The sequence below is a fragment of the Sphingomonas sp. Leaf242 genome (assembly GCF_001422045.1).
Classification (GTDB): Bacteria; Pseudomonadota; Alphaproteobacteria; order Sphingomonadales; family Sphingomonadaceae; genus Sphingomonas.
In genome coordinates this window covers 1-115,343 of sequence record NZ_LMLW01000008.1, presented here as the reverse complement: position 1 = coordinate 115,343, position 115,343 = coordinate 1, and the positions used below count along the sequence as shown (strand labels likewise).

The following is a 115,343-nucleotide window of genomic DNA, read 5'->3' as shown; positions in this document are numbered from 1 at the left end:
TATCGAGACGCCGCACCGGTTCGCCGGCACCGCCGTCAATGCCGTTCGACAGCCCCTCCATCATGAACCCGCCAAAGCCTGCGAACACGCGCGAGGGCGAATGAATGCCGAGCTTCTCTTTGAACCAGGTCGCGGCCGACGATGCAGCGCCGGTGATCGACGCCTTCAGCTGCCCCAGCATGCCGGTGATACCGCCGATCATACCGGCGATGATATTGCGCCCGAACTCGCCGAAGCGCGCCGGAAGTGCCGAAAACCACCCGAGCGCGCTGCCGACGATCGCCTTCAGCCCCGCCCAGATTCCGGCAAACCAGCCGGTGATCGCGCCCCAGTTCGAGTAGATCGCGTAGACGCCGATCGCGAGCGCAGCGATGCCAAGAACGATCGCCGCGGCAATGCCAATGATCGGCAGCAACGCCATCTCGGTATAGGTTGCAGCCGCGGCGAACAGGTACATCGGCCCGACGATACCGGCGAGCGCGATGGCGCCGATCCCCAACACGATGAACAGCGCCGACAGGCCGCCTGCGAACAGCACGATCCCGCGGGTCAGCGCCGGGTGCTGCTGCGACCAGGTGGCAAGCCGGTCGGCGAACGCACCGGCGCGCTCGAGGACGACATTGACGGTCGGCAGCAGCGTGTTGCCGAGCGAGATCGCCAGCGCCGCGGCGTTCACCTTCAGCGCCTTGGTCTGCTCGGCCGAGTCCTTCATGCGCTCGGCGAAGTCGGTGTCGGTAGTACCGTTCGCCGCCTGCGCCTTCGCACGGATATCGCGGTATTCTTTCAGGTTCTGAATAATCGGGCGCTGGCCCTGCTGCACCTGGCTGTCCTCGAACAGGAAGCCGAGCTTGCCGAGATCTCCCTTGGTCGCCTTCTTCGTCAGCTCGGCAATCGCCTCGAGCGGGGTCTTGCCCTCGGCATATGCCTTTTTCAGCGCCTTCGGCAAATCGATGCCGAATTTCGAGAACGCCTTGATCGTCGCGGGGGACGATATTTTCTGAATGATGTTCGACACGTTCGTCGCGGCCGACGCCGAATCGCCGGCACCCTTGCGCGCGATCTGCAACGCAGCCGCCAGATCCGCGACAGCGCGCGTGCCGGTCTGCCCGAGCGCCTGATAGCCGGCGGTAAGCGACGGGAACGCGCCCGCCATATCCTTGATCTCGAACGCGCCTGCCTTGCCCGCCTCGGCCATGATATCGATGACCTTGCCGGTCTGCGAGATCGGCACCTTCAGATTGTCGTTCGCCGCAAACGCTGCGGCCGACAGATCGTCGATCTCCGCCTTGTACGCGGTCGCCGCGCGCCCGATCGGCTTCATCATCTGCGTGGCCTTGGTCGGATCCAGACCGAAGCCCGACAGCGTGTCGACGCCCTTCTGCAGATCCTCCGGCATCTGGTTCGCCGCGCGCGCCGCGATCAACAGGCTCGCGCCCATCTTGTCCGCCTGGACGCGCGTCAGGTCCGCCTTCTGCGCGATGTCGGTCATCCCCGACTGGAACGCCTGCGCCTGCTCGATTCCGCCGAGGATCGGCCGCGCCATGACCATGCCGGTGGCGAGCGACGCCGCACCGCCTGCCGCCATGCCGGTGGCGAGCCCCTGGCCGCGGGTGAAGCGGTCGCGGGCGGCGCCGAACCGGCGCTGGCGATTGCTGGTCTCTTCGAGCTGGCGCGACTGCTCCTGCAGCTCGCGGTTCGTCTGCATCGCGTCGGTGCGCAGGCGGCGTTCATGGCCCGCCAGATCGTTGACGTCGACGCCGGCCGTATGCAGGCGCAGGGACAGCTCCTGCAGGGCGCGACCGTCCAGATCGTGCTGGCGGGTGAGCTGCTGCTCCTCGCGTTTCGCCCGTTCGAATTCGCGCGTCATCGCGCGGGTAGGCGTAGCGGTCTGCTCGATCTCCTGAGCGAGGCGGCCGACCTTCGTCTGCGCCGACTGCATCGCCTGCTCGGTCGTGCGCAGCCCCGCCTTCAATTCGCGGAAGCCTCCGACGTCGGCCTGCGCGCGCTCGATCTCTTTCAGCTTGTCGCGGGTGAGCTTCAGCGCCTGCGCGGTGCGCGAGGATCCGTTGGCGATATCGCGAAGGGGGCGGGTAACCTTGTCACCCGCCTCCAGCAGCATACGGATACGAAGATTGCGATCGGCCATGCGTCAGCTTTCGGGATTGTGGCGCTTGGCCGCTTTGGTCCTCCAGCCCATGAGTTCGCCGAGCGGCATCGCGCTCATGACCTCGGGGGACCAGTGAAAGACGAGGGCGATATCCGCCATCGCCTCGCCTACGTCGTTGGGGAGGCCGCATCCTTCGCGGACTTCGGCAGCAAAAAATCCATGACCTCGCCACCGAGCTGCATGAAGTCGGCCGGGTCGAGCTGGCCGATGTCGTGCTTGGTGAGCTGCGGCGTGGTGATGCGCGGCAGCAGTGTTTCGAGCGCGGTGTAGTCGAGCTGCGACAGCGCCATCATGGTGGTGCCGCGAAGCTCGCCCGAGGCAGGCTTGCGGACCTGGACGGATTCGATAGTCGCGTTGCCGACCTTCAGAGGAAAATCGAACGTGACGATACGCAGGCTGGTCGAGCTGCTGAGGATGGCGGTCTCGGTCATGGCATGGGTCTTTCGTGGATCAGGGCCGCGGTTCGGCCGGGGAGGTTTTGGCGTATGGGGCGTCGGCGGGACGCCCCAGCGCGTTAGGAGTTGAGGGCGTTGCGGATCGCGGCTCGGCGATCGACACCGCCGACGATCAGCACGCCGTTCAACGGATCGGCTTCGATCAGCGTCTCGCCGTTCCAGGTGAGCTTGTAGTAGGAGAGCGCGGTCTTCACCTTGAACTCGCCACCCTCGCCGGGCTTGATCTCGCCCATGTCGATCTCTTCGTGACGGCCCCGAATCACGACCTCAATCCGATCGACATCCCCGGTATCGTCCTGCTGCCAGGCGCCGGCGAAGCGGAGCTGCACGCCCGCAATGTCAGTTTCACCGTACTGGCTGAGAACGTCCTTCATTGGTCCGCCAAGCGACCATTCCATCTCCATGGCGTCGCCGCCCATGTCGATCTTTACGGCCGAGTCCATGCCGCCTCCGCGCCAGTCCTCGAGCTTACGGGTCAGCTTGGGCAGAGTGACGCTTGCCCACTCGCCAAGGTATCGGTTGCCGTTGTTGAACAACTGGCCGTCTTTGAATTTGCGGGGCAGGCCCATCGCGTTTCTCCGTTACGAAAAGAGGGTGAGGTCAGGCGGTCGCCGCGAGCTGCGCGAAGTCGGCCAGATATTCGTCGGTGATCTGCTGCTCGAGCCCGAGGCATTCGAGCGGATAGACCGGCGTGTAGCGGTAGCTGATCGCGAGCTTGCCCATCTTGAGCTGCGCGGTCGGGTTCTTCGCCGCGTCGAACCACGCCTCCGCGCCGAGGATGTACCCGCCCGCCTTCAGCTTGCGGAATGCGGCGTTGATCTGCTCGACGATGTCGCGCGCTAGGCTCGGCAACAGCGGCTTGTCGATCGCCCACAGCACGCCCGCCACGATCGAATCGGCGAGGACCTGCGCGGTGCGCGTCGCGCTTTCGAACGTGAAGGCATCGTCGGCAGGTGCGCAGGTATGGTTGCCCCAGAAGCGCAGCTCGCCGTTGATGCGGACGATCGTGGTAATCTGCGCGGCGTTGATGATGTTCGCGTCGGCGTCGGCGTCCTGCAGATCGAACTGGACGTCCTTCGTCAGGCCGTCGACGCCGACAACGGGCACGTTCGACAGCGTCTTGTGGAAGCCCTGGTCCTGATCGATCGCGGCGCGCAGGCCGAGCGCGCGTGCGACGGCGAAGCTCGGCACGTCGGCACCGTTCGCGCCGAGCGGCGCGGTGAAGTCCGGCCAGATCAGCATCAGCTCGCGCTGGGTGAAGTTCCCGCGGTACGCGACGATGGCCGTGCGATCGGCACCGACCGCGCCGGCATAGGCCATGCCGCGCAGCCGCTTGGCGACGGTCGCCAGCCCGATCGCGACCGCCTTCGTGTCGAGACCGGGTGCGCCGATGATGCGCGGGCGATATCGAACCTGCGCTTCGGCCGCGAGCAGCGCCTGCATGCCGGTCTTGATGCCGGCGACGTCGGCGCCGATGACTGCTGCGTCCGTGGCCGCGGCGTCGGCGCCGGGTGCGACGCGGACGATCACGACCGGGCAGCGCACCTGATCGGCGATGGCGAGCAGCGCGCCCTTCATCGTGCCGGTTGCTCCAGCCGCGGCGATGGCGTCGGCGATCGTCATGGCCGAGGTCGGTGCGCCGACGAGAACGGGCGTGTTGAGCGGGAAGACATCGGCCGAGGCGGCGGGTGCGGTCACGACCAGGCCGATGACGGCGGTACCGATCGTCGTGATCGTGCGCGAGACACTGGCGGTCTCCTTTACGCTGATCCCATGGATAAACGTCATGCGTAGTCCTTTCAGGCGGTGAGCGCGGAGGCCGCGCGGACGGGAATGGTGAGGTCGAGCGTTGCGATCGGGGCGGCGACGTCGACGCGCCTGCTGACGATCCGGAGGGCAAAAGAGCCGGGTTCGGCACCGCTACCGAGGCCGATGCGCGAGACGCGCACGCGCCGCTCCTGCCGCATGATGGCGAGGGCGGTTGCCGCGAAGATGCGGATCCGGCCCAGCTCGTTCATCGGCTGATCGAACAGCTCGGGCAGTTCGCTGCCGTATTCGCGTCGACCGATGCGCGTGCCGAGCGGCGTGCCAAGGATATCGGCGATCGACTGGCGGATGTGATCGGCACCGGCGAGCATTGCGCCGGTGTTGCCGTCCATGCCGTTCATCGCGGCGGCCCCGAGAATGCCGCGCCCGCCTGGACGCCGGTATGCGTATGGTCCTTGAGGCTCTTGCCCGCGCCGATCACGTCGCCGTCGGCTTTGACGTAGCCGGTGACGTGCAGGTTGCCGCGTAGATAGATGTCGTCGGCGCGGACCTCGACGTAGGATCCTGCCGGCAGGTCGGCGATCAGATAGTGACCGTCCGGATCGTACAGGATCCGCGCGCCGTCTTCGAACTCGATCAAGGTGGATCCGTCGTTTGCCGGGTGCGGGTTGGCGTCGGAGCTGAGACTGCCGATAACGAACCCGCGCGCCGTGTCGGCTTCGGGGCAAAGCACGGCGACCTGTTCGCCGACCGAAGGCGGCGACCATATCTTCGTCTTGCCGACGCGGGCGGCAAGCCAAGGGATATCGCCTGTGGTCAGATCGTTGGCGAACTCGACGCGGCACGTTGCGGACGCGAGATCGACGGACACGACGGTGCCTTCGCGCGCAAGGTCGCCAATGAGGCGTTGAACGTCGGCAGGGTCGGACATGCGCGCACCATGGCAATGCGGATTCGCAAACGTCGCGTGCCGGGTCTTGTAGAGAGGCTCTCTACAAGACCCGGCTGTTCGTCAGCCCAGCAGCGCGCCGAGCAGGAACAGCGTCATCTGTCCCTCGCGCAGGCCGAAGCGGTTGCCGGCCGGTAGCGCCACGCGCTCGCCGGTCTTGACGTAGTCCATGCCCTTACCGCGCTCTGGCGGGCCGCAGCGCTCGGTCATCACGTCCTCCATCACGTCGTCCCACTGGTCGTAGCAAAGGAACGCGTAGGGGGCGCTGCCCGGCCGACCGTCCGCATCGAGCGGATCCACGAGGCCATGTTCGGCCATGATCGCCCAGACCCGCTGCGCGCGCGCGCCATAATGGTAGCGGGCGTCCGCGCCGCCCTTGCCGGCGATGGCGTCGTTCCACTGGTAGAAGCCCAGCTCGGCGACGATCGCCCTGGCGGCGAGGCGTTCGGCGCGAGTCATAGCACCGCGCCACGTCTTCTCGCGTTCGTCCGACGTGTTGATTATGCCGGTGCCGGCATACAGGACCGAGGCGCGCAACGCGGGAGTTCCGAGGCTGTAGACGTTATCGACCGCGGCTGCGAAATGCCCCGCCGCCTGGACGGTCCAGCGGTTGGTCGCCCCGGTGCAAAGATGGAAATCTCCGGCGAACACGTTGCCGACCTGAAAGATCGACTCATGCCCGCGGATGAACTGCATGCCGGATCCGATGCCGCCCTGCTCGATATAGTTGTCGCCGTTGCTGGACGTCAGCAGCAGTGCCCGTCCCGACGCGACGATATTCACCTGGCCGGGCATCGCAAGCGTCACTCCCGTGGCAAGCGCATCACCCACATAGACCATCCCGGTGGCGTCGCGCGTCAGCAGGTCGGGAACCGGGATATAGCGTTCGGTGGCGGGCTCTTCGTTGCGCCGGGCCACGACATATGAAGCCGGATAGTCGGCCTTATCGAGCGGGAGTGCCCCCGCGCCCCCGGCCAGCGCTGGCGACAGCGCAGGCAGGTCGTGGAAGCGGACCCCGAAGTCGCTCGCGACCTTCGCATATTCGGGAGTTTCGATGTTGAGAGCAGTCACCGATCCGGCCTTGCCGTACCAGTCGATCGTGCCCGTGCCGTCCGCGTACAGCGCGAAGACGTACGGCCCGCTGGCGCGCGTGGCGATCACAACCGCTCCGCCCTGGATGGTGATCTTCGCCTCAATCCCTGCGAAGATACCGACGCCACCGAACTCCCCGCCGTCGATCGTGACGTTGGCATAGGTGGCGAGGACCGCCTGCGGCGACGCACCGTTGTCGAAGAAATGGTCCGGCATCGCTTTCGTGCGGATGATGCGGTAATCGAGGATCTTCCTGCCGACGTTTTTCGGATTGCCTACGCCCTGCGGATCGGGGTTGATGGCGGTGATCGCGAACTGCCCGCCGCTGGTCTGGAAATCGCAGTCGATATTGATGATCGTGCCGCTGTCGACGCCGTCCGCGATAGCGTCGAGTACCGCAGGCGCGGATCCACGAAACCCGCACCGGATGCGACGGATCTGCTTTACACCGGAATAGGTGTGGAAGCCGCACTCCATGTAGACCGATGGCCCGCCGTCGATCGGATCCTTGTAGCCCCAACAGTCGATATTGTCCTGCGTCAGGCCGAGCCCGGTTTCCTCGAAACAGGTGTCGCCGTTATAGGCACGGCAGTCTTCGCGGATGATCGCTTGCGGCGTTGGTCCCGCGTTCCCCTCGGAGCCCGCGCAGGTATAATGCGAGTATCCCCAGCTGTTGTAGACGTCGACGCGCAAGACGCGGACGTAGCGGCTGTTGCGGCGGACGATCAGGCCCGAGCAGCGGTTTAGGAGCTGCTGTCTATTGTCGGCCGGCAGGCCCGCATAGCCCGAGCGCTGGCAGTTGACGAAGAAGTCGGAGAACGACCCGCTATCGTCGTCCTCGCTGTAGATGCCGAACGTCGGTCGGACCTGGTTGCCGACCAGGGGGATGCGGTGGAAACCGCACGTCGCCCGGTTGAGGCCCCACAGATGCTTCCCGCTCGGCTTGCGGATATCCTTGCCGAACCAGTGCTGCCGCGTGACGAACAGCGTGGTGATCATCGGCGCATTCAGCGCCGCCTGAATCGCCGGCTGGTCGTCCGTGCCGATCGCGACGTTCTGCGCGATGGTCGTGACGGTGAGCGCGGCACTACCGAGTGCGCCGATCATCGGCGTGGTGACGTTCTGCTCTTGGGAGAGCTGCCATCTGGATGCGTCGGCCGCCTGAAACCACCAGACGTTCTGCCCTGCCGCCGGGAGCGCACCCATAGTGGCGGTCCAGCGGTCGTACAGCGCGCCGCCCCCGTCGCCGTCGGTGTTCCAGCCGGTGGTGCGGATGCGGACGATGCCCGCTGAGAAGGACATGCCCCGCGCGGCAACGTTGGTGCCGACCTGGCTGGCATCGCCACCGGGATCGCCTCGGTCGCCCTTGTACCAGTCGACGAGGAACGGGACCATCAGCCGCGCCAGCGCCGCGAAACCGATCTTCGCAGCGCGACCGCCTTTAACGACCGGAACCGTCTCGGTGCCATCGGCTACCGTCATCACAGGAAGGGCGGAAATCTTCGCCATCGTTCAAACCTCGATTGGGAAATTGGGAAACACGGGGCGGATCAGTGACCGCGCGCGAACCAGCGAAAGCCGCCGGCCGCGTCGGCGGTCGGGCTCTTGTGATTCTGTGCGTAGAGCTGCGCACTGGCGGCACCGAGCGACACTTCCTGCACGGTCGATTGACCGTCGTTCGACTGGCCGCTGTTGATGATCGTCGCGAAGATCCCGTCGCAGACGGTTGGGAACGGCCAGGGGAAATTCAGCGTGAACGCGGCCTCGCTGACCGGTAGCGCGGACACGCCCGTCATCTCGACGCTGCCATCGGCAAACCGCCGGTAGCGGCTCGCGCCTTCCGACTTGACCTCGACCAGATAGACGACGCCGGCAGCGGCGAGCGCGGCCGGCGTCGCAGCGACGTTGCCTGCGCTGCCGGCGAGCAGCTGCCCGGCGGTCGCGGCCGGGACCGAGATCGTGATGTCGGTCGTGAGCGCGTTTCCGCCGATCGCGAGACCGGCCGTATCGACGCGGCGCGCCAGCGGCACGCGCGCAAGAATCGAGGCGATGATGTTGACCAGGCTGGATGGCGTGAGCGCCTTGGTGGTCAGCTCGCCGGCATCGGCCTCCTCCGCAGTCGCGCGCGGGACGTCGATGGTGATATCGGCGTCCATCGTTCGACCGCCGGTTGCCAGGCCGAGCGTGTTGATGCGCCGACCAAACGGAACGACGTTGGCGAGCGTGACGAGGATGTTCGCCAGGCTGGATGGCGTGAGCGCCTTGGTGGTCAGCTCGCCGGCATCGGCCTCCTCCGCAGTCGCGCGCGGGACGTCGATGGTGATATCATCGTCGAGCGTTCGACCGCCGGTCGCCAGGCCGGTCGTGTCGATGCGCCGACCAAATGGAACGACGTTGGCTAGCGTGACGAGGATATCGGCGAGCCGAGCCTTGAGGCCCATCGGCGTCACCGCGCGGGACGTGTCGACACCGTCGATCGTCTCGGCGTCGGTCGCCAGCTCGACCACGCCTTTCGTCGTCGACGTCGCGGGCGGATTGAGGAAATTGGTATCGCCGAAGGTGACCGCCGCGACATTGGCGGCGGGAAACGCGATATCGACCGCCAGCATGTTCGACGCGCCGACCGCCTTCTGCATGATGCGATCGGCCTGGCCGTAGACCGCGAACAGCGTGCCGTCCGACAGGTAGAGCCCGAAGCCGCGAAAGCCGTAGGTCACCGCTTCGTCATCGCGCACGATCAGATGCACGACGTTGTCGCCGACCTGCGCGCCCGAGACCGTCGCGATGCGGCGAAACTCGCCGGGGAGCGCGGTCAGGGTCGGCGCGACGACGATCGCGTTATCGGTCAGGCCGATCGCGGAGACGCGGAGATCCGCGCCGTTGCCGAGCTGCGCCGCGGTGAAGCGCGCGAGGCCGGCATTGGTGAAGGTGAGCGTCAGGGGCATCAGGGGGCGTCCTCGAAGAAAATGCCGAAATCATCCTCCAGCGGTTCGCCGTCCTCGGTCTGGAGGTAGGCATCCCATGGCGCGGCCGGGGCGGCGGCGAGCGTGACGTCCTGACGGAGCGACTGCGTGGCGCGCACCGCGCCCATGACGCCGACCGCGCCGGCAACGGCGAGCAGCTGCACGAACTGGAAATGCTCGCGCAGCGGCTTGGTGCGCGACACTTCCCGGATGACGGCCTCGGCGAAGGCGGCGGTCGCGCGCGTACCGCCGGGCGCGGCGCCGTCGACGGTCAGCGGCAGGATGACTTCGAAGGTGTGCGGCGTGGCACGCGGTGTCGCTTCGAACCATTCGACGACGTGCGCGAGCTGGTCGAAGCGCCGCAGTGCGATCTCGACCGAGACGCGCGTGCCCTTGATCCGGTGCAGCGCGATCGATTCGGCGACCGCCTGGCGCTTGACCGCCTCGGACCAGTCGGCGTCCCAGCTATCGAGCGACAGGCCCCAGCCAAGCCACGGCAACCAATCGGCATCAATTGCGGCGGGATCGAGCAGCGTGTCGATCGGCGCGGTGACGTCGCTGATCCGCGCCGTCGCCGCCTCGATCGCGCGTTCCAGCGGCGTTGCGTTCGGCGGTAGTAGCGTCACGACGCGAACCCGCCGTGCGAGACCGCTATGGCGATGCAGTTGGCGGCTTGCGTCGCATCGCACACGACGTCGGCGTCGAGATCGAGGTCGACACGGTGCACGCCCGCCGGGCTGAGAGCCGCGGTGAGACCCGACCGCGTGATGGTTCGGCCGAGCTTGCGATTGACAGCAAGGAACGCCGTGAGTGCGATCCGCGCGGTCGCGACGATAAGGTCCGGATCCGGGCCGGCGAAGGTGACGAGACGCGCGGTGACCACGAACGGTACGATGCGGGCCGACGCGACGGTAACGAGATCGCCTAGCGGGCGAATGGCGGGATCGTTGACGATGGCAGCGACCTTCGCGATCAACGCGGCGGGCGCAGTGCCGTCACCATCGCGGTAAAGCACGGACACGAGGACCTCACCGGGTGCCGGGCTGATCGCGCTGGCATCGAGGACGTCGGCCGACGCGTCCTTCGCGTGCTTGACGTAGGCCAGCTCGGGGCCGGCGACAGAGAAACCCTCGGGCGCGAGAACGATGCGCTGGCGCAAACGATCGTCGTCTTCGTAGATCGCGGCTGCGCCCGTCGTCGGGTTGGCTGGCGTGACGATCTGGCGGGTGACGCCGACCAGGGCGGCGAGATGATCGAGGCGTGCGCCGGTCGCGTAGGCGACGAAGAGCTGCAAAGCGCCGTCCTGAAACGCCTGCCGCACGATCAACTCGCGATAGGCGGCGACGTGCAGCACCTTCACCGCGGGATCGCTGTCGACCGTCGCGTCGAAAGCCGGCAAATCTACGCGCAACTTGGCGATCATCTGGTCGACGATCTGGTCGAAAGACAGTTGCTCGACGACGATCGGCGCAGGAAGGCTCGACAGATCGACGGTGGTGGAGATGGCGGCCATGATCCGGCCATGTCGTCGCGGTTGCGACGGCATGGCTATGCCGCGCTCTTGTAGAAACGCTTTCTACAAGATCAGCGCGCGGTGACCTGAGCGAGAATGAGGTCGAGGATCCGCTGCTGTTCTGCTTCCGTCAGTCCGAGCAGGACGCGGCGCGCATAACGGACTTTCGCCTGCCCCGGTGCGGGCGCATCCGACAAACCGTCCTGATGGATGCTCGCGATCCGCGACGCCCGGCCGGCGAAGCCGACCCATGCTTCATCCGCGTTGCCGCCAGCCTTCAGGCTTTTCGCCATCCGGAGTTTGCGGAACATCTTCTGCTGCCGCAGCCGGCCCTTTTTGCCGCGATCGGGCTTGGGGCGGCGCGAGACGAACGCCGCGCCGTCAGGGTCGCGCTGGGCCGCGATGCGGTCGGACTGGCTCTTGCGGATCTCGCGGCCGATCGAGCGCATGAGACGCGCTCGCTCGGGCGCTGCCGTGCGCAGCAGCAAATCCCGGCATAGCTGCTCGATCGGCGCGAAGTCGTTCATCGCGTGACCGTCTCGATCGTGCCGGCGACGTCTTCGATCAGACCGGCCCATAGCTTGGTGCCGGTCGGGACACCGTCAAACTGATCGAGCATGACGGGTTCGGGTAGGTGCGTGACCTTCAGTCCTTTCGCCTGCTGCTCGACACGGACCAGTTCCGTCAGGTTGATCGAGATCGTGATGTCGCACGTCTCGGCATCGAGCAGATCGGACTGGAACGTAAATGGCTTGCGGTCGCCCTTCTCGAACAGATCGGGCTGATTTGCCGCGATCCACGCCAGGACCGGCACCAACAGTTTGTCGACGCTGGCGGAAAAGTCTTGCACCCACAGCGATGCGGTGTAGCTATATTCGAACGACAGCGACCCCGCGCGCACGGCGACATCGCCCTTATCGACAAATATCTCCATCTTCTCCGGACTGTTCCTGATTTCGGGAACAGATACGAGAAGGTGCGTTCGCAGGCTATCGAGCTTCTTCATGACGATATCCAAATTGGCTGTTGGCATGGTACGGGGACAGCGTCGCGGCGTCGGTCTGCCTTGGTGAGCGGCGCTGCGACACCCGACCCTATTGCGCGGTATACCGCTGAAGCGTCTGCGCCTCGATGTCGTAGCCTGGTCCGGTTTCGTGGACGCCGTCAGCCGTCAGGCCGTTGCTGACCGCGCCAACGCGACCGCCGAGCAAAGCTTCATCGTCCTGGAACGCGCAGCCGTTCGATGCCGCGAGCGTCACCAGCGCCGACTTCCACTGCGTGCGCGTCGCGTCGGCCCCATAGGACGGTGACGTTCCCCCGATCGACGGCCATTCGAGGATGCAGTCGCCGGTCAGCTTCGCCCTGGTGATGATCGCCTGAAGGTCTGCAACCGCCCCAGTCTTCGTCGGGGTTCGTGGTTCCGTCACCCAAGCGCTCCTGCATCACCGCGACCGCTAGGTCCCGGCGCTTAGGAAGCCTGTCCTTCTCGGCAGCGTCGAGAGCCGCAGGAATCCCGCTGAGGGTCAGGTCAGTGCAATAGACCGGCGCGCCGGCCTGCTGACGCCACGAGGCCGCCAGCGAGCCGGCATCGAAGGCATCTAGGCCGGTATCACTGACCAGTTTCATCGTGATCTGCCGATCGCGCTCACGATCCGCTGCAACGGGAATGGCGATCCGGTCTGGTGTACCTGCCGGCTTGCCCTTCTTCGCAAGCGACGCGGAGCCGATCGCGTTCCATGCCTTTGCGATCGGACGGTCCAGTTGCTCAGCCACCCACAGGCTTTCGACCTTTCCGTCTTCGATCACCTGGATCTTGGAGTCCCGGAACGGGTAATAGTTGGAGGTGTCGATCACGACCGTCTCGTCAGGCAGGCGTGCCACCAACGGTGCAATATCGGCGATACGGTTTAGAGGTATCGAGAGGATGACGACCTCAACGTCGGTCAGCGCGTCCTCCGTCGTTACGGCGCGGGCACCGGCTGACAGGAGTTCGGGATCAATCGTCTCGGGCCCGCGCGAGTTGGCCACCTTCACTTCATGGCCCGCCTCGCTCAACCTGATGACGAGTGTCTTGCCGATGTGCCCTGTCCCAAGAATGCCGATCTTCATGCGTCGTTCCTCTGCGATCATTGCTTCGCACCGGGAATTATGGTCAGGTACCAGAAGTGGCAAGAACCTACCGTAAGGTGGGTAACCCACCAAAAGGTAAGTTAGCCATGCAGCGTGACTGGCAGTGCGAGGATCCACAGCAGCAGTTGGTCTGGGCTGCCGCGACAAGCGAGGCCCTCCGCGTCCTGGAGGGCAAGTGGAAGATGGTGATCATCTTCCAACTGTTTGCCGCACGGGCGCCTTTGCGCTTCTCCGAGCTGGAACGACGTGTCGAAGGCGTGAATCAGAAAATGCTGATCCAACAGCTAAAAGAACTGGAGAAGGACGGGATCATCACCCGGACGATCTATCCTCAAGTTCCGCCCAGGGTCGAATACGCCTTGAGCGAGATAGGCTTGGCGCTCGGGCCGTCTATTGAAGCCCTTATCGATTGGACACTCATGCGGCGCGAGACTGAGACGTCGGCTAGATCGGAAGAGTAAGGGTAGCTGTCACTTTAGACGTCAGCTTGTTCGATCGAAGCACCAAAAGCGGATGGCCGCTTTCCTCTCCCATCACGGAGTTCGCAAGCGGATAGCGGTGCGGTCTGCTTGAGGCGCGTCCGGGGCAAGCCCCCCGTTCGATTATCTCATTTCTAAGCTGATAGGATGAACGATGAACAAGTTGATACAGGCGCGAAACACCGCGCTTGACCTAATGACCCGTGCCCTCGAACTGCTCGACGGGATTGGTGAGGACGAGGCGGCGACAGACCTGCAGCAAGCGATCGATACGCTTAATGGTGCGCATGAGCCCAAAACTTGCGAAGAGAGCGAGGCCGCGCTCGAAACACCTGAGGTCCGGATTATTCTCGAGCGTATGGATAGGCGAGCCAACATGAGGTGTCAGGTTTGTGCCACTATCCCTGCTGCTAATTCTTTGGGCGTGTAACGATCACAAGAGACCCAATAGCTTCGACGGCAAACCGAGCGAGAAGAAAGCAGCGCCCTACAACGGCCTGCCGGAGGACGAGCAGGGGAGATAGCAGGCCAGAGGACTGGCCTTCATCGCTGAAGGCCAGTTCGAGGCTACTCTCCCGCGTCGTCAGCGTTGCGCTTGCGCGGTGCGGGCTGGGCTGCCCCTGCCTTGGCTGTGCTCGCCTGACCAGGTTTGCGGTCCAGGTCGATCCTTTTCGCCATAGCGCGGCGGCTTTCTGAGTATCCCGAAGCGACCATTGGGTAATCGGCTTTTAGATTGTAGCGCTCGCGATATTCGGCGGGCGTCATGCCGTGCAAACCGATTTTTTTTGTCAGGACGGCCAGCCTGTTCGCCAAATATGTTAGTGTGCGTCGAGTGGCGTTGGTGTCGCGCAGGGGGTGGCCTTCGGCGGACTCCATGCTTAGCGAAACGGTAAGATTACTCGGGCATCAAGATCGCTGTCGCAATAGCCGGAGGGCGCGGAATGTTGAGAGCAGCCCTGCGCGCCGTCATCGTTGGCGTTTCGGTCGGAACGATGCTGTTCGGCCTGTTCTATGCAATCAATGCCATGAGCCTGCGACAGCCTACCGCGGCGATGGTCAACCATGTGCGCCTTGCCTTTCGTCACGGTGACCTCGACGAGGACGATTATAAACGCGGCGATACCCGTCTCGGCGAACACCAGTTCAACGATTGCCTCATCTTGGCGATGGCGATCGACCATCGCGCCGAGGACCGCGATCTGCGCATCAGTACTTCGCACGCATTCCCACGAATGAACGACGGGATGTGTCGGAATCTGGGAATTGTCGCGAAAGACGGGTTCGGCGCGAGGCCCATCGTCTTCTACCACAATTACATCCATGGCCATGTGACGCTGACCCGGTTTCTGCTGCCTAGGCTCCGTCTCGATCAGATCAGGGCGTTATACAAGGCGATCGGGATCGCACTCGTCGGGCTGGGCCTGATCCTCGGGCTCTGGCAACTGGCGAAAGGTCGCGTGCAAGGTGCGTTCTGGGCGCTGATGTTCTTCGTGTTAGGCCGCTGGTTCGGACTGGAAGCCTTTGGCCAGTCGCTAGGACACGGGCCAAGCGACATCGTGTTCCTTGGCTATGCATTGGGACTGGCATTCGCATCGGCGCGCGGCGGCGTGGGCACGCGAACGCTCGTCGCGTCGGCGGCGGTTTACGGCGGGGCGACGATCATCTTCGAGCTTCTGACTGGCGGCATCCCACTTGGATTGGCCCTCCTCATCGGAGGATTGCCGTTCGCCTGTGCCGATGGCGTACGCATCGGCCGCACCGTGCTCCTGAGCGTGTTCGCCTATTGCAACGCAATCATCACGTGTTGCACCATAAAGCTGCTCCTCGTCGCGCACGTCTTCGGTTGGGGAACGGTGATGCGGATCGGCGATCAGGGTGCGCAGCGGATCGCCGGCGTTCCTGCAACCGAGACTGCAATCCCGCTCGGCATTACGGCGTGGGTGTCGCGGATCTGGGGACAAATGACGGGACTGGCATCGGGCATGGCGCCGCTGACGATGCTAGTCCTGGAGACCTCCGTCATCGCGGGCATCTGGGGCATCGTCACGATCCGCAGGCGCAGTGGCGGGACGATCGGCGTTCCCCTCGCCTGCTTGGCTCTTTCCAATGCTCCCATCGTGCTTTGGATGGCGGTGTTCGCACAGCACACGATCGTGCACGCATGGTTCATGGACAGGATGTTCGCTTGGACGATCGCTACGGGTGCTGCGATTTTCATGATCGCGGTAGGCAGCCTCCATGGCACGCGCTGGTTGGAAACTCATGCGTTCCGGAAACCCGCATTTCGGCTAGATGATGTCGCCACGTCTAATAGCAGCTAGGTGTTTAGTCCCGGCATCTGGTGGATCGGATCGACGATGAAACTGTCCGGCTCTGACGTCCAGATTTTAGCGATGTATTCGTAAGGCGTGAGGCCACTGAGCGTTTTGAGCCGACAGGCGAAATTGTAAGCCGCCATGAAGTCGGCGAGGTGCACCCTTAACTGCTCGTGGCTTTCATAGTGGAAGCGTTTGACGGTCGCCTCCTCGATGGTTCTGTTCATCCGCTCGACCTGACCGTTGGTCCACGGGTGGTTCGGCTTGGTCAGCCGATGCTCGATGTCGTTTGCTCCGCAGATCATGTCGAAGCGCATCTGCCGTGACCAGGCGCTGTTACGTTTGCGCGGCTGGTTGGCGATACGTTTGCGCGGCTGGTCGGCGAACTGGATGCCATTGTCGGTCAGGATCGTGTGGATCCGATACGGCACCGCTTTCAGCAAGTGTTCAAGAAACTCCCACGCCGTTCGCCTGTCAGCCTTGTCGACGAGCTGGGTGACCGCGAATTTACTCATGCGGTCGATGCCGACGAACAGGTAGAGCTTGCCTTCGGCAGTCTGAACCTCGGCGATATCCATGCGGAAGAAGCCGATCGGGTAGCGCCTGAAGCGCTGTCGCTTCGGCTTGTCCCCCTCGATGTTCGGTAGACGGGATATGCCATGACGCTGCAGGCAGCGATGCAGCGCTGACCGTGTCAGATGCGGGATCGATGGCTGTAACGCATAGAGGCAATCGTCGAGCGGCAGTAATGTGTGACGCCGGAATGCGACGCCGCGCCTCCTCGGCTTAGGCCAAGGTCGTTAAGTGAGGGGCCTTCGGCCCGGTCTTCAAATCCTCGACCGTCGCCCGCTTCCGCCATTTCGCCACCGTCTTTGGGTTGATCCCCAGCTCTCGGCTCAGCGTCGAGAGCGAAGCTTGCGATCGCTGTATTGCTGCTCTGACGGCGTGCGTGGTCGTGGCGCTCCCGTGACGAATCTGTCCCATGTGGCTTCCTTCCATTCCAACGAAAGGATCGCACCATCAAACCGTGGGATCAAAGCCGCGTCGGTTCGCGTGAGTAGCGCTCTCTCGCCCCTTTGCCCCGCACCCGGGTAAGGCTCGCGGCATGACCCGTGCTCCCCTCACGCCCACAACTTCGCCGCTCCTACACATAAGCCTGCATCCTGATTGCAGACATTCATTCAGCGGTGCGCATCGTCGGAATGAGCATCAACCCGCGACCNACGCCCACAACTTCGCCGCTCCTACACATAAGCCTGCATCCTGATTGCAGACATTCATTCAGCGGTGCGCATCGTCGGAATGAGCATCAACCCGCGACCCTTTGCCCACTGCCGCATCGGCTTGGCTGGCATTGCAGCAGCGATGGTCGGGGCGTGCGGCTCGACTGAACTGCGCCTGCCGTCGTGTTGGCAGGCGAGAGAATTAAAGCAGGGCTCGACCTTCCGTGGAACGGTCCTGATTCTCGGTGGCGATGACACCCGACCCAGCATGTTTCCCCTGTCGTGCGATGGTGGCGTCGTCACCGATCTACCTGAGGGGTTTACCTTGCCCACGCCCAGAGGAGCGCCTTTCAGCGAGCCGTCAGAACGACGTTTTTTAAGGCGGATGTCGTTGGCAAGGTGGCGGGCATCGCATTCGATAGGCCGAGCGTCCAACTCGAACAAATCGTTCATGTCCAAGTTGGCTTCGTGCGAATGGCAGCTAATCACATCCGAGAAGCCCAAACCTGCCGTTCCGACTTCCTTTCAATCAGCGACCGACTAGTCTTTTTCCTGAAAAGCAGCCGGTCCGCTTTCCTTCCAAACCGGCCGTTCCGCGGCGGAGATACTCTCCGCCGCGGCCTTCCAAAAGCCGCGCATCTGCTTCGATCTCGACATGCTACGGGGGCGATGTACCCCGGCGATACCCCTGTAGGGCGGCGCGGATGCAATACATTTATGATGGATGCAAAAAAACCATCTCGCACCCTCGTCTTTTTAGCAATTTGATCGTGGCTAAGGCACTGCAATCCGGCGCGAACGATGGAACCTGCCGTGCCCCACAATATCAATTACGAGTTGCTGACAGAGATTGAGCTAGCGGTGGCATCGCGCGCAAAAACCGCTGTCGAGCGGCGAAGCCATTTAGATCAAGCGGCAGTCTATGCGACGCTCGGCGAGAAGTACCGCGACGAACGTGCGCTCTTGGTTCTTGCCGCATAGGTGTTCCTGCGGCGGAGGTGCCCTCCGCCGCAGGCTTCCCCAAGCCGCGGAAAATCCGTCGTTCTGGACGTGCTACAGGGCCGATGTACCCCGATCATACCCCATTGCCATGCTCAACTCGACGCAAATCGGAAGCGAATTGAACTGTCGATTTCGTTCGATACCAGCGACCTGTTAGCCATGCCTGTGCCGAATGAGATAGGCTAGCCCAGTTGTTGAAGCGCCACCTGTCGTTCGCTTCGGTAACGCTTCTTCAGCCGGCCGAGACCGTTCTTGTCCACATAGGCTTCGCGAATGTCGTACAGTGTGTTGATCAGGGTGCGCTCATAGTCGCGCCGGTCCCCCTCCGGCGGGGGGCCGACCTGCTGTACCGCTTGCGCTACAAGCTTGGGCGCGCGCCCGTGTTGGACGCCCATTGACCACACGACGTTCTGCACCGTGCGCGAGAACGACGTCAGGTCTACCTTCGTGACGTTGCGCACATAGCTTACGACCGGGTTGAAATGCGTACGTGCGATATAATCGTGCTGAGCTTCGAAAAAGACTATTGGCGACTCTGCGGCAATCGTCTTCCACATTTGTTCGAACGCTCCGTGCGGCAGCGCCGGATTCTCGTGGCCAAACCGTGCCCCCCAGCGCGTGCCGTCGGCGCGTAGAAAAGCCTGTACCTGCCGCCCGCCTTTGGCCGAGCTGGCAAGTTGATAGGCACCATAGGACACGCCGCCCGGGTCGCCGCGCCCGCTAGACACCACGGCCGCCGCCTGCGCTTCTTGCCCGGGGCGATAGCCGGTTTCGTACACCATCGACAGGTTGCCTAAACGGCTTGCCCCCGGCTGATGGATCGGCGCGGGTGAAGGCGGCGCAGGCAGGCGCGGCGCAGGCGGCATTGGAGCGTGCGGCGCTGCCGGCGCGCCAGTGGCTGGACGGCGGCGGCCGTGGGGTGGGAGTCGCAGCATCGCACCCACCGGTACGCGACGCGGATCAGTAATATGGTTAAGGTGGGCAATTGCCTGCCAGTCAAGTCCGTGGCTGTGCGCAATGCCGGCCAAGGTCTCCCCTGCGCGAACTCGATGCTGAAGGTGGCCATCGGGAGCACTTGCCATTCATTTTATCTTCATTCTCGGCGTAAGCTTATGAAATTATCGCAATGATGTTGGCAGGCAAACCCAATTTTTGCCGGTTGAAGCAGGCTAGGTGCACTCCTATAACGAGTCAATTGGCGAAAGCCCGCGGTCTCAAAGGAAGCGTGAATGCGCGTAAAGAATACCGGAATTCTGTCTACTATGCTGATCGCCGGCGGACTCGGGAGCGCACCTGTTGCAGCTGGGGCCCAGCAGGATGTCACCACGGGCTTCTCGCGCGCTTATCAAGCCTGCATCATCTACGGCGAAACGCACAACACCATCGCCATTCCCCAGAGCGAATGCGACGCTCGCGAACTGCGCGCGCAGGACGCTCGCCTCAACACTGCCTACAAAGCGGTGGTCGCTCGGCTTTCACCCGCCCGCAAGGCAGATCTGCGCACTGACGAACGAAACTGGATCTTAGCGCGCGACCATAAATGCGCCAAGCTGCCCGATCCGGACCTTACGACGGAATGCAAGATCAACGAGACGATCAAGCGAACTGCCTACTTACGGCGCTACAAATAGTCGAGCGGCGCATGACGGATGTAGGGAGGACCGATTCGTCGTGGCTTAAGCGACGGTTTTATCGTGCATAGGCTCAGGGACGCGGCGGATAATCTCTCCGCCGCACGAACACCTCTGTCCCGCGGAAACTCGCGGTTTCTGGACGTCATATGTCGCGATGTACTCCCTTGATACCCCAGATAGGCTGAGAGATCGGGCCAACTAAATCGGAATTGAACCATATCGCAGTCCGCTATCGCCCAATTGTCGCCGTCAAACCCGATCTAAAGCCTCCCCGATTGCGGACGTTGGCTAGTGGTGGCAACGTCTGTGACGAATTACAACGAGCAAGCCGCGCACGATGAGTGGCAGACGGCGCTATATGGGGCGTATCGAAGCTATTCGATCACCCTACAAGAACTCTCGACAACAAATTCGTGGCTTGATGTTCCTGTGTTGACGCAAGCGCTGAACACGTTGGCGACAGAAGTGTGGGGCCGGTGTTTCAGTATAAGCAACATCACAACGGCATTTAGCGATTCTGCACTGGAGTTGCGTCGCTACGCCGCTGGGGACGAGGTACGGCCATAAGTCCGTTATCGGTTGTATGTGCCGAGAAGCAGCGGGTCCGCTTTCATATCCATCCCGGCCATTCCGCTTACGCCCACACCCGGACGATGAGTTCGCTCGTCGCCGAAGGCAGGAAAGATTGGGTTCACGCGAAGGCGCAAAGGCGCGAAGGGCGTGCGGACGCCAGGCGTCCGTTGGCGCGATCGAGACGGCAAGGTTCTCGCTAGATGTTCGTTATTGGGACGGTGCTTTCGTCTCAGTAGCGTTTAGATTTCGACGTGCTAATCACAGTTCGGGCAAAAAAACGAAGGTCTGAACGTGGGTGTGCGAGATCGAATGATTTGCTGGGCGATCGGCCTGGGTAGTCCAGTTGGGCTGTACCTGTTGATCCGGCTGCTACCCAACGGGTTGACCGCAAGCGATGTCCAAATTCTGGTTCGTCAGGTAGCCTTGATCGCTATTCCAATTGCTTGGCTCGCATGGTTGGCGACCTGTAGCCCGCTATCCCCCACCGCGATTGGATTGGCTCCGCCACGATGGGGCGATCTAGGCTGGGGCGCAGGCGCTGCGTTGACCGGCATCGCATTCGCGGTGGCAACGTCGATGGTTCTTGCTGCCTGGGGCTTCGCCGTTGTTGCAAACGAACAGGTGTACGGATCGCTCGCTACCCGCCCGACATGGCTGATTTTGATGATCGTCGTCGGCGCGGTGATTTCGGAAGAGGTGGTATTCCGCGCCACCGTGATCCCGGCGATCGAGGCAGCAAGTAGTAGCACTGCATTAGCGATAGCGGTTTCGACCGCGGCCTTTGCATTGCCTCACATTGGCTATGGCATCGCAAAGTTGCCCATAACGTTTGCCGGGGGACTAGTGTTAGGTGGCATATTCGTATGGCGGCGTAGTCTTTTTACTACCGTGATCGCCCACACGTTGAACAACTTGGTGCCTCTCTCTCCAGTGCTAATACGCAGCTTGAGTTGATAACCAACCGCATGCCGCCGCTATGCCATCGACCTCAGCCTTTCCCGAAACTGGATCCTTTTCGGTAAAGGCAGGCGCGTTAGGCGAAGTCCGATAACGCCAACTGCCTTCCCAATAGCAGCCGTTCCGCTTTCCTTTCCCATTCCGGACATTGGCGAGCGGATAGGCGGGCTTGAAAATCGGTTATTCACAAAGATGAACCAGCGTCCGAAATTGGGAGGCGAGGGAAGAGGTGTGAGCGTCTGCTTGTGGGTCGTCGCGGTAGTGGCGGCTCCCGACGGGGTTAAGTCACTCCGCGGTCGACGTTTGAACATCTGCTCACGCCGGAACCGCCCCCTCCGATGAGAGACCAGACGAGCGCTGGTGAATGGGTAAATAGCATGAACGTGAACCAACTTACCCGGGTGTCTTGGAATTGTTACGCAGGCTGTGTAAATCGTGGTGATCTCCAATTCAGGAATTGTGATGCCTGAAAGTCGTACCGCCGAGTTCTCGTTTACGGTTCCAGACGACTGGAAGGACCGCCGGGTTATCGCCTGGTCTGCGCAGCCGCGGCCAGGTCAGGCCGTTGTGCCTAACGTACTAGCGACCTACGACCGCCTCCCGGAAGGGCGAACGTTGGAAGCCTTTGTCAATGGACAAGCCGATGATCTTGCCAAGCAGGCACGACGTTTTGCCTTGGTCGGTCGCCGCGAAGTTTTGCTGGACGGTCGCCGAGGGATCGAGATCGTGTTCCGCTGGGATGCTGGATCGGGTCTGATGCGACAGCGTCAAGTCTATGTCGCTTTGGACGACGGGCGAGTCATAACCGTCGTGAACACCGCTCTGGACGACGAGTTCGAGGCTATCGAGCCGGTATCGGTGCAATGCTCAGCAGGTTCCGCTGGGTCTCAACCGGAGCTGCGGACTAATGGAAGCCGCCCTCGCCGCCGCCCGCGTCGGGGATCCGATCGAGCATACGCCGGCGATGCTCGGCTTCGCGATCGGCGCGGCGATCGGCTTGGGAGTGGGAATTGCGCTGATGGGCGCGGCAGTCGCTGCGCCGTTCACCGGCGGACTTTCCTTGGTCGCCGCAGCCGGTGCGATCGCGGCCGTCGGCGGCATCACTGCGGCAACCGGCGCGGGGGCGCTCGCTGGCGGCAAGATCGCCAGCCTGATCGGCGCCTATGATGCAGGACCGATCGAGACGGGCTCGGGCAACGTTTTCATCAATGGCCGCCCCGCTGCGCGTGCAGTGAAGGACACGGCCGCCTGCAAAGACCACGCGCCGCACCGCCGCATTGCGCAGGGCAGCGACACGGTCTTTATAAATGGTTTCCCGGCCGCGCGGGTGACTGACAAGACTGAGTGCGACGGCACGATCTCAGAGGGATCGTCCAACGTCTTTATAGGTGGCCAGCAGAAGACTTATCTGGATGTCAGCCCCGAAATCCCTGCCTGGATGACCAATACCGCGCAATGGATGGTGGTGGTGGGCGGCGCGGTTGCCTTGGGTTTTGGCGGCCTTGCCGCGTTCATGAGCTGTGGTTTGGCGGGCCTCGCCAACTTCGCCGGTGGTATAGCGGTTGGCGCACTGGAAAGCCTTGCCGGCAAAGCAGCCGGGGGCGCGATCGGTGAAGCGCTGTGGGGCGAAAAAGGCCGCGAGATCGGCGAAACTCTGGGTGAGGTCACGGGCATCCGCGGTGCCAGCAAGGCGATCCGCACGACGCGGGGCCACCCGGTCGATGTCGCCACGGGCGAGTTGCTCATCGATCAGGTCGATTTCCGACTGCCCGGGCCTCTGCCGTTGGTTTGGGAGCGCAACTGGTCTTCGCGATCGAGCCACAACGGCGATCTCGGAGTGGGCTGGAGTCACCCATTTGACATGGCGTTGGAGCCGCTGCCCCAGCACGGCCTCGTTCAGCTCAGACTGCCCGATGGTCGGTTGACGTTCCTCCCTTGGGCGGAAACGGCCGCGCCGTCGATCAATACGGCCGAGCGGTTGATTCTGCACCGCGAGGCGGCTGGGTGGCGTGTGGCGGGGTATGACGGTGTGAGCTGGGTGTTTCCCGCTGCCTCGGATGGCATTGCTCCGCTCGCTGCAATTGTCGACGCGACGGGTAACGCCATCACCCTGCAACGTGATTCAGCGGGGCGACTGCGCGGGCTCATCGACAGCGGCGGGCGGCAGTTGGTGGTCGAAAGCGATGCAGCGGGCCGCATCACCGAGGTGGATGGGCCACATCCCGACGATCCCCGCGCGCGTATGCGTCTTGCTAGCTACAGCTACAGCTCCGATGGCGCGCTCCTCAGTGCGAGCGACGCCCGGGGCGGGGTGACTCACTATCGAAGCGACCGGCATTTGGTGGTCGAGGAGCATCGTCGCGGTGGGCTCTCATTCGTGTTTCGTTGGGACGAGGCGGCGCGGGGCCGCAACGCACGGGTGGTGGAAACCTGGGGCAGTGACGATCTCTATCACTGCAGCTTCGACTATCTGCCGAACGAACGCATGACGATCGTCACCGATGGGGCGGGCGGCGAGAGCGTCTATACATACAATCGTCTTGATCTCGTCATCCGCGAGCGCGATCCGCTCGGGCATGTCCGGCGCTGGCGCTGGTCGGAAGCCGGCGCGCCGATTGAGCATCGCGATGGCGAGGGACGCGTGTCGCTTCTTGCCTATGACGAATTCAATCGGCTGACCCGCGATAGCAGCCCGGCGGGCGGTACGGTGCAGCTTGCCTACGCCCCGCTCGACGAACAGGCGCCGCTGTCCTCGCCCAGCTTCGGCCTACCGGTGCTCGCTATGTTGCCGACAGGCGGAGTGCAGCGCTTTTGCTATGATGCGCGCGGGCAGTTGGTCGAGGCAGAGGACCCCGCCGGCCGGACTCTGCGCTTCCTGCGCGACACGCGCGGGCTTCCTTTGGCGGTAAGCGACGCCATCGGTCTGGTCGCCCGTTATGCCTGGGACGGATCGGGCAATCTGGTCCGCGAAAGCGACGGGCGTGAGACGGGCACGGACTATGCGCATGATGTGCTTGGACGTATTGCGGCGATGCGCCGCGCCGGTGAGGAGACGCGCTATACCCGCGACGCCAACGGCAATCCGGTCGCCATCACCCGCGTCTCCGACGGAGCGACCGTGGCGTTCGCCTATGACGCGGAGGACCGCGCGATCCTGCACCGCGATGCGCGCGGGCGGGAAACGCGCTTTCGGACGAAACGCCGGCCGATGCGTTGCAGAGGCTCTATCTCCACGAGCCCGGAAGCTTCCGCCCACTGGCGATCGCGCGGCGTGAGCGGGCGCAAATGCCGGCGGTGCTGCATCATTACCAACTCGATCGCCTCGGCACGCCGCAGGAGTTGGTCAACGACAATGGCCTCATCACCTGGCGCGCCGAACTCTCCGCCTGGGGCGAGCTCGCTCGAGCTGCGGAGGCACAAATTGCCAACCCGCTGCGCTTCCAAGGGCAGTATGAGGATACCGAGACCGGCCTCATCTACAACCGCCATCGCTATTACGATCCCTACGTTGCACGCTACACCGCACCCGATCCGATCGGGCTTGAGGGCGGGATGAACGTCCACGCCTATGTGTCGGACCCGACAAGCTGGGTAGACCCGTCCGGGCTGGAGTGGAAGCCAGGCATCGGTAGCCCGAGCATGTCCGAGGTTGGCGTTACGCCGAACGGCGGCCCAACCTTTGCCGGTACACACCATTTATTCCCCGTAACTGGCGAGCAACGGAATATTGTCCAGATCCCGATGCAGGGTAGCCGCTCGCGAGATTTTACGCAGGCGGACAAGGCGGCTGGCATCACGGCAAGCGATAGAGCGGGTACCTACACTTGGCACCATATCGACGATTTCGATCCGAAAACCGGCATGACGACAATGGAACTGGTAGATACTGATGCCCATCGCGCGGTTTCGGGCCACAAGGGGTCGGTTTACCAGTTTGAGCAGCATACCGGCCTTAAATATACGCAAGCCGGCGGCGGTGTCGCCTATTCGGAAAAACAGGGGTGGGTGCTTGGCTCGCCCTGCAAAATATAGGTGAAACAATGAGATTTGAAAAAAAATGCCACAAATCGTCGTTATCGGATCAAGATATTAAGGACGCGGAGGAAGTAGTTGTAAGTATTCCGAGGGATTTGATGAATCTTTATCGTCAAAAGAATGGAGGAATACCCAGTAGAGGCATTTTCATTGCCGAAAACGGAGACGAATACCTGTTGGATTATCTCTTTCCTATACCAGAAGTCAGATTGGAGCCAGCTAACCAGAATATAGTAAAGGTCAATCTCGCGCTAAAGCAGCAGCATTTAATTCCAGATGATAATCTGGCATTTGGATCAGACCCCGGAGGAAACTACTTTTCCATTGATAGATCCGATAATTCAATCTGGTATCATCCTATGGATATGTGGGAGGAGGATCGCTCCCCCCAAGAAAATCAAAAATCGACTATGGAGAAATTGAGTGAATCGTTTCCCGCATTCTTGCATGCACTAGCGGAACAGTGATACTGCCGTTAAAAGGCGAAGTGTATTTGCTACCGTGAAAGCGGTCGACGAGATTTTCTTACTGGCCTATCGCTATCCCCATTTCTAGTCAGCAGCCCGGTGCGATTGGGCTAGAGGGCGGGGCCAACGGCCAGGCTTATGTGCCAGACCCGCTAAGCTGGGTGGATCCGTTCGGGTTAGCGTGCGCGTTTGTTGACAATCACGGTCCGCTGAACATCCGCAACAAATATCCCGCCGGGTCTGCTTAGGACCTTGCGCTCCAGCAGCACGTGAATGACTGGAATGGGCAGCTCGGAGCGAACGGTCCGATGACCCGGCAAGCGGTGATACCGCAGATGCGGCAGGCCGCCGACCGAGCCGCCAACTCGGCAAAGGTACAAAATACCGGTGCCTATAATGGCACCGGTATGGCACCGGGGCATACGCCGGACGTGGGCTGGGGTGGTCAGCCGGCCGGGCCCATCATTCCGGTAAACAAATCTGTAAATAGTTATGTAGGGGGTGCGACGCAGGCCCTTCCTCCCGGCACGACTTACTCAAAGGTACAACTTTTCTAGGGCGCTATGTCATGATCGATGACCTACTTCGGCGAGCTGCGGCAAAGACGGATACGATTGCGAACGATCTGAACGCGGCGGATCCCGCGCAGCCGCCGCCCGAATGGGTGGTTCCTGTACGCTTTAATCCCGAGCCGTTCGTGGATCAGGTGCCGACCCTGGCGAAGGGCGTATGTCGGCCTGTCAGCCCGATGCTGCGCGCGCGCTTCCAGGCCTTCGGGCGCTGGCGGCTCGCCACACACGGCCATTGGCTCTCATCCGCTGACATGGTGGCATTGTGGGATGAACCGGCTGACCCGCTGTTGCGGGAGATTCGCGAGATGAGGGAGGCGGCGGAGGAGAACTGGCCAAACGACGCTTCTGCGCTGTTCCGCCCGGAACGCTTGTCGCTGTTTGCTGGCAATGATGTCTCCAACGACAAAATTTATCTACTTTGGCTCGATTGCGCAGATGAGCCGGAACTCTGGGTCTATGATTCGAACGGTGAAGGCCGTTACTCTGACCTCGCGGCCTATCTTACCGCTTATCTCTGCGATGATCTGACGGCGTTCGAACGATCCTGGCGTGCGTGATTGGCGGGGTCATATCGTCTTGGTAACCACCTGCGTGTCTGGGGCGACCGGCGCTTCGATTATGTCGCGGACAGCGCCGCGTGCGGGAGTTGATCGGGACAGGCGAAGGGCGCGAGGGCGCTATCGCCGGGGCGGCTAGCCGAACTGGTGGGACACTTGCGCCGGAGCACGCACTTCGGGGCGTCGGCGATCTTCAACACCGATCATCCAAGCCAATTTACGAGCCGGGTGTTCACCGCAGTCCTGCACCGCGAAAAGATCGCTATCCCAAAAGATCGCAGTCCGTCATTCTTTCGCACATACTGGGGAAAAGTGATCCGCGAAGGATGACGGCTTCTTGCCGATGCCGTCGTTAGGGGAGCCTGGCTTGAACAACGGCTTCGTCCCAAACCAAGCCAATCCATTCCGCGCTTCTCACATGAAAGAACGGCCGAAGTTGAGGAAATGAAAAGAGCCTGCGAGCGTCCGGGAATGGGTCAAGTTAGCAGAAGTGCCGCTAATTGGAGAGGTGACGGGAATCAGGCGTCTGCCGCGATTTTGCGCAAGGCGCGCTCAAACGCTTCTGGAGGCTGGCCGCCCGAGATCAGATAGCGATCATTGACGATGACTGCAGGTACCGCGCTGATCCCGTGCGACTGCCACGACCGCTCGGCGGTGCGGACATCTTGGGCAAATTCGTCCGACGCAAGAATCGCAGCGGCTCGCGTTGGGTCTAGCCCGACATTGGCTGCGGTGACGACCAGTACGGTATGGTCGGACGGGTTCTGCTGATCGGTAAAATAAACGTCAAATAATGCCCGCTTCAGCGCCGGCTGCCTGCCCTTAATATGCGCCCAATGCAGCAGTCGGTGCGCGTCAAACGTGTTGTAGATGCGGCTCGTCTCCGACATCCGCATCACGAAACCAAGATCGGCAGCGCGATCGCGGATCATTGTGCGATTGGCGGCCGACTGCTCAGGCGTCGAGCCATACTTCTCCGCAATATGTTCGCCGATATTTTGCCCCTCGGTGCCCATCTGCGGGTTCAGCTCGAAGGGCTGGAAGGTGATGTCCGCGTCGATCAGGTCTCCAGTGCGAGCGAGCGCCTCTTCGAGGCCGAGCAGGCCGATAACGCACCAAGGACAAGACACGTCCGAGACGAAATCGATTTTCATGGGCTTGGACATGCATCACCGTCGTCAGCTGGAGGGAGAACGCGAAACCTAGGGACGCTGTAGGCGAAATGCATCAGCGTCGCGCATGCGGTGCGGTTCAGGCAATCGACGGGCCTTCATGAACGGCTGCAACTGGGTCTCAACGGCTATAATGCCGATGCCCGATAGCGACGCGGCCATCAGGAGCGGCTAAGCGGCCCGCATGGTCATCAAGACGCATGGACCCGGCATCAGTCCCGGCCTCACCGCAATATTCTCCGTCTCATGCGGCCTGATGGTCGCGAACCTCTATTATGCGCAAGCGCTGATCGGCGAGATAGCACCGGCGTTAGGTCTCCACGGCGCTGTCGCCGGTCTGGTCGTTACCACAACGCAGCTTGGATATGGGGCAGGCCTGTTCTTCGTCGTCTCCCTCGCGGATCGGGTCGAGAACAAACGGCTCATCGTGATGCTGACGGGCGGGGCATGTTTCGGCTTGCTCGGCACGTGGATGGCGACGGGAGCAGCGAGCTTCCTGTTCTTCTCATTCCTGACGGGCTTCTGCTCGGTCGGCGCGCAGATCATGGTGCCACTTGCGGCCCATCTGGCGCCGGAAGCGACCCGCGGTCGGGTCGTCGGCAATATCATGGGTGGGCTGATTACCGGGATCATGCTTGCTCGCCCGCTGGCGAACGGTATCGCCGCCATAGCCGGCTGGCGCATGATCTTCGTGCTCTCGGCAATAGCCATGGCGGCACTGACTCTACTCATTATCCGCGCCGTCCCGGAACGGCATCCCGAACCTGATCTGCGCTACGGCCAACTTCTTCGGTCGAGTGTTTCGCTGTTAGTCAAAACCCCGACGATCCGGCGCCGGACTGCCTATCAGGCAACGATGTTCGCTGCGTTCAATCTGTTCTGGACGGCGGTGCCGTTGCTGCTTGCAGCTCGCTTCGGCCTGGGACAGCCCGGCATAGCTTTGTTTGCGCTTGCCGGAGCGGGCGGCGCGCTGGCGGCGCCGATCGCCGGGCGGCTGGGCGATCGTGGGCATATTCGAGCAGGCACGGCGGTTGCGTTAACAGCCGCGATCGCTGCCTTTCTGATTGCCGGCTGGGCTGCTGCGGCGCATGCGCTGATCCTGCTTGCTGCGGCGGCCGTGCTGCTCGATGCGGCAACCCAGCTGAACCAGGTGCTTGGTCAGCGCGTGCTGTTCTCGATAGCTCCCGAGGCGCGCGGGCGCATCAACGCGGTGTACATGACGGTCGTTTTCCTTGCCGGAGCACTTGGCTCGATGCTCGCGACCGTGAGTTTCGAGCAGGGAGGCTGGACAGCGACGGTGTCGGTGGGAGCGGCCCTTGCCACAGCGGCGCTTCTTCTATTTCTAACGGAGCGTCGAGCGGCCGCGGTCTAGATGGTGCTGCGGGGGCCCTCTACAAACGGCACCGTACTGCAGCCAGATCTCCAAGCCAATTTGTGGCCCGAATTTGCGTTCACCTGCATATTGAACGAGTAGCCGGAGATGGAACGCGATATCTCGGCTTGGAATGCCAAATGATGGGTCGCAATTGAAAAGCGAGAGAGGCTGACTGGCGTCAGTAAATTGCCGCTGCTCTGCAGCTGTTCAATGCCACGGCGTAGAGGAGGACAAAATAGGCGGGCATACTCGCGGTTGAACTGCGATGGGCTTTGGTAGCCCACGGCAAAACCTGCGCTGCTTGCTGTCGTGCCCCCTGACAGCATCAGACGTCGCGCCTCCTGTACGGTAGCAATAGTTTGCCGCACAGGTCGCCCGGCGAGCGATCATTTTTCCATGAACTGTGCAAAGGCGTCTCGCCAGTCTGGGTGCCAGCGCGACAGGGCTGGACGGTTCTCGATCAGGTCTCCTGCCGCCCAAGCCATACGCTTGGCATCCTGTTCGGCCGTGGTCTCGTTGTCCGGGCACAGGATGTAGAAGTCGCCCGCTGCTACCCGGTCCATCATCAGCGCGACGACCTGTTCAGGCGTCCATGCAGCGGGCGGTTTCTCCGGCGGTCGCCCGGCGGTCGCCCGGCGGTCATCCGCCGCCGGTACACACTCGATCACGACGTTACCCGGATCCACGGCGGTGTCGCCGGCGACGCACGGCAGGTCGCGGTCGATGCGTTCCAGCGCCGGCCGAACGGGTTCGACGTGATGATCCTGTCGCCCAAGGCCGGTGGGGTGGGAATCACGCTGACGGCGGCCAATCACGTCATTCATCTGTCGCGCTGGTGGAGCCCGGCTGTAGAGGATCAGGCGACCGATCGGGCCTTCCGCATCGGACAGACGCGAGACGTTCACGTCTATCTCCCGCAATCGGTCCATCCCGACCCGGCGATCCGCCCTATGAGCTTCGACCTGAAGCTTGACGATCTGATGCGTCGGAAGCGTGAACTTAGCCGCGGTCTTCTTTTGCCGGGCGAGGACGAGCGGGACGCCTCGTCGTTGTTCGACGAGGTTTTGGGTGCAGGCACGCGGCCTGCCGAAGCGGATACCCCGCCCACGGGTGAAGTGGTCGCACCTGCTGCCGAGCCTGCGACTGTCGCACCACCGAGGCCGACATTGTCAGCACGCGTTACAGCAAAACCGGAAACGCCAAAGGTGGACTGGCCCGCCAGAATGGTGTTCCAGCCGAAGATACGACACAATCTCGACATTTTCGCGAAACCGGTCGCGGATCAACCCTTGGCCGATCTGTCGATACGCGATCCCTATGGGTGTGCGGACGGACGCAACCGGCAATGCCTGATCGACTTCATGGCCCTGCTGGTCGCCGCCGCGCGTCATGTCGGTGAGATCACCGTCGTCAGCTTCGATGCCGACAGCGTCGATCGTTACGCGGCGGAAAGCTAGGTCCAGCGATATGACGATCTTCAGGCCCGGTGCAAGGGGGCATTGCCCGGCGGGCCGTCGCTGCGCCATATTCAGCTTTTCCGTCGCCAGAGCCGAAGCTTCCATGATCGATCCGTCAAGGCACGGATGACGAGAGGACGAGAGATCATCTGAGACGTGTCGAACGGGATCGACGGCGTAATGCTGCCCGACAAGGAGTGCACCGTGCACGTCACCGTTGGGCCCGACACGGTCGGCTGATTATCCTGGTCAGTTGCATATGGCGGAAATCCTGACTTACGTCGCGACCATGACCGATCCCGCCGCTATCGACGCCTTCATTGCGCACTTGCGTGGCACCGGCGGGTCGGAACTGGCCAATACGCAAAGCTTCCTGAACGGGCTGTGCGCGCTGATCAGCGTCGATCCGCCGCATGGCAGCCGCAGCGATGACGCGCATAACGACTATGTGTTCGAACGGCGCCTTTTGCAAAACAATGGCGACGGCAGCGTCAGCTTCGGTCGGATCGACGCCTATAAGCGCGGCGCCTTCATCCTCGAGGCCAAGCAGGGCAGCGACGCCGATCGTGCGGCGGCGACGCGCGGCGATGACGATCTCGACCTATTCGGCCAGACCGCCAGCGCGCGGATGAAACGCGGCACCGCCCGGGGCACGCCGGGCTGGACGAAGGCGATGGTCCAGGCGCGCGGGCAGGCAGAGCGCTATGCCAAGGCGCTGTCGGTCGATTATGGACCTCCCGGCATGCCCAGTGGTCATCGTGTGAGGGTCAGCAGGAGAAGCAGGCTCGATTCAATCATCATTCGGTAGATTAAGCCCTCCGGCCTGCGGAGCTCAGCGCGCCAAACTCTGGCGACCGGGCCGATCGAGACCCTCGAGTCGCCCGGGTGGGGCCGGCGGGCGTAGCCACGGCGCGGACGGCACCCCGTCCGAAGGGCTCAACCGGCCCGTGGTCTCGCCCATTCAGCCAAGCCTTGATCCTAACGTAGTAGCCACTCGGGCAACCAATGAGCCGGATGCGTAAAACTAGGCAGGCGTATGTCGGCTCTCGTTAGATACAGAGGTTTGGATCCTCTGATGGGAATGGCAGCTTCATCCCAATTCAAATCGGTCTGGCTGGCCCGGCCAAACCACCGAAGCGAGCGGTTTCCAGTAGATGAACGAATGGCAAAAGCTGAGAAGCCGCCAGAACCTCTGAACGCCCGGAAACGGGTGTGGGCAGCTGCTGATCGAGCGAATGATCGATCCACAGCCGTTCCGCAGCCGATACTTAAAAATCACTTGCAGCCAAACTCCTTGAATCCAGCAATTTAATGCGGCCGTCTGCAGTAGTTAGTTCGTCGGGGAAAGAAAACGAGATGGGGAACATCAGCGCGGCATGGACCACATGCATGATAGACATCTCGCATTATCAAGAACAGGTCGCTGATTGGGCCGCCGTCAAGCGAGCCGGTATCGTTGCCGTCGTCCACAAAGCCACCGAAGGGGGCGATTGGACTGATGAAAATTACAAGCGCCGCAAGCATGAAATCAAAGAAGCGGGCCTTTTGTGGGGTGCTTATCACTTCGCTGGAAAATCTGCGGACGGAACATTACAGGCTCAACACTTTCTTGATTTTGCTAAGCCTGAGGATAACGACCTCATCGCCTTTGACTGCGAGAGATATGGTGTTTTCAAGCAGATGGAAGAATTTTGCCTAGAAATTCACCGTCAGCTCAATAGATGGCCGGTGATCTATGGCCGGCATCGACTACGATTAGTGATGAAGGGTAATGGTAGCTCACCAGTAACCAAGGGTGAAGCCATATAGTGCCATGCCGGAGGGTTGGGATGACTGGACCATCTGGCAGTATACCGAAGGCCTGCACGGTCCCTAGCCCCGCGCGACCCCAGGCTTCGGAAAAGTCGACCGAAACGCCTTTAAGGGAACTACAGAGGCCTTTTTGAAGGCTTGGCCCTTTAAGGAACGTTGAGCTCATTGGGGGATCTGCCGCCATCACCATGCTTCGTTGTTCAGGCAGTTTTGAGCGCCATGTGCTTTGTCACAGCCTTTTGAGGTTCGACCTTGCCGGTCGCAACACCGTGACCCGTTGGGCTTCGTTCATGAAGTGCTTGCCAGACCGCGTGAACGCAAGCACCTGTTGGTCCGTCGGCAGCGATGAGGCTATCGCCCTGGTGAAGGTCCGCCATCGACAGGTGTAGTAGCCCATTGTTGCGGAGCTTGCACTTGGCCTAATCATGCCCTGAGCGACGATGCCGCGCGCGCCATGGACCGCAACGTGCATCCAGGTTGCCGTCACACTCGATGATCTAGACTTTCTCACCCCAGTAGACCTTAGGCCTTCGATCCGTTTTCTGATGCATGTTGGCGACGTCAGTCGAGGTACTTGAACCTGGTTCGGTCCTCTGCGCGTTGCCCAAGAGCGGACGCTAAAGCTAGGGCCAGTGCCAGTGCACCGGCCCACCGCGGTGTTACGTCAGACGACAGCGCCTCTCGCTCGCTTACGCATCAAAAGTGCCCATAAGGCGTTTAGTTCGGCGTCTTATCTCAAAACGCGATCTTGAACTGTCCCCCGATGATCCGCGGCTCGTTGATCATGCCTGTCAGGTTGTTGAAGTCGATCGCGCTGATGCTGCGATACTGGTTGGTGATGTTGCGGACGAATGCGCCGACCTCATACCCCTGCGGCGATTTATAGCCGACCTTGAGCCCGCCTTCGAGCGACGACTTGCCGGTGAACTCTACCGCTTCATACAGGAAGAAGTTGATTCGGCTGCGATAGACCCAGTCGGTATAGGCATAGACCTCGCCGCCGTTCGCGAGCGGGATGCCGTAGCGCGCGGTCCAGTTGGCGATCCAGCGCGGCGCCTGGGGAAGGTCGTTGCCGTCGATCACCGCGAACCCGTTGACGATCGGATCGAGCACGGTGCAGGTCGCGCACACCCCGACGCCGATGTTCCGGTCGCGGATCTCGGTGAAGTTGTAACTGCCGCTCGCGGTCAATGTCAGCTCGGGAAGCGGACGTGCCTCAAACTCGCCCTCGACGCCGTAACCGATCGCCTTGTTCGCGCTGATCAGACGTGCCGAGTTGCTGTTGCCGCCGACCGCAGTGATCTGCAGGTCCTTGGTGCTGTACCAATAGGCGTCGAGCGAGAAGTTCACTTTCCGATCGAGCAGCGTGCCCTTAAAGCCGCTTTCGCCCGAAAAGGTCGTCTGCTTCGGCGCCGTGCTCTGGACGCTGCCGAAGGTCACGCGGTCCTGGATCGCAGGGCCCTGATAACCGGTCGCGAGCCGCGAATAGACGTTGATCGCGGGCGTCAGTTCATAGGTCGCGCTCGCGTCCCACGTGACGTTCGAGCCACGGACGATCGCGCGCGCGGGCAGCGTGTCGCTGATCCCGGTGCCGGGGATCGGCGCGGTGACGAGATCGTTGCGATAGTCGTGCGAGTAGCGGACACCCGCGCGCAACGTCAGCAACTCGACCGGCTTGGCTTCGATCGACGCGAACGCGCCGTAATTCTCGTTGCGATTGTCGTGGAAGATGTCCTGGTCGAGATCGGTCGCGCGCGAACCGGTGCCGCCAAACGCGTAGTCGTACTGGTGATAGCGCAACGTCTGGTGGAAATAATACAGCCCGCCCTGTAGGCGGATGCCGTTCATATCCTCGCTGGCGTAGCGCAGTTCCTGGCTGAACTCCTTGGGCTTGGTCAGGCCACCGGTGTTCGACGGGAACAGGCCGACGCCGATCGCGCCGATCGTCCCGCCGAGGAAGGTGTAGTTATTGCCGCCGTCGACATCGCCGGTGCTCTCGACCTTGGCCTGTTCATAACCCGTGACCGAGTAGAAGGTGCCGATGCCGTCGAGGTGATAGTCGAGCCGGAGGTTGGTGCCCCACTGCGTGAGGCTCTGGCTGGTATAGCCGTCGAGCGTGACGTGCTTGGGGTCGAACCCGGTGTTGAAGTCGTTGGTCCCCGGCTTGAACAGTCCGGCGCGGAAAATGCGCGGCGAGCCCGTCAGGTCGCGGACATGGACGTTCAGCAATGCGTTGAAATCGCTGCTGGTATAGCCGAGCTGGAAGCGGCCGGCGACGTCGCGATAGCCTTCGAGCTTGCGATCCGCATTGCCCGTCGTGGAGTCGTTCGTGACCCAATCGTCGCGCGACTGGATAATGCCCGACGCGCGAAATGCGAAGCCGTTGCCGATCGGCAGGTTGAGCGCCGCCTCGCCGTTGATCGTGTTGTAGGTCGCCCAGGACCCGGTCGCATAGCCCGAGACCTTGTCCGGGTTCGGCTTGGCGGAATCGATCTTCACGACGCCGGCCGGCGTGTTGCGCCCGAACAACGTGCCCTGCGGCCCGCGCAGCACTTCGACGCTTTGCAGATCGAAGACCGGGAACGACTTGAGCATCGGATTCTCGAGCGCGACGTCGTCATACACCACCGACACCGGCTGCGCGGCGTTGGGATCAAAATCGGTATTGCCGAGGCCACGGATATAGAAACGTGGGAAAGTGCGGCCGAACGACGATTCGACCTGGAGGCTCGGCGTGCGGCCGGCGAGGAAGCGAATATCGAGGCCGCTCGAATTGAGCACGTCGAGCTTTTCGCCACTGATCGCGGTAACCGCGATCGGCACGTCCTTCGACGATTCCCGACGGCGGGTCGCCGTGACCACGATGTCGCCGACGCCCTGTTCGCCAGCCGGACCGGCGACGGCTTGCCCGGTCGGCGCCTGATCCTGCGCGACGGCGGGCGCGGCAAAGACGAGTAACGGCGCGCTGGCAGCCAGCAGCTTGGCGATGGCAGACGTACGAACGGGCAAGCGAATCATGGATGGTCCCCCTTTGGCTTCGAACATCCTCCCGCGTCGATCCGTGTGACCCGAATCCGTCACCGACCGGTAACATCACTGCAACGCGCGGCAATAGACCCGATCGGGGGCGATGCATTTTTGCTGAGCACCGCGACATCTTTGCCCCAGTTGGCGCTGCCGCCACGGTGACGTTTAGAGCTGAGTGATCGTGTGTAGAGCGCGTGCATCGCCGCACACATTTTCGCATTGTCGCCACGAAGCACGACGGTCTGCGCGCGTAATGGGGGGACGATTGACCGCCAGGGTACGCCCAAGCCGCACCTGCCTGAAGGACGACCGCCCGACAGCGTGCGCGAAAAGCTCGGTCGCTATGCTCCGCCGCCCAGCGCCGACAGCTTCAGCGTGGTCGATGACTCGGCCCGTATTCTGATCATGGTGGACGAGGCACATCGGACCCAGGGCAGCGACATGGGCGACAATCTGTTCGAGGCGTTTCCCAATGCTGCGCGGATCGCCTTTACCGGCACGCCGCTGAAAACCGAACGCCATGGCGGGCGCCAGACGGTGAAGCGGTTCGGCGAGTAAATCGATACCTACAAGCTGATCGACGCGGTCGCTGACGGGGCGACGCTGCAGATTCTATACGAAGGCCGCACCGCGAATACCGCGCTGCGCGACAAGGTGGAATTCGACCAGGCGTTCGAGGATATGTTTGAGGAGCGGTCGGCGGCGGACCTGTTGGCCATCAAGAAGAAGAAATATGGCGCGACCGGCGACATATGGAGGCCGAAAGCCGGATCGGCGCGATCGCCCACGATCTGGTCGGGCATTACATCGACCAAATCCTGCCCAACGGTTTCAAGGCACAGGTGCGCTGGAACCCGTGCAAAAACGGTATAGTCCTGACCGGTATTTGCTCATGGCGCAGCGCAGCAAAGTTATCAATGCGTCAGCGAGCCAAGGTCGTAGTGGATTGTACGCACAACAGTATAAAGGCTGCTGGAGAGCGACCGTTCAGTCCGGTGGCGACAAGCCGTGCAACGATCCAAGTCTAGATTTCATAACTCGGGTCAGTGGCGGATAAGCCGTGGTGTTCCGGAACCTTTCCCGGACCACCACGGCCTATCCACCCGCTAACGAAGCTTACGTCGCCTGGTTGGACGACACAGGCTTGGCCGTCACGTCGAAACGATCGGCGTTCATGACCTTGACCCATGCCTTGACGAAGTCGCGCACGAACTTCTGCTCATGGCCGTTCTCGGCATAGACTTCGGCCGTCGCGCGCAGCTGTGAGTTCGAGCCGAAGATCAGGTCGGTGCGGGTCGCCTGCCACTTCTTCTCGCGACCACCACGATCATAGCCGATGAACTTCTCGTCGCTCGACGTGTCGACCAGGTCCCAGAACGTGTCGTTGTCGAGCAGGTTGACGAAGAAGTCGTTGGTCAGCTGACCCGGACGCGTGGTGAGCACGCCCTCGGGCGCATCGCCAAAGTTCGCACCGAGTACGCGCAGGCCACCGACCAGCACGGTCATCTCCGGCGCGGACAGGCCGAGCAGCGAAGCCTTGTCGAGCAGCAGCTCCTCAGTCTTCACCGGGTGACGCGTCTTCAGGTAGTTGCGGAAGCCATCGGCCTGCGGCTCCATCCACACGAAGCTCTCGACATCGGTCCACTCCTGCGTCGCATCGCCGCGTCCGCCGAGGAACGGCACCGACACGTCGTGACCGGCATCGCGCGCCGCCTTCTCGACCGCTGCCGAACCGGCCAGCACGATCGCGTCGGCCAGCGACATGTCGCCGCGCAGTTCGTTGAGCTTGGCCAGGACCTTGCTCAGCTGCTCTGGCTCGTTGACCGGCCAATCCTTCTGCGGAGCGAGTGCGATGCGCGCACCGTTCGCGCCACCGCGGTGGTCCGACCGGCGATAGCTCGATGCCGACGCCCATGCGGTTTTGACCAGCTGGCCGATCGTCAGGCCGCTCGACAGCACGGCGTCCTTGAACGCCGCGACGTCGGCGTCCGACGGCGCGGTGCCCTCGGGAACCGGATCCTGCCAGATCAGCGTCTCTTCCGGAACCTCAGGCCCGAGGTAGCGAACGCGCGGACCCATGTCGCGGTGCGTCAGCTTGAACCAGGCGCGTGCGAACGCGTCGTCGAGTGCCGACTGATCATCGCGGAAACGCAGCGCGATCTCGCGGAACTCGGGGTCCATCTTCAGCGCCATGTCGGCGGTGGTCATCATCGTCGGCACGCGCTTGTTGGGATCGCGTGCGTCGGGCGCCATGTCCTCGTGCTCGGGGTTGACCGGCTGCCACTGCTTCGCGCCGGCCGGGCTTTCTGTCAGCTCGTATTCGTACTTGAACAGCAGGCGCAGATAGTCGCCGGTCCACTTGGTCGGGTTGTTCGACCATGCGCCCTCGACGCCCGAGGTCGTGATGTGGCCCTGGCCGATCTCCTCGCTGTCGGTCAGCCAGCCAAGACCCTGCATATGCACGGATTCGGAAGACGGGGCCTTGAAGTGCGGCGCTGGCTTGGCGCCGTGCGCCTTGCCGAACGCATGGCCGCCTGCGGTCAGCGCAACGGTTTCCTCGGAGTTCATCGCCATCCGCTGGAAGGTCGCCTTCATGTCGCGAGCCGACAGGAGCGGGTTCGGATCACCGCCCGGACCTTCCGGATTGACGTAGATAAGCCCCATCTGGATTGCGGCAAGCGGTCCTTCAAGCTCGGGCAGATCCTCGCTGATACGCGTCTGCGCACCTTCGTTGACCCACAGCTCCTCGGCGCCCCAGAACGTGTCGCCCTCGGACGCGAAGACGTCCTTGCGGCCGCCGGCGAAACCGAAGATCGGTCCGCCCATGCTCTCGATCGCGACGTTGCCGGCGAGGATGAACAGATCGGCCCAGCTGATGTTCTTGCCGTACTTCTGCTTCAGCGGCCACAACAGGCGACGTGCCTTGTCGAGGTTGCCGTTGTCCGGCCACGAGTTGAGCGGCTCGAAGCGCTGCTGGCCCGACGACGACCCACCACGGCCGTCCGTCACCCGGTACGTGCCGGCGGCATGCCACGCCATGCGGATCATGAAGGGGCCGTAGTGACCATAGTCAGCCGGCCACCAGGCCTTGCTGTCGGTCATCAGCGCGGTCAGGTCTGCCTTGAGCGCGGCGTAGTCGAGCTGCTGGAACGACTCGGCATAGTTGAACTCTTCGCCCATCGGGTCGGGGGAGACGCCGTGCTGGTGCAACATGTCGATCGGCAGCGCATCCGGCCACCAATCCTTGTTCGTACGCCCGAGCAGCGAGCGGGCTTTGACCTCGCCGCCGCCGTTGGGGCCCATGGGGCAACCGCTGCTCTTTGGCTGTTCGTAATCGGCCATCTTGGCGTCCTCTCTCGATGAGTATTCCGTACTTGTACTGAAGATGCAGGATTTGACGGACATTTGTCCAATCGATTATTCGGGCAGGATCGATCACACCAGTCGATCACAGGTGGTTGTCGAGCAAGCCGTCCCGGTGTGTACCGCCGCCATGACCCGCGTTCAGAGCGCCGAGATACAGCGCGAAACAGGCACGCTCGCCCTACGAGGGAGATCGTGTCGGTCACGTTGGCCCAGACGATAGCGGACACCGGCCACTACAGCATCGATAGCACCTCAACCCGCGCCCACGTATCGGCAGCGGATATAAAAAGGGGGACTCGTCGACAGGCTCTTGGCCCCTCGCGGGGCGGGTTCGCACTTGAGTCGTTCCGATGCGCTACCGAACCACGTAAATCGGGTTGCCGATGAGAACCCGTTTTCCGCCGGGCGTGCGTACGTCTGCGCGGAGCCAGTGAAGCTTGTATCTTGCGGGGATGTCGAAGGTAATCCTCGCGTCTGAGCCCACCACGTATCGGCGTTGGCCACGTAGAATATGCCCGCCGTCGACGAGGAGATCGACGATATCGCCATCTGCCCCGGCAACGTGGACCGTACCGCGGATCGCTTGTCCCAGACGGCGGCGTAATGTGCCGCCCATCACGGCGGTGGATCGCGCGCCCGTGGTTGCTGTCAGATCGAGCACGCGTCCGGGATGTGCGCCTTCAAGGTCGATGAACACTCGCCCCGACCGTACGCCTGCAAGGATGCCGGCCTGCGAAAGCTCCGAGGCGTAGACCACGGTAGTGGGAGTGCCGACAGGGGACTGCGCGCCGACCGGGGAGCTGCCCGCCTGACCGTCGATCGCATCGTGATTGTCGCTGCCGCCGATACCGGTCAGGTGGTAGCCGCGATCGAGCAGCTTTTCCCACCACGCGGTCCCCGAGCCGGCCCCATCGTCGAACGCGCCGCCATGATCCGCCGCGATGCCGCCATTGGCCACCTCGATCGCGCCGACCCGTGTGTAATCCGTATCCGGCGCCGACCATCCGCACCCGAGGCAGTTTTCGTTGGTCGGAATTTCCGGGTGGTTGATCGCGATGATCGCGCCGGTCCCGCGTGCGCCATCGAACATCGCGTCGATGTTCGGCGCACCGACCGCGCCGAGCCGATATTCGACGAAATCGGTGATGCCGAGCAGGTTGAAATGCCCGTATTGCGTCGTCATCTCGCGACCGGGGATCACGAGCAGACTATCGAAGAACGGTGCGAGATTGGCGAGCTCGGCGACCTGTGAACGGACGTTGTGATCGGTCACCGTCACGAAATCGAGCTGATGATCGCGCGCGGCCTTGAGCGTGAAATAGACCGGGCAGGGCACCGGATTACGGCTCGGCTCGCTCCGGCAGAGCGCGTCGCTTTGACCGGTATGCGTGTGGAAGTCGCCGCGATACCAGCCCGGACCGTTCTTCAGCGCCGTCGTCGTGATCGCCTGTGCCGCCGCGCCACGATCGAAATGCACGGTCACCGTGTAGGGCGACACGGTACCGGGCCGGATCGACGCCACCGCGACGCTCAACCGCCAGCGGCCCGCCGGTAGCGGCCCGGGCAGATAGGAGGTGGAGGCGAAGGTCTCGGCGATGACGATGTGCGGCTTGATCGCGCCGCCCCAGCCGCGCTCACGCGTCGGGTCGTAAACGCCGAGCACGAGATACGTGCCGTCCTTGTGATCCGCGCCTTGGACGTCGATCGTCAATCTGGTGACGCCTGCGGGTACGTCGAACGGCAGTTCGCGGTAGCTCCCGCGGTCGCTGTCCCGCATCACGCCGCTTATCACCACGTCCTGCGACGATGCAGGCGCGGTCGTCTGCGCACAGACCGGAAGCGGTACGACGATGAACGCCGCCGCGATACGCCGTAACCGCATCACCGGTCCACCCGCCTCGACGGTAGCGCCCCGCAGCGTGCGGCAACCGGATCGCAGCGGTGCAGGACATCGCCGGGCAGGCTCGCGCGATAGGCATAGCCATGCGGGTTGGGCACGCCGTCGTAATAGTCGCTGCTGACGAACTGCGCGCCCGAGGCGATCGCCGCGGTGAGCCGGGTCGGATCGTCGGCGCGCGCTTCCTTCGTGTCGGCATCGGCGCGGGTGCGCACCAGATAGCCGGCGCGGACGAGGCGAGCGATATGCGTTTCTTCGCCGCGTGGGTCCTGTATGTTGAACACGGCGGCTTCGGGCGATTCCTCGTCGTAATAGCCGAACATCGCCCGGCCCCGCAGCGACGGGTGGCCCGCGCGGTAGAGCGCATAATGCCGCTCGTCGCCATCGAGAACGAACACGAACCGCCCTTTCGCGGCGGCCAGCGTCGGCCATGCATGCGCGCGCACGGCTTCCGCCAGCGTCGGGCGATCACGGCGCACGCTGTCGGGCACGATCAGCCGATCCTCGCCCATGACGGTGCGGATATCGGTATCGAGCGCATCGAGATCGCCGGCCTCGAATTGCGCATCGTGCAGCCACGACCCGGCGATCGGCGGGAAGTCGCTGGCGTTGACCAGCACCGTGACGGGCAGGTGGTCGGGGTGGCGGTCCGACCAGCGCCGCAGGATCGCCAGGCACTCGCGAAAGACGAGACAATGGCTTTCGGTATCGATCTGCGGAAAGTGCAGCACCTTCGCGCCCGGTGCCATCATCGCCTTGCGTGTTGCAGCCGCCGCCATCTGATAGGGCGTGGCGTACAGGCCGCCTTGCGGATCGGGCGCGACGTCGATCTCGATCTGACGGATGCCGATCGCGAACTGCGCCTCCAGCGGCGGGTGGCCATAGTCGAGCTCGTCCCAATATTGTGGCGCCAGCGTGCGGATCCGCGCCTCTTCGTCGGCCGACGGGTAGCGCTTGTAGCTGTTGTGCGAGCCGAGCAACTGCACCTGATCGAGCCGCAGCGTCGCCGGCAGTCCCTCGACCCGGTCGCCGTGTCGGGGCGCCGCCGAACCAGCCGCGGCGATCGTCAGAAACGCTGCGGCGGCCAATCGCCAGCCTCGTGCTCGACAGGCGTTCACCACTGGAACGAGGTCGTGAGCTTGAAGAAGCGGCCGGTCTCGACATACGAGCCGTTACCGCCGCCGTCCTGCACACCCAGATAGCGCGTGCTCTTGCCCATCGTCTTGTAGAAGCTTTCCTTGTTGAGGATGTTCTGCACCTGGCCCGACAGCGACCATCGGCCGATGTGATAGGTGGCGTTGAAGTTCAGCTGGCGGTTGGGCTGGAGATAGGTGTCGAGCTGGTCGTTGAGGCTCAGCAGCTGGCGACCGACATATTGCCAGGCGAGGCGGCCGGAAAATGCCGGACGCTCGTAGAACAGCTCGGTGTTGTAGATGACGTTGGGCGCGCGCGGCAGCACCGTCGTGCCGCGCCCGGCGACGCCGCTGTCGGCACGGCTGTCCTGCAACGTGGCGGACCCCTCGACCCCGAAGCCGCCGAAGAACTGCCCGAGTTCGAAGAACTGCTTCCGCGCGTGGAATTCGACGCCGTACAGATCCGCGTCGCTGCCGTTCAGCGGCATCGTGTAGACGATCCCGCCGACGGTGTTGGTGCCGCCGCTCGAACTCGGCGTGCTGCCGGTCGCGCTGGCGGTGAACACGAAGTTCGACAGATGCTTGTAGAAGCCGGCCGTCTCGATCACCGCGCTGTGATCGGGATACCATTCGACGCCGAGGTCGAGGTTGGTCGCGGTCGTCGGCTTCAGATCGGGGTTGGACCTGTTGACGAACGCCAGCGCGCCGGTGACGTCGTTGTAGCTATAGGTCTCGGGACCAGCGACCAGCGCGAAGGCAGGCCGTGCGAAGCTGCGCCGCGCCGCGCCGCGGATGACCAGCCGATCGGTCGGGCGATAGGCCAGGTTCAGGCTTGGCAGGAATTCGTTGTAGCTGTTGCCGTCGGACGTGAAATGACCGGTATCGTTCGGCGAGGCGCCGCCGGAATCGGTGACCACCACCCAGTGCGTCGCGGTGAAGTCGGTATGCTCGAAACGAAGCCCTGCGACCATCTGCACCGGCCCGAGTGCCGCATCCGCCTGCGCATAGCCGGCAACGACCGTCTCCGTGCCGAAGACCGTGTTCCGGGCATAGTCGTTGGCGGTGTAATAGCCGGGGTTCGGGGTGCCGTCCGGCGTGAACTGGTTGGTATAGGCGTAGGGCAGGATGCTCTTCTCGAAATACGTCCGGTCGTAGATCCGGAAGCCGGGATAATTTCCGCCCATGAAATCGACGTTGCGGCCGGGCAGTGCGGACCCGGTCGGGCCTTGCCCTGCATCGAAATCGGGGCGGCTGCCGTCGGCGGCGGGGATGACGAAATTGTCGCCGTTGTTACCGAGCAGGCCGCGGTCGTATTGCGAGCGGTCCGAAAGACTGAGGTCGGTACCCCAGCGGATATGCTTGATCAGCCCGTCGGGGGCGTAATCCATATCGAGCTTCAGTTCGTAGAGGTTGTCGTCGGACTCGACGTCGCGCGCCTGGAATTTCCACGCGCGGATCGAGTCGGCGCTGAAGACGGCGTTGCGCGTCGCCGGATCGGCGAATGCGAGACCGATATTGGTCGGATTGCCGGTGTCGATCAGGACGCTGCCGCGGGGATTGCCGGCACTGTCGGTCAACAGGCTCGTGTCGCTGTACAGGCTTCCTTCGACGTAATTCGGACGCCGCTGCTGGCCATAGCCGTAGGATGCGCGCAACGATGCCGAGACTTTGTCGGACATCTTGATGTCGCTGCCGGCCTGGATCGTGCCGAGCTGCGAGAGCTGGTCGCGGGCCTGGAAGTAGCTGCCGGCCAGCGTGCCGAGCGGGTTATAGGTGCCGTTTGCGCCGTAATAGGGGGCGGTGCCGAGCAGCTGGAGAACGCCGCCGGTGATGCTGTGCTGCACGTCGACCGACGAAACCTTGTAATGGCCATAGGTGCCGCGGATGAACGCGGAGACCGCATCGCCTTTGAAATCGATCGAAAAATTGCCGCCGAACCGCTCGATGTTCGAATCGTAGAGATCGTATTTGATCCCCATCGCGGTCAGGTCGCCGGGGCCGGAGGTCGCCGTCGCGGGGATATAGGTGACCGCCTCGACGCTTTCCGCCGCCGATCGGCGCTGTTCGTAATAGCCGGTCGCGTAGACGCCGATGGCGTGGTTCGCGCCGAACGTCCTGGCGAGTTCGATCTGACCGACCCCGCCGAATGCCTTGAAGCCGAGCTTGTCGGCACGGTCGTTGTAATTCGCGCCGCCGGTGACCTTCAGATAATGGTCGCCATATTGGAAACCGGTCGGCGTCGCGATGTCGACCGTGCCGCCGATCGAGTCGCCGTAATCGGCGGCGCCGGGGGTCTTCGACACGCTCGCCGAGCGCAGGCCGTAGGGCGCGATCATCTTGAGCGACAGCGCGCGGGTCGCCGGATCGGATTCCGCCACGCGCATGCCGTTGATCGAATAGGCGTTGTAGCTCGAATCGATGCCGCGGATCGAGATGAACTCGGCCTCGCCGGTGGCGGCCTGGCCGAGCCCCATGTCCGCATAGGCGCTGACGCCCGGCAGGACCGCGAGGATGTCGACGATGTTGCCACCCGGACGCCGGGCGATCGTCTCGCCGGACATGACCGCATTGGTGCCGACCTGCTGTCGTTTCCAGGCGAGCGCGCGCTCTTCCTCGAGCGGCACCGCGCCGGTCACCACGATATCATTGCCGGGATCAGCGGCGGGGTCCGGGGCGGGATCGGGCGCTGTTACGCCAGCGCGATCGGGGGCCGCAGCGCCCGTGGTCAAGGCGACCGGATGGCGAAGGCCAGCGCCGCCTTGCGGATCGGCCGCGCCCAGCACGATGGTCTTCCCGTCGTCGCGCCGCAGCTGGAGCGGACTGTTCGCGATCAACAGGCGCAATGCGGCCTGTCGCGACATTGCGCCGTGGATCGCCGCCGACTGGACCTGCGCGATCGCGGCGCGGGGAAAGAAGATCTGCACGTTCGCCTGCCGGCCGAATTCGGTCAGCGCGTTCGCCAGCGATTGGGGAGCGATATCGAAGCTGTGCATGTCGGGCGCGGCGATCGGCGCGGCATGGGCGGCAGGCGTCATCAAGAGCGTCGCGAGCAGCGACGTCCCGGCGAGTGTCGAGCGCATGGAGGAAACCTCGGTTGGAATGGTTGGTCGAGACCGTCTTCACCCCGAAAGACGATCAGCGCGGGACCAACCGCCAACTCCGACAAAACTTTCTTGCGATTTTCAGTCCGACGACATGCGGGATCGGTCGAAGCGTCAGCGGGTCAGCAGATACGCGGTCGGCGAGCGCGATACCCGGATGTTCAAGCCGGTCGAAACAGCATCGAGGAAAGCGGTCGGGTCGCTCGTGACGAACCGTCCACCAACCGGAATGCTGGCGAGCTCGCGATCGACGATCACGATCTTGCGGACCAGAAATCGGTTATACTCCTCGACCGCACTGCCCAGCGTTGCATCGCGGAAGAGAATCTCCTGGTGCTGCCAGGCCGTGACCCGGTCGACCTGATTGGCATCGGCCCGACGCACGATTGCGCCGTCGGACGATACCAGCAGGCTCGTCGCACCACTGCGCGCGTCTATCGTCGAACCGGGTATCGACCCAGCCTGCCCGGCGACGCGTGCTATACCCTTCTCCACCAACAGATCCAGCGCCCCGCCCCGCGCACGCACGTTGAAGCGCCCCGCCGAAAGGATGACCATGCGCCCGTCGCCGTGAAACACGGCATCCGGTCCCTTCGGAAGACTTAGCGCGACTTCACCGCGTTCGATCCAGAACGTTCTTTTGGTGCTCGACACGCGCCAGGATAGCCGGGAATCCGTATTGAGCGCGACGACACCGCCTGCCGGCAGGCGGATCGTCTTGCTCTCGCCGACTGCGGTCGTTTCACTATCCAGGCATACGCGCGCGTCGCGGTCGTACCGGCCGCGACGACGCCGACCGCCGCCACCGCGCAGGCCGCTTGCAGGAACATCCGACGTGAACACGGCCCTTTCGGTGCGGCGGGCACCAGGGCGGCGGTGCGGCGCCCCGAAAGTTCGCGCACGGACCGCGGAGCCTCGCTGCCGACCCTGTCCCACATCGCCAGCGCACGCGCGAAGGCGATCGCGTGCGCGACATCCTCGTCGCGCCACGTCTTGAACGCGACCTCGTCCAGCGTACCCAGACGATGCTGCGCCAGCCATGCGGCGGCTTCGGCAGCATCGACATCGGCGTCGTTACGAAAAAGACCGCCGAACCGCGTCATGCGCGATCCTCTTTCAGCACATACATACTCCCCTAGACGAACGCCGCATCGCAATCCGCCAAGATGCCGTTCAATGCAGTTTTCGAGATCCGGCGAGCCGGCGGTGTCCGATATCCGGCTCCGGCACCTCGTACGTGTCCCGACGGCGCGGCTCAAGCGCCTGGGTGAGCAGGTAAATCGCACGGGCGAGCCGCTTCTCGAGCGTCGACAGGCTTACGCCGAGTTCGTCGGCAATCCGTCGCGGCGATTGGCCGTCGACGCGACAGCGCTCGAAGACGGTTCGACATTTGTCCGGCAGCGCCCGTATCGCGTGCGCGAGATCGTCGAGCTGCTGGCGGTCCTCGGCGATCCGGTGCTGGTCGGGGGTGTCGTCGGGAGCATCGAAGTTCTCGAATTCGACGAAATGGCGAAAATCGATGATCTTGGCGCGGCGCAGCCGGTCGATCGCCAGATTGCGCATCATCCGCAGCATATACGTCCTGGGATTGACGATCGCGCCCCAAGCTTCCGTCGCGAGCATCCGCGCGAGCACGTCCTGCACCAGATCGCGCGCTTCGTCCGTACCACGGCACAATCGGTACGCCGCATCGAGCAGATCGCGTTCATGGGGGAGAACCTCCTCGACAAACCAGCGATCGATAGGGCGGACGACAGGCACGCAATCTCTCACCGTGGTGGAGGGGAGCGCGTCCTCTAGGCCGCGCTCGTGTCATTCCGACGACAGCCGGGTGAGCCGGTGCCCCACAGGGTCGACGTCGCTCCGCTGGCTATACCATCGACGAGAAATACAGTCCCACGGTCAACGACATCGTTAGCCGCATGGCCGCGGCCGTGGCTTTGGCCAGTCGTTCGACGGCGCCCGGTGCGGACTTTGTTGCGCAGCGTGTACCGGCATTAACCGTCGAGCGCAGACAGCTGCGATGCCGCAAGCATCTTGACATCGCTCAGCGATCTGATCTGATAATGTAATCGGGCATAAGTCCTTGGCTGTGGGCGGGAATATTTCGCTCTGGTCGAGATCTTCGGCGGTGCGGGGAATTCATCCGCGGGGGAGGGGGGCATGTCCTTGACGGCAGATCAGGTCCGGCTCGTGACCGAAAGCTATGCGCTGATCGGACGCTCACCCCGCCCGTATTCCGAACTTTTCTATCATCGACTGCTGCTCGATCACCCTTTCGCACGGGCGCTTTTCCCCGACGATCTCCGCCATCAGGCATTCGTGTTCGAGAAGACGATCGCTATTCTCGTCAGGGAGGTGGGGGATATTGCCGGCTTGCGGCCCACCTTAGCGGACCTTGCACGAAAACATGTCGGATACGGCGTCAGACCCTATCAATACGAAGCTGTCGGTGCCGTATTGATCGCGACGTTTTCGGAAATACTGGGAAGCCGTTTCACGCCGGAGATCCGCGAAGCCTGGGAGACGGTCTATGCGGAAACTGCAGGGGTGATGATCGCCGAAGCGTATCCCGACGGCTGATAACGGATCTTCGCAGATTGCCGCAAATGCCCGCTACGGACCGCACCAAGGTGGAGCCAACGGTCAGGTCAGATAGGTGTGGACGATGTGAACGAGTTCGTCTGCCCCCGCAGCCGCTTGAGACGGTTGAGCAGTCTCTTTTTTTCTTTTGTCGCGCGGGTATCGGGGACGGCGGGCCGCGATCACTGCGGTCTGGTGAAGCGCCGGGGTGGCAGGTAAGCGGAGCCATGCTCAAATACGCCGCCGTCGTGCTCATCCTCGCCGCTCCCGCCGCCGCCTCCGCTGCCGATCTACCGACGATCGCGGCGGGGCGGTGGGATATCACATCAACCGTCGCCGAGCTGTCGATCCCCGGCGTTCCGGGGTTCGTCATGCGGATGATGCGCGGCAAGTCGAAGGCCGAGCGCAAGAGCATTGCTACCGCGCAGGCGATCGACGCGCTGCTCGTCCCGGATCCCAAGGCGCAATGCCGGGTCGACGGTCAGCACGTTGCCGACGGCCATTATGTCCAGGCGCTGACGTGCCCGCAAAAGCGCGGCAAGCCGGTCGAGATCGCGCGCGTGGGGACGTATGATCGCACGGGCTTCGTCGGCCAGGCGATCGTCACCGGCGTGACGCCGAAGGGACCGATGAAGATCGTGCTCAACCAGCGTGCTTCGCGCGTCGCAGACTAAGGCGAAATCGCCACAAGTCCGGCTGGAACGAACGTAGCGATTTCCGTCACGGCGACCAGGAAACGCAGTCGATCACGCACGGATGCACGCTCCGATGGTCATGACGCACGACCATCAGAGCGCCCCTAAGCGTTACTTCAGGCCACCGCCGAGCGAGCGATAGAGTTCGACCGCGTTGCTGTCGCGGACGAGGCGCGTGGCGAGCAGGCTCTGTTGCGCGGTGTAGAGCGCGCGCTGCGAATCGAGCGTGTTGAGGAACGGGTCGATCCCGGCGCGGAAGCGGAGCTGCGACAGATTGTACGCGCCCGCCGCGTTGTCACGCAGCGACGTCTGCGCTTCGAGCTGGCTGTTGATCGTGCCACGGCGTGCCAGTGCATCGGCGACCTCGCGGAAGCCGGTCTGGATGCTCTTCTCGTACGTCGCCAGCATCGCGTCGCGCGTCGCCTTGGCGTATTGCAGATTGCCCTTGTTGCGGCCGAAATCGAAGATCGGCTGGGTAATCGTCGGCGCCACCGACCATTGCTGGCTGCCGCTGCCGAACAGGTTGGACAGGCCGAGGCTGAGCGTACCGAACGCCGCCGTGAGCGAGATGTTCGGGAAGAACGCCGCGCGCGCCGCGCCGATGTTCGCGTTGGCGGCGATCAGGTTATGCTCGGCTGCGGCGACGTCTGGACGGCGCAACAGCACCTCTGACGACAGGTTGGCGGGTAGATTCTCCAGCGTCGGCGTCTTGTCCGGCATCCGCGCGGGAAGCAGCTCCGGCGTCACGGTCGTCCCGGCGAGCAGGTTGAGCGCATTCTGGTCCTGCGCGATCAGCGTCGTCGCGTCGGCAATGTCCGAGCGCGCCTGGTCATAGGTGGTGCGCGCCTGACGCACTTCGAGTTCGGAGGCGATGCCGATCCGGAAACGGTCCTGCGTGAGCTTCAGCGTCTGGCCGAACGCGCGCTCGGTATCCTGCGCGATCTTGAGACGGTCCTGATCCGCGGCCATCGTCAGCCACGCGGTCGCCGTTTCCGAGATCAGCGACACCTGGGCGGCGTTGCGGTTTTCCTCCGCCGCGAAATACGCTTCCTGCTGTGCCTGCGTCAGGTTGCGGATGCGGCCGAAGAGATCGATCTCCCAGGCCGAAACGCCGACATTGGCCGAGTAGATATCGATACGACCGCTGCCGGCCACCGCGCCTGCTCCGGTTCCGCCGCCGACGCCGCCAACGCCACCACCTGTGCCACCGCCACCCGTGCCGCCGCCGGCGCCGCCGCCGCCGACCGCGTTGAACGGCGACTTCTGGTAGGTTGCGCTGCCGGTCGCGCCGAGCGTCGGGAACAGGTCCGCGCGCTGGACGCGGTATTGCGCGCGCGCCTGTGCGACGTTGGCGACCGCGATGCGGACGTCGCGGTTATTGTCGAGCGCGAGGCGGATCACGCCGCGCAGGCGATCGTCGGTGAAGAAGGCCTCCCACGCGGTGTCCGCCGGTACGATCGCGTTCGCGGCGTTGCCGCCCGCATAGGCGGGGCCAGTCGGTCCGCTCGGCGCGACGGGAAGCTCCGGGCGGACGTATTTAGGGGCGAGGTTGCACCCGGCGAGCGTGAGCCCGGCGGCGAACGTGAGGGCGGTTTTGCGAGAGAACATCTGGATCAGGCCTCCTGCGGCCGCTGGTCGTGGGGCGGATGGCCGCCGTCACGGTTATCGTCACGGTTGCCGTCATGGTCGGGCACTTGGTCGCGGTCTTGTCCCGAGCCGGCCTTGTCCTGCTTGAAGACGCGCTTCACGAGCAGGAAGAACAGCGGCACGAAGAAGATCGCGAGGACGGTCGCGGACAGCATGCCGCCGACCACCGCCCAGCCGATCGCGTTCTGGCCGCCGGCGCCGGCACCGCTCGACAATGCGAGCGGCAACACGCCGAAGATGAACGCGAACGACGTCATCAGGATCGGGCGAAGGCGAAGCTTGGCCGCCTCGACCGCGGCATCGGCCGCGTTCATTCCGTCGCCCATCTTCTCCTCGGCGAACTCCACGATCAGGATCGCGTTCTTCGCCGCCACGCCGATCGTCGTGATCAGCCCGACCTGAAGGTAGATGTCGTTGTTCAGCCCGAAGATCATCGCCGCACCGACCGCGCCGAGGACGCCCAGCGGCACCACCAGCAGGACGGCGATCGGGATCGACCAGCTCTCGTACAGTGCCGCGAGGCAGAGGAACACGATCAGCAGCGACAGCGCATAGACCGTGGTCGACTGGCCGCCCGACAGGTTTTCCTCGTAGCTGAGCCCGGTCCACTCATAGCCGATGCCGGGGGGCAGCTTGGCCGCCATCTCCTCCATCGCCTTGATCGCGGTACCGCTGCTGACGCCCGGTGCCGGCGAACCCATGATCTCGAACGACGCTACGCCGTTATAGCGTTCGAGGCGTGACGGACCGTAGTTCCAGCTCGTCGTCGAGAAGGACGAGAACGGTGCCATCGCGTTGCTCGTCGTGCCGCGGACGTAGAAGTTGCCGAGATCGGCGGGCGTCGTGCGGAACGGTGCGTCGGCCTGCACGAACACCTTCTTCACGCGACCGCGGTCGATGAAGTCGTTGATGTACGCGCCACCGAACGCGGTGCTGACGGTGGTGTTGATGTCCGCCTGGCTGAGGCCGAGCGCGCCGGCCTGCGCCTGATCGACGTTCAGTTTCAGCTGTGGCGCATCCTCCAGGCCGTTCGGACGGACCTGCATCAGGCGCTTGTCCTGGCTGGCCATGCCGAGCAGCATGTTGCGGGCTTCGAGCAGTTTCTCGTGACCGACGCCGGCATTGTCCTTCAGCATGAAGTCGAAACCGTTGGCGTTGCCGAGTTCCTGCACGGCGGGCGGCACGAAGCCGATCACCATGCCGGCACGGACCCCGGCGAGCGCCTGGTTGGCACGGGCGGCGACCGCGGCGACGCCGTTCTCCTTGCCGCTACGATCTTCCCAGGGCTTGAGCTGGATGAAGGCGATGCCGACATTCTGGCCCTGGCCGACGAAGCCGAAGCCGCTGATCGTGAAGATACCCGCGGTGTTGGCCTTCTCGTCGATCAGGAAGTGATCGCGGACCTTGTCCATCGTCCGGGCGGTCTCCTCCATCGGCGTACCCGACGGCATCGAGACCTGTGCGAACATCACGCCCTGATCTTCCTCGGGGAGGAAGCCCGACGGCAGGCGGACGAAGATAAACGCCATCGCGACGACGATCACGGCATAGACCAGCATCGTGCGGACCCAGCCCTTCTCGACGCGGCGCAGGCCGTTGCCGTACTTGCCGACGCCCTTGTCGAAGGTGCGGTTGAACCAGCCGAAGAAGCCCTTCTTCTCGCCATGACCTTCCTTGGCGGGCTTCAGGATCGTCGCGCAGAGCGCGGGCGTCAGGATCAACGCGACCAGCACCGACAGCGCCATCGACGAGACGATGGTGATCGAGAACTGCCGGAAGATCACGCCGGTCGAGCCGCTGAAGAACGCCATCGGCAAGAACACCGCCGACAGCACCAGGCCGATGCCGACCAGCGCGCCGCTGATCTCGTCCATCGACTTCTTGGCGGCTTCCTTCGGGGAGAGCCCTTCCTCCTGGATCAGGCGCTCGACGTTCTCGACGACGACGATCGCGTCATCGACGAGCAGGCCGATCGCCAGCACCATGCCGAACAAGGTCAGCGTGTTGATCGTGAACCCTGCGACCTGAAGCACGGCAAGCGAGCCGAGCAACACGACCGGGACCGCGATCGTCGGGATCAGCGTGGCGCGGAAATTTTGGAGGAACAGGAACATCACGAGGAAGACGAGGACGATCGCTTCGATCAGCGTGTGGATGACCTGCTCGACCGACAGCCGCACAAACGTCGAGTTGTCGATCGGGAACGCGACCTTGACGTCGGGCGGGAACTGCTTGGCGATCCGGTTGACCTCGGCCTTGACCAGCTTGACGGTGTCGAGCGCGTTCGCACCCGGTGCCAGCTTTACGCCGAAGCCTGCCGCCTGCTTGCCGTTGTAGCGTGCCTGGAAGCTGTAATTCTCCGAGCCCATCTCGACGCGGGCGACGTCCGACAGGCGCACGGTCGCGCCGCTGGTCGCCGAACGGACGATGATCGCACGGAACTGTTCCGGCGTCTGGAGGCGCGACTGTGCGGTCACGGTCGCGTTGAGCGACTGACCCTTCACGGCGGGCAGACTGCCGACCTGGCCGGCCGAGACCTGTGCGTTCTGCGCGGTCAGTGCCGATGTGATGTCGGTGACGGTGACGCCGAGGTTTGACATCTTGAACGGGTCGACCCAGATCCGCATCGAATATTGCGCGCCGAACACCTGCGTGTCGCCGACGCCCTTGATGCGGCTGAGCGGATCCTGGAGCTTCGAGGCGATCATGTCGCCGAGATCGACCTGGTCGTGGTCGCCATTTTCCGAATAGGCGGCGATGATGAGCAGGAAGTTGGCGGTCGCCTTGGTCACGCGGAGACCGGCCTGCTGCACTTCCTGCGGCAGGAGCGGCGTCGCCTGTTGCAGCTTGTTCTGCACCTGGACCTGCGCGATGTCGGGATCGGTCCCCTGCTCGAAGGTGAGCGTGATCGCGAGGTTGCCCGAGCCGTCCGAGGTCGAAGCGAAGTAGCGAAGGTTGTCGATGCCCTTCATCTGCTGCTCGATGATCTGCGTCGTCGTGTTCTCGAGCGTCTGTGCGTCTGCGCCCGGATAGGACGTCGCGACCGTCACCTTGGGGGCGGCGATCTCAGGGAACTGCGCGATCGGCAGCGACCGGATCGCGAGGATACCGGCCAGCATCAGGATGATGGCGATGACCCACGCGAAAATGGGTCGATCGATGAAATAGCGTGACATGGGCGGTTACTTCCCCTGCGCGGCGGAATTGGCCTGCGCGGACGTGTTGCCGGCTGCGGGGTCACCGCCTCCGGGCGAACCGCCCGCTGGCTTGGCGACCTGCTGCGGGGCAGCGGGCTTGACGGTCGAGCCGGGGCGCAGGTTGAGCAGGCCCTCGACGATCAGCTTGTCGCCGGGCTTCAGGCCGCTGGTGACGATCCACTTGTCGCCGATCACGCGATCGGTGGTGACATTACGCTGTTCGACCTTGTTCTGTGCGTTGACGACCAGAGCGGTCGCACCGCCGCGCGGATCGCGCGTGATGCCTGCGGTCGGCGCCATGATCGCCTGCGCGCGCGTGCCTTCGACCAGCTTGGCGCGGACGTACATGCCGGGCAGCAACAGGCCGTTGGGGTTCGGGAAGCTCGCGCGCAGCGTCACCGCGCCGGTGGTCTGGTCGACCGTGACTTCGGAGAATTGCAGGCGACCCTCGATCGGATAGGTGCTGCCGTTCGGGAGGATCAGCTGGACGCGCGCGCTGCCGTCGCCGCGGGTCACGCCGCCGGTCGCCATCGCCTGCTTGAGATCGAGCAGCTGCGCCGCCGACTGGACGACGTCGACATACACGGTGTTGGTGCGCTGGATCGTCGCGAGCGGATCGGTCTGGCCGGTCTGGACCAGCGCGCCGACGGTCACGAGCGACCGGCCGATGCGGCCCGAGATCGGCGCCTTGATCCGCGTGAAGCCAAGGTTGACGCGGGCCGACTGGACCGCTGCCTGCTGCGCTGCAACATTCGCGCGAGCCTGTTGTGCGGACGCGGTGGCGTTGTCCGCCTCCTGCTTGCTGACCGCGTTCAGCTGCACGAGCTGGCCGTAGCGCTGCGCCTGGAGGCGGGTCGCATTGATCTGCGACTGGGCCGCGCCGAGCTGGCCCTGCGCGCTGGCGAGCGCCGCGCGGTAGGGGGCGTCCTCGATCGCGTAGAGCACCTGGCCCTTGCTGACCATCGCGCCCTCGGTGAACAGGCGATCGCGAACCACGCCGCTGACCTGCGGACGGACTTCCGAGGTTTCCACGGCGGAGACCCGGCCAGGAAGCTCGGAGGTGAGGACGACCGACTCCTCGCCGACGGTGACGACGCCGACGGTCGGTGTCGGCGGAGGCGGCGGAGCCTGCTCCTTGCTGCACGCCGTCATCAGCGCCAGCGCGGCCAGAGCCACCGTTCCCCTGAGGTTCAATTGCTGCATGTTAAGCATCCCGACGTCGTGCAGATGAGTTTTACCGGAATGAACGTTCATTCCGCTTGCTTTGTCCGCTATGATCGTGCGAGCGGCGGGTCAACCAAAAAACGCATCGGGAATATGATTTTGAGTGCAGTGCAGCATGAGATGGGGAGTCGGGAACGTATCGTCGCCGCGGCCCGTCATCTGTTTGCGACCCAAGGGTTTCACCAGACGCCGATGTCCGAACTCGCGGTCGCGGCGGGCGTATCGGTCGGCCAGATCTATCGTCTGTTCACCGGCAAGAACGCGGTGATCCAGGCGATCGTGATGGAAGACGCCACGGCCAAGATGGCCGAGTTGCAGACGATGAACGACTCGGTGAAATTCGAAGGATTGCCGATAGAGGAGGGGTTCGTCGAACTGGCTCGCCGCGCGTTGTCGAAGGGTGACGAAGCGCTGTCGTTCGAGATCATGGCGGAGGCCCACCGCAACACCGACGTCGCCGACACGATCGCCGATCTGTGCCGTGGATTCCGCCAGATGATCCGCGAACTGGCCTGCGTCGCCAATCCCGATCTCGAGGAAAACGAGCTGGAAGGCGCGGAGGAACTGATCCTCGCCTTCATGTTCGGGCTTGGCCACCGCACGTTGTCGCGTCCGCGGCTGTCGGAAGATCAGACCGCGCGATTGACAGGCCGGATGATCCTGGCCGCGGTCCGCGCGCTCTAGAGCAATGTAGCGCGTCGCGCTGCCTAAGCAGCGCTACGCACGACGCGTGCAGAAGCCATCCACTCACGCGCTCGATCGTTACGGTCATGTTTCAGCATGCTGCCAGGCGTGACGGGTTTCCGTCGCGTTCGTAGTATCGGGTTCACTTATCATAAAATGGATATCGTATATTATATTTGACTTAATCGAGTAGACATGATGGATTGCGCGCAACATCCAAACAGGGGCGCGGGTACTCATGACATTTTTGGTCGGGAAATTGCGAAATCGGTCTAGCATCGGGGCGATGGTTGCGATGCTCCTGTCGTCAGGAGCGTATGCGCAGGTTTCGCCTGCGCCACAGTCCAGCCCCGATGCGAGCGCCGACGAAGCGATCACCGTCACGGGAACGCGCATCCGCCGCCCCGATCTGGCGAGCAACAGCCCGATCACCTCCGTCACCGACCAGGAAATCAAGTACCAAGGCGCGGTCAACGTCGAGAGCGTGCTGAACCGCCTGCCGCAATTCACCGCCGACGCGAACGAGAACGTCTCGAACGGATCGGACGGCACCGCCAACATCAACCTCCGCAACCTCGGATCGAACCGCGTGCTGACGCTGATTAACGGCCAGCGGCTGCTGCCCCAGCAGGCCACCGATCTCAACTTCGTGCCGTCGACGCTGATCGAGCGGATCGATGTCGTCACTGGCGGCGCGTCTGCGGTTTATGGCTCGGACGCGCTGTCCGGCGTCGTCAACTTCGTGCTGCGCGACAATCTGGACGGTATTCGCGCTGACGTGCAGGCCGGGGTCGCCGATCACACCAACGACAATGCCTATGTCCGTAACATCATTAGCCAGCGCGGCTTCGCCAATGCGCCGCGCCACGTTACCGATGGCGGCAAGATCGATGCGAACCTCGCGGTCGGCAAGAGCTTCGCCGACGATCGTGGCAACATCACCGCCTATGTCGGCTATCGCCACACCGACCCCGTGCTCCAGTCGAACCGCGACGTGTCGGCGTGCGCGCTGCAGAATGCCGACGACGCCGGCACCGCGCTGGAATGCGGCGGATCGAGCAATACGCCGTTCGGCACGTTCAACCTGCGCACCGGGCCGATGGCTGGAAACCGGGTCAGCAACGCGGTCGACGGCAGCAGGACGTGGGTGCCATACGATGCCAAGACGTTCGCGTATAATTATTCGCCGACCAATTATTTCCAGCGGTCCGACGAGCGTATCACCGGCGGCGGGTTCGCGCACTTCAAGATCGCACCGATCGCCGAAGTCTATGGTAGCGTCATGTACATGCGCGATCGGACCTTTTCGCAGGTTGCGCCGTCGGCGTTGTTCCTGGGCACCGTGTTCAACGTCCCCTGCGACAACCCATTGCTGAGCGCGGGTCAGGCTGCGACGTTGTGCGGCCCGACCGCCAATACGAACGATGCCGACGCGACGGGCACTGCGACCACCAAGCCCGTTGAGATCGGGTATCGCCTGGCCGGCAACGGGATCGAATCGCGGCGCGATTTCCTGCGCCATAGCGACTATCGCTACACCGCCGGCGTCCGCGGCGACCTGGGCAGCGGGTTCTCGTACGACGTCGGCTATCTGCACTCGCTCGTCCGCTTAGACGAAACGTACATGAACAACGTCGACAACGTAAAGGCACAGAAGGCGCTTGACGTCGTCAACGTCAATGGCGTGCCGACCTGCCGTTCGGTGGTCAACGGCAGCGATCCCGCCTGTATTCCCGCCAACGTCTTCCAGGCTGGTGGATTGACCTCGGCGGCGGCACAATATCTGTTTTCGGAAAGCAATACCTTCGGGCGCAATACGCAGACGGTGTTCTCTGGCACGCTGAACGGCGATCTCGGCAAGCTCGGCATCAAGAGCCCGTTCGCCAATGACGGGATCGGCATCGCGATCGGCGTCGAGCATCGCCGCGAGACGCTGCTTTTTACCGCTGATGCGGTCGCCAAGCAGGGTGGCATCAACGACGCCGATGGCAATATCAGCGTGAACGAGGGGTATGGCGAGATCGAAATCCCGATCCTGCAGGATAAGCCGTTCTTCAAGTCGCTGACGCTGAACGGCGGTGCGCGTTATTCGGACTATACCAATCGCCAGGACTCGACTGGCTATCGGTCGAAGTTCAATGCCTTCACTTATAAGGGCGAGCTCAGCTGGGAGCCGGTCAGCGACGTGCGCCTGCGTGGCAGCTACAACCGCGCGATCCGAGCGCCGAACATTTCCGAATTGTTTGCGGCGCAACAGGTCGGCAACGTGTCCGCGCAGGATCCGTGCGCGGGCAAGGGCGCGAACCGCGCTTCGCTGTCGATCTGTCAGCTGACCGGCGTCACCTCGGCGCAATATAGTGCCGGGTCGATCTTCGACTGCCCGGCAGAGACGTGCAGTGCGCTCGGCGGCGGCAATCGCAACCTCAAGCCCGAAAAGGGCGACACCTACACAGTCGGTATGGTCCTCACCCCGCGGATGGTACGCAATCTGACGCTGACGGTGGATTATTTCCACATCAAGGTGAACGACTATATCAGTTCGGTGCCGGCCGATCTGGTGATCAGCCAGTGCACAGGCGGCGATGCGTATTATTGCGGCCTGTTCCACCGCGATCCATCGACCGGTCAGCTGTACGGATCGACCGTCGCTGGCGGGTACATCGTCTCGACCACTTACAATACCGGCTTCCTGAAGACGTCGGGTATCGATGTCACCGCCGATTACACGGTCAGGATCGGCGGCCTTGGGCGGCTCAATCTCAACATGGTCGGCACATGGCTGGCCAGTTCGGTGGCCGAACCGCTGCCAGGGCTCGGATCGTACGACTGCAAGGGCCTCTACGGCTATAGCTGCGGCCAGCCGAGCCCCGTATGGCGCCACGTCGCGCGGGCGACCTGGCTTGCACCGCAGGGCATCACGGCGTCGATCGCATGGCGTCATCTCGACTCTGTCGGGCTGTCGAGCCTGTCGAGCAACACGTTCCTCAACGGCTCGCCGAGCGTGATCAACGCCAAGATCCCCGCGTACGACTATTTCGATCTGGCTGGGACGATCACGATCGACAAGGGATTGTCGCTGCGCGCCGGGATCAACAACATGCTCGACAAGAACCCACCAGCGATCGCCGCGGGCGCGCTGGCGTCGTTCGGTAACGGCAACACGTATCCGGGTGTGTATGACGTCCTCGGCCGCACGCTGTTCGTCGGCGCGACGGTGAACTTCTGACGCTGGGATGATGGCATGACGAACCTGGTCCGCCGCGACGTTTTGAAGACGGCCGGCGTGACCGCGCTTGCCGCCATCGTTCCCGCCGTGCCGATCGGTGCGGCCGGGACGGTCTCGGCCAGCCCGCGTGAGATCGTGTCACTGGGGACCGGGTGGCGGTTCCATCTCGGCCATGCGAGCGATCCGGCGAAGGATTTCGGCTTCGGGCGCTCGCACGACACGTACGGCAAGTCGGGCGATGTCGGCACGCCGGTCGCCGAACCCAAGTTTGACGACAGCGCGTGGGAAGCGGTGACGCTGCCACACGACTGGGCGGTCGACCTGCCGTTCGAACGGTTCGGACCGGCGGGGAGCGAGGCCGATCGCACCGGATCGTTCCAGGGCTTCAAGCCGGTCGGGCGGATGTGGCCGGCGACTAGCGTCGGCTGGTATCGCCGCGTGATTGCGTTGGACAAGGCGGACGCGGGGCGGCGGTTGCTGCTCCAGTTCGACGGGGTGGCGCGCGACTGCATCGTGATCCTCAACGGTTTCGTCGTGGGATCGAACGAGAGCGGCTATGCGCCGTTCGAGATCGACGTCACCGACTTCGCCAAATCTGGCGAGGACAATGTGCTCGTCATCCGCTGCGACGTCAGTCTCGGCGAAGCGTGGTCGTATGAGGGCGCGGGGCTCTACCGCGACGTGCGGCTGGTGAATACCGCGCCGGTTCATGTCCGGCGATGGGGGGCCACCGTGCGGTGCTCTGTCGGTTCGGATGGCGCGATCGTGCGGGTTTCGACCGAGATCGACAATGACGGTCCCGCTGCCAGTGCGCGCGTGCGGTCCACGCTGGTCGGGCCGGACGGGAAGACGGTCGCGGTGCTGTTTGCGGACCCGCTGGACTTGCCGGCCTGGGGGAAAGCGATTGCGGCGCAGGACACGCGCGTCGCTGCGCCCGCGCTATGGTCGCTGGAGACGCCGCACCTTTATACGCTGGTCACCGAGATCCTCGTCGACGGCGCGGTGGTCGATCGCGACACCTGCACATTCGGCATCCGCACGATCCGCTTCGACGCAACGCTCGGGTTCTTCCTCAATGGCAAGCCGGTCAAGATCAAGGGCACCTGCAATCATCAGGATCACGCCGGGGTCGGTTTCGCGGTGCCCGACAGCCTGCATGTCTGGCGGCTCGAGCAACTGAAAGCGATGGGCAGCAACGCGTATCGTTCGACGCATCATTCGCCGTCGCCCGCGATCCTCGACGCGTGCGATCGGATGGGCATCCTGATGATCGACGAGACGCGGCAGATGTCGAGCAACGCCGAAGGGCTGAGCCAGCTCGAACGGATCGTGCGGCAGGGGCGCAATCATCCGAGCATCATCCTGTGGAGCATTGGCAACGAGGAGATCCACCGCGGCACCGAGACCGGCGCGCGGATCGCCGAGACGATGAAGCGCAAGGTCTATGACCTCGACGGGACGCGGCCGGTGACGGAGGCGTTCAACGGCAAGTTCGGGGAGGGGGCGTCGCGCGTGCTCGACGTGATGGGGTGCAATTATTACCTCGACGCGATCAATCCGTATCACGCGGCGCACCCCGACATGCCGATGATCGGCACCGAGACCGGCAGCACGGTGATGACCCGCGGCGAATATGCGCGCGACGACAAGGCTGGGTTCGTGCCCGCGTACGACCGCGAATTTCCCAAATGGGCGACGACTGCGGAAAAATGGTGGAGTTTCTACGACGCGCGGTCGTTCCTGAGCGGCGGGTTCGTGTGGACCGGGTTCGACTATCGCGGCGAGCCGACGCCGTTCGAGCGCTGGCCAGAGAACGTCTCGAACTTCGGCCAGATGGACCTGTGCGGCTTCCCTAAGGACAATTTCCATTACTACCGCGCGTGGTGGAGTGGGGAGCCGGTGCTGCACCTGTTCCCGCACTGGAACTGGGCGGGGCGCGAGGGCCAGCCCGTGTCGGTATGGGTGCACAGCAACTGCGAGGTGGTCGAGCTGGTTCTGAACGGGCGCAGCCTCGGGCGGCAGGCGGTGGTGAAGAACACGCATCTCGAATGGCAGGTGGCCTATGCGCCGGGGAGGATCGAGGCGTACGGGTATCGCGGTGGCAAGCGCGTGATGCACGCGGTACGCGAGACGACCGGCGCTGCGGCGCGGATCGGGCTGTCGAGCGATCGGCGGCGATTGGCGCCGGGCGAAGTCGCGGTTGTGCGCGTGGCGATCCTCGATGCGAAGCGGCGCGAGATGCCGACCGCGTCGGATCGCGTTACCTTCGCGCTGTCGGGGGATGCCAGGTTGCTGGGGGTCGGCAATGGCGATCCGCGGAGTCTGGAGCCGGATCATGCGACGTCGCGCTCGGCGTTCAACGGCCTGTGCATGGCGCTGGTTCAGGCGGGCGCGACGGGCGGGCCGATCCGGCTGGAGGTACGCGGTTCGAATCTGTCGCCGGCAATGCTGGGGTTGATCGGGCGGGGTGGAGCCAAGGAATCGCTGCTGCCCAGGCTTTAACATCCTGAAATTCAAGGATTCAGTCGGCGGACTGATGCGGTCAGGCGTGTCGTATAGTGCCATTGCCGGCACGAAGTCTTCGGCAGCGCCAGCTTGGTTAAAGCAATTTCTTGGAACGGGACATCTAGATCAGAGCGCCGCCTCTCGTTAACTGGGGCAATCAGATCTTCCTCCGAGGAGTAATACCATGATCGCATTCGCTGTTGGCGAACGGCGACCCAATCGCACTGCTGATGTTCGCACGGTCCAACAGTTGCTCAATCGCGCGGGGGGTATGCTGCCCGGCCAGAGCAAGCTCGATGTCGACGGGAATATGGGGCCGCTCACATCGGCGGCGATCAAGCGGTATCAGCAGACCGTGGTCCACCTCTCGCGACCCGATGGCGTGGTCGATCCGGGTGGCCGGACCATTACCATGCTCAGCCGGCGTGCTGCCGGACCGGCTCCAGCGCCCAGGGCGACACCAGCGCCAGCGCCATCCGGCGGCGGGGGAAGCCCCGGGCGCGCCGGTCCAGGGGGCTTGTCGGAAGACCTTTATGTCGAGGCCGCGTCGCAGCTCGGGTGCGAGGTCGCCGCGATTAAGGCGGTGGTGAAGACCGAAGTCGATATCCGCGGCGCGTTCGACACATCGGGCCGTCCGACGATCCTGTTCGAGCGGCACAAATTCTACAAGCATACGAATGGGCGTTTTGCGCAATCCAACCCCGACATCTGCAACTCGGTACAGGGTGGATATGGCCGCTTTTCCGAACAATATCCAAAGCTGGACCGCGCGATCATGCTGGATCGCCCGGCCGCGCTGAAATCCGCGTCCTGGGGCGCCTTCCAGATTCTGGGCGAAAACCATGTCCAGGCCGGACACTCGACGGTCGAGAGCTTCGTCGCCGCCATGAAGCATTCCGTCGCCGCGCAGCTCAAGGCATTCGTTGCGTTCGTCCGCGGCGATGGTCGCTTGCTGACCGCGCTTCGCACGCGCAATTGGGCGACCTTCGCGCGGATCTACAACGGCCCCGGCTATGCCAAGAATCAATACGACCAGCACATGCGAAGCAACTACCAACGATTTGCGAACTGAGGATTGCAGTGACATGATCGAACGGCACAAAATGTTGATTCCATTGGTCGCGATCGCCGTGGCCGCGTGCAGCGCGGGTACGGGTGGCGCGCATGGCAACGCGACCGAAGCTGTGGCATCGTCCGACACCATCACCGGCAATGCGGATCTTGCCACCGTCACCGGCAATGCGGATCTTGCCGATGCCGCGCCCGCGGTGGCGCAAGGTTCCCTCAAGCTGCTGGCGCCTGCCGACGCGGGTGCGATCGCCGCGGTTCGGCAGGCGGCGGGCACGCTGAGCGATGTTGCCGTCACATCGGCCCAGTCGTTCAAAATCACGAGCGGAGGACAGCAGATCGCCACCTTCGTGGCGGGCGAGGGCAAAGCGCCCGACGCGGTGAACGCGGGCTGTTTCGCCGCGATCGTGCAGAATGGTCGCGCGACGGTCCTCCCGACGATCGGCAGCGGTGCGTGGGAGGCGGAAACCTGCCTGTCGACCGATGCGGTCGGGATACTCGGTGCGAGCGACCCGGTACGGATCGCCGTGATCTACAAGGCGGCGTCACCCAACGCCGAAGTCCTGGAGCCGGTGGTGCTGCAATGGGATCGCGCCGGACGCGTCACGATCGACGAGGCCGCATCCACGCGGGCATCGACCGCCGGTGCGACCTCGGTGAAGGCGGTTCGCGAACTTTTGAAGTGATCCGGAGGATCGCTACCTCGGCTTTGGCCGAGGTAGCGTGCCGACTATCGCGGCGACAGGCTGAGTTCGGTCGGCGTCGATCCTAGTCGTACGGTGTAGCCGCCGCGTTCGAGTTGCGCTGCGGCTACAGCGTAAGGTCGGCCGGTCTTGGTCGTCGTCTCGACGAACACGCGCGCGGCTGGATTGATCTTGGTCGCCGCATCGAGCGTTAGCGTGATGGCCCCCGTCGATGGCGTATACCGGGCGGCCACGATCTTCCCGGCCTCCAGGGTGATCCATAATCCGGCGGGGGCGACGAAGAGCCGCGTGCGGGCGCCGTCCTTCGGGGTGATGCTCACTGCCCTAGCCGCCTGCTCGACATTGCCGCCGAAGCCCAGCCAGCCGAAAATCGGGTCGTTCACCAGATAGCTCGCGGCGGTGATCGCGTGGCCGTAGAAGCCCATGCCGTAGTCGCCGCTATACGGGTCCCATTTCATCATGTCGGGCGCGGAGTGAAACGCGGCGGAGGAAAAGCCGTCGCGGTCGATGTTGGTGATCCCGCCCATCATGCCGCCGTACGCGATGCGAAGAAGGCGCAGGTCGGTCGGGTCGGCACGGTAGGCGTCGAACAGCGGGACTGCGTTGAGCGTCGAGCCGTAATGGTGGAGCTGGCGCTCGATCCGCGGGTATTTGCCGCCGTACAGGAAGTCCCAATAGCGCCGCGCATTGCCGTTATAGCCCCAGCTCGGGATCGTCGGGTCGTAGGCGAGGATCACTTTCCGCGTGACGTCGGCCTGCGGTTGGTAACCGAAATAGCGCATCCACGCGTAGACTTCGGGCTGGCCGGTCGAATCCCACGCCATCTCGCTGCCGAACGGATAGCGCAGTGTCCGCCAATGATCGGCGCGCTGCTTCATCAGGCGCTCCATCTCGGTCGCCTCCGCGGTCAGGCCTTCGCGCTTCAGGTCCTTGAGGATGTCGACGAACACGTCGCCCTCCATCAGCCCGAACTGCGTGTAATAGGGCGCGTCGCGCATCATCGCGGTGGTCGTCTGGTACGCGTGGTCGAGATACCAGCGCCACGGATGCGCGGTGACGAGTCCGGGGTGATTGCGCGCGACGCGGTACAGCACCCAGTGGCCGATCGCGACGTGGGGGTAATTGTACGCGCGACCGAGATCGCCAGCGTCCTTCTTCGACCAGGAGGTCCAGGTCTTCCAGTCGACGGTCGGGTCGTAATAGCCGGGGTGCGCGGCGGGATCGTAGTAGAACAGGCTCTTCCGCACCGCGCCGGCGTGCGGGCCGTCGGGGATTTGCAGGTCGCCTTGAATGGTCTCGTCGACGAGGCGTTGCAGCTTGGCGATCTCGGCGGGGTCGGGGTTGTCGAGCTGCTTCGCAATCGCCGCGACCCAGCTGCCGGCGCCGCCTTCGTCGCTCATGCCCGAGATCCAGACGCGCGGGTCCTGCGTGACCACTTTGCCGGCCTCGCGGTCGTAGGTGAGGATCGCGGGATTGCGGCCGAACGGGTCGGCCTTGTCCTCGTACCACTGCTTCGTCGTCGAGAACCGGCCGAGGTCGGCCATCGTCTGGTCGAGCGGCTTGGTGATGTAGTAGCTGACCGTCTGGACGCTGCCGTCGGCATAGGTGATCGCGAGGCTCGCGCGGCCCCAGCCTTTGCTGCGGACGGTGTAGCGGGCCCAACCTTTCGCGCCGGCGGCCGGCGTTGCGGTGAGCGCGCCAGCGGGGAAGCTCTCGACCTTGGCGATCGGTTGCGGTGTCTTGAGGAACAGTGAGGCGTCCTGGTCGGTCGGGACGACATAACCGGGGATGCCGACCGCTACGGGGCGGTGGTTGGCGACGAGCGTGTCCTCGATGGCCGCGATCGACGGCGCGGTGACGAAGCGGACGCCGATCGTGCGCGCTGCGCCGGGGGCGAGCGTGAAGCTGGTCGGGACGTTCCACTGTTCGCCGGCCTTGGCCCATTCCTTCTCGGCAAAGGCCTTGCTGGCGACGGTCCAGTCGTAGAACCCTTCGGAGGTCTGGCCGCGCTTGCTGCGATCGGTGAAGATGTCGCCCTTGGGCGCCTTGGCGGCTTCGAGGATCGGGCGATAGGCTTCGAGCGGCGTGCCCTTTTCGGGGAGGACGAGCAGCGCGGGGCCGGCGCCGTTGAGGCGGGTGACCTGGAGGTAGCCGGCGTCACGGCCGATATAGGGGTCGACGAAGCTCGCCTGCGCGTGCGCCTGTTCGAGGCTGCGGTCGGTGATGATGTTGTCGAACACCATCGGCAGCCCGAGCGCACCGATCTCGACGGGGGCGTTCGTGGTGTTGGTCAGCGTGAAGTGAAGCGCGAGGACGCCGTGGTCGTCGATCCAGCGGCGCTCGACGCGCAACGGGCTGGCGGTCCCGAGCGAGGCGGTGATGTCAGCGGCGGCGAGCGTCGCGCCGGTCGCGGGCAGGCGGCGGATCGCCTTGCGGTGCTGTGCGGAGGCGAAGTCGGTCCAGGCGCCGCCGGGCTGGCGGACGCGGAGGTGGATGTCGCCGATATGGACATAGCCGTCGGCGGCACGCTCGGCTTCGCGGGCGCCGGGGACGAAGTCGAAGCCGGGCTCGGCGGCGGGGGGCAGCCGGGCGAGCGTCTGCGTGTCGGTGCGCAGCGCGACGCGGAAGGCGGGGGTGCGAAGCGGGGTCTGCGCGATCGGGCGGTAGCTTGGCTTGGCAGGCTTGGGTTGCGCACCGCCGGGCAGCGTCGCGGTCGTTGCCAGCAGCAGCGTCAGGAGGCGGAAGGCTGTCATGGCGTTACTCGCTCGAAGTCAAAGGTGAGGATAAAGTGTCACTTGCGCTGCCTTGTCGGACGTATAGTATACGATATCCGAATGGAGATAAAGATGTTCGCAAACCGCCGGGATGTATTGATGGGGACGACGGCGGTGGCGCTGTTGTCGGTGGGCGAACAGGCGTTTGGCAAGGGGGCGACTGGCAGGGGGACGACGCTGCTCCCGACCAAGGCCAAGCCTTTGCCGTTGTCCGCGGTGCGCTTGCTCCCGTCCGCCTACGCGACCGCGGTCGAGGTCAATCGCGCGTATCTGCTGCGGCTGAGCGCGGATCGGTTGCTGCATAACTTCATGGTCTATGCCGGGCTGCCTGCGAAGGCGCAGCTCTATGGCGGGTGGGAAAGCGACACGATCGCCGGGCATACGCTCGGTCATTATCTGACCGCGCTGGTGCTGATGCACGCACAGACCGGTGATACCGAGTGTCGCGCGCGCGCGGATTACATCGTTGCAGAACTGGCGCGGGCGCAGGCGAAGCGCGGCACCGGCTATGTCGGCGCGCTGGGGCGCAAGCGGAAGGACGGCACGATCGTCGATGGCGAGGAGATCTTCCCCGAGGTGATGCGCGGCGAGATCAAGTCGGGCGGGTTCGATCTCAACGGGTCGTGGTCGCCGCTATATACGGTGCACAAGGTGTTCGCGGGGCTGCTCGATGTGCACGGCGCGTGGGGTAATACGCAGGCGCTGAGCGTCGCGACCGGGTTGGCGGAGTATTTCGCGAAGGTGTTCGCGGCGCTCGACGATGCGCAGATGCAGATTTTGCTTGGGTGCGAATACGGTGGGCTGAATGAGAGCTATGCCGAGCTGTCCGCGCGGACCGGGAACAAGCAATGGCTCGACGTCGCGGAGCGGTTGTACGACCGGAAGATGCTCGATCCGATGGTCACGGGTGAGGACAAGCTCGCGAACTTCCACGCCAATACGCAGGTACCGAAACTGGTCGGGCTTGCGCGGATCCACGAGCTGAACGGCAAGCCCGCGCCCGCGAACGCCGCGCGGTTCTTCTGGAACACCGTCACGCAGCATCACAGCTACGTGATCGGCGGCAATGCCGACCGCGAGTATTTCTCCGGGCCCGACACCATCGCGAACCACATCACCGAGCAGACGTGCGAGCATTGCAACAGCTACAACATGCTGAAGCTGACGCAGCAGCTCTATGGCTGGGCACCGGACGGCGCGATGTTCGATTATTACGAGCGCGCGCACCTGAACCACATCATGGCCGCGCAGAACCCGAAGACTGCGGGCTTCACCTATATGACGCCACTGATGACGGGCACCGCGCGCGAGTATTCGACGCCGAAGGACGACGCGTTCTGGTGCTGCGTCGGCACGGGAATGGAGAGTCATGCCAAGCACGGCGAGGCAATCTTCTGGGAAGGCGACGGCACGCTGCTGGTCAATCTCTACATCCCGGCGGAGGCGCGCTGGCAGGCTCGGGGAGCAGTACTGACACTCGATACGCGCTATCCGTTCGAGCCGGAATCGCGGCTGACGCTGACGAAGCTGGCCAGGCCGGGGCGGTTTCCGATCGCGTTGCGCGTGCCGGGCTGGGCGAACGGGCGCGCGACGGTGACGGTCAATGGCGCAGCGGTCGAGCCGGTGCTAGCGAAGGGCTATGCGATCGTCGAGCGGCGGTGGAAGGCGGGGGATGTCGTTGCGATCAGCGTGCCGCTCGACCTGAGGCTGGAAAGTGCACCAGGCGACGTCGATACGGTCGCGGTGCTGCGCGGGCCGATGGTGATGGCCGCCGATCTCGGGCCGACCGAGGCGAAATGGGAGCGGGCGGATCCGGCGATGGTCGGCGCGGATCTGCTTGCCGCATTCACGCCGACGGTCGGCGCCGGGGCGCGCTATGCGACGAAGGGGATCATCCGGCCCGCCGACCTCACCTTCGTGCCGTTCTACAGCCAGTACGACCGGCGCAGCGCGGTGTATTTCAAGCGCTTTAGCGAGGCGGCGTGGAAGATCGAGGAGGCGGCGTTCCTGACCGAGCAGGCGCGGTTGAAGGATCTCGCCGCGCGCTCGGTCGACGTGATGCACCTCGGCGAGATGCAGCCCGAGCGCGATCATGCGCTCACGTCGGAGATCTCGTATCCGGTCAGCTATCGCGGGCGGAATGGGCGCGATGCACGGTCGGGCGGCTATTTCGAGTTCGCGATGAAGACGCGGCCGGGGCCGCTGGTCTTGCAGGCGACCTATTGGGGCGACGAGCGCGCGCGCGATTTCGACATCCTCGTGGACAACGTGAAGGTCGCCACGCAGCATCTCGAGGCGGACCAGCCGGGCAAGTTCTTCGATGTCGAGTATCCGCTGCCGATCGGGCTGACCAAGGGCAAGGCTAGCGTGAAGGTGCGGTTCGTCCCGCATGACCGGTCGTCGGCGGGGCCGGTGTTCGGGGTGCGGATGGTGGCTGCCAAGCCGGGTGGGGTCGCGTGAGCGGGGTGCCAGGGTTGGTCCGCAATCCGGCGGCAGCGCTCCCTTCCTTGTTCTCCCGCGAAGGCGGGAGTCCAGTCTGGATCCCCGCCTTCGCGGGGAAACAGGTCTTGCGCGCTGAATGCGGATTCGACCGCGGAGCCTTTGCATGACCGACGCGCAGGCAGACGGCGTTCGCTTTACGCTCGACGAGGTCCGCACGCTTGCCCGGCGCGTGTTGCTCGAGGCTGGCCTGTCGCGGGCGCATGCCGAGGCGGTGGCGGAGACGATGGTGGCGGGCGAGCGTGACGGCTGTGCGAGCCACGGCATCTACCGGCTGCTGGTCGCGGCGAACAGCATCGCCAAGGGTGTCGTTGCGGTCGATGCCGAGCCGGTGGTGAGCGAGCCGGCGCGCGCGCTCGTGCGGGTCGATGGCGGCGGCGGGTTCGCGCAACTCGCGTTCGAGCGGGGTCGGCCAGTGCTGGCGGAGAGGGCGCGCGCGTATGGGATCGCCGCGATGGCGCTGAACAACGTGGTGCATTTCGCGGCGTTGTGGCCTGAGGTCGAGGCGCTGGCGGAGGACGGGCTGGTCGCGCTCGCGGTGACGCCGAGCCATGCCTGGGTCGCGCCGGCGGGGGGCACGCAGCCCGTGTTCGGGACCAACCCGATCGCGTTCGGCTGGCCGCGGCCCGGCCGCGAACCGTTCGTGTTCGACTTCGCGACGAGCGCGGTCGCGCGCGGTGAGATCGAACTGCATCGGCGCGCCGGGAAGGCGGTGCCCGACGATTGGGGTTATGATGCGGACGGGCAGCCGACGACCGAAGCCGCAGCGGTGCTGAACGGCGCGATGCGGACGTTTGGCGGGCACAAGGGGTCGGCGCTGGCGGCGATGGTCGAGCTGCTCGCCGGGCCGCTGATCGGCGACATGACGAGCCGGGAGTCGCTTGAGGCCGACGCGGCGCGCGGTGGGTCGCCGATCGGCGGGGAACTGATCATCGCGATCGATCCGGTCGGGTTCCTGGGCGATGCAGTCGCCGAGCACCTCGCCCGCGCGGAGGCGATGTTCGCGGCGATCGAGGGGCAGGGCGCTCGGCTGCCGTCGCAACGGCGATATGCGGCGCGGGCGCGGAGCTTGACCGAGGGCGTGACGATACCCGCCGCACTGTACCGCGACATCATGGCGCTGGTCCCAGGAGAATGACGATGAAGGCGATGATCCTGCTGCTCGCGCTGGGCTCGACTGCGGCGGGGGCGGTGCCTCCAAAGGCTCCTAAGGCCGCGGCGGCAACGTCGGCGGATGCGCGGTTCAAGGCGCTCTACACGGCGGAATATGCGTGGCGGCAACTCCAGTTCGCGCAGGGCGAGGATAACCCGACCGCTGCGGCGCGCCTGCCCGATGTCGGCCCCAAGGCGCAGGCGGAGCGCCTCGCGCGGTGGACCGACGTGTCGCGACAACTGGCGGCGATCGCACCGGCGACACTCTCGCCTGCCAATCGCGTCAATTATGCGGTCTATGCGCAGCAGATCGACGCGCTGCTCGCCGAGCAACGCTTTCGCGATTACGAGAAGCCGCTGACCGCGGATACGAGCTTCTGGGGCGATGTCGCCGAGGGCGCCCGCGGCACTTTCAAGTCGATGAAGGACTATCGCGACTATATCGCGGTGATGCGCCAGATCCCGCGCTATTTCGACCAGCAGACTGACAACATGCGCGCCGGGCTCGCACGCGGGTTCACGCCGGCGCGGGTGACTCTGACGGGCCGCGACAACGGCGTCGCGCAGGTTGCGGACGCGAAGACGCCGCAGGAGTCGCCGTTCTACGAACCGTTCAAGACCTTCCCGTCGACGATCCCCGCCGCCGATCAGGCCGCGCTCAGGGCCGAGGGGACCGCGGCGATCTCGCAGGCGGTCGTGCCGGCCTATGCGACATTGCTGAAGTTCCTGCGCACCGAGTATATTCCGCACGCTCGCGAGGGGCTGGCAGCGTACGGCCTGCCCGACGGCAAGGCCTATTATTTGTCGAAGGTCCGCGAATACACCACGCAGGACATCACGCCCGAGCAGATCCACGCGCTCGGGCTCGCCGAGATCGCCAAGATCCGCGGCCGCATGGATGGCGTGATGCGCAGCGTGAAGTTCCAGGGCGATCTGCAGGCGTTCTTCAACCACCTGCGTACCGATCCGCAATTCTATCCCAAGACGCCGAACGAACTGCTGTATCGCGCGGCGTGGATCGCCAAGACGTTCGACGGCAAGGCGTCGTCGTGGTTCGGGCATCTGCCGCGCAGCCGGTTCGCAATCAAGCCGGTGCCCGCGGACATCGCGCCGTTCTACACCGGCGGGCGCGGCGGGCCGGGAATCTATCTGGTCAACACCTACGACCTGCCGTCGCGGCCCTTCTATTCGCAAGTGGCGCTGACGCTGCATGAAAGTGCGCCGGGGCACGCGTTCCAGATGCCGCTCGCATCCGAGAACAAGACGCTGCCGGCGTTCCGGCGCGACACGTATCTGTCGGTCTATGGCGAGGGCTGGGCGCTGTATTGCGAGACGCTCGGCGAGGACATGGGGATGTACGAGACGCCGTACGATCTGTTCGGGATGTTGAGCTATCAGGCGTGGCGCGCAGCGCGGCTGGTGGTCGATACCGGCATCCATGCCAAGGGGTGGAGCCGGAAGCAGGCGCAGGAGTATCTGCACGACAATACCGCGCTGTCGAACCACGAGATCGAAACCGAGGTCGACCGCTACATCGCGTGGCCGGGGCAGGCGCTGTCCTATTACATGGGGCAGATCGCGTTCCAGACCGCGCGGAAGAAGGCGCAGGACACGCTCGGCGCGAAGTTCAACATCCGCGCCTTCCACGACGCGATGCTCGAGATGGGATCGGTGCCGGTGCCGGTGATCGAGGCGCGCACCGACCAGTTGATAGCGGCGGGCGGCAAGGGGCCCTATCCTGACGAGGAATAAGCGCTGGCTCGCGGCGGTCGGCTTGATCGCCTCCGCCGGGCTGGCGCAGGATATGCCGCGGGGGACGCACATCCATGCGCCGGGCAATCCGATCCTCGCCGACGGGTATTATTCGACCGATCCGGCGCCGGTGGTGATCGGCGATACGCTTTGGATTCTGGCCGGACGCGACGAGGCGGCGGCGGACGTCGACGACTTCGTGATGAAGGAATGGCAGCTGCTGTCGACCAAGGATCCCGCGTCGGGCGACTGGGTCCATTATCCGGCGATCGCACGGCCCGAGACGGTGTTCGCCTGGGCCGAGCCCGCGCGCGCCTATGCCGGGCAGATCGTCCAGGCGCGGAACGGACGGCTGTATCTCTACGCGCCGGTGGTCGAGAAAGACAGCGATGCCGAGGACCGGTTCGCGATCGGCGTCGCGGTTGCGGACAGCCCGACCGGACCGTGGCGCGACGCGCATCCGTCGGGCCCGATCGTCTCGCAGCGCGTGCCGGTGCGCAACGACATCCAGAACATCGATCCGACCGTGCTGATCGACGACGACGGCCGCGTGTATCTCTATTGGGGGACGTTCGGCGAACTGCGCGGCGTTGAGCTCGCGCGCGACATGGTGACGCCGATCGGCCCCGAGCGGCGGATCACCGGGCTGACCGGGTTCTTCGAAGCGCCGTGGATCATGAAGCGGCGCGGCGTCTATTACATGCTGTACGCCGGCAATACCGCGGGACCGGGTTCGGACTGTACCCCGGCGATCTATCATGCGTGCATCGCTTACGGGACCGCGCCGTCGCCGATGGGGCCGTGGACGTATCGCGGCGTCGTGCTGAAGCCGGTGTCGTCGACCACCTCGCATCCGGGCGCGGTGGACTTCAAAGGGCGCTGGTATCTGGCGTATCACACCGCCGATGCGGTCGGCGGCGGGCATTTCCGGCGCAGCGTCGCGATCGATCCGATGCTGTTCGACGACAGCGTGACGCCCGCCGCGATCCTGCCGGTGGTGGCGACGCGGCGCGCTCGGCCGGCGCTGTCGCCGTCGCGCAATATCGCCGGTGCGGCGACGGCCGAAGCGTCGAACGAGCCGGTGCCGGTGCGCTATTGGCTGGCCGCGCTGAACGACGGGATCGTGCGGGCGAACCCGCTGCCGCCGGATATGTGGGGGAGCCGGGCGGGGCCGGCGCGGCAGTGGATCGCGTATCGCTGGGATGCTTCCGTGACGCTGAACGGCGCGCGCGTGCGCTTCTGGGCGGATCGGGCGGCGGGATCGCGTACCGGGATTGCGCCGCCGAAGCGCTGGTGGCTGGAATATTGGGATCGCGGCTGGAAACCGGTGCGGCGGGCGCACGGGTTCGGCACGGGGGTGGCCGGGGTCCAGTCCACAAGCTTTGCGCCGGTGACGACGCGGTGCCTGCGCGCGGTGTTCGAGACGTCGAGCGATGCTCGGGGGCATGCCGGCGTCGCGGTGCAGGAATGGGAGGCGCTGACGCCCCATGCGCATGCTGTCGTGACACGCAATCCGTCTGCCAAGCCTGCGCCGCCCTGCGACTAATTGGAAGGAACCGCCTTCCGACTAACCCCTCATCCCAGCGAAAGCTGGGATCCAGAGCCTCGAGTGATGGCATCGGTGGCTCTGGATCCTGGGTCGAGCCCAGGATGACGGGAAGGCGGCGAGTCAGCCGAACGGGCGGTCGATCGAGGGTTGCGGGTCGGTGAACCAGGCGGCGCCGGTCTCGGTGACGTGGAAATGATCCTCCAGCCGGATGCCGAAGCGGTCGGGCACTACGATCATCGGTTCGTTCGAGAAACACATCCCCGGCGCTAGCGGCGTGCGGTCGCCGCGGACCAGATAGGCGGGCTCGTGGATCGACAGGCCGATGCCGTGGCCGGTGCGATGCGACAGGCCGGGCAGGCGGTAGTCGGGGCCGAGCCCGGCCTTCTCCAGCACCGCGCGGGCGGCATAGTCGATCGCCTCGCACGGCACGCCCGGCTCGACTGCAGCGAACGCGGCTCCTTGCGCCTCGTGCTCGATGTCCCAGATCGCGCGTGCCTCATCGCCGACTTGGCCGAACGCGTAGGTCCGCGTGATATCGGAATGATAGCCCTCGACCTGGCAGCCGGTGTCGATCAGCACGAGCTGATCCTCCTCGAGCAGCTGGTCGCCGGGAAGGCCATGCGGGAACGCGGTCGCGTGGCCGAACTGGACAGCGCAGAAATACGAGCCGGAGGATCCGATCGCGCGGTGCGCGTCGTCGATGAAGCGGATCACCGCGCTGGCGGCGATGCCGGGATGGAGGATGCGTGCGGCGCGGCGCTGGACATCGAGCGTCATCGCCTTGGCCTGGCTCAGCAATGCGAGTTCGGCGGGGCTCTTGATCATCCGGCACGCGTCTATCACCGACGCTCCATCGGCAACATCGAGCCCGGTGGCGGCGAGCGCGCTGGCCATCCCGTAGGGAAGCTGCGGGTCGAGCAGCAGGCGGCCGCCGACCGCGTCGGCAACCAGCGCATACGGGCTCTCGTCCTCTTCCCAGAGACGCAGGTCGGCGTCGATTTCGACCACGGCCTCCAGCGACCCCTGTTCGAAGCGCGGGCAGATCAGGACCGGCTGGCCCTTCACCGGCAGCAGCAGCGCGACCAGCCGCTCGGTCGCGCCCCAGGGCACACCCGCGAAATAGCGCAGGCTCGCCCCGGCGCCGATCAGCAGCGCGTCGGCGCCCGCCGCCTCGGTCAGCGCGCGCGCCTTGTCGAGCCTCGTGGTGCGCTCGGCCAGCGTGATCGGTGGCGCACAGTCCGCCCAGGGGGCGATGGACGCCAGCTCGTCGGGTATCGATGATCCGCCGATGGTCATGCGTGAGGTCCTTTTTTGCCGAAGCGGTCGAGGTCGAACGGCGCGAGCGGCACCGCCGGGGTCTCCCCCGCCAGCATCGCCGCGACGAGCGTCGCGGTCACCGGCGCGAGCGTGAGCCCGAGATGCTGATGACCAAAGGCATAAGCGAGATTTGCGTGGCGCGTCGAGCGGCCGATCGCGGGGAGATAGTCGGGCAGCGTCGGCCTGGCCCCCATCCAGCGCGTGAACGGCCCCTCGATCGGCAGGCCGAGCGATCGGACATGATGCTCCAGCCGGTCCCATTTGCGCGGATCGGGCGGACCGTCGGGATCGCCGAGCTCGACGAAGCTCGCCGCCTGGACGCACTCCGCATAGCGCGTGACGATCATCGAGCGATCCTCGAACACGACCGGCGGCAGGTCGGCCGGCCAGCCATCGGCACGCGCGCGGATATGATAGCCGCGCTCGGCGATCATCGGCACGCGGTAGCCGAGCGGTTCGAGCAGTGCGCGAGAGCGGACGCCTGCGGTCACGAGTAGCTGATCGACATCGTGGCCGATGATGAGGATCCGTCCTGAATCGTCGGCCAACCGCGCCGCCTGGCGGACGATCCGGCCACCGCGTGCCTCGACCGCGGCCTCCAGTGTCTTCGCGAGCACGCGAAGGTCGGCGATCTGGCCGCTGCCCGTAAAGCGGATCGCGCCGCCGACCGGATCGGCGAGAAAGCCGAGCCGGTGCAGCACCTCGGGATCGGCGTCCGCGATCCGTGCCGTGCCAATCGCAGCGCGCGACCAATGGGTGCGGCCGGCGCGTGCAGTTTCGGGTGTATCCCAGACGACGATATGGCCGTCCTCGCGGAGCAGGTCGCGCGCGCCGAGCGTGCCGACCAGATCGCGCCATGCGGGCATCGCGCCGGCGAGCAGTGGGGTCAGCGCTGCGGTGCCCGCCGCGAACTTCGCCGGGGTCGACGCCGCCACCAGCCGTGCGGCGAACGGTAGCCAGTGCGCCGCCATAGCAATCGGCAGTCCCAGTGCGCCGCCGACGCTGAACAGACGCTTCAGCACCGAGCGCACCGCGGCGGGCGAGGCGAGCGGCTCGACCTGTTCGACCGCGATGTGCCCGGCATTGCTCCAGGATGCGGCGTTGTAATCGCCATCGCGTTCGAACACACTCACGTCATAGCCGCGGTCGAGCAGCGCGACGGCGCAGCACAGTCCGACCACGCCGCCCCCCACGATACCGATCGTTTTCAATCCAATCTCCTGTTGCACGGCACTTAACGAATTCGTATACGATATATATCTTGAAACGCAGGAAGGTCGATACCGAATGTCTGTCGAATGGAAGGGCGTATTTCCGGCCGTAACGACGCAGATCCGCGAGGACATGAGCGTCGATCTCTCCGACACCCAGCGCGTCGTCGACGACCTGATCCGTGACGGTGTGACCGGGGTGATCGCACTCGGCACGGTCGGCGAGAATAACTCGTTCGACTATGATGAAAAGGTCGAAGTGCTGACCGCGATCGTCGAGGCGGTCGATGGCCGCGTGCCGGTCATCACCGGCGTCTCGGAATACGACACGCGCCGTGCCGTCCGGTATGCGCAAGCCGCCGAAAAGGCCGGCGCGGACGGCCTGATGCTGCTGCCGCCGATGGTCTATGTGCCGAAGCCACACGAACTGGTGGCGCATTTCAAGGGTGTGGCCGAGCAGGTCGGCCTGCCGATCATGCTCTATAACAACCCGCCCGCGTATCGCACGCTGATCGACAACGATGTGCTCGCCGCGCTGGTCGATGTCGCGAACATCGTCGCGGTCAAGGAATCGGCGCCCGACACGCGGCGTTTCACCGACGTGAAGACCGCGTTCGGCGACCGCTACGTGCTGTTCGCCGGGCTCGACGACGTTGCGCTCGAAGGGCTGTATCTTGGCGCGCAGGGCTGGGTCTCCGGGCTTACCAACGCATTCCCGCGGGAATCGGTCGAATTGGTCAACGCGTTCGCGCGCGGCGATCATGCCAAGGCGATGGAGATCTATCGCTGGTTCATGCCGCTGCTTCATCTCGATGCCGAGCATGACCTGGTCCAGTCGATCAAGCTCGCCGAGCAGGTCATGGGGCGCGGCTCCGAACGCGTCCTGCCGCCACGCTATCCGCTGATCGGCGAACGCCGTGCCGAGGTGATCGCGATGGTCGAGAAGGCCGCGGCGACCCGCCCGACATTGACCGCCGCCGAGCCGGCGCTAGCATCCGGCTGATGCGCCACACTTTCTTCTGCATCGACGGCCACACCGCCGGCAATCCGGTCCGCCTCGTCGCGGGCGGTGCGCCGCTGCTCAAGGGCGCGTCGATGTCGGAGCGGCGGCAGGATTTCATGAACCGGTTCGACTGGATCCGCACCGGACTCTGCTTCGAGCCGCGTGGGCACGACATGATGTCGGGCGGGTTCCTCTACCCGCCGACGCGCGACGATACCGATATCGGCATCCTGTTCATCGAGACGAGCGGGTGCCTGCCGATGTGCGGACATGGCACGATCGGGATGGTGACGTTCGGGCTCGAACATGGGCTGATCCAGCCGGCCGTACCGGGCAGGCTGCGGATCGAGGTGCCTGCGGGCGTTATCGACGTGGCGTACGAGACCGAGGGCGCGAAAGTGACCTCGGTACGGATCACCAACGTGCCGGCCTATGTCGCGGCACGCGGGATCGCGGTGGAAATCGAGGGCATCGGCCCGCTCAGCATCGATGTCGCCTACGGTGGCAATTACTACGCGATCGTCGAACCGCAGGGGCGCTATACCGGGCTCGACGACCTCGGCGCGGCGGAGATCATCGCGCTCAGTGGTCGCGTTCGCGAGGCGGTGCGGGCACAGTTCGAGCCGGTCCATCCGCTCGACCCGACGATCCGCGGCGTCAGCCATGTGCTGTGGGCCGACGTGCCGCGCACCGACGGGGCGGACGGGCGCAACGCGGTATTCTATGGCGACAAGGCGATCGACCGCAGTCCGTGCGGCACCGGCACCTCGGCCCGCCTGGCGCATCTCGCTGACACGGCACGATTGTCGGTCGGCGACCGGTTCGTGCATGAGAGCTATATCGGCAGCCGCTTCATCGGGCGCGTCGAAGCCGAGACCATGCTGGGCGATACGCCGGCGATCATCCCGTCGATCGAAGGATCGGCGATCGCGACCGGGTTCAACACGATCTGGATCGATCGCGACGATCGTTTTTGGAACGGGTTTCAAGTTTCGTGAGCTATATTTCATGAAGTGTGGGCTATGCAGGGGGCGCAATCCCGTCCCCGGAGCCTTCCGTCTATGAGTATCGTCGTCCGCACCCTGTCCGAGCAGGTGTTCGAGATCGTCCGCGAGCAGATCGTCACCGGCAAGCTCGCCGGCCATACTGCGATCCGCCAGGATGCGCTGGCGACTGAACTCGGCGTCAGCAAGATCCCGCTCCGCGAGGCGCTGGCGCGGCTCGAGCAGGAAGGGCTGCTGACCAGCCACGCGAACCGCGGCTATTCGGTCCAGCCGATGTCGGCGGACGAGGCGAACGACATCTTCGCGTTGCGGCTGGCGATCGAACCGCAGGCTGCGGCCTATGCCGCGACGGTCGCCAACGACGACGATCGTGTCGCGGCTATCCTGGCGTTCGAAGAACTGGACAGCGCGGCGAGCGAGCGGCTGGCCGAGGTCGCGATCCGCAACCGCGTGTTCCACACCGCGCTGGTCCGTCCCGGCCGTCGCCTGCTGACCACGCAGATGGTCGAGCGGCTGGCGATCCTGGCGGAACGCTATGTCGTCGCGCATCTGCGGCCGGCGGGGCGCGAGGATCGGGCGCATCTGGAGCATCGCCAGATGCTCGACGCGTGGCTCGCACGCGACGACGATCGCATGCTGGTGCTGCTGACGAGCCATATTCAATCGACGCTGACCGATCTGCGCGCGCAGTTCGACACAGCGCGAGACTAGAGACCAACCGGGGATGGGCATGTTTGGACCGCGTAAATCGTTCGAATCGTCTGCCCATAACCGCGAACACAGTCTCGCCAAGACGCTGAGCTGGCCCCATCTGATCGCGCTCGGGGTGGGGGCGATCGTCGGCACCGGGATCTATACCTTGGTCGGCGTCGGGGCCGAGCGCGCGGGGCCGGGCGTGATCCTCGCTTTCGTGATCTGCGGCGTGATCTGTGCGTGCGCCGCGCTTGCCTATACCGAACTCGCGACGCTGATTCCGGCCGCGGGAAGCGCCTATACGTTCAGCTATACAGCACTCGGCGAGACCGTCGCCTGGGTAGTCGGCTGGAGCCTGATCCTCGAATATTCGCTCGCATGTTCGACAGTCGCGGTCGGCTGGTCGGGCTATCTGGTCGGCTGGATCGAGGCGGCGGGGGTTCACCTGCCGCATGCGTTGCTGGTCGGTCCGCATGGCGGCGGCCTCGTCAACATGCCGGCGGTGCTGGTGTCGCTGGCGGTGATGGGAATGCTGATCCTCGGTACGCGGCAGAGCGCGACGCTGAACATCGTCCTCGTGCTGATCAAGCTGGTCGCGCTGACGATCTTCGTCGTCTACGCCGCGCCCGCGTTCAAGGCCGACAACCTCCACCCGTTCATGCCCTACGGCTTCGGCTCGACCGAGATCGGCGGGCACAAGAGGGGCGTGATGGCGGCGGCGGCGATCGTGTTCTTCGCGTTCTACGGCTTCGACGCGGTCGCGACCTCGGCGGAGGAAACCAAGAACCCCAAGCGCGACCTGACGATCGGGATCGTCGGCTCGATGCTGGTCTGCACGGTAATCTACATGGCCGTCGCGGTCAGCGCGATCGGCGCGCTGCCGTTCACGCAGCTCGCTAATTCGCCCGAACCGCTCGCACTGGTGCTGCGCCAGTTGAGCCAGCCGTTCGCCGCGCAGCTGATCGCGCTGGCCGCGGTGATCGCGCTGCCGTCGGTGATCCTGGTGATGATGTACGGCCAGAGCCGGATCTTCTTCGTGATGGCGCGTGATGGGTTGCTCCCGCGACGACTGGCCAAGGTCAGCAAGCGGACCGGATCGCCGACGCTGATCACGTTGCTGACCGGCCTGTCGATCGCCGCGGTCGCAGGGTTCTTCCGGCTCGACGAGATCGCCGAACTCGCCAACGCGGGGACGCTGATCGCGTTCATCTCGGTCGGCGTGTGCCTGATGGTGCTGCGCCGCACCGCCCCCCAACTGCCGCGGCTGTTCCGTTGCCCGGCCGCCTATGTCGTCGGTACCGTGACCGTGCTCGGCTGCCTGTATCTGCTCGCCAGCCTGCCGACCTCGACGCTCGTCCGGTTCGTGATCTGGAACGGCACCGGGCTCGCGCTGTACGCGGCCTACGGGCGGCGGAAGAGCGATGCGGGGAAAGCTTCGCCACTTTAGGGCGATAGCGCTTTCCACAGGCGCACCGACGGCTTAAGCGACGGCATCCCCGGGGGGCCGCTGACGCGCGGCTGAGAGGTGGGCAGCAGCCCATGACCCGCTGAACCTGATCCGGCTTATACCGGCGTAGGGAGGGTCCGCGGCTGGCCCGTCGTCCCTCCGATTGGAGTGGACGTGAGCGTTTTCGGTACTGGTTTTCCGTTTTTGAAGTCCGGGTCGCCGTCTTGGCGATCGCGTGTCCGCCTGGGCCGGGTGGCGTTGATCTTGTCGGCAACGATGTGCGCCTCGCCGGCGTTCGCGCAAGTCGCGCCCGATCCGGCCGAACCCGCGGAGATCCGCGTCGTCGGCACGCCCGATCCGGCGGGCCTCCTGCCCGACCAGCGCACGCCGAAAGCGCAGAGCGCGATCTCCGCGGACTTCATCGTCAAGCAGGCGCCGACGCTCAACGCGTTCCAGCTGGTGACGTTGCTGCCCGGCGCGAACGTCGCGTCGAGCGATCCGTATGGCCTTTCGACCAGTTCCAGCCTCACCGTCCGCGGGCTCGGGCAGGACGAGATCGGCGTGCTGATGGAAGGCGCGCCGCAGAACGACATCGGCTATTATTACGCCTATCCCTCGCAGTTCGCCGATCCCGAGAATCTGCGGCGGATCACGCTGGCGCAAGGCGCGGTCGATATCGATTCGCCGACGCTGGGCGGTGCCGGCGGGCTGTTGTCGCTGGCGCTCGACGATCCGAAGGTGCGTCCTGGTGGGCTGGTCGATCTGTCGCTCGGCAGCTACGCGGCGCGGCGTGCGTTCGTCCGCATTGATACAGGTACGATCGGCAACACCGGGTTGAAGGCGTTCCTGTCCTATTCGAACACCCGCGCCGACAATTGGCGCGGCGCGGGCTACGACACGCGCCAGCATATCGACGCGAAGTTTCTCAAGGAATGGGGCGCCGGTAACCGCGCCAGCCTCGCGCTGTCGTATAACGATGCGAACTCGTCGAGTTACCCGAGCCCGACGCTGGCGGAGTGGACCGCGCAGGGTCGCGGCTTCAACTACGACAAGCGTTATACGGCGGGGAACACCAATTATTGGCGGCTGTACCGTGCGCCGTTCCGCAACCTCTATGCCTCCGCACCGGTGCATCTGGTGTTGAACGACCGGCTCGCGCTGGACACCACGAGCTATCTCCAGTTCGGCTACGGCAACTCGCCCTATGGCACGCAACTCACCACCACCGGCAATTTCCTTGGGACCGAAGAGCTGGCCCAGCCGATCGCGCTGCCCGGCGCGGTCGACGGCGTGGTCGACGGCGGGGCGACCGTGCTCGGCAATTATACCGGCGATCAGATGCGGACCGGCAACGTCAGCAAGCTGACGCTGAAGACCGGCGTGCACACGCTCACCGCCGGGCTGTGGTTCGACTACGGCACCGATCGCGTCACGCAGTCCTACACGTCGATAGATGCGGACGGGCAGCCGACCGACCGCTGGGGCTATCGCGCGAAGGCGATCCGCACCGCCGATGGCCGCCTGCTCGCCTATGAGAACCAGCGCACCGTCACCGTCACGAAGGGGTTCTTCGTCGCCGACAGCATCGCGCTGACGCCGCGGCTGACGATCGACGCGGGGTTCAAGGGCGTCGACGTGCTGCGCAACGGCCGCAATTACCTGCCGGGACCACAGACCGACGTGCGGCTCGACAGCTTTGCGGCGCTGCCGCGCGCGGCGGTCCATTACCGGATCGACGATCGCCAGCAGGTGTTCGCCAACATCACCACCAATTTCCGCACGCCCAACGAGTTCACGCTCTACAACAGCTATGCAGGCGGGGCCGTCGCGACGCAGGGGACAACCGCGCTGAAGAACGAATATTCGGTGTCGCAGGAACTCGGCTATCGCTTCATCGGCGCACAGCTCTCGGCGTCGGTCACCGGCTTCCACTACAAGTTCCGCAACCGCCAGTTGGCGACCGTCATCAACCAGGGCGGTGCGCTGATCAGCGGGACGCTCAATGCCGGCGGGCAGACCTCATACGGGGTCGATGCCGAGGTCGATTACCGGCCGGTCGCGGGCGTCAGCCTGTATCTCTCGGGGGAATATCTGCACGCGCGGATCGACGACGATCTGCCGGTCGGCGGGGACTTTCTCGCGACGCGCGGCAAGCACGCGGTGTCGAGTCCGACGGTCCAGTTCGGCGCGGGCGGCACGTATGACGACGGCCGGTTCTTCGGCAGCGTCGCGTCGAAATATCTCGGGCGGCAATATGCGACCTTCGTCAACGACGAGCGCATCAAGGGCTATGCCACGCTCGACCTGTCGGTCGGCGTGCATCTGGCCGAGTGGCTCGATGGCAAGCGCACCGATCTGCGCGTCAACGCGATCAACGTCACCGATCCGCATGTCCTGGCCGGCGTGCAGGCGGTCACCACCAACGCGCAGGACTCGATCGGCCGCAACGGCACGGTGATCGTCGGCACCGCGCCGGCCTATTATATCGGCAGCGGCAGGGCGGTGATGGCGACGGTGTCGCGTGCGTTCTGAGATGACGTCGCTCGCTTCGCCCGCAGGCCATCTCGTCCACGGGATGGGCACCGAATGGGAAGCGCCGACGTGGCCCGCGATCACCGCTGACGATGCGGAAAAGGCGCTTGCACTGTTCCCGAGCGTTGGCGCGCTGACGGACTTGCGCTGGCACTCCCCGCGACCGTTTTCCGCCGCCACGCTGGTGCAGACGACGCGCGGTGTATTTTTCCTGAAACGGCACGACCATCGTCTGCGCGCGCTCGACGGGTTGGCCGAGGAGCATGCGTTCATCGCGCATCTGGCGGCCAACGGCGTCTCGGTGCCGGATCTCGTGCGCACCATCGACGGGGCTAGTGCGGTCGCGGTCGGCGATTGGCGGTACGAACTGCATCGCACCGCGCCGGGGGCGGATCTGTACCGTGACCGGATGTCGTGGACGCCGTTCCTGTCGCTCGATCACGCGCATGCCGCCGGCGTCGCGCTCGCGACATTGCACCGTGCGGCGCGCGGCTTCAATGCGCCGGCGCGGCGTCGGCAACCACTCGTCGCCAGCTTCACGATCCTTCCGGCGCGCGATCCGCTGGCGGCGACCGAAGACTATGTCGCGGCGCGCCCTGCACTGGCGGCGTTTCTGGCGGATAGGGATTGGCAACGGCAGCTCGCACCGTTGTTCGCGACATTGGGCGATGGCCTGTCGACCCTGTTGGCCGAGCAGGCGCCGTTGTGGACGCACAACGACTGGCACCCGTCCAACCTGCTCTGGGCGGACGACGACAGCGTGGCGACGATCTTCGATTTCGGACTCGCCGACCGGACCTGTGCGGTTCACGATATCGCGACCGCGATCGAGCGTACCGCAATCCGCTGGCTCGACCTGGGGCAAGGGGCGGACGACGCGATTGGCGATCCGGCAGCGGCGCGCGCGCTGCTGGCAGGCTATGCGACGATCGCGCCGCTGAGCCGTGCCGACCTGACTACGATCGTCCGTCTGGTGCCGCTGGTCCATGTCGAGTTCGCGCTGTCGGAAATCGATTACTTCACGAGCGTCGTCGCCGATTCTGCCTCCGCCGCGCTGGCGTGGGACGGGTATCTGATCGGCCATGCCGACTGGTTTCGCTCGGCTGCGGGGCAGGACTTCCTGCGGGCCATCGACGTCGCGGCGAACGATCGATGACGGCGCTCGAGATCGTCGCGGTCGTCGTCAGCTTCGCCGGGATCTGGCTGACTGCGACGCGGCGGATGCTGTGCTGGCCGGTCAGCCTCGTCGCCTGCGCGTTGTATTTCAAACTGTTCCTCGACGTCCGGCTGTATGCCGACATGGTGCTCCAGGCGCTGTTCGGCCTGGCTATCGTCTATGGCTGGATCGTCTGGGCGAAGGGTCAGGACGATGCGGGCGAAGTCGTCGTCGTGCCGCTAAGTCCAGGGCGATTGGCCGCGGGGCTGGCGGCGGGCGCGGTCGGTGCGATCGCGATCGGCTGGTTCACGAGCCGCTATACCGATGCGGCGCTGCCGTGGATGGATTCGGGTCTGACCAGCTTCAGTCTGGTCGCGCAATATTGGACCGCGCGTCGCCACGCCGCCAGCTGGCTGCTGTGGATTGCGGTCGACAGCCTCTATGTCGGGATGTTCGTGTTCAAGGGATTGCTGCCGACCGCGGGGCTGTATGCGGCGATGATCGTGCTGGCGGTGGTCGGCTATCGGCGTTGGCGCGCAGCGGGTCGTAAGGACGCCTCAATAGCCATAGCCTAAGGTCGCGGTTCCGTTCGCCGGCACGGTCGCTGTCCAGGTCTGGACGCCGTCGACGCGACGAAGCGCGGCGGTCGGCGCTTCGAACGCCTTTTGCCCGGCCCTGCCGATCCCGATCTCCACCGCGACGGGAAACGGGTTGGCGTTGCTCAGCGTGACGACGGCGTGGCCCGTGCGGTCACCGACCTGGCGCACGAGGACCCCCGGGCTGGTGCCCGCCGCTAGCGTGAAGCGCTGGCCGGTGGGGGTATCGGCAGCGCGACCGAGGCCGATCAGCCCGCGCGCGCCGTCACGCTCGACGTATAACGCGGTCGAGCCGGCGGGGAGGGGTAGGCCCAGCCCGGCGCGCGTTTCGTTTTGCATGCGCAGTTCGATCCGGACCGGCGTTTCCGCGATCGTCTGGCCGGGCTGCACCTGGCTGCGATAGCGCCGCTCGAACGGCACGCGGCTCCTGCTGAGCAACGCCACCTGTTTCATCTGGTTCGCGGCGACCGTGACGGGCTCCGGCACCCGGTAGAGTTTCAGGTCGCCCAGGTCCTCCGGCGGGGGCGGGGGCGGGGGCGGCGGAGGTGCTACCGGAGCTGGTGCGGCTCTCATCATCACCGGTGCTCCCATCAGCGACCCGGTCACGACTATGTCGTCGCGCTCGGGCGCATCTACGGTCTGGAGATCCGACGTGGTGGTGCCGAGGGGATAGCAATCTAGGCGCAGACCGGCGACCGCGGCGCGGTAGGCGCGGATCTCGCGGCGTTCGAGCCGACCCGCGACGACCTGGACATCGGCGTTCGCGAAGCTCTCCGCATTACCGTTGGCGAGCGTCATCCACGCGAACAGATCGAGCGTGCGGCCATCGGCGGCGATCGTCGCGACATAGCTCGCCACCCAGTCGAACTTGGACGCGAGATACGAGACGGTGACCGTCGCGGTCGTCGCGCGCGGACTGCGGGTCGTCACGCTGAGCACGGGTTGCGCCGACAGACCCGCTGGAATCTTTGCATACACCGGCCTCTCGGGAAGACCCGAACAGCCGAGTGCCTCGACGCCTTGCGTGGTCCGCACGACGACGCCGCCCGCCGGCCCGGCGACGATCACTGCATCTTCGCTACGCACCGCGCCGGTCGCGCGCGAGGTGCGGGTCAGCGTGACGTGGCGGCCGAGCGATCCGTCGATCAGCGCGGCGGGCGACAACAGCCGCGCATCGCGGTTCTTCTCGACGGTGCCGCCGGGCAGCCCGGTTATGATCGCGCTGGCGGGAATAATTCCGCCCGCGACTCCTGCGAACGTCACGACCGCTTCGCCTGCCTGCAGTCGTATCGTCCGGGTCTCGGTTACCACCGCGAAACCGCCGAGATACCGCAGGTCGGGTGCCTGACCGCGTTCGCGATGCGGGTTGCGATAGACCGTGACGGAGACGTGCCGCGGGGGCGACGCGGCGACGGTCTTCGAGGTTGGTCTATCCGCTTGCGCCGTGGCGGGCATGACCGGCACGCCGACCAGCATCGCCAGCAGGGCGACGACACCGCGCATCAGTTGCGGGTGTCGAAGCTGGCCGTGACGACCGCAGTTCCGTTGGCGGGCACCGTCACATGCCAAAGGGCGCTGTCCGCATTCTGGCGCTCGCTCTTCTGGCTCTCGGCCTGAACGCGCGTATCGGTCCACGACCAGTCGAGCCCAGCCTGGATCAGGTCGACCACGACCGGCTTCGCGCGCGCGTTGCTGAGCGTGTAGCGCATCGTCGTGCGCCAGTGATCTCCGGACAACTGGGTCCGGCTTTCGACTACGGGCAGGACCTTCACGTCGAACGCGTCGCCGGTGCGTAGGCTGATATCCGAGCCTTGCGGGGTATGCTCGATGCGGTTCTCGCCGGTGAATTGCGGCTGGCCGCGCTGATCGCGGACATAGACGCGGACCGTCCCCGCGGGCAGCGCATCGCCGAGGCCGCCGGCCGCCGAATTGGCGAACCGCAGCATGCTGCCCGCGCTTTGCGGTTCGGTCTGCGTGCCGAGCCAGGCGTTGCGATATTCGTAGCCCGCGCTGGCCTTGGCGCCTTTGACGTCGAGAAAGCTGACCTGCTTGGTCTGCTTGTCGGCGATCGTGGTGCGCTCCTTGAGCGGATAGAGGTAGAAATCGCCGAGCTGTTCGCGGTTCGCGCTTTCGGTACCGGCGCGCCGCATCGGCGCAGGGTGGCGGTTGGGGCGGAAGGTCTGGTTGTCGTCGTCAGAGGCGACCTCGCCCGCGACGAGCAGTGTCTTCGCGCTGTCGAAGCTGGTGCCGGTCGCGTTGCGCAGCGTGATCCATCCCTGCACGTCGATCGTCCCGGTCTTGTCGTCGAACAGCGTCACGTAATCCGCCTGCCAGCCGAGCCCGCGCGTCAGGTACGACAGCGTCGCCAGCCGCGATCCGGCGCGCGTACTCGCCAGCGTCACCGACAGCGTCGGCCGCGCGCGCAGATTCGTCGGGATCCTGTCGAAGATTGCGCGCACCGGCAGGCCGTCGTCGCGCAGCACTTCGATATGGTCGGCGATCTGCAGCACCACGCCGCCGTTGACCGCGAGCACCTTCGCCCGCTCGCGCGTTTCGGCACCGGTCGCGGGATTGGTCCGGACGAGCGTGATCGTCTCGCCGACCGCCTTTTCCATCAGGCTCGACGGGGTCAGCAGGTCGTAATCGAAATTCTGTTCGACGACGGTCGTGTCGGGTGCGCTGAGCGATACCGTTTCGGGGCGGATCGTCGCGCTGACGTCGGGGAACGACTGGCGCGTGCGACCGGCCGGGAGATCGAGGCGCCGGATATCCTGGATGAGCGCGATATCGTTCGTGTAGATCGTCGCGGACACATCCCCTTGCGCCGACCCGCTGGCCGGCACCGGTGGATCGGATTGCGCGATCGCGGACGCCGATGTCGAGACAGCCAGCAACAAGACTGCGATGCGTACCGTGACCATGTGATCGTCCCCTTTGGCGGCAGCATGACGGAGCGGCGGGACGACGACAATGCATAGCTTCGCCCAATGTCGCGAAACCCGTTCAGCGGTTCGACCGGATAAGATGTACGATTCGCCGAAACATTGCCCTGCGTAACGAGACTGTAGCAAAGCCTTCGCGAAACTGACCCGGAACGGACCTAGTGGCGCCGGTGGTGGCACACTGGCCGCAGGGGACGTCATTTCAATGCGCAGTTTCAAAGGCCTGCTTCGGGCATCGGTTTCGCTCATCCTGCTCGCGGGTGCCGCTACGGCACAGGCGCAGACAGCACCTGCAACGGCGCAGGACCAGGCAGCGGTCGATCCGCAGACGGGCACGTCCGCGAGCAGCGACGACGCTGGCGAGATCGTCGTCACCGGCACCTATGCGCGCAGCCTGAAGGCGGCGACCGAGACCAAGCGCCGCGCCGATTACGGCGTGGATTCGATCAGCTCGACCGACATCGGCAAGTTCCCGACGCAGAACGTCGCCGAGGCGTTGCAGCTGGTGCCGGGCGTGACGATCACGCGGCCGCGCGGTGAGGGGCTGTATGTCAGCGTCCGCGGCCTGGGGCCGCAGTTCCAGAGCACGTTGCTCAACGGCAGCACGGTCGCGCTGAACGACCTGATCGAGAATGGCGGCGCGAACGGTCGTCAGTTCCGTTTCGAGATGCTGCCCGCCGAATTCACGTCGAGCATCGATGTCGTCAAGACGCCGACCGCGAACATGACCGAGGGCGCGCTGGGCGGCAACATCGACGTGAAGACGTTCCACCCGCTCGACGTCGGCACGAAGACGACGGTCAATCTGCGCGGCACCTATACGAGCCAGACCGACAAGGTGAAGCCGAACGCGACGCTGATCACCAGCTTCGCGAATGCCGCCGGTACGTTCGGTATCCTCGCGGGCGCGCAATATTGGGCGAAGTCGGTCCGCAACGATCGCTTCATCAACTTCGGCTGGAACCTTGACAAGTTCACGTCGGCCGCCTCGGGCGGGCTGCCCGCCGGGCTGTACACGCCGACGCGGACCCGGCCGACGATCGAGACCGAGGATCGCAAGCGGATCTCGGGCATGCTGTCCGCGCAGTGGAAGCCGAATGCGGAATTCGAGACGACGTTCGACGTCCTCGCGACCCGGCTCGACGTCGCCTATGACGAGTTCGGTCTCGACGTGTATCCCGACGATTCCAGCGTGTCGGGGCACCGACCCGTCATCGTGCCGTCCAGCGTGAAGCTCGATGGCGACACGGTGATCGCCGCGACGATCAACGACGTGCGGTTCATGGCCTCGCGCGAATACAGCCTCAACCGCCACGACCTGCTCAACATCGGTCTGCGCCAGACCTGGGACTCCGATGCCTGGCACGCATCGGGCGCGGTCAATTGGTCGAGCGCGCACAGCTATCACCCGAACTACGGTGAGGGCACGGTGCGCAGCCGGGCGATGTTCTTTGCACCGCTGACCTATGATGCGTCGGCCGGCTACAAGGCGATCCCGACCTTCACCACGCCGGTCGATCCGACCAACCCGGCGAACTACCAGCTGTACCAGTTCAACATCGCGCCGAAGAACAGCAAGGACTGGGATTTCTTCACGCGCGCCGATCTCGCGCATGATTTCGACGGCTTCATCACCAAGCTGGCGGCGGGCGGCGAGTATCACTGGCGCAAGCGCGACTATGCGCGCCGCGACTTCATCGTCAATCCGGCGCCCAACACCCCGTTGTCGAGCCTAGGGACGGGCGCGTACGAGCAATTGCCGTACGACGATTTCCTGAAAGGTGTTCCCGGCAACACGCTGCGCAATTTCCTGGTGCCGGTGACGCAGGCCTATCTCGACAAATTCTTCACCCCGGCGGTGCAGGCATCGGCGCTGACCCCGGCGGATCTGCGCTCGTCGTTCGTGGTCACCGAGAAGGTGCTGGGCGCCTATGCACGCGCCGACTACGGCTTCGATGCAGGCGCCGTGCCGGTCACCGGCAATATCGGCATCCGCTATGTCCATACCGACCAGGTGGCGAGCGGCACGTTGACGACGGGCAACGTCGCGACGCCGGCGAGCTTCCCCAAGACGTTCAACAACTGGTTGCCGAGCTTCAACCTGCGCGCCGAACTGACGCACGATCTGGTCGGCCGTCTCGCCGCCAGCCGCGTGCTGACGCGGCCGAACGTCACGGACAGCGCGCCGCGGATCACCGTCTCGACCGACGCGCCGACCGCGAGCGGCGGCAATCCGCAGCTGGTGCCGTTCCTGGCCACGCAGTTCGACGGATCGCTCGAATGGTATTTCAACCGTGCGGGATCACTGACCGGTGCGGTGTTCTACAAGGCGATGGACGACTACATCACGCAGCAGAACGTCAACATCGACATCCCCGGTCGCGGCACGGTGCTGCTGTCGACGCAGGTCAATGGCGGCGATGCCAAGGTGTACGGCGTCGAGGCGGCGTACAACCAGGTCTTCACGTTCCTGCCGGCGCCGTTCGACGGGTTCGGCATGCAGACCTCGTATACGCACACCTCGGTCAAGGCGAGCTACACAGCGGGCGCGCGACCGATCCGCGACGAGCTGATCGGACTGTCCAAGAACAGCTTCAACATCGTCGGGTTCTACGACAAGGGCCCGTTGTCGACGCGGCTGTCGTACGTCTGGCGCGACCGCTATCTGTCGGGCACCGGCAGCACGACGCAGGCGCCGGTCTACACCGCGCCGTTCGGGTCGCTCGACGGCAACATCTCGGTCAAGGCGAGCGACTCGGTGACCTTCAGCCTGGAGGGGATCAACCTGTCGGGCGCGCATCTCTATACGTATAACGACGACGAGAACCGCTTCGGCGAGATCAACTATTGGGGCCGGACGATCCTGTTCGGCGTGCGGGCGCAGTTCTGATGCGCGCCCGTCACGCCATGCTCGCCGCGCTCGTCCTCGCCAGCGGCGTCGGTGCGCAGACCGCGCCACCGTTGCGGATGAACGACATCCAGGTCGTCGGGTCGCACAACAGCTTCAAGGCGCAGATCCCGGCGGCGGTGATGGCGACGCTGCGCCAGCGCGATCCGAAGACCGCGGCGGCGCTCGATTACTATCACCTGCCGCTGTCCGCGCAGCTCGACCACGGCTTGCGGCAGATCGAGATCGACATCTTCGCCGATCCCCAGGGCGGGCGGTACGCGAACCCCAAGGGCGAGCAGATCGCCAAAGCGGCGGGCGAGAAGACGGCGTTCGATCGCGCGGCGATGCTGCGGCCGGGCTACAAGTCGTTTCACGTTCCCGACATCGACTATATCTCGACCTGCGTGACGTTGCAGCGCTGCCTTGGCGAGGTGACCGCGTGGTCGCGCGCGCATCCACGGCACCTGCCGATCATGATCACGATCAACGCCGCCGATACGCCGCAATCGCCGTTGGTGGCGGCGCCGTTGCCGCTCGACGACGCGACGCTGCTCGACTCGCTCGATCGCGAGATCCGCCAGGCGATACCGGGACGACGGCTGATCGTGCCCGACGACGTCCGCGGCGACGCGGCGACGCTGGCGGGTGCGGTGCACCACAAGGGCTGGCCGACGCTGGAGGCTGCGCGGGGGCGGATCTACATCCTGTTCGACGTGCGGCCCGCGGTGTCGAATGCGTACCGGACGGGCCATCCTTCGCTGCGCGGACGGGCGATGTTCGGCTGGTATCCCGACGGCGAGCCCGAGAGCGCGATCCAGATCGTCCAGGATCCGCTGGTCGACGGCGCGCGTATCCGCGATCTGGTCAAGGCGGGCGTGATCGTGCGGACGCGGACCGACGCCAACACCGTCGAGGCGCGGGCGCACGACCTGGCCAAGGCGAAGGCGGCGGCGGACAGTGGCGCGCAGGCGGTCAGCACCGATTATTATCCTGGCGCGCCCGATCCGGCGGGGCTGAAGTTCGCGGTGACGTTGCCCGGCGGCGCGATGGCGCGGTGCAATCCGGTGCTGGTCACCACGCCGTGCAAGGTTGCGCCCTGACATGAAGCTTTCGGCCCTCTTCGCCGTAGTGCTCGGCACCGGGTTCGCGCTCACGGGCAGCACGGCGCAATCGCCGACGCGCCCGGCCTTCGTCACCGAGCGCGCGGTGCTGGTCATGCGGCACGGCATCCGCGCCCCGCTGTCGGGCGAAGTGCCGGACGGGACGCGCACCGCGACGCCCTGGCCAAAATGGAGCGTCGCCGAAAGCCGGGTCACGCCGCACGGCGCGCGCGCGCTCGAGATCGTCGCGGGCGAGGACCGCAAATGGCTCGCCGCGAAGGGTCTGCTCGACACGCAGGGCTGCCCGGCGGCGGGGGCGGTGCGGATCGCGAGCAACAGTTCGGAGCGGACGATCGACAGCGGCGAGGATTACGCGAACGGCTTTGCGCCAGATTGCGCGATCGCCGTCGAGCATCGGCCGGTCGGGACGGTCGATCCGATGTTCGAGCCTCTGCGTGCGCACGCGACCACGTTCGATGCGAAGGCGGCGATCGCCGATATCGATCGCTCCACCGGGGGCATGACCGCGTTGGTGGAGCGGCACGCACGCGAGATCGCCGAGCTCGACCGCGTTCTCGGCTGCGGCAGCGGGTGCGTACCGGGCGGGCCACCGCGCGTGTCGGCCGAGGACGACGGGCACGGCATCGCATTGGAGGGGCCGATCCGTGGCACGTCCGGCGTCGCGCAGGTCCTGCTGCTGCAATATGTCGAGGGTCTGCCCGCGCGCGATGTCGGCTGGGGGCGGGTCGATGCCGCCGGGCTGAAGCGGTTGGGCGCGCTGCACGCCGCGTTGTTCGCGGTGTTCACGCGGCCGCCGTACATGGCGGCGCATCAGGCGGCGCTGCTCGGCCGCCGCGTGTTACAGTCGCTCGAGGCTGGGCCAAAGCTCGACGTGCTGATGGGGCACGACACCAACGTCACCGCGGTCGCGGCGGCACTCGACGTGGATCTCGTCACCGCGGGCTATGCGACCAACGATGTTCCGCCCGGTGGGGCGCTGCTGTTCGAGCGGGTTCGCGAGACGCGGAGCGGGCGGGCGTTCGTCCGCGTGTCCTATCGCACGCAGTCCCCCGAGGTGCTGCGATCGGGCGGCCATGCGATGACCGTAGCCCCGCTGCGGGTCCCCGGATGCGGCGGCGAGCTTTGCCCGGTCGCCGTGTTCGAACGCGTGTTGTCGGCGCGCCTGGCTGCGGTCCGCTAGAAGTCGTACACGCCCCCCGGGACCGCGGCGACGAAGCGGTCCGGGGGAATATCGGAGGCTGCCAGCGCCGCCGCGAGCGCACGCGTTGGCGCATCGCGCGCCTCGTCGGTGAGCTGGAACGTGCCCCAGTGAATCCCCAATGCACGACGCGCGTCGACGTCGCGGAAGATGTCGACCGCTTCGGCCGGATCGACATGCTGCGCCGCCATGAACCAGCGCGGCTCGTACGCGCCGATCGGGATCAGCGCGACGTCGGGCGATCCCAGCCGCGCGCGCACCTCATGGAAGATCGCGCCATCGCCATAGCCCGTATCGCCGACGAACCAGATCGTGCCCGCGGGGGTGTCGAGATGATGACCCGCCCATAGCGCCATCCGCACGTCGTTCGGCCAGCGGTTCGCCCAATGGCTCGCGGGCGTCAGCGTCGTCGCGATGTCGCTGCCGAGCGACAGCCGGTCCCACCAGTCGCCGACGATGCATCGCGCGTCGGGCACCGCGGCGCGAACGATCGTGTCGTTGCCGAGCGGCATCGCCATCAGCGGCGCATGGACCGCCTGGATGCGCCGCAGCGTCGCGATATCGAGATGGTCGTAATGGCAGTGGCTGAGCAGCACGACGTCGATCGGCGGCAGGTCGTCGAACGCGATCCCCGGCGCGGCGGCTCGCTTGGGTCCGGCGAACGAGACCGGGCTGACCCGCTCCGACCAGACCGGATCGATCAGGATGTTGCGGCCGGCAACCTGCACCAGCAGCGAGGCGTGCCCGACCATAGTGATCCGCAGGCCATCGACCCGCGGCGATGGCTTGGCCGGAGTAACGGGTACCGAACTCGGCCACCGCGCCGCACCTCGCGCCAGCTTCCACCGGAGGACGTCGCCGAGACCGCGATCGGTCGCAGATTGCCCGGGATTGAAGAATCGCACGCCGTCGAAATGGTCGCTCGGCGGGCCCTGATAATAGCGGTTGCGCGGCATGATCGCGTGGTAGCGACAATCGGGCATGAACGCGATGCGGTACCCGCACGCTGGACCTGTTTCGCGCCTCCGTCGCAGCACGGAAACAGGGTTCGGACCGCGTTACCGTCGTGCAACGTAATCGAGATTATTCGCAGCAAAAATGCTTATAATTGTAATATTGTCTTGCTTGATTGCGCGGATGCGGCATTCTTGGGTCATAATAAGACACCTGGGGAGGTGGCGTAAGGTTTCATACGGGGGGATTTATGCGAACATCGAAGAGCTTTTTGCGTGTCGGCACCGGCGGATTTGCGCTGGCGGCGATGCTGGCCGGAGCCTCGGCTCATGCGCAGGCCGTGACGACGGTTCCAGCCGAGCAGGCGGCAACTGGAACGGCCGAGGCGCCCGGCGAGGACATCGTCGTCACCGGCTCGCGTATCCGCCGCAGCCCGCTCGATCAGCCTTCACCGGTCGTAACGGTCGATGCGGAATCGATTCAGCGGACCGGGCTGTCGTCGGTCGCCGACGTGCTCCAGCGACTCCCCAGCGCGGCTGGCGGTCTCAATTCGAAGGTCAACAATTCGGGTAACATCGGCAATCCGCCCGACGGCGGCGGCGTCGGTGCAGGCTCGGCCGAGATCGACCTGCGCTATCTGACCGCCAAGCGGACGCTGGTGCTGGTCGACGGCCTGCGGTTCGTCAACGGCGCATCGGCGAGCGGCATCCCCTCGACCGTCGATCTCAACACGATCCAGGTCGGGTCGATCGAGCGCATCGAAGTGCTGCAATCCGGCCAGTCGCCGCTGTACGGCTCGGACGCACTCGCAGGCGTCGTCAACATCATCACCAAGTCGCAGCAGAAGGGGCTGAAGGCCTCCGCGCAGTTCGGCACGTTCCGCCAAGGCGACGGCCATACGCAGGACTATAACGTCAGCTACGGCATCCAGGCACCGCGCACGAGCGTGGTGTTCGGCGGCAGCTATGTGAAGCAGGAAGCGGTCAGCACGCGCGATCGCAAGATCTCGCAGTTCCCCAATCCCGGCCAGCGCGCCTGCGAGGAGCCGATCGGCGGCTGTTCGGGCGCGACCCCCAACGGATTCTTCCAGGTCGGCGGCCGGAACCTGACGCTGAAGTCGGCCCCTATCCTCGGGCGGCCACGCTACGACGCCGCCAACCCGACCGGCCCGAACAGCGATTTCAAGGAGTTCACCGCCGCCGACCGCTTCAACTTCTCGCCCTACAACTATTTCCTGACCCCGTCCGAACGGTACGGCTTCTTCGTCAGCGCCAAGCAAGAGCTCACCGATACCGTGAACCTGCGCGTGAAGATGAACTACACGCGCCGTAATTCGCAGAACCAGGCGGCGTTCCTGCCGCTCGTGATCGGGCCGGATGCGGGCAACGGCAATCTGCTCGACACGATCTCGGTGGACGCGACCAATCCGTACAACCCGTTCGGCTACACGCTGTCGGCTGGGGGTGCCGGCAACGGTCCGGCAAACTATTCGACGGTCCGCCGTCGTCTGGTGGAAGCGGGCCAGCGCACCTATTCGCAGACCGTCGACACGATGTCGGCGACCGCCACCTTGGATGGCTCTTTCCATCTCGGCGAGCGCAAATTCTATTGGGACGTCAACGCGGTCTTCGGCTTCAACGACGCCAAGCAGCTGTTCACCGGCAACATCAACGCCGCCAATCTCGCCCAGGCGCTCGGTCCGGTCGCGAACTGCACCGGGGCGTGCGTACCGTTCAACATCTTTGGGGGCGCAGGCTCGGTCACCCCGGCCATGCTCGGCTATATCGCGTTCGACGAGCGTGCGCGCAGCGCGCAGAGTCTCGAGGACTATACCGCCAACATCTCGGGCGAACTGTTCGACCTGCCCGCCGGCGCCGTCGGCCTCGCCGCAGGCTATGAGCACCGCGTCCAATATGGCAGCTTCACGCCCGATCCGCTGATCACCGCCGGGCTTGGCGCCGACATCCCCGCGCAACCGGCGCGCGGGCATTTCGATTCGGACGAGGTCTATGCCGAGCTGCGCGTACCCTTGATCCACAACACGCCGCTCATCCAGTCGCTCGAGATCGGCGGTGCGGTGCGGCATTCGAACTATTCGATCAGCGGCAGCAACACGACCTATACCGGCAGCGGCCTGTGGAAACCGTTCAGCGACCTGCTGTTGCGCGCGTCCTATGCGCAAGGCTTCCGCGCGCCGAGCATCGGCGAATTGTTCGGCGCGGAATCGCGATCGGACGCGTCGATCGACGATCCCTGCACCAACGTCGCGGGATCGCCCTATCAGTCGTCGGCGACCGTTCGCACCAACTGCATCGCCAACGGCGTGCCCGCGAGTGGCAGCTATCAGGAGCCCAATGGCGGTCAGCTCAGCGTCCTGACCGGCGGCAACAAGGCGTTGAAGCCCGAGACGTCGCGGACCTGGCTGTTCGGCGCGGTCTATGCGCCGAGCTGGGCACGGACCAGCGGGATCGCCAGCCAGCTGAGCATCGAGGGCAATTACTACGACGTCAAGGTCGACGACGCGATCGCCGCGACCGATGCGACGCTGACGCTCAGCCGTTGCGCGCAGGCCGCGGACGCACTCAGCTGCGCGGCGATCTCCCGGACGCCGAACGGCCTGATCTCGCGGATCAACGCGCAGTTGCAGAACATCGGCGGCATCCGCACCCGCGGCGTCGACGTGACCGCGGTCTACCGCTCACCGCAGACCTCGGCCGGGACGTTCGGGCTTTCGCTCAACGGCAATATCCTGCTGAAATACGCCGAGAGCTTCCCGGCGACGGTCGGCTTCACCACCACCAACTACCAGGGCACGACGCGTGGGTCGCCCGAGCAGTCCTATCCGAAGTTCAAGGGCAATGCGGTCGTCGACTGGGACATCGGCATGGCGCGCGCCTCGTTCACCGGCCGCTACATCAAGAGCGTGAAGGAAGCCGACGGCAAGACGCTCGACAACACCTTCTATGGCGACGTCCAGCTGACGCTGACGCCCGACTGGCTCGAACGCCGGCTGGGGCTGACGATCGGCGTGAACAACGTCTTCAACCAGGATCCACCCGCCTGCTTCAGCTGCACCGGGCCGAACTATGATCCGACCACCTACGACGTGCCGGGGCAGTTCGGCTATGTCCGACTGTCCTGGGGGCTCTGACCGACCCACATAGGGATGCGGGCAAGGGGGCGGGCGTGGAGCGATCCACGCTCGCCCTGTACCGTTCGGCCCGTCGCCTTCGGGACACGAAGCAGGCCGCGCGGTGCCGGGTGCCGCACACTGCGCATGGTAATCCGCGCCGTCGCCCCCATCTGGCGCACTCGATAGAGTGAGCGATGGAGAACGACATGAACATCCTGATGGTGCTGACCTCGCATGATCGCCTCGGCGATACCGGCGAGAAGACCGGTTTCTGGCTCGAGGAGTTCGCAGCGCCCTATTACGTGCTGAAGGAAGCGGGCGCGGCGATCACGCTGGCGTCGCCCAAGGGCGGCCAGCCGCCGCTCGATCCCAAGAGCAACGACGAGAGCGCGAAGACCGCCGAGACTCGCCGGTTCGAAGGCGACGACGAGGCCAAGGCGCTGCTCGCGACGACTCACCGGCTCGATACGGTGTCGATCGCGGATTTCGATGCGGTCTTCTATCCGGGTGGTCACGGCCCGTTGTGGGATCTGGCCGAAGATGCGACCTCGCGTGCGCTGATTGAAGGTGCGATCGCCGCGAACAAGCCGGTCGCCGCGGTCTGCCATGCGCCGGGTGTCTTGCGTCACGTCAAGAACGCGGACGGCAGCCCGCTCGTGGCGGGCAAGAAGGTTACCGGGTTCACCAACACCGAGGAAGCCGCGGTCGGGCTGACCGACGTCGTTCCGTTCCTGGTCGAGGATATGCTCAAGGAGCAGGGTGGCATCTATTCGAAGACCGGCGACTGGGGCGTCCATGTCCTGCGCGACGGCTTGCTGATCACCGGGCAGAACCCGGCGTCGTCCGCAGCGGCGGCGCAGGAGTTGGTGAAGGCGCTGGGGTAACTGCCGGGCGGTCTTTGGTTCGCTCGTTGTAATTTAACTCCTGCGACGTGTAACGATCGCTGATGCCCGGGCGCGTGTTATCCCCGCGCAGGCGGGGATCCATATGCCCGCAGGCTTGCGATCATCTCGCCCCCTCCCTGAAAGGGAGGGGCCGGGGGTGGGTAGGCCCGCTTGTGCCGCTGGCGTTCGGCGATACGGAACCCGACCCACCCCCGCCCCCTCCCTTTCAGGGAGGGGGGAAGTACGGAGGCGGGCGCGTCGAACGTCGATCAGTTCTAGCTTTAGAGACTCCTGCCTGCACGGGAGCAACAGTTGTGGGCAACGCTCGGTAGCAGGAATCCGGTATTCGCCTGCCGCGCAACCGATTAAGGCCCTCACGGTACCGCCGTTCGAGGATCGATCCTGCACGCTACTGTCCTTCTGAAATGGGTTCGCCGGCGGGTCCGCGCGAGCGAGGTGGCGTTCGTCGTGCTCGCGGCGGTGGTCGGCGCCGGGGCCGGGCTGTTCAGCGTGCTCCAGGGGGCGATCGCGCGGACGATGCAACGCGTCCTGTTCGACCTGCCGCTCGGCGCGCGCCTCAGCGCGGTACCGGCGCTGCCGCTGACGGCGCTCCTCGTGCTGCCGATCGGCGGCGCGATCCTCGCCGCATTCTCCTGGGCGACGCGCGCGCGAACGCGGCGGATGGTCGACGCGGTCGAGGCGAACGCGCTCCACGGCGGCCGCATGTCGGTGCGCGACAGCCTGATCATTTCCGGACAGACGATCCTCTCGAACGGCTTCGGCGCCTCGGTCGGGCTCGAGGCCGCCTATGCGCAGCTCGGCGGCGCGGTGGCGTCGGTGGTCGGCAACGCCTTCACGCTGCGCCGCGCCGATCTGCGCAACCTGGTCGGCGCGGGCACCGGCGCGGCGATCGCGGCGGCGTTCGGTGCGCCGCTCGCCGGCGCGTTCTACGCGTTCGAGATCGTTATCGGCGCGTATACGCCGACCGCACTGGCACCGGTCGTCGCCGCCGCGCTGGCCGGCACGCTGGTCGCGCAACAGCTCGGCATCCATCCCTATGTGATCGATGCGGCCTCGACGATGGCGACCGAATCGCATCATTATCTGATCTATGCGGCACTCGGCGCGCTCTGTGCCGGGATCGGCATCGCGCTGATGCGCGCGGTCGGCTTCGTCGAGGCGGGAACGCGGCGGTTGCGCCTGCCCGACTGGGCGCGGCCGGCGATCGGCGGGATGCTGCTGATCCCGATCGCGCTGATGTCGCCGCAGGTCTTGTCGGCCGGGCACGGCGCGCTTCACGCCGATCTCGCAGTCGGCGCGCCGTTGCTGTTCATCCTGACGATCTTCCTCGCCAAATGCGCCGCGTCGATCGTCTCGCTCGGCTTCGGCTTTCGCGGCGGGCTGTTCTTCGCGTCGCTGTTTCTCGGCACGCTGGTCGGGCATCTCTTCGCCGGCAGCATGGCCGCATTCGTCGGGCATGACGTGATCGATCCCCGCAACGCCGCACTCGTTGGGATGGCGGCGCTCGCGGTCGCGGTGGTCGGCGGGCCGATGACGATGGTGATGCTCGTGCTGGAGGCGACGCATGATTTCGCGGCGACCGGCGCGGTGCTGGCGGCGGTGCTGGTATCGTCGACGATCGTGCGCGAGGCGTTCGGCTACAGCTTCTCGACGTGGCGGCTTCACCTGCGCGGCGAGACGATCAAGAGCGCGCGCGACGTCGGCTGGGTCAAGACACTGACCGCGGGGCGGATGATGCGCCGCGAGACCAAGGTGATGCGCGCCGACCTGACGATGGCGGAGTTTCGCCGGCAGGTGCCGCTCGGCGCGACCAGCCGCGCGGTGCTGGTCGACGATGCCGCGCGTTATGCCGGGATCGTCCAGACCCCCACCGCCTACGCCGAGGGCCATGATCCGCAGGCACCCGTCGGCGGGTTGGCGATCAACACAGAGGCCGCGCTCGCGCCGGCGATGGACATCACCGAAGTCATGGCGCGGTTCGACGCCTCGGGCGCGGACGAACTGGCGGTGCTCGACGACGATCGGCACGTGCTCGGGCTGTTGTCCGAATCGTTCGTCCGCCGACGCTATGCCGAGGAACTGGAAAAGGCGCAGCGCGCGCTGTTCGGCGAGCGATGACCGGGCAATCGTCCTGATCGGCGAGAACCATCTGGACTAGCGGCGGCGACGGTACGATCGTGCGCACCGGTTCGGCGATGGCGTCGGCCGCTGGGAGACGGACAATGAAGGTCATGTTGATGGGCGCGGTCGTGGCGATCGCCACCGCTGCCGTACCGGTGGCTGCGCAAAAGACGAATGCGGTCATAACCAGGGCGCTGGCGGATCCCGCGCGCGCCGACCAGCAGGGCGACGACGCGCGCCGCAAGGCCGCCGACGTGCTGGCGTTCTCGGGCGTGAAGCCGGGCGACGTGGTGGTCGATTACCTGCCGGGTGCAGGCTATTGGACGCGCATCTTTACCGGCATCGTCGGGCCCAAGGGCCATGTCTACGCGGTATGGCCGGCGGCAGGCGCCAAATATGCCGAGAAGTCGTTGCCGGCGTTGCAGGCACGCGCGCTTGGTAACGTGACCGCCGAGGTCCAGGCGACCAACCTGCCGACCTCGCCCAAGCCCGTCGACCTGTTCTGGACGGTGCAGAATTACCACGACATCCCGAACGACGGCGCGGGCGAGCCGGCATTGCGCGCGTTCGATACCGCGGTGTTCCGCATGCTCAAGCGCGGCGGCACCTATGTGGTGATCGACCATGCCGACGCGCCGGGCACCGGCATGACCGGCACCAGCACGCGGCACCGGATCGATCCGGCGGCGGTCAAGACGCAGGTCGAGGCGGCGGGGTTCAAATTCGTCGGCCAGTCGCCCGTGTTGCGCAATCCGGCCGACGATCACAGCAAGGCGGTGTTCGACCCTGCCATTCGCGGCAAGACCGACCAGTTCGTCTACAAGTTCAGGAAGCCGTAAGCGGCGCTGTTTGGGTGGTCCGCGCTGGTCGACGTCGCTTCGGATCGTCGACCAGCCGGGGAATACTGGTGCTGCCGGTGAGGATTGAACTCACGACCTCAGCCTTACCAAGGATGCGCTCTACCACTGAGCTACGGCAGCACTCGCTGGCATCGCTGCCGGCGGAGTGGGGCTAAGAGACGAGGGCGGCGCGATTGTCAAGCTGTCGTGCCGCAATGTAGGGCGTATTTATGGACGATCGGGATCGAAAGGCGGCGGAGAAGGCCGAGCGCATGGCGGCTGCGCTGCGCGAGAATCTGCGGCGACGGAAGGCGCAGGCGCGGGCCGTGGGCGCGGCGCCTGCGATCAAGGACGAGCCCTCTAGCTGAGCGGCGCGCACTTGGCGGTGAGCCAGGCGCGATCCTCCGCGTCGGTCATTTCGGGGGTCAGGACCGCCATCACCTTCGCGTGATAGTCGTCGACCCACTGGCGCTCGGCCGCGGTCAGCAGCGTCGGCTCGATCAGCGTGCGTTCGATCGGGCAGAAGGTGAGCGTCTCGAAGCCGAGCATCGCGCGGTCCGCACCGGGGATCGCGCGGGGTTCGATCAGGATCAGGTTCTCGATGCGGATGCCGTACTCGCCGGCCTTGTAATAGCCGGGCTCGTTGGAGAGCATCATGCCGGCGCGTAAGGGTTCCATCGCCGCGCCGCCGGGGTAGTTGGGCGCGGCGATCCGCTGCGGGCCTTCGTGGACCGCGAGATACGCGCCGACGCCGTGGCCGGTGCCGTGGCCGAAATCGAGGCCGGCTTCCCAGAGCGGGCGGCGTGCGAACGCGTCGATCTGGCCGCCCATCGTGCCGTCGGGGAAGACCGCGGTGGCGATGCCGATATGGCCCTTGAGGACGCGCGTGAAGCGGTCGCGCATCTCTGCGGTCGGTTCGCCGATCGGCATGACGCGCGTCACGTCGGTGGTGCCGTCGGCATATTGGCCGCCGGAATCGATCAGGTAGAGCTGGCCGGGTTCGATCGGTGCGCTCGATTCCTCGGTGACGTGATAGTGCGGGATCGCGCCGTGCGGGCCGGTCGCGGAGATCGTGTCGAACGAGGTGTCCTTCAGGGCGCCGGTCTGTTCGCGGAACGCGAGCAGCTTGGCGGCGGCGCTGAGTTCGGTCTGGCTCCCCTTCACGCACTCGATTTCGACCCAGCGGAGGAAGCGCGCGAGCGCGGCGCCGTCGCGCGCGGAGGCGGCGCGGTGGCCCGCGATTTCGACGGGATTCTTGATCGCCTTGGCGAGGACGACGGGATCGCGCAGCGGCAGGATCTTCGCGCCGCCCGCCTGCAGCGCCTGCGTGATTGCGGCGACCGCGCGTTCGGGGTCTGCGGCGACGCGCTTGCCGGCATAGGTCGCGAGGGCCGCTGAAAACGCGCTGCGATCATGCAGGCGAACCGCGTTACCGAGATGCTGGCGCACCGCGTCGTCGAGCTTGTCGGGCGCGACGAACAGGTCGGTCGTGCCGTCCGCGCCGACGATCGCATAAGAGAGCGCGACAGGGGTGTGATCGACGTCGTTGCCGCGGATGTTGAGCGCCCAGGCGATCGAGTCCAGCGCGGTGAGGACGACCGCGTCGGCATTCTGCTCGGAGAGCCAGTCGGCGATTTTTGCGCGCTTCTCGGCCGAGGACGCGCCGGTGAACGCGTCGGGCTGGACGGTGAGCTTGGCAGGCGAGGGCAGGGGGCGGTTGGTCCAGATCGCATCGACCGGGTTGGCGTCGACCGCGACCAGCGTCGCGCCGCGATCGGCGAGCGCGGCGGTGGCGTCGGCGACCCAGCCGCCGGTGTGAAGCCACGGGTCGTAGCCGATGCGGCCGCCTTCGGGGGCGTGCTTGGCGAGCCACGCGGCGGGGCTGGTCTGGGGCACGTCGGCATACGCCCACAGCGCGCCGTCGACCTGGTCGCGGACCTGGATCGTGTAGCGGCCATCGGTAAAGATCGCGGCGCGGTCGGCGAGGACTACGGCGGTCCCGGCCGACCCGCCGAACCCGGTCAGCCAGCCGAGCCGCTGCGCGTACCCGCCGACATATTCGCTCATATGCTCGTCGGTCAGCGGGATCACGAAGCCGTCGAGACGGTCGGTTGCGAGCTGCGCGCGCAGGGCGGCGAGGCGGTCGGTCGGGGTCGGCATGGGGCGGACTCTCTGGTCTGGAAATGGCGCGTGGACGGCAAAGCAGCGCGATAGCATCTTGGTCGGTTCCGGGCGACAGTATCGCGAAACGAGAGGCCGATCCGGACTATCGAGCGTGGTCGGGTATCGTACCCTTCGGTCACGATGCCCGCCGCACGGGCGCCGTTCAGCTTGCCGGGCGTACACGGCGTGCCGCATCGATCCGCGATGCTGCAAGGAGTGTCCGATGAAAGCCGTGTTTGCCGTAGCCCTCGCCGTCGCTGCCCCGATTTTCGCTACTGGCGGTGCCGACGCGCAGTCGTTGAAGCAGACCTATCCGAGCTGCGATATTCGCGCCCAACACACGCTGAAGGCCGAGACCGGCGGCAGCATCAAGGATGCCCGACAGGCGCATATATCGATGCGCGCGAACATCCTCGAAGCGGACCTCGGCACCGCCCGCAAGGCACGCCGGCTGACGCAGCGACAGGCCGACACGCTGTTCAAGCAGGTCGAGGCGGTGCGTCATGCGACCGACCGTTTCGTGAAGAAACAGGGCTTCCTCAGCGCGGCCGAGCGCGCCAGCTACGATCGCGAGCTGGACGCGGTGGCGATGCGGATCTGCCGTTCATGAGCCGTTGATCGAACGGTCGACCGGTTAGGCATAGGCGGCTCGCGACGCGTAGTCCGGTTTGCGTGCGGTCGACCGTGGACCATCGCCGCGCGCTATCTTGAAGCTCGCGGCCTGGGTGGACAGCGATCGCACTTCGTTCGCGAGATTGCGGGCGGCGGCGGAAGTTTCCTCGACCATCGCCGCGTTCTGCTGCGTCGACTGGTCCATCGTGCCGATCGCCGTGGAGATTTCGGTGATCGCCGCCGACTGTGCCTGGTTGTCCGCGGCCATCGTCGCGAGCAGTTCGTGCACCTCGGCGACGTCGTCGACGATGGTGCTCAGCGCGCCATCGACGCGCGTCACGGCCTCGACCGCGGTCACGACTTCGGTCTGCGTCACGGTCAGCTGATCACGCGCCCGCTTGGCTTCTTCCTCGGCGCGCATCGCCAGCGCCGAGACGAGGTCGGCGACCACGGCGAAACCACGCCCTGCATCACCCGCACGGCCCGCCTCGACCGCGGCGTTCATCGCCAGCACGCGCGTCTGGAACGCGATCTTGTCGAGCCCTTCGATCACGCTGTCGATGCCCTTGGCGCTCTCCGACACCCGCCCCATAGCCTGCACGGCTTCTTCCGCCACCGTTCGCCCGCTGCCGACCGTCGCGATGGTCTGGTTCGCGCGCTGGACGGTGCGGGTCGCGGCTGCCGCCGATGCGCGGAGCCGCGCGTCCATCTGCGTCACCGAGGCGGTGGTTTCCTCCAGCGACGCCGCATTGCTCTCGGTACGCCGGGCAAGATCTTCCGAGGCCTGGGCGATCTCGCCCGAGCCGGTCTGGATGCTCGCCGCGCTGTCCGATACCGAACCGATCAGGTTGCGCATCGAGTCGATCGCGGCGTTGAAGTCGGTCTTCAACGGCAGATATTCCGGCATCAGGTCGGCAGTGATGCTGGCGGTCAGATCGCCACGGCCGAATTTTTCGAGGTGGTCGCGGAAGACCGCGATCATCTCGTCCTGCGCAGCGGATTGCTTGAGCCTTGCCGCCGCCGTCTCTCGAAACGAGAACATCGCCTTGGTCATCCGCCCGACGCAATCCCGATACGCGGTGTGGGCGATCGGCGCGTCAAGGTCGCCCTTGGCGAGCGCTTCCATGCGCACGACGGTGGAGACGTACGGATCGCACACGGCCGTTCGGATCCGGGCACCGGCGCAACCCGCAGCGATCGTGATCGCGGCTCCCAGGGCCAGACCGACGATCGGGTAGCCCGCAACCGCCGCCACGAAGGTCGTCATCACGCCAAGCGCGACCAAGAGGGTCATACCGCTAAACGCGATCATCATCTTCTGACGGATCGGCGCAACCTCCTGAAACCACAGCAATCTATTTTCTCCGCTTTGTAAACAACACACATTCTAGGCGAACCTGCGGTGTGTTTAGGTCCACAACGGCAATAAATTCTTCATACTCTGCTTAACGCTCTGTTAGGGGGTTTCGGGTGGCGGACGGGTCCGTATCCCGCACGGGGACGGGCGTTGGCTTCCGTCGGCTGCCCGGCTAACACACCGGGATGACCACGCCCCCCATCGCCGAACAGCGGCCGCACAGCTTTACCACGCATGGCGTGACGATCGAGGATCCGTATGCGTGGCTGAAGGACCCGAACTATCCGGAGGTCGATGACTCCGACGTGCTCGCGTATCTCGCCGCCGAGAATGTGTATTTCGAAGAGCAGATGGCGCCGCACAAAGCGCTTACCGACACGATCTACGAAGAGATGAAAGCGCGGATCAAGGAGGATGAATCCTCGGTGCCGCAGAAGGATGGGGATTGGCTCTATTGGACCGCGTACGAGACCGGCGGGCAGTACAAGAAATGGTGGCGGAAACCTGTCGCAGGGGGTGACGACGAGCTGTTGCTCGACGAGCCGGCGCTGGCGGAGGGGCACGAGTATTTCCGGCTTGGGGCGTTCTCGATCAGCAATGACGGGCGCTATCTCGCCTATGCGATCGACGACAATGGCAGCGAGCGGTTCGAGGTTCGGGTCAAGGATCTGGATACCGGCGAGCATCTGCCCGACGTGATCCCGGGGATGCTCAGCGAGATCGTCTGGACCGCGGACGATGCGGGCTTCCTGTATGGTCTGGCGAACGAGCAGTGGCGGACGGACAATGCGCGGTTCCACCGGTTGGGGACGCCGATCTCCGAGGACGTCGTGCTGTTCCACGAGGAAGACGAGGGCTTTCGCGTCGGCGTCGGCGAGACGAGCTCGCGCAAGTGGATCGTGATTGCGACCAGCGATCATGTGACGAGCGAGCTGTATCTGCTGCCTGCGCACGAGCCTCTTGCGGTGCCGATCCTGGTTTCGGCGCGGAAGGTGGGTCGCGAATATGATGTGGACGAGCATGACGGGACGCTGTTCATCCATACCAACGACGTCGATCCGAATTTCCGGCTGTGCACTGCGCTGGTCGAGGAGCCGGATGCGTGGAGCGAGCTGATTCCGGCCTCGCCGCATTTCTACATGACCGGGGTCGAGTGCTATCAGGACTTCTTCGTCGTCGATGGGCGCGAGGACGGTCTCGATCAGATCGCGATCCACCGGTACGAGACGCCGACCGAGGGCAAGCGGATCGATTTTCCCGAGGCGAGCTATGTCGCCGGGCTGGGGGACAATCCCGAATACGACATGACCGTATTGCGGCTTGGGTATGAGTCGATGGTCACGCCGGGGACGGTGTATGATTACGACGTCGATACCGGCGAGCGGACGATGCTCAAGGTGCAGGAAATCCCGAGCGGCTACGACTCGGCGAGATATGCGACCGAGCGGCTGAAGATCGTCGCGCGGGACGGGACCGAGATCCCGGTCTCGATCGTGTATCCGGCGGGGTTCGTGCGCGACGGGTCGGCGCCTTTGTTCCTCTATGCGTATGGCGCGTACGGCTATGCGATTCCGCCGGGCTTCTCGACCGGGCGGATGAGCCTGCTCGATCGCGGGTTCGCCTATGCGATCGCGCATATCCGCGGCGGCGACGATCTTGGCCAGCAATGGTATCTCGACGGCAAGCTGGAAAAGCGCGCGAACACGTTCAACGATTTCGTCGATGTCGCGAAGGCGCTGGTCGACGCGCAGTGGACGTCGGCGGGGAAGATCGCGATCGCCGGGCGGTCTGCGGGTGGCGAACTGATGGGCGCGGTGGTCAATTCGGATCCCGAGCTTTGGGGTGCGGTGATCGCGGATGTGCCGTTCGTCGATGTGCTGAACACGATGCTCGACGAGAGTTTGCCGCTGACGCCGGGCGAGTGGCCGGAGTGGGGCAATCCGATCGAGGACGAGGCGGCGTTCGAGCTGATCCGGTCGTATTCGCCGTACGACAACGTCAAGGCGCAGGCTTATCCGCCGATGTTCATCAGCGGCGGGCTGAACGATCCTCGGGTGACCTATTGGGAGCCGGCGAAGTGGGCGGCCAAGCTGCGGTTGATGAAGACCGACGATAACGTGCTGCTGCTCAAGACCAACATGGGCGCCGGGCATGGCGGCAAGTCGGGGCGGTTCGAATCGCTGCGTGAGGGCGCGGAGGAACACGCGTTCGTGCTGTGGCAGCTGGGCGTCGCGGGGTGAGCCGGTTCACGCTCTCGATCACGGCGCAGGACGCGGATATCGACGAGCTTGGGCATGTGAACAATGCGGTCTGGGTGCAGTGGATCCAGGCCATCGCGACTGCGCATTGGGAGGCTGTGGCGCCACCTGAGCACAAGCTGGCGTATGTGTGGGTCGTGACGCGGCATGAGATCGATTACCGCGGGAGTGTCGTCGCGGGGGAGACGGTCAATGGCGAGACGTGGGTCGAGGGGGCGCCTAAGGGGGCTCGGTTCGATCGGCATGTTCGGTTTGTCGGGGATGATGGGCGGGTGAAGCTGGAGGCGGTGACGACCTGGGCTTTGCTGGATCGGGCGACCGGGCGGTTGATGCGGGTGCGCGAGGATGTCGCTGCGCCGTTTTATTCCTAGTCCCTCGCCCCTCCGGGGAGAGGGAGGGAGCGACGTAGTCGCGGAAGGGTGAGGGGCGTTGGGAATCGGCGTCCCGAGCCTCATGCCCCTCTCCCTTCCCACCGCAAGCGCGGCGGGCCCCTTCCCTCTCCCCGGAGGGGCGAGGGAGTTTTAGCCGCTGTTGCGCAGGGCGGTGGCGATGGCGTTGATGGATAGGAGGATGCCTTCGCCGATGCGCGGGTCGTCCTCGCCTGCTCGGCGGCGTTTGATCAGCTCGATCTGGAGGAGGTTGAGTGGCTCGATGTACGGCAGGCGGAGGCGGATCGAGGCGTCCAGGGCGGGGTGCTTTTCGAGCAGGCGCGACTGGCCGGTGACTTGCAGAAGTCCGTCGTGGGTCTGGTGCCAGCCGTCGCGGATCGTGGTGAAAATCTCGCGGAGCTTGTCGTCCTCGACGAGCCCGGCATAGCGTTCGGCGATGCCGATGTCGGACTTGGCTAACACCATTTCGAGGTTGGCGAGGGCAGAAGCGAAGAGCGGCCAGCCTTGCGCCATGTCCTTCAACAGCGCCTTGTCCTCGAAATCGGCGATCGCACGGCCTACCCCGTACCAGCCGGGGAGCATGACGCGCGCCTGCGCCCAGCTGAACACCCAGGGGATCGCGCGGAGGTCTTCGATGCGGTCGGACTTGGTGCGGCTGGCGGGGCGGCTGCCGATCTTGAGGCCGGCGATCTCGGCGATCGGCGTCATCTGGCGGAAGAAGGTGCGGAAGCCCTCCGTACCGTAGACGAGGTCGCGGTAGCTGTGGAATGCGGTGTCGCTGAGCGTGTCCATTGCGGCGGAGAAGCTGGCGTTGTCGGCGTTGGAGAGGCGTTCGGGTTCGAGGCTTGCTAGCAACGTGGCCGAGGCGATCGCTTCGAGGTTGGTCATCGCGGCGTCGCGCGTGCCGTATTTCGCGGCGATGACTTCGCCTTGCTCGGTGATGCGGATGCGGCCCTGGACGGTGCCCGAGGGCTGCGCGCGGATCGCGCGGAACGCCGAGCCGCCGCCGCGTCCGACTGCGCCGCCGCGGCCGTGGAACAGCTGCATGCCGACGCCGGCCTTTGCGAAGACGGGTTTGAGTGCGGTCGAGGCTTTCGAGAGCTGCCAGGTGGAGGTGAGGTAGCCGCCGTCCTTGTTGCTGTCCGAATAGCCGATCATCACTTCCTGATGGCCGCGCGCCTTGGAGATCGTGGCGATCTCGGGGAGCGCGAACCAGGCACTCATGACGGCGGGGGCGGCTTCGAGATCGCCGATCGTCTCGAACAGGGGCACGGCCATGATCGCTGCGGTCGGGGTTTCACCGGGGCGGTAGAGGCCGACTTCCTTCAGGAGCAGGTTCACTTCGAGCAGGTCGCTGACCGACTGCGCCATCGAGACGATGTAGTTGGTGATGCAGGCGGGGCCGTAGGCGGCGTGCGCGTCGGCGGCGGCCTGGACGATCGCGAGTTCGCCGGCGGTTTCCTCGGAATATTCGGCGAAGCGCGAGGTGAGCGGGCGGGCGTTGGCGAGTTCACGGCGGAGCAGCGCGACGCGGGCGTCTTCGTCTAGCGCGAGGTAATCATCCTCGACGCCGGCGACCTTGAGCAGTTCGGCGACGACGCGTTCGTGGACGGCGCTGTTCTGGCGAAGGTCGAGCGTTGCGAGGTGGAAGCCGAACGTCTCGACCGCGCGGATCAGCCGGCCGAGCGCGCCGCCGGTCTTCAACGCAATGCCGAGGCCGTGCGCGAGCGTGACGAGGTCGGCGCGGAAGTCGGCGGGGTTGGCGTAGGGCTCGCCGACGAGGCGGCCGGGGCGGGGGGCGTGCTTGCCGGTCAGCGCGTCGTGCGTCGCGGACAGCCGCGCGTAGATGCCGGAGAGCGCGCGACGATAGGGCTCGTCGCTGCGGCTGGCGGCATCGTCGCCGCTGGCGTCGGCGAGCGCTTGCACCGCGGCATCGGCGGGGGCGTGCTCGGTCGAGATCGAGAGTTCGGCGCCGAGTGCGTGCACCGCGTCACAGTAATAGCCGAGCACGGCTTCGCTCGCCTTTGCCAGCGCGGTCTTGAGCGAGTCCGCGGTGACGTACGGGTTGCCGTCGCGATCGCCGCCGATCCAGCTGCCGGGGCGCAAGAAGCTCGGCGTGCGTTCGCCGAGCGCGCGGTCCCAGCGCTGGTACAGCGCGGGGAGCGCGGGGAGGAACACGTCGCGCAGGTAGCTGAGCGCGGTGTCGACCTCGTCGGTGACGTAGAGGCGGTCGCGGCGCAGGACACGGGTTTGCCAGAGCAAAGCGATCTGGCGGAGGATCGCGTCGTCGACGCTGTCGCCGTCGGGCGTGGTGTCGCGGCCGAGATCGCGCAGGCCCATCAGCTCGGCGATCCGGTTGCGGTGGTCGATCATGCTTTTGCGGCGCACTTCGGTCGGGTGCGCGGTGAGCACGGGGGCGATCAGTGCGTGGTCGAGCAGCTTGCGGATCTGGGTGCGGTCGATCCCTTCGGATTCGAGTTGTGCGATTGCGGAGGCGAGGTCGGCGCCGTCTTCCGCGGCGATGCCCTGGCGATCCTCGGCGAGATTGGCGAGCATCGAGAACAGCATGAAGCCGCGGACGAAATCGAGCGTCTCGTCGAGGCTGAGCTTTTCGAGGCTGAGGTCGACCGCGCGATCGTCGCCGGGCTTGCCTTCGGAGGCATCGCGGTGGCGCTCGACCGATGCCTTGCGGATCGTCTCGGTGGCCTCGAACAGGCGCTCGCCGCCATAGGCGCGAATGACGTCGCCGAGCAGTTTGCCGAGGAAGCGGATGTCGGAATTGTTCGCGATTGCGGGGAGGCTTGCCATGATTCCCTGCTGCGCTGCGGCAGGGATCAGGTCAACCAGCTTTGGTGCCGTGAAGGAGTGGGTTCGAATGAAAAACGCTGATTGCGTGTAATTTAATGTCGGATTTATCTTCTCGCGTCATCCTGACGAAAGTCAGGATCCAGAGCCAAAAAAGCCGCGTGCCGTTACCCTGGATCCTGACTTTCGTCAGGATGACGGAACGGTAGATGGTTACCGGTTACGCGACTCCGTACGCTCTTCCGACGTGACCGTGCCGTCGTGGTTCAGGTCCATCTTGTCGAACCAGGCGAGCGTGCCTTCGCTCCACTCGATCGCAGTGATGACGCCATCCTTGTTGCGGTCGAACGCCCTGATGCGAGAGTTGGGCGAGGGGAGTTCGTCCTTGGTGATGCGGTCGTCACCATTGCGGTCGAGCGTCCGGAAACGACGCTCCAAGCTGGCGCCGAAATCGAGCCGCGAGGTTACCGATGGGGGCACGAAGCCGACCGCGTTGGCGTCGGCCTGTGCGCGCTGCGCGTCCTTGTCGCCGCACGCGGACACCATAATTCCTGTCGCGGCGAGCGCCGTTACCAGTTTCACCTGCATAGAATCTCCCGTCGTATCGATGCCGTCAGGCCTCGAGTTCGATGTCCCAGTACAGCCAGTCGTGCCACGTGTCGTGCAGGTAGTTGGGCGGGAAGCTGCGGCCGTGTTCTTGCAGATGCCAGTTGGTCGGGCGGATCGCCTCGATGTGGAGCGGCATCGCCGCCTGTTTCGGCGTGCGGCCGCCTTTCTTGAGGTTGCAGGGCGAGCAGGCGGTGACGACGTTCTCCCACGTGGTACGTCCGCCTTGCGCGCGGGGGACGACATGGTCGAAAGTGAGATCGCGCAGCTTGCCGCAATATTGGCAGGTGAACTTGTCGCGCAGGAACAGGTTGAAGCGGGTGAAGGCGGGAAATTGCGACGGTCGGACGAACTGCTTGAGCGCGATCACCGAGGGCAGCTTCAGCGCGAAATTGGCGCTGCGGACTTCGCGTTCATAGGTGGCGACGATGTCGACACGGTCGAGGAACACCGCCTTGACCGCGGTTTGCCACGGCCAGACGCTGAGCGGATAGTAGGAAAGCGGCGTGTAATCGGCATTGAGCACGAGCGCCGGACAACCATCCGGATGACGCATCAGATCGGGGTGAAACACGGCTCCTCCCACTCAGGCTTCGCAGAGCGCCCTATGGACGACAGCGATGACACCGCCATGACAGCACGCCGCGTGGCGGTCGGTCAAGCGTGGTGAGCGACGAACCGGTCGTCACGCGGTTCGCGCCGAGCCCGACGGGGCGGTTACACCTGGGCCATGCGGTGTCGGCGATCCGCGCGCACGATTACGCGTGTGAGCGGGGCGGGCGGTTCCTGCTGCGGATCGAGGATATCGATGGGACGCGGAGTCGACCTGAGTTCGTGGCGGGGATTTTGGAGGATCTGGCGTGGCTTGGGTTGCGGTGGGACTCGCTGGTGTTTCAGTCGGAGCGGCTGGCTACGTATGATGTTGCGCTAGCGGCATTGAAGGCGCGCGGGCTAGTTTACCCCTGTTTCTGTACGCGGGCGGAGATCGCGGCGAGCGCGTCGGCGCCGCAGGGGGATGTCGGGCCGGTCTATCCGGGGATTTGTCGCGGTCTGAGCGCGGAGGAGGTCGCTGCCCGGGGGGATGTGGCGCATTGCTGGCGGCTGGACATGGCGAAGGCCGTGGCGGTCACTGGCGTGCTTGCGTGGCATGATGCGATTGCGGGGACGGTTGTCGCCGATCCGCTGGCGCAGGGGGATGTCGTGCTGGCGAGGAAGGATGCGCCGGCGAGCTATCATCTGGCGGTGACTCTGGATGATGCGGCGCAGGGGGTGACGGACGTGGTGCGCGGGGTGGACCTGTTCGCGGCGACGGACGTGCACCGGGTTTTGCAGGCTTTGCTGGGGTTGGCGGTGCCGGCGTATCATCATCACCCGCTGGTGGTGGATGCTGCGGGGCGGCGGTTGGCTAAGCGGGATGGGGCTTTGTCGCTGGCTGAGATGCGGGCGGCGGGGGAGGATGGGGTGGTGCTGGCGGCTCGGGTGCGGGGTGGGGTGATCGCGGCCGTCTCGCGCTGCTGATCGTCGGCGTCCGAGTCAGCCGCAAGGTGTGCTGAGAAGCGGATGGCAGCCTATGCCTCCTTGTTCTCCCGCGAAGGCGGGAGCCCAGTCTGGGTCCCCGCCTTCGCGGGGAAACAAGGAGGAGGGTATGGCGCCTGTAACGTGCCACCACCCCGGCGGAGGCCGGGGCCCAATTGGGGGACGTTGCCAACTGGGCGCAATCCTTAGTTACTGCGACCTTTCCAACTGGGCCCCGGCCTTCGCCGGGGTGGCGCTCTGAGTTAGGGGGGGCTTTTGCTTGTATGGGTGCGCTACAGCTCGATCCCTAGCCTTGCCGCGGCCCACGTCATCGCCGCATACAGCGCGATCGTCAGGACGCACCCGGCCACCAGCGATACCCAGAACGGCACGCCGTGGCGGAGCAGCGCCGGGATCAGCAGGAACATTGGCAGCGACGGCAACACGTACCAGAAGGTCGCGCCGGCGTGCGCGGCCATCGTCCGAGGGTCGGGCTTGTCGCGCCAGAGCCAGATCATGCCGAGCACCGACACCAGCGGCAGCGACGCCACGAGCGCGCCGAAGCCGGGATAGCGTTTGGCGATCTCCGAGGCGGCGGCGATAAGAATGCCGGAAATCAGGGCTTTGAGCGCGAGGTAGAGCATGCGCTATCTGCGCGCATCGGGCGGCGATCCGCAATGCAATCCTTGCCATTGCTAGCGTCGATGCGCGCGCTTACATTCCGTCTATGAACACATTCCTCGTCATCCTCCTGATCGCGGCGATGATCGCGACCGTCGTGGCTTTGGTGCGGGGCGTCGTGTCGTTTCTGCAGGAGGGAACGGCGCAGGTTCGCGACGGCAACGGCCCGAGCGCGGCGTCACTGAAATCGAATCGGATGATGCAGCAGCGAATCTTCTTCCAGGCGCTGGCGATCCTGATCGTCGTCGTGATCCTGTTCGCGGCGGGACGGAACTAGGAAAGGGGCTGCCCCACTCACGGGGTTCGGCCACTTCCGCAGTCGGTGTGCGTCCGTCATCCTGACGAAAGTCAGGATCCAGAGTAATTGGCGATGCGCTCTGGGCTCTGGTTCCTGACCTTCGTCAGGATGACGAATCCTGGTGTTGGTGGATAAAAATGGTCAAGCTCAACAAGATCTACACGCGAACCGGTGACGACGGCACGACGGGGCTGGTCGACGGGTCGCGGGTGTCGAAGGCGAGCGCGCTGATGCAGGCGATCGGCGATGTCGACGAGGCGAACTCCGCGATTGGCATTGCTGTGGTGACACTCGGCGACGATCCGCTCGCCGGCGCGCTGGAGCGGATCCAGAACGACCTGTTCGATCTCGGCGCCGACCTTGCGACGCCTGCGACCGACGAGGGGTTCGCGCCGTCCGAGATGGTGTTGCGGATCGTGCCGGCGCAGGTCGAGCGACTCGAGCGCGAGATCGATGCGATGAACGTGCACCTCGCGCCGTTGCGCAGCTTCATCCTGCCGGGCGGATCGCCGCAGGCCGCCGCGCTGCATCTGGCGCGGGCGATTTCGCGGCGCGCGGAGCGATCCGCGGTCTCGGCGACGCACGATATGCCGCTGAATCCCGCGGCATTAGCGTATGTTAACCGGCTATCCGATTTCCTGTTCGTGGCGTCGCGCGCAGTGAACCAAAACGGGGCCGGCGACGTTCTATGGCGACCGGGGGCTACGCGCGCGCAGGCGTGATCGGCGTTCGCGCGTTGCGGTACTGGGCGACGCATTGAAGGATAACCGATGCCGCAGCCTATTCGTCCCGAACTCACCCCCGCTCATTCGTCGGATTTGAGCGAGCGCTTCTCGACCGTACGCGCGCTGTCGCTGGCGCTGGCCGCGCCGCTGTCGGATGCCGATGCGACGGTGCAGTCGATGGACGACGCGTCGCCGACCAAGTGGCATCTGGCGCATACGACGTGGTTCTTCGAGACGTTCGTGTTGCGCGATCACGTCGCCGGTTATGCGCTCCACGACGAGCGTTTTCCGTTCCTGTTCAACAGCTATTACGAGGCCGAGGGGCGGCGTCATGCGCGCGATCGGCGCGGGATGGTGACGCGGCCGTCGCTCGACGAAGTGCGGGCGTACCGCGCGCATGTCGATGCGGCGCTGCTCGACGCGCTGCCGGGCTTGTCGGCGGATGCGCAAGCGTTGGTCGCGCTCGGGTGCCATCACGAGGAGCAACACCAGGAATTGCTGGTGACCGACATCCTCCACATGTTTTCCGAAAACCCGTTGGAGCCTGCGATGTGGCCGGCGCCGCGGAAAGTACCGGTCGAGATGCCGGGGCCGATCGGCTGGATCGCGCGCGAGAGCGGGATCGTCGAGGTCGGGCATGACGGCGACGGGTTCGCGTTCGATTGCGAGGGACCGCGGCACGCTGCCCTGCTGGTGCCGCATGCGATCGCCGACCGGACCGTGACGAACGGCGAGTGGGCGGCGTTCATTGCCGATGGCGGCTACACCGAAGCGCGGCATTGGCTGGCGGATGGTTGGGCGTGGGTGAAGGCCGAGGGCATCGTCGCGCCGCTCTATTGGGAGCAGGGCGAGGCGGGCTGGACGCGGTTCGGGCTCGACGGGCGGCGCGCGATCGATCCCGCGGCGCCGGTGACGCATGTGAGCTTCTTCGAGGCGGATGCGTATGCGAGCTGGGCCGGCGCACGGTTGCCGACCGAGTTCGAATGGGAGGCTGCGGCGGCGTCGCATGATGCGCGCGGCGGCAACCAGATGGATGTCGCGGGGCCGGTCGAGCCTCGGCCTGCGGCGAATGGCCCGGCATTTTTCGGCGATGTCTGGGAATGGACCGGCAGCGCATACCGCCCGTATCCCGGCTTCGTGACTGCGGCGGGCGCCGTCGGCGAATATAACGGCAAGTTCATGAGTTCGCAGTTCATCCTGCGCGGTGGCAGCTGCGCGACGCCGCGTGGCCATGCCCGGCCGAGCTACCGCAATTTCTTCTATCCGCACCAACGGTGGCAGTTCACCGGCGTGCGTCTCGCGAAAGATATCTGATGTTGAAGCCTGAGATCGAGGACGGCCAGCAGACGCTCGCCGACCCGCAATTCCGCGCGGACGTGCTGGACGGGCTCGCGCGGCGGCCGCGGGCGATCCCGGCGCGGTGGTTCTACGATCGGCGCGGCTCGGAGCTGTTCGAGAAGATCACCGATCTGCCCGAATATTATCCGACGCGGACCGAGCGTTCGATCCTGGAAACGGCATGTCCCGAGGTGGCGACGCTTGCGGGCGCGGGGCGTGCGGTCGTCGAGTTCGGGTCGGGATCGTCGACCAAGACGCCGATCCTGCTCGAGGCCGTGGCGCCGTCGGTCTATGTACCGATCGACATCTCGGGCGATTTTCTGCGCGAGTCGTCGAAGGTGCTGGGCGAGCAGTTCCCCGACCTGCTGGTGCTGCCGTTTGAGGCGGACTTCATGCGGCCGCTGAGCCTGCCCAAGACGATCGCCGAGACGCCCAAGCTCGGCTTCTTTCCGGGATCGACGATCGGCAACATGATTCCGCTGATGGCGGTCGATCTGCTGCGCGCGATGCGGTCGTCGCTTGGCGTCGGCGCGATGCTGTTGATCGGGATGGACCGGATCAAGGGCGAGGACGTTCTGGTGCCCGCGTATGACGATGCGCAGGGCGTGACGGCGGCGTTCAACCTGAACCTGCTCGAGCGGATCAACCGCGAACTGGACGGCGATATCCCGGTCGATGCGTTCCGTCACAAGGCGGTGTGGAACGACGATCGCGCGCGGATCGAGATGCATCTTGAGGCGGTGCGCGACGTCGCGTTTACCGTCGATGGGCGATCGTTCGAAATGACTGCGGGCGAGACGATACACACCGAAAATTCGCACAAATACGGCGCACGCGATGCGCGGATCCTGTTGCGGTCCGGCGGGTGGACGCCGGTGGCGGCGTGGACCGATCCCGAAGGTCTGTTCGGCGTGTATCTGGCCGAGGCGCAGGTAGAGCGGCCGGCACCCTGAGGGGCGGCTGCCCAAAGTTGCCGATTAGAGCGATGTTAGGGCTCAAACCCAATCAGTCTATTGATCTGAATGGAGCTTCCTGATTCACAGAGTGTGTGACGATGGAGGCGGTAGATGGCGTTGTTCTGGTTG

General features: G+C 65.0%; 90 protein-coding genes, 1 tRNA gene, 6 pseudogenes and 1 riboswitch (1 of these 98 running past the window's edge). Of the genes and pseudogenes, 53 read left to right on the top strand and 44 right to left on the bottom strand.

All coding sequences use genetic code 11. The features are described from left to right. The 15 genes from ASF09_RS08360 to ASF09_RS08295 all read right to left on the bottom strand — a co-directional run. Positions 1 to 2,146, bottom strand: partial view of a phage tail tape measure protein gene (locus tag ASF09_RS08360; RefSeq protein WP_060525822.1) — the 5' portion only. It extends 269 nt beyond the left edge of the window; 2,146 of the gene's 2,415 nt are visible here — the first part of the coding sequence; the start codon lies at positions 2,144 to 2,146; the stop codon falls past the left edge of the window. Between the two features lie 3 nt (positions 2,147 to 2,149). Then, a complete protein-coding gene (locus tag ASF09_RS08355) occupies positions 2,150 to 2,266 on the bottom strand; it encodes a GpE family phage tail protein (protein ID WP_060525821.1) in 117 nt (38 codons plus the stop codon). An 8-nt stretch (positions 2,267 to 2,274) separates the two neighbouring features. Next, the gene (locus ASF09_RS08350) at positions 2,275 to 2,598 is read right to left on the bottom strand and encodes a phage tail assembly protein (RefSeq protein WP_060525820.1); all 324 of its coding nucleotides are present in this window, start codon (positions 2,596 to 2,598) and stop codon (positions 2,275 to 2,277) included. An 83-nt stretch (positions 2,599 to 2,681) separates the two neighbouring features. After that, positions 2,682 to 3,191: a phage major tail tube protein gene (locus ASF09_RS08345; RefSeq protein ID WP_060525819.1), complete on the bottom strand. Its 510-nt coding sequence runs from the start codon at positions 3,189 to 3,191 to the stop codon at positions 2,682 to 2,684. Between the two features lie 31 nt (positions 3,192 to 3,222). Beyond that, positions 3,223 to 4,410: a phage tail sheath subtilisin-like domain-containing protein gene (locus tag ASF09_RS08340; protein ID WP_060525818.1), complete on the bottom strand. Its 1,188-nt coding sequence runs from the start codon at positions 4,408 to 4,410 to the stop codon at positions 3,223 to 3,225. An 11-nt stretch (positions 4,411 to 4,421) separates the two neighbouring features. Then, positions 4,422 to 4,781 (bottom strand): GPW/gp25 family protein, encoded by a 360-nt coding sequence (locus tag ASF09_RS08335; RefSeq protein WP_235529757.1) that lies wholly within the window; start codon positions 4,779 to 4,781, stop codon positions 4,422 to 4,424. Between the two features lie 5 nt (positions 4,782 to 4,786). Further along, on the bottom strand, positions 4,787 to 5,320 hold the full coding sequence (locus ASF09_RS08330; protein ID WP_060525816.1) for a phage baseplate assembly protein V: 534 nt from the start codon (positions 5,318 to 5,320) through the stop codon (positions 4,787 to 4,789). Positions 5,321 to 5,401: 81 nt separating this feature from the next. After that, positions 5,402 to 7,939, bottom strand: coding sequence for a tail fiber domain-containing protein (locus ASF09_RS08325; protein ID WP_156359290.1), 2,538 nt, complete (start codon positions 7,937 to 7,939; stop codon positions 5,402 to 5,404). A gap of 41 nt (positions 7,940 to 7,980) precedes the next feature. Continuing rightward, positions 7,981 to 9,375 (bottom strand): gp53-like domain-containing protein, encoded by a 1,395-nt coding sequence (locus ASF09_RS08320; RefSeq protein ID WP_060525814.1) that lies wholly within the window; start codon positions 9,373 to 9,375, stop codon positions 7,981 to 7,983. Next, positions 9,375 to 10,019 carry a phage tail protein I gene (locus tag ASF09_RS08315; protein ID WP_060525813.1) on the bottom strand — a complete coding sequence of 215 codons (645 nt, stop codon included), beginning with the start codon at positions 10,017 to 10,019 and terminating at the stop codon, positions 9,375 to 9,377. Before ASF09_RS08315 ends, ASF09_RS08320 begins: the two co-directional genes overlap by 1 nt. Continuing rightward, complete coding sequence (locus ASF09_RS08310; protein ID WP_060525812.1) at positions 10,016 to 10,906, bottom strand: baseplate assembly protein; 891 nt, start codon at positions 10,904 to 10,906, stop codon at positions 10,016 to 10,018. Before ASF09_RS08310 ends, ASF09_RS08315 begins: the two co-directional genes overlap by 4 nt. 71 nt (positions 10,907 to 10,977) lie before the next feature. Beyond that, positions 10,978 to 11,433: a phage virion morphogenesis protein gene (locus tag ASF09_RS08305; protein WP_060525811.1), complete on the bottom strand. Its 456-nt coding sequence runs from the start codon at positions 11,431 to 11,433 to the stop codon at positions 10,978 to 10,980. Beyond that, on the bottom strand, positions 11,430 to 11,912 hold the full coding sequence (locus ASF09_RS08300; protein WP_162237244.1) for a phage tail protein: 483 nt from the start codon (positions 11,910 to 11,912) through the stop codon (positions 11,430 to 11,432). Before ASF09_RS08300 ends, ASF09_RS08305 begins: the two co-directional genes overlap by 4 nt. 88 nt (positions 11,913 to 12,000) lie before the next feature. Beyond that, on the bottom strand, positions 12,001 to 12,165 hold the full coding sequence (locus ASF09_RS20255) for a hypothetical protein (RefSeq protein WP_156359289.1): 165 nt from the start codon (positions 12,163 to 12,165) through the stop codon (positions 12,001 to 12,003). Continuing rightward, positions 12,122 to 13,036 carry an NADPH-dependent F420 reductase gene (locus tag ASF09_RS08295; RefSeq protein WP_082444192.1) on the bottom strand — a complete coding sequence of 305 codons (915 nt, stop codon included), beginning with the start codon at positions 13,034 to 13,036 and terminating at the stop codon, positions 12,122 to 12,124. Before ASF09_RS08295 ends, ASF09_RS20255 begins: the two co-directional genes overlap by 44 nt. Before the next feature lie 86 nt (positions 13,037 to 13,122). On the opposite strand from ASF09_RS08295, the gene ASF09_RS08290 reads away from it, so the two are divergent. Further along, positions 13,123 to 13,497 carry a winged helix-turn-helix transcriptional regulator gene (locus ASF09_RS08290; RefSeq protein WP_060525809.1) on the top strand — a complete coding sequence of 125 codons (375 nt, stop codon included), beginning with the start codon at positions 13,123 to 13,125 and terminating at the stop codon, positions 13,495 to 13,497. A gap of 172 nt (positions 13,498 to 13,669) precedes the next feature. After that, on the top strand, positions 13,670 to 13,945 hold the full coding sequence (locus ASF09_RS08285) for a hypothetical protein (protein WP_060525808.1): 276 nt from the start codon (positions 13,670 to 13,672) through the stop codon (positions 13,943 to 13,945). 137 nt (positions 13,946 to 14,082) lie between these two features. On the opposite strand, the gene ASF09_RS08280 is transcribed toward ASF09_RS08285, so the two are convergent. Next, on the bottom strand, positions 14,083 to 14,391 hold the full coding sequence (locus ASF09_RS08280) for a MucR family transcriptional regulator (RefSeq protein ID WP_082444191.1): 309 nt from the start codon (positions 14,389 to 14,391) through the stop codon (positions 14,083 to 14,085). A gap of 65 nt (positions 14,392 to 14,456) precedes the next feature. Here ASF09_RS08280 and ASF09_RS08275 point away from each other — a divergent pair, with 65 nt between their 5' ends. After that, the gene (locus ASF09_RS08275) at positions 14,457 to 15,836 is read left to right on the top strand and encodes a hypothetical protein (protein WP_060525807.1); all 1,380 of its coding nucleotides are present in this window, start codon (positions 14,457 to 14,459) and stop codon (positions 15,834 to 15,836) included. Here ASF09_RS08275 and ASF09_RS08270 read toward each other — a convergent pair. Both ASF09_RS08270 and ASF09_RS20250 read right to left on the bottom strand, forming a co-directional pair. Continuing rightward, positions 15,833 to 16,814: pseudogene (locus ASF09_RS08270) on the bottom strand (IS481 family transposase). The gene ASF09_RS08275 and the pseudogene ASF09_RS08270 sit on opposite strands and share 4 nt — an antisense overlap. 293 nt (positions 16,815 to 17,107) lie before the next feature. Continuing rightward, a complete protein-coding gene (locus ASF09_RS20250; RefSeq protein WP_156359288.1) occupies positions 17,108 to 17,506 on the bottom strand; it encodes a hypothetical protein in 399 nt (132 codons plus the stop codon). Positions 17,507 to 17,866: 360 nt separating this feature from the next. Here ASF09_RS20250 and ASF09_RS08260 point away from each other — a divergent pair, with 360 nt between their 5' ends. Then, entirely contained in the window at positions 17,867 to 18,034 is a 168-nt protein-coding gene (locus tag ASF09_RS08260; RefSeq protein ID WP_156359287.1) for a hypothetical protein, read from the top strand. A 203-nt stretch (positions 18,035 to 18,237) separates the two neighbouring features. On the opposite strand, the gene ASF09_RS08255 is transcribed toward ASF09_RS08260, so the two are convergent. Further along, positions 18,238 to 18,921 (bottom strand): hypothetical protein, encoded by a 684-nt coding sequence (locus ASF09_RS08255; protein ID WP_327196561.1) that lies wholly within the window; start codon positions 18,919 to 18,921, stop codon positions 18,238 to 18,240. Between ASF09_RS08255 and ASF09_RS20940 the strand changes: the two genes are divergently transcribed. The 9 genes and pseudogenes from ASF09_RS20940 (at position 18,858) to ASF09_RS08225 (ending at position 26,850) form a co-directional block, all read left to right on the top strand. Beyond that, entirely contained in the window at positions 18,858 to 19,022 is a 165-nt protein-coding gene (locus ASF09_RS20940; protein ID WP_235529754.1) for a hypothetical protein, read from the top strand. The genes ASF09_RS08255 and ASF09_RS20940 overlap by 64 nt on opposite strands. Positions 19,023 to 19,284: 262 nt before the next feature. Beyond that, the gene (locus ASF09_RS08250) at positions 19,285 to 19,686 is read left to right on the top strand and encodes a lysozyme inhibitor LprI family protein (RefSeq protein WP_082444189.1); all 402 of its coding nucleotides are present in this window, start codon (positions 19,285 to 19,287) and stop codon (positions 19,684 to 19,686) included. A 1,119-nt stretch (positions 19,687 to 20,805) separates the two neighbouring features. After that, positions 20,806 to 21,216: a CPBP family intramembrane glutamic endopeptidase gene (locus ASF09_RS20585; RefSeq protein WP_162237242.1), complete on the top strand. Its 411-nt coding sequence runs from the start codon at positions 20,806 to 20,808 to the stop codon at positions 21,214 to 21,216. A gap of 465 nt (positions 21,217 to 21,681) precedes the next feature. Beyond that, positions 21,682 to 21,978 (top strand): annotated as a pseudogene (locus tag ASF09_RS21210) (DcrB-related protein); the annotation flags it as partial. Positions 21,979 to 22,126: 148 nt separating this feature from the next. Beyond that, a pseudogene (locus ASF09_RS21205) lies at positions 22,127 to 23,131 on the top strand (DUF6531 domain-containing protein); the annotation flags it as partial. A gap of 1,373 nt (positions 23,132 to 24,504) precedes the next feature. Further along, positions 24,505 to 24,768, top strand: a pseudogene (locus ASF09_RS21200) (RHS repeat domain-containing protein); the annotation flags it as partial. 3 nt (positions 24,769 to 24,771) lie between these two features. Continuing rightward, complete coding sequence (locus ASF09_RS19735) at positions 24,772 to 25,251, top strand: HNH endonuclease (protein WP_060525798.1); 480 nt, start codon at positions 24,772 to 24,774, stop codon at positions 25,249 to 25,251. Further along, the gene (locus tag ASF09_RS19730; protein ID WP_156359284.1) at positions 25,221 to 25,721 is read left to right on the top strand and encodes an SMI1/KNR4 family protein; all 501 of its coding nucleotides are present in this window, start codon (positions 25,221 to 25,223) and stop codon (positions 25,719 to 25,721) included. Before ASF09_RS19735 ends, ASF09_RS19730 begins: the two co-directional genes overlap by 31 nt. 568 nt (positions 25,722 to 26,289) lie before the next feature. Next, the gene (locus tag ASF09_RS08225) at positions 26,290 to 26,850 is read left to right on the top strand and encodes a hypothetical protein (protein ID WP_200912550.1); all 561 of its coding nucleotides are present in this window, start codon (positions 26,290 to 26,292) and stop codon (positions 26,848 to 26,850) included. 518 nt (positions 26,851 to 27,368) lie between these two features. Here the strand turns inward: ASF09_RS08225 and ASF09_RS08220 are convergent. Beyond that, positions 27,369 to 28,004, bottom strand: coding sequence for a DsbA family oxidoreductase (locus ASF09_RS08220; RefSeq protein ID WP_082444244.1), 636 nt, complete (start codon positions 28,002 to 28,004; stop codon positions 27,369 to 27,371). Positions 28,005 to 28,206: 202 nt separating this feature from the next. Between ASF09_RS08220 and ASF09_RS08215 the strand changes: the two genes are divergently transcribed. From ASF09_RS08215 to ASF09_RS08200, 5 genes and pseudogenes are all read left to right on the top strand, one after another. Next, positions 28,207 to 29,394 (top strand): MFS transporter, encoded by a 1,188-nt coding sequence (locus ASF09_RS08215; protein ID WP_060525796.1) that lies wholly within the window; start codon positions 28,207 to 28,209, stop codon positions 29,392 to 29,394. 431 nt (positions 29,395 to 29,825) lie between these two features. Beyond that, positions 29,826 to 30,224 (top strand): annotated as a pseudogene (locus tag ASF09_RS20925) (C-terminal helicase domain-containing protein); the annotation flags it as partial. Between the two features lie 123 nt (positions 30,225 to 30,347). Further along, positions 30,348 to 30,854, top strand: coding sequence for a hypothetical protein (locus ASF09_RS20675; RefSeq protein WP_200912562.1), 507 nt, complete (start codon positions 30,348 to 30,350; stop codon positions 30,852 to 30,854). A gap of 259 nt (positions 30,855 to 31,113) precedes the next feature. Further along, positions 31,114 to 31,662 carry a type IIL restriction-modification enzyme MmeI gene (locus tag ASF09_RS08205; protein ID WP_060525794.1) on the top strand — a complete coding sequence of 183 codons (549 nt, stop codon included), beginning with the start codon at positions 31,114 to 31,116 and terminating at the stop codon, positions 31,660 to 31,662. A gap of 581 nt (positions 31,663 to 32,243) precedes the next feature. Next, entirely contained in the window at positions 32,244 to 32,663 is a 420-nt protein-coding gene (locus ASF09_RS08200) for a glycoside hydrolase family 25 protein (RefSeq protein ID WP_060525793.1), read from the top strand. Between the two features lie 738 nt (positions 32,664 to 33,401). On the opposite strand, the gene ASF09_RS08195 is transcribed toward ASF09_RS08200, so the two are convergent. Next, positions 33,402 to 35,684 carry a TonB-dependent receptor gene (locus tag ASF09_RS08195; RefSeq protein WP_060525792.1) on the bottom strand — a complete coding sequence of 761 codons (2,283 nt, stop codon included), beginning with the start codon at positions 35,682 to 35,684 and terminating at the stop codon, positions 33,402 to 33,404. Positions 35,685 to 36,014: 330 nt separating this feature from the next. Here ASF09_RS08195 and ASF09_RS20665 point away from each other — a divergent pair. After that, positions 36,015 to 36,566, top strand: a pseudogene (locus tag ASF09_RS20665) (DEAD/DEAH box helicase family protein). Between the two features lie 243 nt (positions 36,567 to 36,809). Here ASF09_RS20665 and katG read toward each other — a convergent pair. From katG to ASF09_RS08150, 7 genes are all read right to left on the bottom strand, one after another. Continuing rightward, positions 36,810 to 39,035 (bottom strand): catalase/peroxidase HPI, encoded by a 2,226-nt coding sequence (katG, locus tag ASF09_RS08180; RefSeq protein WP_060525789.1) that lies wholly within the window; start codon positions 39,033 to 39,035, stop codon positions 36,810 to 36,812. Between the two features lie 379 nt (positions 39,036 to 39,414). Beyond that, positions 39,415 to 40,941: a CehA/McbA family metallohydrolase gene (locus ASF09_RS08175; RefSeq protein WP_060525788.1), complete on the bottom strand. Its 1,527-nt coding sequence runs from the start codon at positions 40,939 to 40,941 to the stop codon at positions 39,415 to 39,417. Then, on the bottom strand, positions 40,941 to 42,074 hold the full coding sequence (locus tag ASF09_RS08170; protein ID WP_060526279.1) for a Ca2+-dependent phosphoinositide-specific phospholipase C: 1,134 nt from the start codon (positions 42,072 to 42,074) through the stop codon (positions 40,941 to 40,943). The genes ASF09_RS08175 and ASF09_RS08170 overlap by 1 nt, the downstream gene beginning before the upstream one ends. Further along, positions 42,071 to 45,169, bottom strand: a complete 3,099-nt coding sequence (locus ASF09_RS08165; protein WP_060525787.1) for a TonB-dependent receptor — start codon at positions 45,167 to 45,169, stop codon at positions 42,071 to 42,073. Before ASF09_RS08165 ends, ASF09_RS08170 begins: the two co-directional genes overlap by 4 nt. Positions 45,170 to 45,304: 135 nt before the next feature. After that, complete coding sequence (locus tag ASF09_RS19705; RefSeq protein WP_235529795.1) at positions 45,305 to 45,898, bottom strand: FecR family protein; 594 nt, start codon at positions 45,896 to 45,898, stop codon at positions 45,305 to 45,307. Then, positions 45,793 to 46,293, bottom strand: coding sequence for a hypothetical protein (locus ASF09_RS20920; protein WP_060525785.1), 501 nt, complete (start codon positions 46,291 to 46,293; stop codon positions 45,793 to 45,795). Before ASF09_RS20920 ends, ASF09_RS19705 begins: the two co-directional genes overlap by 106 nt. A gap of 70 nt (positions 46,294 to 46,363) precedes the next feature. After that, complete coding sequence (locus tag ASF09_RS08150) at positions 46,364 to 46,951, bottom strand: RNA polymerase sigma factor (RefSeq protein ID WP_060525784.1); 588 nt, start codon at positions 46,949 to 46,951, stop codon at positions 46,364 to 46,366. Positions 46,952 to 47,353: 402 nt separating this feature from the next. Here ASF09_RS08150 and ASF09_RS08145 point away from each other — a divergent pair, with 402 nt between their 5' ends. Both ASF09_RS08145 and ASF09_RS08140 read left to right on the top strand, forming a co-directional pair. After that, on the top strand, positions 47,354 to 47,773 hold the full coding sequence (locus tag ASF09_RS08145; RefSeq protein ID WP_060525783.1) for a globin domain-containing protein: 420 nt from the start codon (positions 47,354 to 47,356) through the stop codon (positions 47,771 to 47,773). 227 nt (positions 47,774 to 48,000) lie between these two features. Beyond that, entirely contained in the window at positions 48,001 to 48,447 is a 447-nt protein-coding gene (locus tag ASF09_RS08140) for a DUF3617 domain-containing protein (protein WP_082444181.1), read from the top strand. Between the two features lie 132 nt (positions 48,448 to 48,579). Here ASF09_RS08140 and ASF09_RS08135 read toward each other — a convergent pair whose 3' ends face one another. From ASF09_RS08135 to ASF09_RS08125, 3 genes are read right to left on the bottom strand one after another with little or no spacing between them, the layout of a single operon-like run. Continuing rightward, a complete protein-coding gene (locus ASF09_RS08135) occupies positions 48,580 to 50,076 on the bottom strand; it encodes an efflux transporter outer membrane subunit (protein ID WP_060525782.1) in 1,497 nt (498 codons plus the stop codon). Between the two features lie 5 nt (positions 50,077 to 50,081). Beyond that, positions 50,082 to 53,291 (bottom strand): efflux RND transporter permease subunit, encoded by a 3,210-nt coding sequence (locus tag ASF09_RS08130; RefSeq protein ID WP_082444180.1) that lies wholly within the window; start codon positions 53,289 to 53,291, stop codon positions 50,082 to 50,084. 6 nt (positions 53,292 to 53,297) lie between these two features. Then, positions 53,298 to 54,515: an efflux RND transporter periplasmic adaptor subunit gene (locus tag ASF09_RS08125; RefSeq protein ID WP_060526277.1), complete on the bottom strand. Its 1,218-nt coding sequence runs from the start codon at positions 54,513 to 54,515 to the stop codon at positions 53,298 to 53,300. 114 nt (positions 54,516 to 54,629) lie between these two features. On the opposite strand from ASF09_RS08125, the gene ASF09_RS08120 reads away from it, so the two are divergent. The 5 genes from ASF09_RS08120 to ASF09_RS08100 all read left to right on the top strand — a co-directional run bounded on the left by ASF09_RS08120 (position 54,630) and on the right by ASF09_RS08100 (position 62,705). Beyond that, positions 54,630 to 55,220 carry a TetR/AcrR family transcriptional regulator gene (locus ASF09_RS08120; RefSeq protein ID WP_327196560.1) on the top strand — a complete coding sequence of 197 codons (591 nt, stop codon included), beginning with the start codon at positions 54,630 to 54,632 and terminating at the stop codon, positions 55,218 to 55,220. 286 nt (positions 55,221 to 55,506) lie between these two features. Then, the gene (locus tag ASF09_RS08115; protein WP_082444179.1) at positions 55,507 to 58,446 is read left to right on the top strand and encodes a TonB-dependent receptor domain-containing protein; all 2,940 of its coding nucleotides are present in this window, start codon (positions 55,507 to 55,509) and stop codon (positions 58,444 to 58,446) included. Positions 58,447 to 58,461: 15 nt separating this feature from the next. Beyond that, on the top strand, positions 58,462 to 60,948 hold the full coding sequence (gene galA / locus ASF09_RS08110) for a beta-galactosidase GalA (protein ID WP_060525780.1): 2,487 nt from the start codon (positions 58,462 to 58,464) through the stop codon (positions 60,946 to 60,948). A 187-nt stretch (positions 60,949 to 61,135) separates the two neighbouring features. Further along, positions 61,136 to 62,023, top strand: coding sequence for an N-acetylmuramidase domain-containing protein (locus tag ASF09_RS19700; RefSeq protein ID WP_082444178.1), 888 nt, complete (start codon positions 61,136 to 61,138; stop codon positions 62,021 to 62,023). Between the two features lie 31 nt (positions 62,024 to 62,054). After that, a complete protein-coding gene (locus ASF09_RS08100) occupies positions 62,055 to 62,705 on the top strand; it encodes a hypothetical protein (protein WP_156359283.1) in 651 nt (216 codons plus the stop codon). A gap of 44 nt (positions 62,706 to 62,749) precedes the next feature. Here the strand turns inward: ASF09_RS08100 and ASF09_RS08095 are convergent, their stop codons facing one another. Then, positions 62,750 to 65,476: a DUF5695 domain-containing protein gene (locus ASF09_RS08095; RefSeq protein WP_060525778.1), complete on the bottom strand. Its 2,727-nt coding sequence runs from the start codon at positions 65,474 to 65,476 to the stop codon at positions 62,750 to 62,752. A 120-nt stretch (positions 65,477 to 65,596) separates the two neighbouring features. On the opposite strand from ASF09_RS08095, the gene ASF09_RS08090 reads away from it, so the two are divergent. From ASF09_RS08090 to ASF09_RS08075, 4 genes are all read left to right on the top strand, one after another. Then, positions 65,597 to 67,957 carry a glycoside hydrolase family 127 protein gene (locus ASF09_RS08090; protein WP_235529751.1) on the top strand — a complete coding sequence of 787 codons (2,361 nt, stop codon included), beginning with the start codon at positions 65,597 to 65,599 and terminating at the stop codon, positions 67,955 to 67,957. Between the two features lie 145 nt (positions 67,958 to 68,102). Next, positions 68,103 to 69,134: an Ldh family oxidoreductase gene (locus ASF09_RS08085; protein WP_060525777.1), complete on the top strand. Its 1,032-nt coding sequence runs from the start codon at positions 68,103 to 68,105 to the stop codon at positions 69,132 to 69,134. Positions 69,135 to 69,136: 2 nt separating this feature from the next. Then, entirely contained in the window at positions 69,137 to 70,900 is a 1,764-nt protein-coding gene (locus ASF09_RS08080; protein ID WP_082444242.1) for a DUF885 domain-containing protein, read from the top strand. A gap of 22 nt (positions 70,901 to 70,922) precedes the next feature. After that, on the top strand, positions 70,923 to 72,446 hold the full coding sequence (locus ASF09_RS08075; RefSeq protein WP_235529749.1) for a family 43 glycosylhydrolase: 1,524 nt from the start codon (positions 70,923 to 70,925) through the stop codon (positions 72,444 to 72,446). A 123-nt stretch (positions 72,447 to 72,569) separates the two neighbouring features. On the opposite strand, the gene ASF09_RS08070 is transcribed toward ASF09_RS08075, so the two are convergent. Next, positions 72,570 to 73,745 carry a M24 family metallopeptidase gene (locus tag ASF09_RS08070; protein WP_060525775.1) on the bottom strand — a complete coding sequence of 392 codons (1,176 nt, stop codon included), beginning with the start codon at positions 73,743 to 73,745 and terminating at the stop codon, positions 72,570 to 72,572. After that, positions 73,742 to 74,977: an NAD(P)/FAD-dependent oxidoreductase gene (locus ASF09_RS08065; protein ID WP_235529747.1), complete on the bottom strand. Its 1,236-nt coding sequence runs from the start codon at positions 74,975 to 74,977 to the stop codon at positions 73,742 to 73,744. The genes ASF09_RS08070 and ASF09_RS08065 overlap by 4 nt, the downstream gene beginning before the upstream one ends. Positions 74,978 to 75,053: 76 nt before the next feature. Between ASF09_RS08065 and ASF09_RS08060 the strand changes: the two genes are divergently transcribed. The 7 genes from ASF09_RS08060 to pnuC all read left to right on the top strand — a co-directional run bounded on the left by ASF09_RS08060 (position 75,054) and on the right by pnuC (position 83,387). After that, entirely contained in the window at positions 75,054 to 75,980 is a 927-nt protein-coding gene (locus ASF09_RS08060) for a dihydrodipicolinate synthase family protein (RefSeq protein ID WP_060525773.1), read from the top strand. Further along, positions 75,980 to 76,978 carry a 4-hydroxyproline epimerase gene (locus ASF09_RS08055; RefSeq protein ID WP_060525772.1) on the top strand — a complete coding sequence of 333 codons (999 nt, stop codon included), beginning with the start codon at positions 75,980 to 75,982 and terminating at the stop codon, positions 76,976 to 76,978. Before ASF09_RS08060 ends, ASF09_RS08055 begins: the two co-directional genes overlap by 1 nt. A gap of 63 nt (positions 76,979 to 77,041) precedes the next feature. Continuing rightward, positions 77,042 to 77,695 (top strand): GntR family transcriptional regulator, encoded by a 654-nt coding sequence (locus ASF09_RS08050; RefSeq protein ID WP_056052308.1) that lies wholly within the window; start codon positions 77,042 to 77,044, stop codon positions 77,693 to 77,695. A gap of 13 nt (positions 77,696 to 77,708) precedes the next feature. Next, a complete protein-coding gene (locus ASF09_RS08045; RefSeq protein ID WP_060525771.1) occupies positions 77,709 to 79,124 on the top strand; it encodes an amino acid permease in 1,416 nt (471 codons plus the stop codon). Between the two features lie 40 nt (positions 79,125 to 79,164). Beyond that, a riboswitch (TPP riboswitch) is annotated at positions 79,165 to 79,274 on the top strand. Between the two features lie 126 nt (positions 79,275 to 79,400). Further along, positions 79,401 to 81,656, top strand: coding sequence for a TonB-dependent receptor (locus tag ASF09_RS08040; protein WP_060526272.1), 2,256 nt, complete (start codon positions 79,401 to 79,403; stop codon positions 81,654 to 81,656). 1 nt (position 81,657) lies between these two features. Beyond that, positions 81,658 to 82,812 (top strand): phosphotransferase enzyme family protein, encoded by a 1,155-nt coding sequence (locus ASF09_RS08035; RefSeq protein ID WP_060525770.1) that lies wholly within the window; start codon positions 81,658 to 81,660, stop codon positions 82,810 to 82,812. Then, complete coding sequence (pnuC, locus tag ASF09_RS08030; protein WP_060525769.1) at positions 82,809 to 83,387, top strand: nicotinamide riboside transporter PnuC; 579 nt, start codon at positions 82,809 to 82,811, stop codon at positions 83,385 to 83,387. Before ASF09_RS08035 ends, pnuC begins: the two co-directional genes overlap by 4 nt. On the opposite strand, the gene ASF09_RS08025 is transcribed toward pnuC, so the two are convergent. Both ASF09_RS08025 and ASF09_RS08020 read right to left on the bottom strand, forming a co-directional pair. Next, complete coding sequence (locus ASF09_RS08025) at positions 83,370 to 84,911, bottom strand: DUF4139 domain-containing protein (RefSeq protein WP_156359282.1); 1,542 nt, start codon at positions 84,909 to 84,911, stop codon at positions 83,370 to 83,372. The genes pnuC and ASF09_RS08025 overlap by 18 nt on opposite strands. Further along, positions 84,911 to 86,329 (bottom strand): DUF4139 domain-containing protein, encoded by a 1,419-nt coding sequence (locus ASF09_RS08020; RefSeq protein ID WP_060525768.1) that lies wholly within the window; start codon positions 86,327 to 86,329, stop codon positions 84,911 to 84,913. Before ASF09_RS08020 ends, ASF09_RS08025 begins: the two co-directional genes overlap by 1 nt. Positions 86,330 to 86,555: 226 nt before the next feature. On the opposite strand from ASF09_RS08020, the gene ASF09_RS08015 reads away from it, so the two are divergent. The 3 genes from ASF09_RS08015 to ASF09_RS08005 are packed head-to-tail and all read left to right on the top strand — an operon-like array spanning position 86,556 to position 91,541. Then, the gene (locus ASF09_RS08015) at positions 86,556 to 89,240 is read left to right on the top strand and encodes a TonB-dependent receptor (protein WP_060525767.1); all 2,685 of its coding nucleotides are present in this window, start codon (positions 86,556 to 86,558) and stop codon (positions 89,238 to 89,240) included. Beyond that, a complete protein-coding gene (locus ASF09_RS08010; RefSeq protein ID WP_060525766.1) occupies positions 89,240 to 90,340 on the top strand; it encodes a Ca2+-dependent phosphoinositide-specific phospholipase C in 1,101 nt (366 codons plus the stop codon). Before ASF09_RS08015 ends, ASF09_RS08010 begins: the two co-directional genes overlap by 1 nt. Position 90,341: 1 nt before the next feature. After that, positions 90,342 to 91,541 carry a histidine-type phosphatase gene (locus ASF09_RS08005; RefSeq protein ID WP_082444176.1) on the top strand — a complete coding sequence of 400 codons (1,200 nt, stop codon included), beginning with the start codon at positions 90,342 to 90,344 and terminating at the stop codon, positions 91,539 to 91,541. On the opposite strand, the gene ASF09_RS08000 is transcribed toward ASF09_RS08005, so the two are convergent. Then, positions 91,538 to 92,515 (bottom strand): MBL fold metallo-hydrolase, encoded by a 978-nt coding sequence (locus ASF09_RS08000; protein WP_060526269.1) that lies wholly within the window; start codon positions 92,513 to 92,515, stop codon positions 91,538 to 91,540. The two genes, ASF09_RS08005 and ASF09_RS08000, sit on opposite strands and share 4 nt — an antisense overlap. A gap of 248 nt (positions 92,516 to 92,763) precedes the next feature. On the opposite strand from ASF09_RS08000, the gene ASF09_RS07995 reads away from it, so the two are divergent. The 4 genes from ASF09_RS07995 to ASF09_RS07980 all read left to right on the top strand — a co-directional run bounded on the left by ASF09_RS07995 (position 92,764) and on the right by ASF09_RS07980 (position 99,511). Then, positions 92,764 to 95,664: a TonB-dependent receptor domain-containing protein gene (locus ASF09_RS07995; protein ID WP_060525765.1), complete on the top strand. Its 2,901-nt coding sequence runs from the start codon at positions 92,764 to 92,766 to the stop codon at positions 95,662 to 95,664. 188 nt (positions 95,665 to 95,852) lie between these two features. Continuing rightward, the gene (locus ASF09_RS07990) at positions 95,853 to 96,530 is read left to right on the top strand and encodes a type 1 glutamine amidotransferase domain-containing protein (RefSeq protein WP_060526268.1); all 678 of its coding nucleotides are present in this window, start codon (positions 95,853 to 95,855) and stop codon (positions 96,528 to 96,530) included. Between the two features lie 456 nt (positions 96,531 to 96,986). Then, a complete protein-coding gene (locus ASF09_RS07985; protein WP_235529743.1) occupies positions 96,987 to 98,669 on the top strand; it encodes a chloride channel protein in 1,683 nt (560 codons plus the stop codon). Positions 98,670 to 98,773: 104 nt separating this feature from the next. Then, a complete protein-coding gene (locus tag ASF09_RS07980; RefSeq protein WP_060525763.1) occupies positions 98,774 to 99,511 on the top strand; it encodes a class I SAM-dependent methyltransferase in 738 nt (245 codons plus the stop codon). Positions 99,512 to 99,577: 66 nt separating this feature from the next. Here ASF09_RS07980 and ASF09_RS07975 read toward each other — a convergent pair. Beyond that, positions 99,578 to 99,652: transfer RNA gene (locus ASF09_RS07975), tRNA-Thr, on the bottom strand. 89 nt (positions 99,653 to 99,741) lie between these two features. On the opposite strand from ASF09_RS07975, the gene ASF09_RS20660 reads away from it, so the two are divergent. Next, a complete protein-coding gene (locus ASF09_RS20660; RefSeq protein ID WP_168371626.1) occupies positions 99,742 to 99,879 on the top strand; it encodes a hypothetical protein in 138 nt (45 codons plus the stop codon). Here ASF09_RS20660 and ASF09_RS07970 read toward each other — a convergent pair. Further along, a complete protein-coding gene (locus ASF09_RS07970; protein ID WP_060525762.1) occupies positions 99,872 to 101,671 on the bottom strand; it encodes an aminopeptidase P family protein in 1,800 nt (599 codons plus the stop codon). The two genes, ASF09_RS20660 and ASF09_RS07970, sit on opposite strands and share 8 nt — an antisense overlap. Before the next feature lie 226 nt (positions 101,672 to 101,897). Between ASF09_RS07970 and ASF09_RS07965 the strand changes: the two genes are divergently transcribed. Next, positions 101,898 to 102,284, top strand: coding sequence for a hypothetical protein (locus ASF09_RS07965; protein ID WP_060525761.1), 387 nt, complete (start codon positions 101,898 to 101,900; stop codon positions 102,282 to 102,284). 24 nt (positions 102,285 to 102,308) lie between these two features. Here the strand turns inward: ASF09_RS07965 and ASF09_RS07960 are convergent, their stop codons facing one another. Continuing rightward, positions 102,309 to 103,601 carry a methyl-accepting chemotaxis protein gene (locus ASF09_RS07960; RefSeq protein ID WP_082444239.1) on the bottom strand — a complete coding sequence of 431 codons (1,293 nt, stop codon included), beginning with the start codon at positions 103,599 to 103,601 and terminating at the stop codon, positions 102,309 to 102,311. A 227-nt stretch (positions 103,602 to 103,828) separates the two neighbouring features. On the opposite strand from ASF09_RS07960, the gene ASF09_RS07955 reads away from it, so the two are divergent. Together ASF09_RS07955 and ASF09_RS07950 are read left to right on the top strand one after the other, a co-directional pair. Continuing rightward, positions 103,829 to 105,883 (top strand): S9 family peptidase, encoded by a 2,055-nt coding sequence (locus ASF09_RS07955; protein ID WP_060525759.1) that lies wholly within the window; start codon positions 103,829 to 103,831, stop codon positions 105,881 to 105,883. Further along, positions 105,880 to 106,272 (top strand): acyl-CoA thioesterase, encoded by a 393-nt coding sequence (locus tag ASF09_RS07950; RefSeq protein WP_200912549.1) that lies wholly within the window; start codon positions 105,880 to 105,882, stop codon positions 106,270 to 106,272. The genes ASF09_RS07955 and ASF09_RS07950 overlap by 4 nt, the downstream gene beginning before the upstream one ends. Before the next feature lie 150 nt (positions 106,273 to 106,422). Here ASF09_RS07950 and ppc read toward each other — a convergent pair whose 3' ends face one another. The 3 genes from ppc to ASF09_RS07935 form a co-directional block, all read right to left on the bottom strand. After that, entirely contained in the window at positions 106,423 to 109,098 is a 2,676-nt protein-coding gene (ppc, locus tag ASF09_RS07945; RefSeq protein WP_060525757.1) for a phosphoenolpyruvate carboxylase, read from the bottom strand. Positions 109,099 to 109,308: 210 nt separating this feature from the next. Then, positions 109,309 to 109,683 carry an EF-hand domain-containing protein gene (locus tag ASF09_RS07940; RefSeq protein WP_082444175.1) on the bottom strand — a complete coding sequence of 125 codons (375 nt, stop codon included), beginning with the start codon at positions 109,681 to 109,683 and terminating at the stop codon, positions 109,309 to 109,311. A 25-nt stretch (positions 109,684 to 109,708) separates the two neighbouring features. Beyond that, on the bottom strand, positions 109,709 to 110,275 hold the full coding sequence (locus tag ASF09_RS07935) for an HNH endonuclease (RefSeq protein ID WP_056052248.1): 567 nt from the start codon (positions 110,273 to 110,275) through the stop codon (positions 109,709 to 109,711). Between the two features lie 92 nt (positions 110,276 to 110,367). On the opposite strand from ASF09_RS07935, the gene gluQRS reads away from it, so the two are divergent. Beyond that, positions 110,368 to 111,219: a tRNA glutamyl-Q(34) synthetase GluQRS gene (gene gluQRS, locus ASF09_RS07930; RefSeq protein WP_060526267.1), complete on the top strand. Its 852-nt coding sequence runs from the start codon at positions 110,368 to 110,370 to the stop codon at positions 111,217 to 111,219. 290 nt (positions 111,220 to 111,509) lie between these two features. Here gluQRS and ASF09_RS07925 read toward each other — a convergent pair whose 3' ends face one another. Then, the gene (locus tag ASF09_RS07925; protein WP_060525756.1) at positions 111,510 to 111,860 is read right to left on the bottom strand and encodes a DUF3147 family protein; all 351 of its coding nucleotides are present in this window, start codon (positions 111,858 to 111,860) and stop codon (positions 111,510 to 111,512) included. An 83-nt stretch (positions 111,861 to 111,943) separates the two neighbouring features. On the opposite strand from ASF09_RS07925, the gene ASF09_RS07920 reads away from it, so the two are divergent. The 4 genes from ASF09_RS07920 (at position 111,944) to egtD (ending at position 115,211) form a co-directional block, all read left to right on the top strand. Next, on the top strand, positions 111,944 to 112,174 hold the full coding sequence (locus ASF09_RS07920) for a twin transmembrane helix small protein (protein WP_056052241.1): 231 nt from the start codon (positions 111,944 to 111,946) through the stop codon (positions 112,172 to 112,174). A gap of 158 nt (positions 112,175 to 112,332) precedes the next feature. Further along, positions 112,333 to 112,917: a cob(I)yrinic acid a,c-diamide adenosyltransferase gene (locus ASF09_RS07915; RefSeq protein WP_060525755.1), complete on the top strand. Its 585-nt coding sequence runs from the start codon at positions 112,333 to 112,335 to the stop codon at positions 112,915 to 112,917. A gap of 48 nt (positions 112,918 to 112,965) precedes the next feature. After that, positions 112,966 to 114,234, top strand: coding sequence for an ergothioneine biosynthesis protein EgtB (gene egtB / locus ASF09_RS07910; protein ID WP_082444173.1), 1,269 nt, complete (start codon positions 112,966 to 112,968; stop codon positions 114,232 to 114,234). After that, a complete protein-coding gene (egtD, locus tag ASF09_RS07905; RefSeq protein WP_060525753.1) occupies positions 114,234 to 115,211 on the top strand; it encodes an L-histidine N(alpha)-methyltransferase in 978 nt (325 codons plus the stop codon). The genes egtB and egtD overlap by 1 nt, the downstream gene beginning before the upstream one ends. Positions 115,212 to 115,343 lie beyond the last annotated feature (132 nt).

Bases quoted from the DNA above. Each gene is read 5' to 3' on its own strand.
- ASF09_RS08355 (WP_060525821.1), bottom strand. From the start codon at position 2,266: ATGGCGGATATCGCCCTCGTCTTTCACTGGTCCCCCGAGGTCATGAGC.
- ASF09_RS08350 (WP_060525820.1), bottom strand. From the start codon at position 2,598: ATGACCGAGACCGCCATCCTCAGCAGCTCGACCAGCCTGCGTATCGTC.
- ASF09_RS08345 (WP_060525819.1), bottom strand. From the start codon at position 3,191: ATGGGCCTGCCCCGCAAATTCAAAGACGGCCAGTTGTTCAACAACGGC.
- ASF09_RS08340 (WP_060525818.1), bottom strand. From the start codon at position 4,410: ATGACGTTTATCCATGGGATCAGCGTAAAGGAGACCGCCAGTGTCTCG.
- ASF09_RS08335 (WP_235529757.1), bottom strand. From the start codon at position 4,781: ATGGACGGCAACACCGGCGCAATGCTCGCCGGTGCCGATCACATCCGC.
- ASF09_RS08330 (WP_060525816.1), bottom strand. From the start codon at position 5,320: ATGTCCGACCCTGCCGACGTTCAACGCCTCATTGGCGACCTTGCGCGC.
- ASF09_RS08325 (WP_156359290.1), bottom strand. From the start codon at position 7,939: ATGGCGAAGATTTCCGCCCTTCCTGTGATGACGGTAGCCGATGGCACC.
- ASF09_RS08320 (WP_060525814.1), bottom strand. From the start codon at position 9,375: ATGCCCCTGACGCTCACCTTCACCAATGCCGGCCTCGCGCGCTTCACC.
- ASF09_RS08310 (WP_060525812.1), bottom strand. From the start codon at position 10,906: ATGGCCGCCATCTCCACCACCGTCGATCTGTCGAGCCTTCCTGCGCCG.
- ASF09_RS08305 (WP_060525811.1), bottom strand. From the start codon at position 11,433: ATGAACGACTTCGCGCCGATCGAGCAGCTATGCCGGGATTTGCTGCTG.
- ASF09_RS08300 (WP_162237244.1), bottom strand. From the start codon at position 11,912: ATGAAGAAGCTCGATAGCCTGCGAACGCACCTTCTCGTATCTGTTCCC.
- ASF09_RS08295 (WP_082444192.1), bottom strand. From the start codon at position 13,036: ATGATCGCAGAGGAACGACGCATGAAGATCGGCATTCTTGGGACAGGG.
- ASF09_RS08290 (WP_060525809.1), top strand. From the start codon at position 13,123: ATGCAGCGTGACTGGCAGTGCGAGGATCCACAGCAGCAGTTGGTCTGG.
- ASF09_RS08285 (WP_060525808.1), top strand. From the start codon at position 13,670: ATGAACAAGTTGATACAGGCGCGAAACACCGCGCTTGACCTAATGACC.
- ASF09_RS08280 (WP_082444191.1), bottom strand. From the start codon at position 14,391: ATGGAGTCCGCCGAAGGCCACCCCCTGCGCGACACCAACGCCACTCGA.
- ASF09_RS08275 (WP_060525807.1), top strand. From the start codon at position 14,457: ATGTTGAGAGCAGCCCTGCGCGCCGTCATCGTTGGCGTTTCGGTCGGA.
- ASF09_RS20250 (WP_156359288.1), bottom strand. From the start codon at position 17,506: ATGAACGATTTGTTCGAGTTGGACGCTCGGCCTATCGAATGCGATGCC.
- ASF09_RS08255 (WP_327196561.1), bottom strand. From the start codon at position 18,921: ATGCCGCCTGCGCCGCGCCTGCCTGCGCCGCCTTCACCCGCGCCGATC.
- ASF09_RS08250 (WP_082444189.1), top strand. From the start codon at position 19,285: ATGCGCGTAAAGAATACCGGAATTCTGTCTACTATGCTGATCGCCGGC.
- ASF09_RS19735 (WP_060525798.1), top strand. From the start codon at position 24,772: ATGAACGTCCACGCCTATGTGTCGGACCCGACAAGCTGGGTAGACCCG.
- ASF09_RS08225 (WP_200912550.1), top strand. From the start codon at position 26,290: ATGATCGATGACCTACTTCGGCGAGCTGCGGCAAAGACGGATACGATT.
- ASF09_RS08220 (WP_082444244.1), bottom strand. From the start codon at position 28,004: ATGAAAATCGATTTCGTCTCGGACGTGTCTTGTCCTTGGTGCGTTATC.
- ASF09_RS08215 (WP_060525796.1), top strand. From the start codon at position 28,207: ATGGTCATCAAGACGCATGGACCCGGCATCAGTCCCGGCCTCACCGCA.
- ASF09_RS20675 (WP_200912562.1), top strand. From the start codon at position 30,348: ATGAGCTTCGACCTGAAGCTTGACGATCTGATGCGTCGGAAGCGTGAA.
- ASF09_RS08205 (WP_060525794.1), top strand. From the start codon at position 31,114: ATGGCGGAAATCCTGACTTACGTCGCGACCATGACCGATCCCGCCGCT.
- ASF09_RS08200 (WP_060525793.1), top strand. From the start codon at position 32,244: ATGATAGACATCTCGCATTATCAAGAACAGGTCGCTGATTGGGCCGCC.
- ASF09_RS08195 (WP_060525792.1), bottom strand. From the start codon at position 35,684: ATGATTCGCTTGCCCGTTCGTACGTCTGCCATCGCCAAGCTGCTGGCT.
- katG (WP_060525789.1), bottom strand. From the start codon at position 39,035: ATGGCCGATTACGAACAGCCAAAGAGCAGCGGTTGCCCCATGGGCCCC.
- ASF09_RS08175 (WP_060525788.1), bottom strand. From the start codon at position 40,941: ATGCGGTTACGGCGTATCGCGGCGGCGTTCATCGTCGTACCGCTTCCG.
- ASF09_RS08165 (WP_060525787.1), bottom strand. From the start codon at position 45,169: ATGCGCTCGACACTCGCCGGGACGTCGCTGCTCGCGACGCTCTTGATG.
- ASF09_RS20920 (WP_060525785.1), bottom strand. From the start codon at position 46,293: ATGACGCGGTTCGGCGGTCTTTTTCGTAACGACGCCGATGTCGATGCT.
- ASF09_RS08145 (WP_060525783.1), top strand. From the start codon at position 47,354: ATGTCCTTGACGGCAGATCAGGTCCGGCTCGTGACCGAAAGCTATGCG.
- ASF09_RS08140 (WP_082444181.1), top strand. From the start codon at position 48,001: ATGCTCAAATACGCCGCCGTCGTGCTCATCCTCGCCGCTCCCGCCGCC.
- ASF09_RS08135 (WP_060525782.1), bottom strand. From the start codon at position 50,076: ATGTTCTCTCGCAAAACCGCCCTCACGTTCGCCGCCGGGCTCACGCTC.
- ASF09_RS08130 (WP_082444180.1), bottom strand. From the start codon at position 53,291: ATGTCACGCTATTTCATCGATCGACCCATTTTCGCGTGGGTCATCGCC.
- ASF09_RS08125 (WP_060526277.1), bottom strand. From the start codon at position 54,515: ATGCAGCAATTGAACCTCAGGGGAACGGTGGCTCTGGCCGCGCTGGCG.
- ASF09_RS08120 (WP_327196560.1), top strand. From the start codon at position 54,630: ATGATTTTGAGTGCAGTGCAGCATGAGATGGGGAGTCGGGAACGTATC.
- ASF09_RS08115 (WP_082444179.1), top strand. From the start codon at position 55,507: ATGGTTGCGATGCTCCTGTCGTCAGGAGCGTATGCGCAGGTTTCGCCT.
- galA (WP_060525780.1), top strand. From the start codon at position 58,462: ATGACGAACCTGGTCCGCCGCGACGTTTTGAAGACGGCCGGCGTGACC.
- ASF09_RS19700 (WP_082444178.1), top strand. From the start codon at position 61,136: ATGATCGCATTCGCTGTTGGCGAACGGCGACCCAATCGCACTGCTGAT.
- ASF09_RS08100 (WP_156359283.1), top strand. From the start codon at position 62,055: ATGTTGATTCCATTGGTCGCGATCGCCGTGGCCGCGTGCAGCGCGGGT.
- ASF09_RS08095 (WP_060525778.1), bottom strand. From the start codon at position 65,476: ATGACAGCCTTCCGCCTCCTGACGCTGCTGCTGGCAACGACCGCGACG.
- ASF09_RS08090 (WP_235529751.1), top strand. From the start codon at position 65,597: ATGGGGACGACGGCGGTGGCGCTGTTGTCGGTGGGCGAACAGGCGTTT.
- ASF09_RS08085 (WP_060525777.1), top strand. From the start codon at position 68,103: ATGACCGACGCGCAGGCAGACGGCGTTCGCTTTACGCTCGACGAGGTC.
- ASF09_RS08080 (WP_082444242.1), top strand. From the start codon at position 69,137: ATGAAGGCGATGATCCTGCTGCTCGCGCTGGGCTCGACTGCGGCGGGG.
- ASF09_RS08070 (WP_060525775.1), bottom strand. From the start codon at position 73,745: ATGACCATCGGCGGATCATCGATACCCGACGAGCTGGCGTCCATCGCC.
- ASF09_RS08060 (WP_060525773.1), top strand. From the start codon at position 75,054: ATGTCTGTCGAATGGAAGGGCGTATTTCCGGCCGTAACGACGCAGATC.
- ASF09_RS08055 (WP_060525772.1), top strand. From the start codon at position 75,980: ATGCGCCACACTTTCTTCTGCATCGACGGCCACACCGCCGGCAATCCG.
- ASF09_RS08050 (WP_056052308.1), top strand. From the start codon at position 77,042: ATGAGTATCGTCGTCCGCACCCTGTCCGAGCAGGTGTTCGAGATCGTC.
- ASF09_RS08045 (WP_060525771.1), top strand. From the start codon at position 77,709: ATGGGCATGTTTGGACCGCGTAAATCGTTCGAATCGTCTGCCCATAAC.
- ASF09_RS08040 (WP_060526272.1), top strand. From the start codon at position 79,401: ATGTGCGCCTCGCCGGCGTTCGCGCAAGTCGCGCCCGATCCGGCCGAA.
- ASF09_RS08035 (WP_060525770.1), top strand. From the start codon at position 81,658: ATGACGTCGCTCGCTTCGCCCGCAGGCCATCTCGTCCACGGGATGGGC.
- pnuC (WP_060525769.1), top strand. From the start codon at position 82,809: ATGACGGCGCTCGAGATCGTCGCGGTCGTCGTCAGCTTCGCCGGGATC.
- ASF09_RS08025 (WP_156359282.1), bottom strand. From the start codon at position 84,911: ATGCGCGGTGTCGTCGCCCTGCTGGCGATGCTGGTCGGCGTGCCGGTC.
- ASF09_RS08020 (WP_060525768.1), bottom strand. From the start codon at position 86,329: ATGGTCACGGTACGCATCGCAGTCTTGTTGCTGGCTGTCTCGACATCG.
- ASF09_RS08015 (WP_060525767.1), top strand. From the start codon at position 86,556: ATGCGCAGTTTCAAAGGCCTGCTTCGGGCATCGGTTTCGCTCATCCTG.
- ASF09_RS08010 (WP_060525766.1), top strand. From the start codon at position 89,240: ATGCGCGCCCGTCACGCCATGCTCGCCGCGCTCGTCCTCGCCAGCGGC.
- ASF09_RS08005 (WP_082444176.1), top strand. From the start codon at position 90,342: ATGAAGCTTTCGGCCCTCTTCGCCGTAGTGCTCGGCACCGGGTTCGCG.
- ASF09_RS08000 (WP_060526269.1), bottom strand. From the start codon at position 92,515: ATGCCGCGCAACCGCTATTATCAGGGCCCGCCGAGCGACCATTTCGAC.
- ASF09_RS07995 (WP_060525765.1), top strand. From the start codon at position 92,764: ATGCGAACATCGAAGAGCTTTTTGCGTGTCGGCACCGGCGGATTTGCG.
- ASF09_RS07990 (WP_060526268.1), top strand. From the start codon at position 95,853: ATGAACATCCTGATGGTGCTGACCTCGCATGATCGCCTCGGCGATACC.
- ASF09_RS07980 (WP_060525763.1), top strand. From the start codon at position 98,774: ATGAAGGTCATGTTGATGGGCGCGGTCGTGGCGATCGCCACCGCTGCC.
- ASF09_RS20660 (WP_168371626.1), top strand. From the start codon at position 99,742: ATGGACGATCGGGATCGAAAGGCGGCGGAGAAGGCCGAGCGCATGGCG.
- ASF09_RS07970 (WP_060525762.1), bottom strand. From the start codon at position 101,671: ATGCCGACCCCGACCGACCGCCTCGCCGCCCTGCGCGCGCAGCTCGCA.
- ASF09_RS07965 (WP_060525761.1), top strand. From the start codon at position 101,898: ATGAAAGCCGTGTTTGCCGTAGCCCTCGCCGTCGCTGCCCCGATTTTC.
- ASF09_RS07960 (WP_082444239.1), bottom strand. From the start codon at position 103,601: ATGATGATCGCGTTTAGCGGTATGACCCTCTTGGTCGCGCTTGGCGTG.
- ASF09_RS07955 (WP_060525759.1), top strand. From the start codon at position 103,829: ATGACCACGCCCCCCATCGCCGAACAGCGGCCGCACAGCTTTACCACG.
- ppc (WP_060525757.1), bottom strand. From the start codon at position 109,098: ATGGCAAGCCTCCCCGCAATCGCGAACAATTCCGACATCCGCTTCCTC.
- ASF09_RS07940 (WP_082444175.1), bottom strand. From the start codon at position 109,683: ATGCAGGTGAAACTGGTAACGGCGCTCGCCGCGACAGGAATTATGGTG.
- ASF09_RS07925 (WP_060525756.1), bottom strand. From the start codon at position 111,860: ATGCTCTACCTCGCGCTCAAAGCCCTGATTTCCGGCATTCTTATCGCC.
- ASF09_RS07920 (WP_056052241.1), top strand. From the start codon at position 111,944: ATGAACACATTCCTCGTCATCCTCCTGATCGCGGCGATGATCGCGACC.
- ASF09_RS07915 (WP_060525755.1), top strand. From the start codon at position 112,333: ATGGTCAAGCTCAACAAGATCTACACGCGAACCGGTGACGACGGCACG.
- egtB (WP_082444173.1), top strand. From the start codon at position 112,966: ATGCCGCAGCCTATTCGTCCCGAACTCACCCCCGCTCATTCGTCGGAT.
- egtD (WP_060525753.1), top strand. From the start codon at position 114,234: ATGTTGAAGCCTGAGATCGAGGACGGCCAGCAGACGCTCGCCGACCCG.